Raw genomic sequence first — 112,162 nt, 5'->3', positions numbered from 1 at the left:
CTCCCCCGGCCCGGTAGAGGTCGTCCATCAGGAAGACGCCGCTGGGCTGGAGGTTCGCCATCACCGGGACGCCCGCGCCTGCGGCGTCGAAGTCATCGAGGGTGAGGTCGATCCCGAGCCGGCCCGCGATGGCGAGCAGGTGCACGACCGAATTGGTCGACCCGCCGACGGCGGCGACTGCGATGATCGCGTTCAGGAAGGACTCTTTCGTCATGATGTCGCTGGGCTTCCGGTCAATCCCGACCATGTCGACGATCAGCCGGCCCGTCTCGTGCGAGAGCGACAGCAGCCGCGCGTCGGCGGCGGGCGTGCCGGCGAAGCCCGGGATCGTCATGCCCAGTGCTTCGGCGACGACGGCCATCGTCGAGGCGGTGCCCATCGTGTTGCAGTGCCCCTTGCCGCGGATCATCGACTGCTCCGACGCGAGGAACTGCGCCCCGGTGATCTTGCCCGCACGAGCCTCTTCGCTCAACCGCCAGACGTCGGTGCCGCAGCCGAGCGCCTCGCCCCTGAAGTGGCCGGTGAGCATCGGTCCCCCGGGCACGACGACGGCCGGGATGTCCACGGATGCCGCGGCCATCAGCAGCGCGGGGATCGTCTTGTCGCAGCCGCCCAGCAGCACGAGCCCGTCGATCGGGTTGGCGCGGAACATCTCCTCCATCGCCATCGCGGCCATGTTCCGCCACAGCATCGCGGTGGGCTTGACCTGGGTCTCGCCGAGCGAGACGACGGGGAGGTTGTAGGGCACGCCGCCGGCGGCCCACACGCCGTTCTTGACGCTGTCGGCGACCTCGTTCAGGTGCATGTTGCACGGCGTGAGATCAGACGCGGTGTTCGCGATCGCGATCTGCGGCTTGCTCCCGTCGAGCGAATCCTCGGGGTTCCCGCGGCGCATCCACGCGCGGTGGATGTAGGCGTTGCGGTCGCTGCCCTCGTACCAACCAGCGCTGCGGAGATGATTCAACATCGAACCCCTTTTCCATCAGATTGAATGGTCCGCTAATATTCTGAATTATGCCACGGCAGTGCACACGACCTGAACGCCGGCGATGACCACGATTGGTGCAGACGTTTCGCAGGCCTCGTGGGCTGCATCCGTCGGATCCGACCTGAGCATCCTCGCCATCACCACGACGCAGGAGGGCCTGACGCAGTGGACGGATGCCTCGGGCGCGATCTTCCTGGCCGACCCGCACGCGTCCGGGCTTCCGGTCCCCCGTTGGCGCGGCAACACGACCACCCCCTTCTGGTTGCACGAGAAAGAAGCACATTCATGAGACTTGTCCGCATCGGTCCCGCGGGTGCCGAGACCCCAGGAGTCCTGATCGACGACGACACGTTCGTCGACCTGTCGGATGTCACCCGAGATTTCGACGAAGCGTTCTTCGGCTCCGGCGCGCTGCGCACGCTTGCCGACGTCGTCGCCGAGCGGGCCGCCTCCGGTCGGACCGAGCCGGTCGGCGATCGCCGCTTCGGGGCTCCCATCGCTCGACCCCATCAGATCCTCTGCATCGGTCTCAATTACAGCGACCACGCGGCTGAGACCGGCCAGGCGGTGCCGAGCGAACCCATCCTGTTCACGAAAGCGCCGAACACGCTCATCGGTCCGAACGACGACGTGCTCATCCCGCGCGGATCCGTCAAGACCGACTGGGAGGTGGAGCTCGGCATCGTGATCGGCAGCCACTCGTCGTACCTGCGCGACGAGGAGGAGGCCGCGGCGGCCATCGCCGGCTATGTCCTCGTGAACGACGTCAGCGAACGCGAATGGCAGACCGAGCGCGGAGGTCAATGGACCAAGGGCAAGTCGGCGCCGACCTTCAACCCGGCCGGCCCCTACCTCGTCACGCCCGACGAGATCGGCGACGTGCTCGACCTCGACATGTGGCTCGACATCGACGGCGCGCGCCGCCAGGACGGCTCCACGTCCACGATGATCTTCAATCCCACGTTCATCGTCCACTACCTCAGCCAGTTCCTGGCCCTCGAGCCCGGCGACCTGATCAACACCGGCACTCCGCCGGGTGTCGGTATGGGCATGTCGCCGCAGGTCTTCCTGCACGGCGGCGAGACCATGACGCTCGGCATCACGCGCCTGGGCACGCAGACCCAGCACGTGATCGCCCACCCCGCAGCGGCGAGTTGATGAGAGCGCTGGTCGTCACCGCTCCCCGTCGAGCCGAGGTTCAGGATGTACCGGACCCGGTCCCGGCCGCGGGGGAACTGCTGGTCGACGTCGAGCGTGTGGGGGTCTGCGGAACCGACGTCGAGCTGTACACCGGCGAGATGGCGTACATCGAGCAGGGCCACACGCATTTCCCCTTGCGGCTCGGTCACGAGTGGACCGGCCGCGTCTTCGCCGTTGGCGACTCCACCGACGACTGGTGGCTCGGGCGCAGGATCACCGGCGACACGATGCTGGGCTGCGGGCACTGCTCGTACTGCGCCGCCGGTCATCATCACGTCTGCCCCGACCGGTACGAGGTCGGCATTCGCGGCGACTGGCCGGGGGCGCTCGCCGAGAAGCTGATCATCCCCACCCGGTTCGCATACGAGATCTCCGAGCACGTCAGCCTCACGGCCGCCGCGCTCGTCGAGCCGGGCGGAAATGCGCTGCGCGCCGTGCGAGCAGCGAACATCGAACCCGGCCAGAAGGTGCTCGTGCTCGGATCGGGGACCATCGGACTCCTGGCCGCGCAGTTCGCGCTCGCCGAAGGCGCCGAGGTCCACGTGGGCGGCGTCCGCGGGGGATCCCTCGCGCTCGCCCGCTCCCTCGGTGTGCCGCACACCTGGCAGCTCGACGACCTCACCGCCTCGGCATCCGACAGGTTCGACGCCGTGATCGAGGCGACCAGCAACGACACCATGCCCGCAGAGTCGGTGCGCCTCGCCAAGCCGGCGGGGCGCGTCGTCTTCATCGGCCTGTCCTCAACGCCGAGCCTTGTGGACACCCGCGACATTGCCCTGAAGGACATCACGGCAGTCGGGATCCTGTCCGCCTCGCCGGGTTTGGCCGGCGCGATCGAGAGCTTCGCCAACGGATCCGTGGTGCCCGACCCCATCGTCAGCGAGGTCGTCTCTCTCGAGGACGTGCCCGCCCGATTCGAAGGGCGCCGAGGCGCGGATGCGGGACCAGGACCGAAGGTCCACGTCGATCCGCGACTCACGACCTGAGATGAACACGGGGGAAGGATGAGCGAGGTGAACCCGCCGAGCCCGGCGGAGAACTCCGAAGAGAGACTCGTCGGCGCCGACCGCGTCATCGCGGTCTTGACCGAGCTCGCCGACCACCCGCTCGGCGTCACGCTCGACGAGCTCGCGAGCACGCTGCACAGCTCCAAACCCACGGTCCACCGGGCCCTCGCGACGCTGCGCCGCGCGGGCCTGGCGGACATGACCGGGCGCGGGGTCTACGTCCTCGGGGATGAGTATCTTCGCCTCGCGTTCCGCAACCTGGACGGGCGACCGGAAACCGCCCGCATCCAGCCCCTTCTCGAAGAGCTCGCCGCAACGTGCGGCGAAACGGCCCACTACGCGGTGCTGTCCGGCACCGACATCGTGTACCGCGCGAAGATGGATCCACCGCAGGGTGCCGTGCGGCTCACCTCGGTGATCGGCGGCCGCAACCCCGCGTACCGGACCGCCGTCGGCAAGGCGCTGCTGAGCGGCCGTCTGACGAGCGTGCAGGAGGTCAGCGACTGGTTCGGCCCGTTCCCTCTGGAGCAGCGCACCGCCAACACGCTGACCACTCCCGAGCAGCTGCTGCGTGAACTCGAGATGACCCGCCGTCGCGGTTTCGCCGTCGACGACGAGGAGAACGAGGTCGGTGTGAACTGCCTGGCCCTTCCGGTGCATCTCGACGGCTCGGAAATCCCGTCCGGGGCGGTCAGCATCAGTGCGGTCCGCTTCCGCTGCTCCCTCGATCAGCTCGTCGATGCGGTGCCCGCCATTCGAGAGACGATCGCGCGACGGCTCGGGGGCGGCGCTGTCCGTTAGCCATCGACGTTATTGAACTCTTCGGTTCATCGTGCAATAGTGAACCAAATAGTTCATCTTCGGAGGCCTCCATGTCCCGCTCATCCTGCGTCCTGCTCATCGGCGCCGTCCTCGCCACTCCGCTCTTCGTCGCCCTGTGGGCTGCACAGGCCTTCAGCCGCGAGGGCTTCAGACCCACCTTTCACCCGATGAGCCTCCTGAGTCTCGGCGATCTCGGCTGGGTTCAGATCGTCAACTTCCTGGTGACCGGAGCACTCGTGATGGGGGGCGGAGCGGCGCTGGGGCGAACACTCGATGCCGGACACCTGACCCGGTGGGCGAGCATCTCGATCGTCCTCATGGGCACTGGTCTGCTGGTCGCCGGCATGTTCGTCACGGATGCCGGCGCGGGCTTTCCTGCCGGCGCTCCCGAGGGCGTGCCGGCGATGAGCTGGCATGGCGCCGTGCACGAGGTGGGGTTCCTCCTGACGCAGCTCGCCTTCCTCGCGGTGACTGTCCTCCTCGCGGTGCGCTTCGGACGCAGCCGTCAACGCGGGTGGATGACGGCGAGCATCGCCGCCCTCGTGCTCGCGGTGCTCATCGCCGCGGTCGGCGATCCTGAGACCCTCGCCATCCGGCTCGTCCTCAGCGCGGCCGTCGAGCTCGGATTCGTCTCAGTACTCGCTTACGGCGCGCTCCGCCGTCGCGTGCGGTGACCCGAGCGATCAATCGGGAGCGATCGGAAACCGGAAACCCTTGTCGTGGGGTCGCAGTCGCCTGCCCTCCTGGATGCGCCGGAGAAGGCGGACGAGGGCGCCGGTGGATGCTGCGGTCAGGCCGACCTCGTAGCACTTGATCTGAAATGCATGGACATCGACCGGCATCCATCGGCGCGGCACGTTCATCATGTCGGCCTTGATTCGATCTTCTTCGCGCCAGTCGAGGTTCCCGGTCGGTGCAGCCTTCTGCCCGACGTGTTCCACGATTTGGGAGACCCCACGCGGGAGATCCTTCGCCGGCATTTCCGAAACGTACACCTCGCGGGCACCGGAAGGCGACCCTCCAGCCGATTGAAGGTAGCGGGGTGCAGGTGCGCGGGCATAGCCGATCGACGATATTGCGCTCCCGAGCCAGGCACATTCACAGCCCCGCGATGACAACTCGGCGGATCTTGGAGTTTCCTATGCGGCACTGCGGGTGCGCCCTACGTTGAGGATTGGCTCATTTCGGGCTGTGCTCCCCCGCATCTCTGGGGATGAGAAGACGGTTCCCATGGAGCCCCACACGTCCACTCGCACCAGGCAGGCTCCTGCCCGGCGTCCCTATCGAGCAGGCGCTGCCGCCTTGCTCACCATCGGTCTGACGGTGGCGGGTCTGACCGTCGCCATCCCCGGTGCCTACGCGGTCACCTCCGTCGGACTCGGCACCGCCGATTCGTACGTCGTGCTGGGCGCGGAATCCGTCACCAACACCGGGCCGAGCACGCTCGGCGGAGACCTGGGGGTCTATCCGGGCACGTCGATCACAGGTTTCCCGCCGGGGAAGGTCGTCGGTGGAACGACCCACACGACCGACGCGCATGCGCAGCAGGCGCAGATCGACCTGACCACGGCGTACAACAGCGCGGCCGCACAGGCCCCGGACATGACCGTCAGCGTGCTGGACGGCCTCACCCTCGTCGAGGGCGTCTACTTCTCGGCATCGACCGTCGCTCTGACCGGAACGCTGACGCTGGACGGCCAAGGCGACTCCTCGTCGGTGTGGGTCTTCCAGGTCGGCTCGGAGCTGACGACCGCCTCCAGCAGCGTCGTCGCACTGATCAACGGTGCGCAAGCGTGCAACGTGTTCTGGAAGGTCGGCAGTTCGGCCACCCTCGGCACGGACTCGGAATTCGTCGGAACAATCATGGCGCTCACCTCGGTCACGGTCACCACCGGTACCACGGTCGAGGGCCGGGCGCTTGCGCGCACCGGTTCAGTGACACTCGACAACAACGTGTTCACCGACCCGCGGTGCGACGACGGCGAGCCCGGCCCGGCCGGCCCCCCGGGAACGCCTGGAGAGCCTGGAACACCGGGTGAGCCCGGCGCACCCGGAACCCCCGGCGCACCCGGAACCCCCGGCGCACCCGGAGAACCCGGCGCACCCGGAGAACCCGGAACCCCCGGAGAGCCGGGAACGCCTGGGACACCGGGAGCTCCCGGCACCCCTGGTGACGACGGCGCACCCGGAACCCCCGGAGCACCCGGCACCCCCGGAGCACCCGGCACCCCCGGTGACGACGGCGCACCCGGAACACCCGGCACCCCCGGTGACGACGGCGCACCCGGAACCCCCGGAGCACCCGGCACCCCCGGAGCACCCGGCACCCCCGGTGACGACGGCGCACCCGGAACACCCGGCACCCCCGGTGACGACGGCGCACCCGGAACCCCCGGAGCACCCGGCACCCCCGGAGCACCCGGCACCCCCGGTGACGACGGCGCACCCGGAACACCCGGCACCCCCGGTGACGACGGCGCACCCGGAACCCCCGGAGCACCCGGCACCCCCGGAGCGCCCGGCACCCCCGGTGACGACGGCGCACCCGGAACACCCGGCACCCCCGGTGACGACGGCGCACCCGGAACACCCGGCGCACCCGGTGACGACGGCGCACCCGGAACCCCCGGCGCACCCGGAACCCCCGGTGACGACGGCGCCCCCGGTGCACCGGGAACCGCCGGCCCTGCCGGACCCGCCGGCGCACCCGGCACTGCCGGCCCTGCCGGACCCGCCGGCCCCTCCTCGGGCGCAGGCCCCGCGGTACAGGACACGTCGACGAGCACGGCAACACGCAGCTCGACCCGCGACACCCTCGCAGCGACCGGCAGTGATGGATCCAGCATGTGGATCCTGATCTCGGCACTGGGGCTCTGCGCAGTCGGCGGAATCCTGGTGTGCACAATGGCGGCACGGCGCCGCCTCGCGCACCGCAGCTGATCCAGCACCTCGAACGCGTCGCCCGCGCACCTGCGGGCGGCGCGTTCTGGGCGTGGCCGTCGCGAGGACGTGCAAGGATACGCCGGGTGTGAAGCAGAGTCCATCCCGAATGACTTCGCGCACACACCCGCGAGGGTTGGCAGTACACCAATCCCCCGGAGGCAAGACATGTACTTCCATCTGCAGAATCTGATCAATCCCATCGAGCAGGACGAGCCGGATCCCGCGGCCGCGAACGCCCTTCAGGAGGGCCTGGGCGGGCAGTTCGGCGAGATGCGAACGATGATGCAATACCTCTTCCAGTCGATCAACTTCCGCGGCCCTTCGGCGAAGCCGTATAAGGACCTGATCCAGGGCATCGGCACCGAGGAGATCAGCCACGTCGAGCTCATCGGCACGACGATCGCACGGCTGCTGGACGGCGCCCCGGGCTATCACGGCCGCAAGGGCGACCCGATCGACAAGCCCGGCCTGGACGGCGCGACACCGCTGAGCATCGCCCTGGACCACGGCAACATCCACCACTACCTCGTGGGCGCACAGGGCGCCCTTCCGGTGGACGCGGCGGGCAACCCGTGGCTGGGCAGCTACGTGTACAACTCGGGCAATCTGGTGCTGGATCTGCTGTACAACCTGATGCTGGAATCCACCGGCCGCCTGCAGAAGTGCCGGCTGTACGAGATGACCGACAACAAGACGGCGCGTTCCACGATCGCCTACCTGATCGTGCGCGACCAGGCACACGAGAACGCCTATGCGAAGGCACTCGAGACCCTCGGGGTCAACTGGAAGGGCACACTGCCGATCCCCAAGACCAACGCCGAACGCTTCCCCGAAGTCAAGCGGCTCGTCGACCTCGGCCTGCAGGGCAAGCAGTTCTCCTTCGACCTGGGCGATCAGTCCGAGGCGGGAAAGATCTTCCAGGGGATGTCGCCGTCGGGCGACGGCACGCAACTGGATGCCAGTGAGCAGGCGCCCGCCGGAGTGCCCATCGAGATCGCGGTGGAGCGACCTGAGGAGTTCTCACCCGGTGCGGACAAGGACCTCATCGCCCTGATCGAGGCCACCGCCGCCATGGAGATGGCCGACATCGATGCGACGTTCGGAAAGCTCTCGACGGACTAGTCGGCGCGCGTGAGCAGGTGGGCCGGCATCGCCAGGGCCAGACTGACCGCCAGGATGCCGCCGACGAACACCGGCCCCTGCCACGCCGTCAATGAGAACGCGAACCCGAAGAGGAACATCCCGCCGATGAACAGGACGAACGAGACGACGAAGGCCAGGACGGTGCTCATAGTGGAAGTTTCCTCGACGGGGCGGCGAATGGCAAGTTGACGGCGAGCCGTCAGCCCGCAGGGTTGAGGACGACCTTGATGCAGCCGTCCTCCTTCTTCTGGAACGTCTCGTACAGTCCGGGCGCATCCTCCAGCGGGGCGTGATGGGTCACCAGATCCATCACACCCAGCGGGTCTGCCGGGTCCTCGACGAGCGGCAGCAGCGTGTCGATCCACCGCTTGACGTTGCACTGCCCCATCCGCAGCGAGATCTGCTTGTCGAACATGGTCTTGAGCGGAAGGATGTCGGCGTCGCCGGCGTAGACGCCGCTCAGGGAAACCGTCCCGCCACGGCGGACCAGGTCGATCGACGCGTAGACGGCGGCGAGCCGGTCCATGCCGGCGGTGTCCAGGACCTTCTGGGCGAGCGGGTCGGGCAGCAGCCCGACCGCGCTCTGCGCGAACTTGACGCCCGGGTTGCCGTGCGCCTCGAGGCCCACGGCATCCACCACGCCGTCCGCCCCGCGCCCGTCGGTGAGGTCGCGCAGTTCCTCGATGACCGTGTCAGTCAGGTCGTACGTCAGCACGCCGTGCCGCTCGGCCATCTCCCGCCGCGCGGGTTCGGGGTCGACGGCGAGCACGCGGTAGCCCAGGTGCACGCCGACGCGCGCGGCGAACTGCCCGACCGGGCCGAGTCCCATCACGGCGAGCGTTCCCTCATCGGGCATGCGGGCATAATTGACCCCCTGCCAGGCCGTCGGCAGGATGTCGCTGAGGAACAGGTAGCGGTCATCGGGCAGGTCATCGCCGACGCGGACGTGGTTGTAATCCGCGAGCGGCACGCGGAGGTACTCGGCCTGGCCGCCCGGCACCTGTCCGTACAGCTTGGTATAGCCGAACAGCGCGGCACCGCTGCCGTACTCGCGCACCTGGGTCGTCTCGCATTGGGACTGGAGCCCGCGCCGGCACATGAAGCAATGCCCGCACGAGATGTTGAACGGCACGACCACGCGGTCTCCGACCGCCAGCTGCGTGACATCGGCGCCGACTTCGACGACGACACCCATCGGTTCATGGCCGAGGATGTCGCCCCTGTCGATGAACGGCCCGAACAGCTCATACAGGTGGAGATCGGAGCCGCAGATCGCGGACGATGTGATCTTCACGATCGCATCGGTCGGCTCGACGATGACCGGATCGGAAACCTCTTCGACCGTGACCTTGCGCTTGCCCTGCCAGGTGAGTGCCTTCATCGACTGATCCCGATACCGTCGATCGTTCTCAGGCCTCGACGTCGCCGCGCCAGGCGCCGGTCTCGCTGCCCTGCTTCTCGATGAACTCCTTGAAGTTCTTGAGGTCCTTCTTCACCGCGTGTGATCCGGCACCCACGAGCGAGCCGACCTTCTCGAGGAATCCCTCGGGCTCCCAGTCCAGCTGCACGGTCACCCGGCTGGTGGTGTCGCTCAGCTTGTGGAACGTCACGACGCCCGCGTGCTCGGTGTCTCCGCCGATACTGTTCCAGGCAACGCGCTCGTCCGGGTGCTGCTCGGTGATCTCCGCATCGAATTCGCGCTCGACAGGACCGACCTTCACCTTCCAGTGCGTGTGGGTCTCATCGGTCTGGGTGATCGACTCGACCTCATCGAGGAAGTGCGGGAAGCTCTCGAACTGGGTCCACTGGTTGTAGGCGGTGCTGACGGGGACGTCCACGTCGATGGTCTCGATGATCTGTGCCATGGGAAGCTCCTGCTCATAGGGGGATGTGTTCCCTCCCATTCAGCCGGACGCGGCGGATCGGACGAAGGGGTTGACATCCCGTCACGCGCGACCCTGCAGGATCATGTGCCAGTACACCCAAGGCAGAATGTGCCGGTCGAAGACCCACGTGAGGCGGCGCTCGCGAGCCAAGCCCTTCCAGAACGGGACGCTCGGGACCGGCCGATACTGATCGTCGAACTCCGCGAACACCACGGTCGACCGCGAGACCGTGAACGGACAGACCGAGTAGCCGTTGTACCGCTCGGGCATCGGCTCGCCCCGCAGCACCGCCACGAGGTTCTTCGCGAGCGTGAGGGTCTGCTTGCGCAGCGCTCCGCCGGACTTCGAATTGAGGGTAGCCGCTGCGTCACCGAGTGCCCACACGTTTCCGTGCCGCGGGTGGCGTAGGGTGTACGGGTCCACGTCCACGAATCCTGACGCGTCCGTCAGGCCGCTGCCGACGAGCCAGTCCGGCGCGGACTGCGGCGGTTCGACGCTGAGCAGGTCGTACGAGAGCGTCTCACTGCCGCGCACGGGATGCTCCGTGACGATCGTGCGGCTCGCGGCATCCACCGATCCCAGCGTCGTCTGCGTCCGCAGCGTGATGCCGTACTCCGCGATCTTCCGGTTGAGCTCCCGGTCGATGTCTGGCATGCCGAACACGGTCTCGTCGGGGACGAGCATGACGACCTCGATGTCGGACAGGATGCCGCGGGCACGCCAGTAGTCGCAGGCGAGGTACATCGGCTTCTGGCCTGCCCCGGCGCACGAGGCGGGACCCGCGGGCTGGCTGAAGACCACCGTGCCGCGGGTGATGTCGCGCAGGCGGGCGGAGGCCTTCTGCGCGAGGTCGAACTCGTAGTTGGAGATGCCCTCCGGAGTGCGCATCGCCTCGGCAAGGCCGGGGATGCCGTCCCAATCCTTCTGGATGCCGGGACAGATGATCAGGTGGTCGTAGCCGACGACCGAGCCGGATGCCAGCGTGACGGTGTCGGCGTCGGGATCGATCGAGGTGACAGCATCCTGGATCCATTCCACCCCCTTCGGGGTGACCGACCTCTGGCTGCGCACCGCCTTGCTCGCCGGCGCGGTCCCGCCCGCGATGTGGGAGAAGATCGGCTTGTACAGATGCTCGGTGCGCGGCTCGATGACCGCGATGTCCTTGACCCCGAGTCGGCGGAGCCTGCCGGCCACCGAGAGACCGGCGTTGCCGCCTCCGATCACGAGCACGCTGTGGGAAGTCGGACGTCGGGCGGCGTCGGTTACCGGCATGGCACGGTCCTTACTGACTCAGGATGGTGAGTCGATCGTGACCCGGTCTTTGCCGGATCCCTTGGAGCGGTACATCGCTCCGTCTGCTCGCGTGAGCAGGTGTTCGCTGGTCGGACGCGGGTCCTGCCCAGGCTGGTAGGTGCTGACGCCGGCGCTCATCGACACGTGGATCGGCGTCCCGTCGATCACGAGCGCTCGGCGCGTCAGGTTGAGAATGCGATCGGCGATCGCCGCGGCAGCGGTGAGATCAGCGGCGGTGCACAGCACCACGAATTCATCGCCGCCGATGCGGGCGACGACGTCGTCGCTGCGGACCCCCGCGCTGAGGCGGACGGCGAGCTCGTGCAGCACCGCGTCGCCGGTCGCGTGCCCCCAGCGATCGTTCACCGACTTGAATTCGTCGACGTCGAGGAACACGATCGACAGCGGCTCGCCGCTTTCCTGCGCATCATCGAGTGCGGCGTCGATCCCGCGCTGCAGCAGTTCCCGATTCGCGAGGCCGGTGAGCGCATCGTGCAGGGCGAGATGCTCGAGCTTCCGCTGCAACCGAACGCGCACCAGGGTCTGCGAAGCCTGCCGGCCCAATGCGCGCTGCAGCTCGAAGAAGTGCTCGTCGAAGTCGCGGCGCCGGCCGAAGAAGCAGACCAGCACGCCGAGGTGGTCGGCGTCGTTGGTCAACGGGGTGATGCTGAGCGACTCGAGGCGGGCGTTGCGCATGCCGGCGGCCAGCAGCGGATGCTCCACCTCGACGTCATCCGCGTGGACGACGATCTCGGCGAGCGTGTTGCGCAGCGAGTCGATCGGGGGCACGGTGCCGGCCAGGGGATTGACGCCCGCCACCGCCTGGAGAAAGCCTTCGTCGTCGCGCAGCAGCACCGTCGTCTCAGTCGCGTCGAAGGCGACGCGAGCGACGTCGGCGAAGGCTCGTGCGACATCTTCGTCGCTGACGCTGACGCCGAACAGGCTCGACACGTCCTGCAGGACGCGGACGCGCGCCTCGGATGATTCGGCCGACCGTCGCGCCCGCAGCAGCTCGCTCTCGTATTCGAGTCGATCGGTGGCGTCGAAGATCGCGGTGCGGATCACGGCTGGTTCCTCATCGGCCAGGAGCACTGAATTGATCAGCACCGGCAATGCCGAGGCATCCGCTCGGCGCAACGTGAGCGCGACCTCCTTGACCGCGCCGCGCAGGTGCAGGATCTGCGTGTGCCGCGTCTCGAAGAAGATCTGACTGCCGGCGTCGAGCAGGGACGTGAAGGGCCGGCCGACGATGTCCTCCGCGGGGTAGCCGGTCCACGCGGTCAGCGTGTCGTTGACGTTCACGACGATGCCCGCCGGTGTGGTGCTCACAAGTCCGCAGGGGGCCTGGCGGTACAGCTTCTCGTAGTCCGCGGCGTTCATTCGAGGTGGGCGCGGATTGCTTCCGCGAGCTCGTCCGGACCGGACAGGTTCGGGATGTGCCCCGTCGTGCGCAGCACCTGGAGGCTGCTGTCCGGGATCATGCGGTGCACGTACTGGCCGACCTCGAGCGGCGCGATCGCATCGTCGGTGGACTGCAGCACGAGCGTGGGCACGACGACCCGCGACAGGTCTGCGCGGTTGTCGGAGAGGAAGGTGACGTGCGCGAAATGACGCGCGATGTCGGGGTCGGTGCTGCAGAAGCTCCGCGTGAGCCGATCGCCCAGCTCCGGCCGGTCGGCGTTGCCCATCATCATCGGCGCCGTGCTCGCCGACCAGCCGAGGTAGTTCGCATCGAGCGCGTCGAGCAGCCCCGTGATCGCGGCCGGCTCGAAACCGCCGTGATACGCGTCGTCGTTGACGTAGCGCGGCGAGGGCCCGACCAGGATCAGCGAACCGAAGCGCGACGGATCTCGGTTGGCCGCCAGGACGCCCATCATCGCGCTCACCGAATGTCCGATGAAGACGACGTCACTGACCTGCAGTGCGGCGAGGATCTCGAGGATGTCGTCGGCGTAGCCGTGCAGCGAGTCGTACTTGCCGCGGTCGTAGGCGGAGAGGTCCGAGTCGCCGGCGCCGACGTGGTCGAAGAGCACCACGCGGTAGTCCTGCTCGAACTGCGGGGCGACCAGATTCCAGGCGGCTTGACTGCACCCGTATCCGTGTGCGAAGACCAGCACGCGACCGGCGGGATTGCCGCTGACCGTCACATTGTTGCGGCGGAGAACGCGCTCCGTCGTCGTAGCAATCACTGATTCTCCCGAAGAACGACGCATCGCCGTGTGCGAGACGGACCCAGGGGAAATCGTAATCGATCCACGACGAGGTGGTCGCGACGCGACTGCTGAGCGGACTATACGCTCATCTCACGGGCGGTGTGGGGACTTGTCCGGGTTCGATCGAAGGTTCCAGATAGAAGCATGCCTGATCTGACGACTCTGTCCGCTGAGCTCGACGCGGCGCTGTTCAGGCACGAGATCTACGCCGTGTACCAGCCGCAGGTCGACCCGCTGACGGGGGTCGTCCTCGGCGTCGAGGGGCTCTGTCGGTGGAGTCGGTCCACCGGAGAGGCCGTCGGGCCGGACGTCTTCATTCCACTGGCCGAGGAGAGCGGCGTCATCCACGGGGTGGGCAGGTTCATGCTCGACGAGTGCCTGACCCAGATCGAGCGGTGGCACGGGCAGCAGCATCCCGTCGACGTCGCTGTGAACGTCTCGCCGCTGCAGCTGGCCACCGACGGATTCCCGGACTACCTCATCGAGCAGCTCGCGGCGCACGACGTGCCCGCAGCACCACTGACGCTCGAGATCACGGAGTCCGTTCCCGCGCTGGAGATCGCCCAGATCGTTCCGAGGTTGCGGATGCTGCGCGCGGCCGGTGTCGGGGTGTCGCTCGATGACTACGGGGCCGGCCACGCCTCGCTGTCGCAACTGAACATGCTGCCGCTGTCGGAGGTCAAACTCGACCGCTCGCTGATCCAAGCCGCCGACGAAGCCTCGGGGCGGATTCTCTGGGAAGCGGTGGAGCGGGCTCGCGACCTGGGGTTGCGTGTGGTCGCAGAAGGTGTCGAGACCGATGCCCAGTTGGATCTGGCGCGGAACCTCGGCTGCGATCGAGTACAGGGTTACCTGTTCGCAGCCCCGATGGGCGTCGACGACGTTGACACCCTGCTGGCCGCCTGAGGTCAGATCTCGGGATATTCCGCCACGGGGGCGGGTACGTCTTCAGGGTTCTCGCCGCCCACGTCGATGCGTGTCCACACCACGGGCATGCCCGGCGAGAAGAGGATGTCGATACCCGGGCCCGAGCGCAGCGGCGGGATGTTGACGTAGCCGCCTCCGGCGCGGATCGCATCGAGGATCTTCTCGCGCAACTCGGTGACCGGGTCCGGCAGGAAGTAGTCACGGCCATCGACGGTGAGCCTGTTGATGCTTGTCATAGCGACCTCTCGTAATGCCATCCCGCCCGCTACGGGCGCGGGCTGGTCTTCCCCGTGTCTGCGACGCCCGGCTCCGGAACCAGTTCCAGGCCTCCAGGGCTGTTGGCCGTGAGCATGAGCTCTTCGATCCACGCGCGGTTCAGCGCCGGCTCGCGGCCGCCGTAGAACTCGAACTGCAGCGGAATCGCCGGGTGCAGCCACAGCGAGCTGCGCCCGCTGCCGTAGGCGGCATCGAACTTCCACGAGAACGAGAAGCTCTCCGCACGCCGCAGCTTGGCGATCATGACGATGCGCAGATGCGCGAGCGCCCGGTCCTCGAACTCCACCGACCACGTCGGTGCGCCGTAGATCAACTTTCCCACTGAACCTCCCATAGCCCTCGGACAGTCTGTCATGGCCGAGCGGCCGCTCCGTCAGGCTTGCGCACGGCGGCGCAGACAGATAGGAGCGCGGCCGCGTCAACCCCTTGCGCGGGTTCCCCCGCATCACAGACCCTCCGTATCACCCGGTGACCGGGAGCCGGTGTGTCGTAACTCCTCCTCCACATCCGGCGCACTCCCACAGAGCACCGCGGAATTCCGGAGTCGGCATGCACGGTCACCCGCCTTCAGGCGGAGTTGTGACACACCTCGGGCCGCAGCGCGTCTTAGGCGTACTGGCCCGGCGACACCGGCAGGCGCTTCGTGCCGAGGCATCCCATCACCCAGCGGTCCAGCCGCTCATAGGCGATGTCGCGCGCGTCGGGACGGGACAGGAAGATGTCATGGAGCGCACCGGGGATCCGCTCGACGGTCACCGAACTCCCGAGCCGGAGAGAGGCCCGCGCGATGTCGTCGACGACCAGCACCGTGTCGGCGCGCGTCAGCTCGTCCGACCATCGGCTCGGCACCGCCGACTTCTCGGAGAGCAGCACACACACCGGCTCCTGGATGTGCAGCCCGGCCGCCACCCGCGTGTGCCCGGCGAGGATCGCGCTCAACCAGCCGGCGTGGACGGCCATCGTCTGTTCAGGACGCCACTCGAGGTTGACGTCGAGATCCTCCCCGCCGCGCGCCTCGCGCTGCGCGCGCGTGTAGAAGCCGAAGTCGACCTGCGGCAACGTGTCCAGTGGCCGCAGCCGCGCCTGCAGCCCCACCATCGGCGCGACGGCGGTGCGTGCCACAGCGTTCAGCTGGAACTCCAGCCACGGGCTGTTCAGGATCAGGGCGTCCGAGGCACCCGGGTGCCCGGCAGCCCACAAGCTGAGCACCAGCCCACCGGTCGAGTGCCCCAGCAGCACCAATCGCCGACCGTTCGATGAATCGTCGATGGTCCTGCCCATCGCGGCGAGCGCTGCGGCGATGTCCTCGTCGTAGGTGGCCAGATTCGTGATGTACCCGGGCGTCTGGCCGGGCCTCAGGCTCCGCCCGTACTTGCGCAGGTCCAGTGCATAGAAGTCCGCGCCGCGATCGGTCCAGTAGGCGGCGAGACTGCGCTGGAAGAAGTAGTCCGACCATCCGTGCACGTACAGCACGTCGATGTCGTGCAACGAGCGGTGATCTCCGAAGATCCCGCCCAGCGGAGCGGCGTGCGCGCGGCTGCGGACGAGCGTCGCGACGACCGGGCCCTGGTCGTCCTCACCGAGCGGCAGAGTCAGCTGCTCGAATGGCTCCCCGAGGACATCCGGCTGCCACTGATCGACCATGGCGATCAGCCTAGCCAGATCACCTTCACGTCGATGCGGGGCGTGAGGTCGCTACTCGCCGCGCGAGACGTCGATCATCACGTCGCGCGGCACGACCTTGATGCGGGCGCGACCGTGCGGCTCGCCGAGCCCGATCTCGTGCTCGTCGAGGCGGTGCCAGCCGTCCAAGTCGGTCCAGCGCACGCCGCGCTCGGCGAGCAGCGCCGGAATGGCCTCCTCCGACGGATCGGCCGGCTGCCACCATGAGCCCTGGTCGTTGATGAGGTGACGCACTGTCTCCATGGCGTCGGACTTCGTGTGGCCGATGAGGCCGACGGGTCCGCGCTTGATCCAGCCCGTCGCGTAGACGCCGGGGACCCGGTCGTTCGAATCCTTCCGCAGCGCCTGACCCTCGTGGTTGGGGATCACACCGTGCCGCTTGTCGAACGGCACACCCGGCAGGGGCGAGCCGAAGTAGCCGACCGCGCGGTAGATCGCCTGGATCGGGATCTCGCGGAACTCGCCGGTCCCGGTGACCCCGCCCGCGCCGTCGGGCCGCGTGCGCTCCCACCGGAACGCGCAGGCCCGACCCTCGTCATCGACGACGACCTCGTGCGGCTTAGCGTAGAAGTGCAGGTGCAGACGGCGCGACGCGGTGCCGCCGGCGTTGTTGACCGAATCCCGCTTGCGCCACGACTGCAGCACCCGATCGATGACGAGCACCTGCTTGTTGCTGGCGATCGCGGCCTTCGAGGCCTCGTCGTAGTCGAAGTCCTCGTCGTAGACGACCATGTCGACATCGCGAAGCTCGCCGAGCTCGCGCAGTTCGAGCGGAGTGAACTTCACCTGCGCAGGGCCACGCCGCCCGAACACGTGCACGTCGGTGACGGCGCTCTCGGCCAGGCCCGCGTGCACGTTGTCGGAGATCTCGGTGGGCAGCAGGTCCTCGGCGTGCTTGGCGAGCATCCGCGAGACGTCCAGCGCGACGTTCCCGTTGCCGATGACGGCGACGGATGCCGCATCCAGCGGCCACTCGCGCGGCACATCCGGGTGGCCGTCGAACCAGCTCACGAAGTCCGCGGCCCCGTAGGAGCCGACCGCGTCGATGCCGGGGATGTCCAGGTCGGTGTCGCGGATCGCCCCGGTGGCGAAGATCACCGCGTGATAGTGCTGCTTGAGGTCATCCAGCGTGATGTCTTCGCCGAACCGCACATTGCCGAACAGCCGGATGTCACCCCGATCCAGCACTTCGCGCAGGGCGGTGATGATGCCCTTGATGCGCGGATGGTCGGGCGCGACGCCGTAGCGAACGAGCCCGTACGGCGCAGGGAGCTGCTCGAACAGGTCGATGGACACGTCGAACTTGCGCTCGGCCTTCAGGAGGATGTCGGCGGCGTAGATGCCCGCGGGGCCCGCGCCGACGATGGCCAGCCGGAGCTTGGTCATGTGAATCTCTTTCTCGATTGTGCTCAGCTCGAGCGGTCGGCGACAGCCTGGGCGAAACGCGTCAGCGCCTCGCGCACGGCACCACGAGGCAATGCCTGAAGCGCCGCGACGGCCTCGTCCGACCACGCCCTGGCGAGGTCCAGCGTGTCCTGCGTGGCCCGGTGCCGCCGCAATTCGTCCAGCTCGGCATCCAGGATCGACGCGTCCTCACCCTGCGCGATGCGCTCGACACCCGCGTCGATGCGAGCACGGAGGTCGACGGATGCGGCATCCGTCAGCTGTCCCAGCACCAGATAGGGCATCGTCGGCACGCCTGCACGCAGGTCGGTGCCGGGCACCTTGCCGGTCTCGTCCGGATCGTCGGAGAGGTCGATGACATCGTCCAGGAGTTGGAACGCGACCCCCGCCTTCTCACCGAACAGCACGAGCGGCTGCTCGAGCTCGCGCGGTCCGTTGGCGAAGATGAGTCCGACCTGCGCGGCCGCGGCGATCAGCGAGCCGGTCTTGTCGGAGAGGACTTTCAGATAGTGCGCGACCGGATCCTCCCCCTCCTGGGGGCCGATCGTCTCGTGCATCTGCCCGAGCACGAGGCGCTCGAAGGTGTCGGCCTGGACGCGCGTCGCCCGCTCGCCGTGACGCGACATGATCTGGCTGGCCCGTGACAGGAGGAGGTCGCCGGTGAGGATGGCGATGTTGTTGCCCCACACCGTCTGGGCGCTGGGCACACCACGGCGCTTGTCGGCGGCGTCCATGACGTCGTCGTGGTACAGGGTGCCGAGGTGGGTGATCTCCAGCGCGCTCGCCCCGTCGATGACGTCGTCGGTGATGCCGTCGCCCAGCTGCGCGGTGATGAGGGCCAGCATGGGCCGCACGCGCTTGCCACCGGCCTCGTAGAGGTAGCGGCTGGCCGAATCGGCGACCGCGTCGGTGACGCTCAGTTCGAGCGCGAGGTTGCGGTCGACGCGCTCGAGCCCGGATTCGACCGCCGAGGCCAGCTTGCGGGATCTCGTACCGGCGAAAGTGCGGTCCGCGAGTCCCAGCTTGCCCGCGACGCGCGAGCCTGGCGCTGAGGGAGTCACCCGTTCAGCCTACCGGGGTCGGCACTATCCAACGTCCGGCTTCCGAGCCCGATGCAGCGCCACGATCCCCAGCGAGAGGTTGCGGTAGGCGACGTCAGTCCAGCCCGCCGTGCGGATCCACGCCGACAGCGTGCGCTGGTCGGGCCAATCCCTGATCGACTCGTTGAGGTAGTCGTAGGCGTCGGCGTTCGAGCTCACGGTCTTGGCGACGACCGGAAGGATGCGATCGTTGTAGAAGCGGTACAGCCCGTGGAAGGCACGCGACGGCGGCTGAGAGAACTCGCAGACCACCAGGCGGCCGCCGGGCTTCGTGACCCGCTGCAGCTCGCGCAGCGCCCTCTTCGGGTCGTTCACGTTGCGGAGCCCGAAGGACATCGTGACGGTGTCGAACTCTTCGTCTGCGAACGGCAGGTCGGTCGCGTCGGCCTCGACGAAGGACAGGTTCCGGATGCCGCCACCCGGCGCGCTCGCCCCGTAGCGGCGCTGCCCCTCGGCGATCATCCCGGGCGAGAAGTCGGCCGCGACGACCTGCGCGCCGCTGCGGGCGAGCGCGACGGCGCTCGCACCGGTGCCGGCGGCGAGGTCGAGGATGCGCTGACCTGGGCGCGGGGCGACGGCACGCGTCGTCGCGGCGCGCCACATGCGGTCGTTGCCGAGGCTCAGGACGGTGTTGGTGCGGTCGTAGTTCTTCGCGACCTGATCGAACATGCCGCTGACGCGCGCGGGATCCTTGTGCAGGTCGGCGCGGTTGGCCTCATCGGGGCTCGGAGTCACCCGTCGAGTCTACGTTCGCACGCCGCGGAGTATGCCGCTTGGAGATGCCGCTCGGAGCTGCTGCTCAGGAGATGCTGCTCAGGACCGTGCTCAGGATGCCGCGAGGCCCAGTGCGGACAGGCGCGCGAGCCAGGCATCCGCCGTCGCGTCGTCGAACGGCGCTTCGGCGGCCGTGACCCGACGCTCCAGATCGACCGCGAGCGCTTCGAGTCGCTCGACGAGATCCAGCGGGTACCCGTATCGCACCCGATGCTCGTCCCACTCGTCGCGGTCGTCGATGAAGATGCCGCGCCCGTCCACCGCGTTCACGACGTCGAGATCCATGTCGATGCCGGTCGGCTCGCCGTCCTGCCAGCGCGCGTCCCACGCGATGTCGATGTACGTGCGGTACGAGGCGCCCGGGATCTCGTTGACGGTCAGCGCGTAGTCGCCGCTCGGCGGCAGCAGCGTCACGTTGTTCGCACCGGCCAGGAAATCCCGGCCGGGACGGAAGCTGCGCCACCCCGCGGGCTGACCGAACCAGTCACCCCACCGGTCGCTGCCGAGATATACGCATTCGTGCACCCAGTGCGCGCCGCCATCCCACTTGCGCCAGCGGAACACCAGCCGCGTACCCGGAGCCGGACGGGGGTCGGCGGCAGGCAGCCCGGTCGAGTCTTCGCTCACGGATGCGAGTCTAGGCTGGAGTTCGTGACCGACCTGCAGGAGCTGCCGACGCCTCGCCTGCGGGTGGTCACCCGCGAAGTCGATGCGATCGACGACGTCCTGGAGTACGCCGAAGCCGCGCGCCCCATGTTCTGGAGCCGCCGCGGCGATGCCATGGCGGCGTTCGGCGAGTCCCACGCGTTCGTCTCCCCGGGGGATCCCACCCGCTTCGACATCGGCGCGCGATGGCGAGCGCTCGCGGCGACCGCCGAGATCGACGACCCCGTGGGCCTCCGCGGAACCGGACTGCTGGCGTTCGGCGCGTTCACCTTCGATCCGCGATCGCCGGCACGGAGCATCCTCAGCGTGCCGTCGATCATCGTCGGGCGCCGCGACGGGCGTTCCTGGGTCACGCGCATCACCCACGCCGACGCGGCCGTCGGCGTGAGCGATGCCGACGCATCGGTTCCGCCCGAACCGACGCCCTACGGACCGTACTGGTCGGCGAAGCTCGGCCCCGGGGCCTTGGATCCCGCGGGCTACCAGGCTGCGGTGCGCAACGCGCTCGAGACGATCGCGGGCGGCGATGTGAGCAAGGTCGTTCTCGCGCGCGACCTGGTCGGCTCCGTGCCGGCGGGGTCTGACCTCCGGCGCCTGGTGCGTGCCCTCGCCTCCGGCTACCCGGACTGCTGGACCTATGCCGTCGACGGCTGTCTCGGTGCGAGCCCGGAGACCCTCGTCACCGTGACCGGCGGCACGGTCACCGCTCGGGTCCTCGCCGGCACGGCGCCGCGCGGCGCCGATGCGGATGCCGACACCGCGGCATCCCTCACGCTGGCCACCAGCGCCAAGGATCAGGACGAGCACGCGTACGCGGTGCAGAGCGTGCTCGCATCCCTCCGCCCCCACACGAGCGCACTCGCGGCGAGCGAACAGCCCTTCACGCTGAAGCTCCCGAACGTCTTCCATCTGGCGACCGACGTCGAAGGCGAGCTCAGCGACGGTGCCTCCGCGCTCGACATGGTCGCCGCACTGCACCCCACCGCGGCCGTGGCGGGCACCCCGACCGATGCCGCGCTCGAGGTCATCCGGAGGCTCGAACCGCAGGACCGCGGCCGCTATGCGGGCCCCGTCGGCTGGATCGACGCGAACGGCGACGGCGAGTGGGCCATCGCGCTGCGCGGTGCGCAGTTCGACCTGGACACCGTGCCGGCGGACGGTCGCGACGACATCCCACTGCGCGCGCACGCCGGCGCCGGGATCGTGGCCGGCAGCGATCCCGAGGCAGAGCTGCTGGAGACCCGCGTCAAGTTCCGGCCGATCGTGGACGCGCTGGCATGAGGTTCCGGCGATGAGCGGCGCCGTCCCCTCCCTGCCCACCGTCGGCGACGCGGTGCTGACGAATCTCGTGCTCGTGGACGGACTGCGTCCGCAACCGCGCGACGGTCTCGCGCTGATCATCCGTGACGGCGTCCTCGCCGAGATCGTCGATGCCGCCGACGCGCCGCGCGATGGAGCCGTCGACCTGGGCGGCCGGTTCGTGATGCCCGGCCTGATCAACATGCACACGCACTTCTCGCTGTCGCTGCCGGGCGACGGCGGCGACGCGGTGAGCTCGCTCGATCCCGCCGAGCTCGCCCTGTACATGGCCGACGGCGCCCGACGCACACTCCTGTCGGGAGTCACGACGGCGCGCTGCGTGGCCGAGAAAGGCGGCGCGGACTTCGCGCTGCGGCGCGCGATCGAGGCCGGCCGCGTTCCCGGCCCGCGCATCTTCACCGCCGGACGGGCGCTGTGCTGCACCGGCGGCCACGGGTTCGACTCGGACGACACGATCGAATGCGACGGCGCGGATGCCTTCACCCGTGGCGCCCGGAGCCAGATCGCCCTCGGTGCGGACCTGATCAAGATCATGATCTCGGGCGGCATCGCCGGTCAGCACGAGCAGATCGACACCCCGCAGCTGACCCGCGACGAGATGGCTGCCGTGATCTCGACCGCACACGCCTGGGGGCGAAAGGTCACCGCGCACGCCGGTCCCGCCGCGATCATCGCGGAGGCGGTCGAGCTGGGTCTGGACTGCGTCGAGCACGGATACGAGCTGACACCCGCAGTGGCGGCGCTGATGGCGGCTCGGGGCACCGCCCTGGTGCCGACGCTCGTGGTGACCCGCGCGCAGGCCTTCTTCGACGACCTCGGCGTGCCGCGGTGGATGCAGGAGCGTTCGCTGGCGGCCGGTCCGCGCCACCTCGAGTCCTTCCGGATGGCGCTGGATGCCGGCGTCGAGGTGCTGCTGGGCAGCGACATGCCCCCGTTCTGGGACTTCGAGGGCACAAGCGCCGTCGTCCGAGAACTCGAGCACATGCAGGCCGGCGGCCTCGATGCGGCTGCCACGGTGCGCGCCGCGACCGCGGCCCCGGCCGAATGGCTCGCCGTCTCCGATCGGATCGGCACCATCGAGCGCGGCCGGTTCGCCGACCTGATCGCGATGCCGGAGGACCCGGCATCCGACATCCGCGCACTGCGCGACCTGGATTTCGTCATGAAGGGCGGGGTGGTGGTGCGTCGTGACTGATCCCGGGCAGACGCCGGAGGCCGACGTGACCGAGCTCTACGATCTGCGCGTCGTCGTCGATCGCATCGAGGGTCGCTCGGTGTGCGGCATGGAGGTCGGCGATTCGATCGACCTGGTCGAGAGCAGCAGGCTGCGCCTGCCCGACGGCGGGCACTTCTGCATCTACGCGCTGCAGGCGGCCCTTCCCCTCCTGCCCGCGAAACAGCGGGATCTGCCCGCCGGAGACTGGCTCGAGCGCGACAGCATGGTGGCCTGCCCCGACCCGGACGAGCGCCTGATCATGCGGATCGAGCGGACCGGCCGTCGTCGCATGGTCACGGACGACCTCACGTGAACCGCATCCCGCTCTCGCTCGGGCTGCAGACCGACAAGGCGCCGGGCGACTACGCCGCGCTGGCGGTGCTCGCCGAGGACCTCGGATTCGACGGCGTCAGCGTCTTCAGCGACCTGCTGTATCAGCCTCCGATCGGGGCGCTGCTGGAGATGGCGCATGCGACGAGCCGGATCAGGCTGGGGTGCGCATGCTGGAATCCGTTCACCCTGCACCCCTACGAGATCGCGGGACAGTTCGCTGCGGTGGATGCTGCCTCCGCGGGCCGAGCGTACCTCGGTCTCGCGAAAGGATCCTGGCTGGAGGCGATCGGCGTCGACGCACCACGGCCCATCGCCCACCTCCGCGATGCGGTCGGCTTCGTCCGCGCGCTGCTCTGCGGCGACGGCGCGGGGTACGCGGGGACCACCTTCCGGCTCGAGCCGGGAGTCACGCTGCGCTATCCGCTCGCGCGCGCCGACGCGCCGATCCTCCTGGGCTCATGGGGACCGCTCGGGATGACCCTGGCCGGCGAGGTCGCCGACGAGATCAAGGTCGGCGGCAGCGCCAATCCGGCGATGGTCGAGGTCGTGCGCGCTCGGGTTGCTCGCGGCGAGGCCCGCGCGGGTCGCCCGGCCGGATCGGTCGGCGTCGTGCTGGGGGCGGTGACCGTCGTCGATCGCGATGGCGAGCTCGCCCGCACGCACGCCCGGCGACAGGTGGCGATGTACCTCGATGTGGTGGCGGCGCTGGATCCCACCGTCACCCTGCCCGATGATCTTCTTCCCGCGATCCGCGCCCGGTTGGCGGAGGGCGACGGGGAGGGTGCCGGCCGGCTCGTCCCCCGCGACGTCCTGGACGTCTTCGCCTTCGCCGGCACGCCCGATGACATCGCCGCACACGCGCAGCGACTGATCGAGGCGGGGGTGGACCGCATCGAGTTCGGCACGCCGCACGGCATCGATTCCGCGGAGGGGATCCGGATGCTTGGTCGCGAGGTGCTCCCCCGGCTCAGCGCCGGCTGAGCAGCAGCTCGCGCAGCGGGTCGAGCCCCATCGGGCCCAGTCCGAGCGCCGCGCGGTGGAACTCCCGTAGCGAGAACGACTCACCCTCAGCGGCCTGCCGAGTCGTCCGCGCCTCGTGCCACAGCCGGGCGCCGACCTTGAAGGCGAGCGCCTGCCCTGGCCACCCGAGGTAGCGGTCCACCTCGAAGCCCGCGAGCGACGGATCGACCAGCGCCAGCTCGACCAGCATCCGCTTCGCCAGTTCGGGCGTCCACTCGGTCGCGGCGACGAGCGGGTTCGCGGGGATCGCCCAGCCCGTGTGCAGCCCGATGTCGGCGACGATGCGCACCGAGCGCCAGATCTGTCCGAGCAGGAGGCCGAGCCGCTCGGCCGGATTGCGGATGAGTCCGAGCTCGTCGGCGAGCTGTTCGGCGTAGTGCGCCCACCCCTCCGCGTAGCCGTGGATGTGGCAGAGGTGACGCTGCCAGGGATGCAGGTGCTCGAGCGATGCCGTCACCGCGAACTGCAGGTGGTGACCGGGCAAGCCCTCGTGGTGCACGCTCGTCACCTCCTGCCAGCTCGCCGCGACGGGGACGCCGCTGGGGATCGTCCAGACGATGCGGCTCGGCACCGAGCCGTCCGGGGACGCCGGCGTGTAGTAGACGACCCCGGTGGAGGCTTCCGCGACGACGCACTCCACCTGTCGGATGCCGGGCGGCAGGTCGAATGCGGAGGTCAGAGCCTCGGTCGTCTCGCCGACGCGGCGTTCGAGCCAGTCGCGGATGGCGGACACTCCCTCCAGCCGGTAGCGCGGATCGGCATCCAGTCGATCGGCGGCGTCGCGGACCGGGTCCGCGTCCTGGTCGCCGAGCTCGGCGGCCAGCACCCGCGCCTCGGCGACCAGGCGCTCGAGCTCGGACCACCCGTAGGCGTACGTGTCGGCGAGATCGATGCGCGCACCGAGCATCCCGGCGGCCATGGCCGCGTACACATCGGCGCCGACACCGTCCGCGCACGGCGCGACCGGTCGCAGTTCCTCCCGCAGGACGGCGACGAGCTCGCGCAGGGCGACGTTGGCCGCGTCGGCTGCAGTGCGCAGGCGGGCGCGCTCCTGCGCCCCCAGGTCGTCGGCGACCGGGACCGAGCCGAACCAATCGGCTTCCAGCCAGAGGTCGAGCTGCCCGGCGAGCGTGTCCAGCTGGCGCCGCGGTGCCACGCCGGTCCCGAGGAACCGGTCTGCATGGTCTCGCGACCAGCGAAGGGCGGCGATGTACTGCGCGACGCCATGCGGCACGGCCTCGACCCGGGCGAGGAGCTCTCCGCCCGCCGCATCCGGAGTCACGCGCAATCCCTCGATCGCGTATCGGATCAGGTGGATCGGACTGGCGAGCCCGGCGACCAGCCGAGACGTGAATCCGGTGTCGAAGAGCAGTCGCTCGCGTTCGAGGCGCTCGCGCAGCGCCGCGCGCAGCGTGGCATCGCCGTCTCCGGCCGCAACAGCGTTCAGCGCCTCGATCGTCTCGCCCTGCAGCACGTACTTGCGCTGCAGCCACTCCGGTCCGATATCGGCGAGCGGCCCGGGCGAGGGCAGCCCGGCCGCCTGCGCGGCATCGGGCTCGTGGCGGGCCAGTTCGGCGACGTAGCTGTCGGCGATCCGGCGTACGGGGTCAGCGGCGCGTTTCACCGACCCAGCCTACGAGCGACGGAGGTGGGGACAGCTCAGGTTGCTGCGAGCCGCGCCTTCTCCGCCGAGACGTCGAAGGTGGCTGCCGGCCACTGCGGGTCGATCTCGGTCAGCGCTCCGAGCAGCAGCTGCTGGACGGCCAGCCGCGCATACCATTTCCGGTTCGCGGGCACGACGTGCCACGGCGCATCGCCGGTCGACGTGCGCTCGAAGACGGTCTGGTATGCGGCCATGTAGGCCGGCCACAGCTCGCGCTCGTCGACGTCTCCCGGGTTGTATTTCCAGTGCTTGTCGGGGCGGTCCAGTCGCTCCATCAGCCGCACCTTCTGCTCGTCGGCTGAGATGTGCAGCATCACCTTGACGATGCGGGTGCCGGCATCCGTCACGCGGCGCTCGAACTCGTTGATCGCTCCGAAACGGCGCTCGATCTCGTCGGCGGGTGCGAGCGAGCGCACGCTCCCGATCAGCACGTCCTCGTAGTGCGACCGGTCGAAGACGCCGATGAAGCCCGGGTTCGGCAGCCGCTTCTCCACGCGCCAGAGGAAGTCGTGCGCGAGCTCCTCCGCGGTCGGTTTCTTGAAGGCCGTCAAGGCGATGCCCTGCGGGTCGACGGACCCGACGACGTGCCGGATGATCCCGCCCTTTCCGGCGGAGTCCATCGCCTGCAGTACGAGGAGGACGGATGCCGCGGTGTCGCCCGTCTCGGCGACCCGGCTCTGCGCGTAGAGCCGCTCCTGCAGTTCGTCGAGGGCCCCGGCACCTCTGGCGAGGTCGTCTACGGCGCCCGTCTTCCCACCGTCATAGCCGGGCGTGCCTTCGGGGTCGACATCGTCGAGTGAGAAATCGGCTCCGACGCTGAGGAGCTCCGCGGCATCCGCTGTCCAGTGCTTCTGGCTTTTTCCCGTCATGAAGACATGATGGCGTGTCTCAGCGGGGCAGCGGAACCTCGATGAGCTGACGTCCGCCGACCGGGGCGGTCAGCACCTGGTCGAGGGCGGTCCGCGTCGTCACGCGACGGTACTCCCAGCCGTACGCGAGCGCCAGCTGCTCGAGTCGGGTGGTGTGCGGGGTGAAGAGCACGCGGTCCATCGCGTCGTGCGGGGCGATGCCGGCGACCTCGAGAGAATCGAAGATCGTTCCGCCCCCGTCGTTGCCGACGACGACCTGGATGCGCGGCTCGCTCTCGTGCGGGGGGAGCAGCAGGGCGCCGACGTCGTGCAGGAAGGCGAGATCGCCCAGCAGCACCCTGGTCACACCCGCCCCACCGCCGCCCTGGGATGCGACGGCGACCCCGATCGCGGTCCCCACCGTGCCGTCGATGCCCGCGAGCCCGCGGTTGGCGTGCACGGGAACCTTCTTGCCGCCCAGCACCGCGTCCGCGACGCGGACCAGACGCGACGAGCCGAAGACGAGCCGATCGTGCGGCCACGTCGCACGCCAGACGGCATCGACCAGGGCCGCGCGATCCAGCGGGGCGCGGATCGCACTCAGTTCGTTCTGGATCGCATCGCGACGCTCGCTGGGCACGGGAGAGGCCAGCCCGTCGACGTCCGGCGCCGCAGGAGTGAGGTCGACGAACGCCGCGCGGGAGGCGAGCAGCCAGTCGCCGAGCCACGCCCGGTCCACCTCTCCTGCATTGACGGCGACGGCATCGAGCGCGACGGTCGCGCCGTTCAGGTTGAGCGGCTCGCCGGGCCCGCGCACCGCGAAGACGTCGATCTGTGGATCGGACAGGACGGCGACGGACTCCCGACTGAGCGTGGGGTGTCCGAGCACGACGATGCGCTCGATGCGGCCACCGAGGAGCGGATCCCGGAGCAGGTCACGGTACCCGTGCACGAGGTTCCGCCCGAAGCGCGCACCGCTCACGATCTCGGCGATCAGCGGCCAGCCGCCGACGTGTGCGAGTTCTTCGGCGCCTGCGCCGGCATCCGCTCCCGCGATCACCACCGTGCGCGGACCGCGCTCCAGCAGGAACGGTAGATCGACGGGCTCGAGGGGGACATCCGCCTCGCCGATGCCGCCGCCGCCCTGATAGAGCGCGCCGGACGGCTCGTCCTCGGGATCGACCTCGACCGGGGCCGCATCGAGGTCGACGTCCCCGTCGCCCACCGTCAGCTCTGCGCTGGGCGCGCCGAGCCAGGGCGGCAGATGCCCGCCGAGCGGTTCACGGTATGGGAGGTTCAGGTGCACCGGACCGGGTGCCCGCGTTCCCGCGCCCATCGCCGCGGCGAACGCCTCCTCGGCGACCTGTCGCAGCAGCAGGCTCTGCGCACCGTCACCGTCGGGGTCGGTCTCCTCGGGAACGGGCAGGTCCGCCTCGAAGCGCGTGTTCGGCGTGAACATGCCGGGCTGACGAGTCGTCTGGTTCGCGCCGACACCGCGCAGCTCGGGCGGCCGGTCGGCGGTCAGCAGCAGCAGCGGCACTCCGGCGTGATGGGCCTCGAGGGCGGCGGGCAGCAGGTTGGCGGCGGCGGTGCCGGAGGTGCACACGACCACGGCAGGGCTGCGGAGTTCGCGACCGATGCCCAGGGCCGTGAATCCGGCCACCCGCTCGTCGATGCGCACGTGGACGCGGACCTCGCCGCGCCGCTCCAGCTCGGCGGCCACGAGCGCGAGCGCCTGGGATCGCGATCCCGGGCTCAGGACGAGGTGACGGATGCCGAGTTCGACCAGCCGGCACAGCAGGGCGGCCGCGGCATCGGTCGACGGGGAGGCGAGTCCCCGAAGATCATCGGCCACGACTAGCCGACGGCTCCGCGCTGACCGCGGGTGTCGTCATCGCCCTCGGCGGGACGGTCGGTGCCGCGCGTCGGAGCCTCGGGGGTCACGGTGCCCGGCGTGGCCGCCTCGGGCGCCGCGGGCTTCGCATCGCCACCTGCGGTCCATCGTGGATCATCAGCCTCGGCATCGAGCTGCGCCAGCTCTTCCTCGAGGCGGCGGATGCGCTCGTCCTGATCGCTGAGGGTGCCGATCTTGCCGAGGAACTCGGGATCGTCGTCGGGAGCGCGGCGCGCCGCCAGCGTCGAGCGGCGCACGCGGCCGACGGTGAGCCACAGCAGGCCGCCGAGGACTGGCAGGAGGATCACGATGAGGATCCAGATCGGCTTGGTCACGCCACGATGACGGGCGGCTGGTTGCACGCTGACATCGACGATGGTGAACACCCAGAACGCGGTAGCCACCAGCGCCAGAATCAACAGGACTCTCGCCACGGTTCCATCCTAGGCGCGCGGAACGGAAGCGGCCCCGGCCGTGGCCGTACTGAGAGGACAGTCCCAGGCCCAGCCGCGTCGCGGAATTAGACTGAGCGGATGAAAGCCCGCTCCGCCCTCCTGTATTCGGTGCTGCGGCTCCTGGCATTCCTGGTGCCGTTCGGCATCCTGATGCTGTTCCCGGTGTTCCGCGAGCTGTACTGGCTGGCGGCGATCTTCGCCGCACTGATCGGTCTCAGCCTGTCGCTGCTGTTCCTGCGCCGGCCACTGGCCGAGGCGACGTCGGGGCTCGCCGAGCGGCGTGAGCGTCCACGCAGTGCGGTCAGCGACGAGGAGGCGGAGGATGCCGCCGCCGAGTCGACTCCGCTCTCCGGCGCTGCGGCGGACGTACTGCCGGCCGGGTCAGCCGACGAACGCCCAGAGCAGCAGCGCCCCGTACGCGACTGAGGTCAGCGAGGTCACGCTCAGCGCGACGACCAGTTCCCGCGGCAGCCGGTACGTCCACACGATGAGGATCGCAGGCAGCGCACCGAGCAGTGCGAGCAGCGTGAGCCACGCGATCGGGTAATACAGCGCCAGCCACGCCGAGATCGCGAACGGCACGAGCACGAACACCGTGAACAGCGCCTGGGTCGCCCGCTTGCCGATGAGCACGGTGAGGGTGCGCTTTCCGGCGATCCGGTCCTGGTCGATGTCGCGCAGGTTGTTCGCGAGCAGCACCGCACATGCGAGGAACCCGGCGGCCGCAGCGCCGAACCAGGCCTCCTGCGGCACCGCGAGCACCTGGACGTACGTCGTTCCGACGGTCGCGACCAGACCGAAGAACACGAACACGAACAGCTCGCCCAGGCCGTAGTAGCCATAGGGCCGCTTGCCGCCGGTGTAGAACCAGGCTGCGAGGATGCAGACCGCGCCGACCAGGAGCAGCCACCACTGCTGGGTGCGGATCACGATCGCGATCCCCGCGAGCGCACCGACCGCGAAGAAGAGCAGCGCCGCGAACATCACGCTGCGCGCGGACGCCTTGCCCGACGCGGTCAGGCGTGCGGGGCCGACCCGGTGATCATCGGTGCCGCGGATGCCGTCGCTGTAGTCGTTCGCGAAGTTGACGCCGATCTGCAGGCTGACCGAGACGATCAGGCAGAACAGGGCGATCACCCAGTGGAACTCGCGGTCCACGACCAGGGCCGCGCCCGTGCCGATCAGGATCGGCGTGATCGCCAGCGGAAGCGTGCGGAGGCGGGCAGCGGCGATCCAGTCGCGCGGCGTCGCCTTCTCGACCCGGCGCGGGTCTCGAGACTCGTGCGCCTTCTGCGGATTGCCCCGGTGCACCTGTTTGGACGGACCGGGACGCTTGCGCTTCTTACTGGGGGTGCCTGCCACGAGGGATCATCCTACGGCCCGTGCCGATGCGAACCTCGCGAGCGGGCACTCTGCTCCCGAGCGGGCACGCCGCCACGTTGCACACGCTGCCCGCTCGGGCGCAACTTGCCCGCTCGGGTTCGGCGTCAGACCCTGGACCGTGTCGCGGGGTACGCGGATGATGGGGTCATGTTGCGCATCGGAACGATCGTGCTGACCGTCGAGGACATCGAACGCGCCGGCGACTTCTGGCGGGCGGCGCTGGGGTATGTGAACCGCGGCGAACCGTCCGATGACTGGGTGATCCTCGACCCGCCGGACAAGACGAGCTGGGATGCCCCGAGCGCAGCGAGCATCGCGCTGTCGGTGACCGGGTATCCGCAGCACTATCCGCCGCGCATCCATCTCGATCTGTACGCGGACGATCAGGCAGCCGAGGTCGAGCGGCTCAAGGGACTCGGCGCGCGGGACGTGGACTGGGACCGCTATCCGCCGGACGCGGACTGGATCGTGCTGGAGGACACCGAAGGCAATCGGTTCTGCGTCGTCGACACCGGGGATCGCTCCGCTGCCTGAGGTCCGCGACGAGCATGAACGCTCGCCGGCACGTCGCCGTCAGCGCGGAACGGCCATCGTGATCACCCGGAACAGGGTCGTGAAGAAGCAGATCGCGAGACTGGCGTAGGCGAGGACGAGTGCGGTGATCGCTCGGCCGCGCCCCGAGGCTCCCTGCCGAGACACGCTCAGTGCTTCCAACCGCGTCCGGTTCCAGGCCCGCACGCCCTCCGACTCAGTGCAGCGCGTTGACCGCGGCCCTGATCGCCTCGCGGTCGGGCTTGCCGCTGGGCAGGGTGGCCAGATCGTCCACGAGGATCAGCCGTTTGGGCCGGGCGTGCGGGCCGATCTCCGCCGCGACGGCGGCCCGTGCTTCCTCGAGCTGCACGGATTCGCTGCGGCGCAGTGCCTCTCCGCGGGCGACCACGACGACGGATGCCTCGCCCCAGCGCGCGTCGGTAACGCCGACGACGACCGCAGACTCCAGCCCGGCGATACCCCGCACGATCCGCTCCACGCGGTCCAGCGAGACATTGAGGCCGCCGGAGACGATCACATTGTCGATACGGCCGCGGACTCGGAGCACATCGTCTTCGATCAAGCCGGCGTCGCCGGTGCGATACCAGCGCGTGCCGGCGTCATCGCGGACGAAGACGATGTCCGTCGTGTCGCGATCGCCGAGGTATCCGTCGGCGAGGGTCGGACCCGCGATGCGCACCTCTCCCTCCGCGATCCGCACCGAGACGCCGCGCAGTGGTCGTCCGTCGTACACGCATCCTCCGCTGGTCTCGGTCGAACCGTAGGTGCGGGTGACGCGGACACCGGCATCCACCGCTCGCTCGAGCGTTACGGCCGGCAGCGCCTGACCGCCGATCAGGATCGTCTCGAACGAGCGCAGCGCCGCCAGGACGGTGCCATCGTGCACGGCCGCGTCCAGCAGCTTCGTCAGCTGCGCGGGCACCAGGGAGGTGTAGGTCGGAATCCGGATGCCGCGGTCCGTCGACACCATCATCAGGGCGGCCGCGGTGAAGGCCTGCGCGGTGAATGCCCCGCTCATCACCGCGGGCTCACGATCGGCGACGATGGAACGCACGAGCACCTGCATGCCGGCGACGTAGCTCGCCGGCAGCGCGAGCAGCCACGCGCCTTCGCCGATGCGGTCGGCGGTGGCCAGCGCACTCGCGGTGAGGGCGTCACGGCTGAGCAGGACGCTCTTGGGCACGCCGGTCGAACCCGAGGTCGTCACCACGACCGCGGTGCCAGGTCGCACGTCGGCGGGCAGATCGCTGACCATGCCGAGCCCGAGCGCCGGGCCCGCGCCGTGCAGCGCGCCCTTGAGCGCACGGAGCACGTCGCGCGGGTCGTCGCCGACCAGTGCTTCGAGTCTCACGACCGCCTCGGCGTGCGCGAGCCGGCCGGATGCACGAGACCTCGCACGCGCATCAGTACTGCCACGGATACGGCGACCAGTCGGGCTCCCGCTTCTGAAGGAACGCGTCCCGACCCTCGACCGCTTCGTCGGTGCCGTATGCCAGGCGCGTCGCCTCACCTGCGAAGACCTGCTGCCCCATGAGACCGTCGTCGACGGCGTTGAACGCGAATTTCAGCATCCGGATCGCCGTCGGCGATTTCGTGAGGATCGTCCGCGCCGTCGCGATCGCCTCGCGCTCGAGTTCGGCGTGCGGCACGACGCGGTTGACCGCCCCCATCTCGTACGCGCGCTGGGCCGAGTACTCCTCGGCGAGGAAGAACACTTCGCGGGCGAACTTCTGCCCGATCTGGCGGGCGAAGTAGGCCGAGCCGTAACCGGCGTCGAACGACCCGACATCGGCGTCCGTCTGCTTGAACCGCCCGTGTTCGGCCGAGGCGATGCTCAAGTCGCAGACCACATGAAGCGAATGCCCGCCGCCCGCCGCCCAGCCTGGGATCACGGCGATCACGACCTTCGGCATCGTGCGGATCAGACGCTGGACTTCGAGGATGTGCAGGCGGCCCGACCGCCCCGGATCGGCGATCGCGGCGTCGTCGCCGGCGTACCTGTAGCCATCGCGACCCCTGATCCGCTGATCGCCGCCCGAGCAGAACGCCCATCCGCCGTCCTTGGCGCTCGGACCGTTGCCGGTCAGCAGCACCACGCCGATCCGCGGGTCCTGCCGGGCGATGTCCAAGGCTCGATACAGCTCATCGACCGTGTGCGGCCGGAAAGCGTTGCGCACCTCCGGCCGATGGAACGCGATCCGCGCGATGCGCCCGTCCGTCGACACGTGCGCGGTGATGTCGGTGTATTCGTCCGCGGGAGCGCCGGGCGCCGGCATCCACTCGTCCTCGTCGAAAAGTTCGGAAACGCTCACCGGGCCAGCCTACGCGGCGCGCGCCCGCGCCAGCGGAGAGCCCGCACTCCCGAGGAGGCGGTCAGCCGTTCTTCTCGTCGCGCCACCGCAGCCAGGACCGGACGAGGTCGTAGTCCCAGTCCGGGCCACCGAAGCCGAGGGTGAACAGTCGGGTCCCGGCGGCGTGGAGGGCGTCCGCGTCCGGCTGATCGCGGCGCTCGAGTTCGTTCGAGACGATCAGGTCCGAGGTGTCGCGGCCCTCTTTCTGCGCCCAGTCGTCGATCACCGACAGCTTGTGCGGCAGCTCGTCGGCGCCGACGAAGCTGTGCCAGATGTTCGCGTGACGGGCGACGATGCGCAGCGTCTTCTGCTCGCCCTTGCCCCCGATGAGGATCGGGATGCGGCGGGTCGGCGGGGGGTTCAGCACGTCCCAGCGAGCGGTGACGCGATCCAGGCCTCCGGCAAGGTCATTCAGGCGCGATCCCGCGGTGCCGAAGTCGTACCCGTACTCGTCGTAGTCGCGTTCGAACCAGCCGGATCCGGTGCCGAAGATGAACCGGCCCTCGCCGCCCTTGGCCGAGATGTGATCGATCGTGCGGGCCATGTCGGCCTGCAGGTCGGGGTTGCGGTAGCTGTTGCAGTTCACGAGAGCGCCGAACTCGACGCGCTCGGTCTGCTCGGCCCACGCCGCGAGCATCGTCCACGACTCGAGGTGCAGGCCGTCGGGGTCACCCGACAGCGGGAAGAAGTGATCCCAGTTGAAGAGGATGTCCACGCCCATCTCTTCCAGGCGCAGCACCGCGTCGCGGATGTCGGTGTAGGCGACGTGCTGCGGCTTGAGCTGGACGCCGAGCCGTACGGGGGTGTCGGTGAGCATTGCTCCAGCCTAGATTCGCTCGGCTACGACTCGGGTCGCGCCGGGGTCGCCTGCGGGTCGCGAGTGCTCTCACCCGCGGCGAGCGCGCACCGCCTTGATGATGCCGTCGACGATGTCCCACACCGCGATCGCGGCGGCGGTGCAGGCGACCACGATCCCCACGATCGAGCCGACCTCAGCGGCGTCCTCACCGGCGACAGCGGCGAAGAACGCCGGGTTCAGCAGCGCGTCCTGCGCGACGAGCCAGACGATCGGCACCGCGAACACGAGGGCAAGGACGGCGTTGGCGATCGCCAGGCCGGCGGTCCAACGACCGCTGCGGAACAGCAATACCGCGAACACCGCCTCGCCGAGGAGCGCGACGAGCAGCACGGGCAGCCAGAACGACCACAGCGCGGGATCGAGGATCGGCACCCCGTCGCCGTCGATGAAGACGAATCCGACGAACTGATCCCACAGCAGTGCGCCGATCATGAGGGCGACGTACACGAGCGAGGCGACCAGGTCGGCGGTGCCGATGCCCTTCGGACGGATCTCCGGCAGGCGATCGAGCGACCACTGCGTCCAAGGGGCGCTCGCCCGAGATGCCGGCGACGCGGAGCGATCGCTGCGCTCGAGGATCGCGAAGATCAGGGTGGGCCAGAACGCCAGGTGCAGGGCGATCGTCATCGCCGCCACCACCGTCGATCCGATGACCCCGCCGACCACGATGCCGCCGCTCGTCGAGCCGGCGATCAGCTGTCCGAGTGCGACGCCTGCGACCGCGAGGGGCAGGACGATCACGAACAGCAGCTTCACGAGCCGAAGCCACTCGAAGTAGTAGCGCGGACCGATCAGGAAGGCCGGCCGATCCGAGTAGTCGGCGGCCAGCCGGTCGGGATCGCCCATCTCGGTGAGGACGGCCCGCTCGGCATCCGCCCTGCCGTCGCCGGATGCCATGCGTGCGTCGATGGCATCGTCGATGGATGCCTCGAGCTCGGCGCGCAGGTCGGCGCGGCTCTTCTCCGGCACGCTGCGGGTAGCGGCGTGGATGTAACGCTCGGTGAGGGTTGCGGTGGTCATGGTCAGTCTTTCGGGAGTGCGTCGATCGCGTTCGCGAGCGCTCGGAATTCGGTGGTGAGGGCACCGGCCAGGCGCAGTCCGGCGGCGCTGGTGCGGTAGAACTTGCGGGGTCTGGCCTCGTCGGTGTTCCACTCGCTCGTGAGGTGTCCCTGCTTCTCGAGACGCCGGAGCAGGGGGTACAGCGTGTTGGCGTCGGTGTCGAACCCGCGCGCCTGGAGCTCTTCGAGGAGTCCGTAGCCGTATCCCGGCTCGGCGAGCATCCGCAGACAGGCGAGCACGACGGTGCCGCGCCGCAACTCCTGCAGGTGGGTCTCGAGTGCTTCGGTCTCGCTCATGCTTCACACTGTACTGTGTATCGCACACTATAGTCAACGACGCATTGATGGCCAACCAAAGGGCCGCACAGCGACGTCGTGGCGGGCATGATGGGAGCGTGAGCACCGACGCCGCAGCATCCCTTCCTCCGCTCGCCGACCTGCTCGATCGACTCGTCGTGGTGAGGCTGCCGCTCGCGGCCCGCTTCCGCGGGATCGACGTTCGCGAAGCGGCGCTCCTGTCCGGCCCGGAGGGCTGGACGGAGTTCTCGCCGTTCCTCGAGTACGACGACGCCGAGGCAGCGCCGTGGCTGGCAGCCGCGATCGATTTCGGATGGATGCCGCAGCCCGAGGCGCTGCGGGACTCGATCCCCGTCAACGCGACGGTGCCGGCGGTCCGGCCCTCTGCCGTCGCCGGCATCCTCGCCCGATTCGACGGGTGCCGCACCGCGAAGGTCAAGGTGGCCGAGCTCGGGCAGGTCCTGGCCGAGGATGTCGCCCGCGTCCGGGCCGTACGAGAAGCCATGGGCGTCGAAGGGCGGATCCGCATCGACGCCAACGGCGGCTGGAACGTCGACGAGGCCGAGCATGCGATCCACGCGCTGGCGGAGTTCGATCTCGAATACGTCGAGCAGCCGTGCGCGAGCGTCGAGGAACTCGCCGAGCTGCGTGCGCGCGTGAAGTACATGGGGATCCCGATCGCCGCCGATGAGAGCGTGCGCAAAGCGTCCGACCCGCTCGCCGTCGCTCGTGCGGGCGCGGCCGACCTGCTCGTGATCAAAGCCCAGCCGCTCGGCGGCACGCATCGCGCACTCGAGATCGTCGCCGCGGCGGGGCTTCCCGCGGTCGTCTCCAGCGCTCTGGACAGCTCGGTCGGACTGTCGATGGGCCTTTCGCTGGCCGCGGCCCTCCCCGAACTGGACTACGACTGCGGTCTCGGGACGGCCGCACTGCTCACTGCGGACGTGATCTCACCCGCGCTGGCACCGATCGATGGCAGGTTGCCGGTCGGACGCGTCACCCCGGTCACGGCGCTCCTCGCTGAGCACGCGGCATCCGATGAACGCCTGGAATGGTGGCGAGCCCGCATCGGACGCTGCCACGCCCTCCTCGCCGATCCGCGCGAGCGCTCAGAGATCGAAGTCGGCCGACGAGCCGGACGCGTCGGGTGATGCGGCGATCTCCAGCGGTGTCGACGGCTTCCCGTGGGCACGGAGTCCCTCGGCCTCGGTGCGCAGTCTGCTGACCAGACCGACGTCCGTGAGCTCCTCGTGCTCGGATTCCTCCGCGTCGGAGATGAGCTGACTGGACGGACCGACCAGCACCTCCGACCGGCCACGCGATCCGTCCTCGTTGAGGATCGGAAGCTGGACGGTGGAGGATCCGCCCGCCTCCGCGAGCGCCTGCGCGTAATCCAGCAGCGCCTCGGCGATCGCCGTGCCGGTCAGCACGGAGTGGCCCGCGTAGTGAATCCTGTCCATCAGATCGCTCCCTCTCGAGGCGAACGGAGCGCATATCGCTTCCGTCGCCGACCGTCCGCTCAGCCAACTCCTCTGCACCTTCCGGCGAGGGGGGCTGGCGCAATCCGCGACAGTGTGCAGGCGGCGCCCAGAGCGACCCGATCAGGCCAGCGGCGGCTCGATGATCAGCTGCGCGACCCGCGCCAGACCTTCGCTGGTGCGCCGAGACAGTTCCGCATCCTCGGCGCCGGACATCACGCCTCGCGTGGCTTCGCTCTCCCACACCGTCAGCATGAGACGCGCGGCTTCTGCGGGTGGGATGCGGAACTTCAGGCCCGCGGCCTGCGCGACATCCGTCACGATCTGCGTGACACCCTCGCTCAACTCCGCGTCCTGCGCGAGGTAGGCCGCGCCGAGTTGCGGATTGCGCAGCGCATTGATGCGGATCTCGCTCATCAGGAGGATCCCGAGACGGTCATCCGCCGTGACTTCGAGGATCTGCCGCACGATCGCGAGCGGATCGGCCGTCAGCGGCGGGAACTGCGCGTCACCCTCGAGCGCGGCGACCCGCCCACGCACCGCGGCGACGCGTGCGCGCGCGACCCGCCCGCACAGCTCGAGGAACAGCTCGTCCTTGGTCTCGAAGTTCGAGTAGAACGCGCCGCGCGTGAAGCCGGCGCGTTCGCAGATCGCTTCGACGGATGCCGCGTCCAGACCCTCTTCGGCGAACAGCTGCGCCGCGGCATCGAGAAGCTTCTGACGGGTGGCTTCGCGGCGTCGCGTGGTCGCACCCAGCACATCGGTCATGCATCCTCCTCCGCCTGCCATCTTCACACGGCTTCTTCAGTTTCGGGACGCGGCCCCGCCTTACGATGCAGTGATGTATTCGATACAGCGCTGTATCCATTCACTCTGATCCGATCCCGGAGGCGCTGTGTCCACCCTTCTCTACGCGCTCGGTCGCTGGTCGTATCGGCACCCCTGGCGCGTCCTTATGGCCTGGCTTCTGCTCCTGGGCATCGCCGGCGGCGGCGCGCTGACCCTCGGGCAGGGTACGGACAACACGTTCTCGATCCCCGGCACCGAGTCGCAGGCCGGCATCGAGCAGCTGAACCGCACGTTCCCGCAGGCCAGCGGGACCAGCGCGCAGATGATCATCGTCTCCGCCGACGGCGCCGCGATCGACCAGGACCCGTACCTGTCGGACATCCAGGACACGATCGCGCAGTTCGAAGACCTCGACGGGATCCTGGCGGTCACGGATCCGTTCGATGAGATGGTCCGCGGGCAGGTCTCCGACGACGGCGATGCCGCGATCGTGCGGATGCAGTTCGACGGACAGGCCACGGACGTCCCGCCGGGCACCAAGACCGCCCTGCAGGAAGTCGCCACCGACCTCCGTGACGAACTGCCCGCCGGCTCGCAGGTGTCGCTGGGCGGTGACCTGTTCGCCCTGTCCGTTCCGGGCGTCACCCTCACCGAAGCCGTCGGGCTCATCATCGCCCTCCTCGTGCTCATCGTGACCTTCCGGTCGTTCGTCGTTGCGGGGCTCCCGCTCTTGACCGCCATCCTCGGGGTGGGGCTGTCGATCTCGCTGATCTTCCTGTCCACAGCATTCGCGAGCATCTCCTCCACGACCCCCCTGCTCGCCCTGATGCTCGGATTGGCGGTCGGCATCGACTACGCGCTGTTCATCGCCGCGCGACATCAGGATCAGGTACGCGGCGGAATGGACGTCGAGGAATCCGCGGCGCGCGCCACCGGCACCGCCGGCTCCGCGGTCGTGTTCGCAGGCGTCACCGTCCTCATCGCCCTGGTCGGCCTGTCCTTCGCGGGCATCCCGTTCCTGACCACGATGGGTATCGCCGCCGCCGTGGCGGTCGCCATCGCTGTGCTCGTTGCCGTGACGCTGACCCCGGCCATGCTCGGATTCGTGAAAGGCCGCGTCGCCGGTCGGCCCAAGCGCGTCCGGCCCGCGAAGAAGGATCGATCCCCTCGCCCCGGATTTGCTTCGCGGTGGGTGGGCCTGGTCGCGCGGCATCCGGTCATCACCACCGTGACGGTGGTGCTCACGCTCGGGATCATGGCCATCCCTGCCGCCAGCCTCGCCCTGGCACTCCCGAATGCCGGGATGCTGCCCGAGGAGAACGAGGCGCGCCAGAGCTACGACCTGGTCGCCGAGGAGTTCGGCCCCGGCTACAACGGCCCGATCATCCTGACCGGCACCATCGTCACCTCGACCGACCCGGTCGGCCTGATGAACGACCTGGCCGACGATGTGGAGACGCTCCCCGGCGTCGAGATGGTCGCGCTGGCATCGCCGAACCAGACCGCCGACACCGGCATCGTGCAGCTCATCCCCACCACGGCGCCCGATGACCCCGCCACGGCGGATCTCGTCCGCGAGCTGCGCGACCAGCACGACCGGTGGCTCGACGAGTTCGGCATCGACATCCAGGTGACCGGCTTCACGGCGGTCGCGATCGACATCTCCGATCAGCTCGGGGCGGCGCTGCTGCCCTTCGGGATCTTCGTGGTCGGGCTCTCGCTGATCCTGCTGACCATCGTCTTCCGATCGATCGCCGTGCCGATCAAGGCGGCGCTGGGCTACCTGCTCTCCGTCGCCGCCGCGTTCGGCGTCGTTGCCGCCGTCTTCGAATGGGGATGGCTGGCCGACGCGCTCCATGTCACACGCACCGGACCCATCATCAGCTTCATGCCGATCGTGCTGATGGGCGTGCTGTTCGGCCTGGCGATGGACTACGAGGTCTTCCTGGTCTCCCGCATGCGGGAAGACTACGTCCACGCGAGGAAGGCCGGCGCATCCAAGGCGGAGGCGCGGGCAACCGCCATCGGCGCCGTACGGTCGGGATTCACCTCGTCGGCACGCGTCGTCACGGCCGCCGCGCTGATCATGTTCGCGGTGTTCGCGGCGTTCGTTCCCGAAGGGGATGCCTCGCTCAAGCCGATCGCACTGGGACTTGCCGCCGGCATCGTCATCGATGCCTTCCTCGTGCGGATGACGCTCACGCCTGCCGTGATGGCGCTGCTCGGCGACAGGGCGTGGTGGCTGCCGAAATGGCTGCAGCGCGTGCTCCCCCACTTCGACATCGAGGGTGAGGCGGTCGAGCGCGAGATCGCCCTGACCGACTGGCCGGAGCCGGAGACGACCGCAGCCGTCGTCACCGAGGGCGTGCGCGTGAGCGCCGGCGATCTTCGACTGGTCGACGAGGTGGCTCTGCGCGTCGAGCCCGGTAGCGCACTCGTCCTCACGGCGCGGGATGCCCGCGGACCCCGCGCGCTCCTGCTCGCCCTCGCCGGCAGGGCGCCGCTCGAGGGGCGCGCGCGGGTCGCGGGGCACCTGCTCCCCGGTCGGCAGGCATGGGTGCGCTCGCACGTCGGGGTGGCCCTGCTGGACGGCTCGGCGGATCCGGTCCGCGACCTGCGCCGCGCTGCGGCCGGCAGACCGCGCATCCTCGTCGTCGACGGTCTCGACGCCGTCGTCGGCGCCACGCGCGATCAGGCCGCGGCGGTGCTGCGGGACGCGGCATCCGCCACTCCTGCCCTCGCCGTGCTCACCGCCGCGACGCAGACCGAGGCCGCTCGCGACCTGCTGTCCGACGCCGGGTTCCCCGGCACCGCGGTACTCGATGTCAGCGTGCGCGGCGCGCTTGCACCCGCCGGATCCGATCCTTCCTCCCACACACCCCGCACCACCGAGGTATCCGCATGACTCTTCCCCTGGAACGCGCCCGCTCGCGCCGCCCCGTCACCTGGTTCACGATCGTCGGCGTGGTGCTGCTGCCGGTGCTGATCGGCGGCATCCTCGTCGCCGCGCTGTACAACCCCGCCGAGCGCCTCGACAGCATGAGCGCCGCGATCGTGAACGACGACGAGCCGGTGACCCTCGACGGTCAGGTCGTCCCCCTCGGGCGACAGCTCACGGCGGGGCTCGTGGAGGGATCCGACGAAGTGGAGAGCAATCTCGACTGGACGATCTCGAACACGCAGGACGCCGCCGCAGGTCTCGCAGACGGCACCTACCAGGCCGTCGTCACGATCCCGTCGAACTTCTCGGCGGCGGCGACCTCGACCGCCCCGGGCGGAACGCCCGAGCAGGCCACCATCGAGGTCAACACTCCCCCCGACTCGAAGGTGGTCGACGACGCGATCACCGCGCAGGTGACCTCGGCCGCCGCATCGATCCTCGGGCAGCAGCTCTCGCAGGTGTATCTGGAGAACGTCTTCCTCGGATTCACCACGCTCGGCGACCAGCTCGGCGAAGCCGCCTCCGGCGCACACCAGCTCGCCGATGGAGCCACCCAGGCGGCAGCGGGTGCCACCGCGCTCGCCGACGGCTCCACGCAGCTCGGCTCCGGCGCGACGTCGCTGGCGGACGGGGCGGGACAGCTGGGCACCGGACTGGACACGATCGCGGGCGGAATCCGCAGCGCCTCGTCGGGCGCGTCGCAGCTGGCCGCCGGGGTGAACGCCGGAGCTGACACGCTCGCGGCGAACGGCGTGGTGCCGGCGGCCGTGAGCGGATATTCGACGGATGCCGCAGCCCAGACGATCACATCCGCCACCCAGGCCGGCGCGCTCGCCGCCTCGCTGGGCGCCCTGTCGGCGCAGTGCGCCGCCGGGCCGGACCAGACGCTGTGCCCCGCGATCGACCAGGCGGCCGACGATGCCGCAGCGGCCGCGCAGAGCGCAGGGGCCGCAGCGACCTCGGCGGGATACGCATCCGGCGCGCTCTCGCAGTTCGACACGGCCGCGACGGCAGAATTCGCATCGCAGTTCCGCACGATCGGCGGCAGCGCGACGTCGCTCGCGGCCGGATTGGATCAGCTCGCCGGCGGCACCGACCAGTCGGCTTCCGGCGCGCGGCAGCTCGGTTCCGGCGCGGCGCAGCTGAGCGACGGCATCTCGCAGGCCGGGCTCGGAGCGACCTCGCTCGCCGAGGGCGTGACGCAGCTCGCCTCCGGCACGTCGACCCTCGCGGACGGCCTGGATCAGGCATCCGCTGCCGTTCCGTCGTATTCGGACGCCGACGCGACGAGCCTCGCGAGCGTCGTGTCGGACCCGGTCACCACCGATGGTGTCGGCTCTTCGCTGTTCGGTGCCTCGGCAGTGCCGCTGCTGTCGACGCTGGCGCTGTGGTTCGGCGGTCTCGGAACGTTCGTCGCCCTGCAGGCCGCGTCGCGGCGGGCGCTGACCTCGCGTGCCCCCTCGGTGGCGCTCGCCTTGCGGGCACTCGTGCCGGCGGCGCTGCTGGGTGCGGTGCAGGGACTCCTCGTGGCCGGCATCGTGCAGATCGCCGCGTCGTACGACTGGGGTCAGTGGTCGGTCTTCGCGGCGCTGTGCGTCGTGGCGGGCGTCGCGTTCGCCGCCGTCAACCAGGCGCTGGTCGCCGTGTTCGGCGGCGCCGGGCGCTGGCTCGCCGCCCTCGTCGGCGTCCTGGCCGTCGCGACCGGTGTGGTCTCGACGGTCCCGGGAGTGCTCTCCAGCATCGCCGGGCTGATGCCGACTTCGCCCGCCTACACCGGCATGCTCGCCGCACTCACCGATTCGTCGGGACTGGGTGCCGCGATCGCGGGACTGGCGATCTGGTCGGTGCTGGCGTTCCTCGCGACGACTCTGGCGGTGGCTCGTCGCCGCGTGGCATCCGCGCGCGACCTGCTGGCGGCGTCGCCGGTTCCGGCGTAGCCCGCCCGCGGCTCGACGCATGAGTGATACGCAGCTCGGCCTCGAGTTGTTCGGGGGTGTCGATCTGTGCTCGGGGCTTGCGATCCACGCCCCGAACGCACAAATGCGCCCCGAACCCCGGGCGCGATCTAGCTCAGGCCGCTATAGGCGTGCAGACCCTTGAAGAACATGTTGACGATCGTGAAGTTGAACAGCACCGCGCTGAAGCCGATGATCGACAGCCACGCCGACCGGCTCCCCCGCCACCCGCGCGTCGCACGGGCGTGGATGTATCCGGCGTAGAGCACCCAGATGACGAACGTCCAGACTTCCTTGGTGTCGAAGCCCCAGTAGCGTCCCCACGCGTCGTTGGCCCAGATGGAACCGGCGATCAGCGTGAAGGTCCAGAAGATGAATCCGAGGATCGCGAAGCGGTAGGCGAGCGACTCGAGCGCTTCGCTCCCGGGGAGGGTGCGCAGGAAGCCGGGGCCCGTCTGCAGAGCGGTGCCGGATGCTGCGGCCTCGGCGGCCGCGATCGTCCGGCGCTCCCGTCGCACCTGCATCAGCTGCAGCACCGAGAGGCCGAACGCGAGCGCGAACAATGCCGTGGCCAATGACGCGACGAACACATGGATCACGAGCCACACGCTCTTGAGCGGATCCATCAGCGGCGTGATCTCCACGTAGAACGCCAGCGCCGACGCACCGAGCAGGACGACGACGAGGCCGGTGATGAACGTGCCGAGGAAGCGCAGGTCGTAGCGGAAGAGCACCACGAGGTACACGGCGACGATGAGCATCGTCCCGGTGAGGGCGAACTCGTACATGTTCGACCACGGCACGCGGCCCGCGGCGATACCCCGGGTGACGTCTCCGGCGACGTGGAACAGGAACGCCAGCACCGTCAGCGACGTGCCGATCCGAGCCCACAGGTATCGGGGCCGCGAACCCGGCGACGCGTTCATCGACGCCTCGGCGGCACGCTCCGAGGCGCGCACCTGGGCGATCGTCTCTCCGCCGGCGCCCGACGCTCCCGCACCCGAGGCAGTCGACCCAGCGGCGCCCGCGGTGCGGGTCAGCGTGCCGGAGGCGCCGACCGGAACGAGCTCGGAACGGCGCTCCGCGGCATCCTTCGCATCCACCGCGACAGCCGAGCGGCGCGACAGGTCGACGGCGTAGGCGATGAACGCCAGCGCGTAGATCGTGATGGCGGTCCACACCAGGAGCACCGAGACCGAATCGAGCGAGAACGGGGCGTCTGCGGGCATGCGCTCAGTCTACCCGCGGCCGGATTCCTCGGCCGGGGATCCGGATGCCGGCAGCTGCTCACGCAGCAGCGGCTCCAGCGCCGCGCCGTGGCGCTGCGCGATCTGCTCCACCGCGCCGCCGAGGGTCGGATCCTCGCCGCGGGCGAGTCCCGCGTACTCGAGCCGCAGCATCCGGCCGTCGGAGGTGTCCTGCACCGACGCCTGCACCCAGATCCGTCGGCGCGGGATGAACAGGGCAGCCAGCAGACCCAGCAGCGCCAGGACGGCGAAGACGAGCACCCAGGTCGCGGCGGCGTCGCGGTGGATGGAGAGCGAGACGAACCGCTTCACCGACTGCTCGTAGCCCTCGGCGCCGGCCGGCGACACGTTCTCGAACGTGATCGTGCCGAGCCCGTCGGGCAGGTCGACCGTCTCACCGGGTGCGATCTCGAGCGCGTCGATGTCGGTGCCGCGTCCTGCGAGGGCGGTCATGTCACCGGTATCGAGGGTGTACACCGAGCGAGGCGTTCCGTCATCGATGCCCAGGTCGCCCTCGTACACGCTGAGCGAGAGGACGGGGTTCACGAGCGCGGGGTAGGCCGACGTGAACGCACCGGTGCGAAGCGGCGCCTGGGTGGGATAGAAGAAGCCGACGAGGCCGAGCTGTTCCGGCATCCCGTCTGGCACCTTGATGACCCCGAGCGATGTCATGTTCGTGTCCTGCGGAAGGAACGGCACCGACTCCGAGAACACCACGACATCGTCGGCGTTCCGGATCGTGATCGTCGGCGCGTACCCGTTGCCCATCAGGTAGACGCGATCGCCGGCCATCTCCAGCGGGTGGTTGACCCGCACCTCGCCTTCCTGCGGGTTCTCCCCTGCCATCTGGGTCGTGAGGTTCGCGACGAAGTCGCCCGCCTGGCCGGCGCCCTGCGTGCCGGACGGCTGGTACGTCACCTCGAACTCGTCGAGGGTCATCGAGTACGGAGCGAGGTTCTCCTCGTCGACGAACCGGCCGGGATTGAAGGAGGTGTAGTCCAGCATCGTGTTGACGAACGTGCCGCCCTCGACGATCACGCCCTGGCCGGTGTACGTGAATCCGCCGCCGACGCCGACGGCGATCAGGACGCCGATCAGCGCGGTGTGGAACACGAGGTTGCCGGTCTCGCGGGCGTATCCGCGTTCGGCCGATACCGACAGCGCACCGCGGGAGTCGTAGCGCTCGACGCGGTAGCCGCTGCGTTTCAGCTGGTCGGCCGCCAGGTCGACGGCGGTACGAGCGGATGCCGCGCCGTCGGCGTCCGCGGCGAGTTCGAGAGTCGTCTCGCGGTGGTCCTCGAGACGCTGCAGCCGTGCCGGGGTACGCGGCGGTCGCGCGCGCAGCGCCTTCCAGTGGTGCTTGGTGCGCGGGATCACGCAGCCGATCAGGGAGATGAACAGCAGGATGTAGATCGCCGAGAACCAGGCCGACGAATAGACGTCGAACAGCTGCAGCGTGTCCAGCACCGGTGCGATGTCCGGGTTGTCAGTGAAGTACTGGGTGACGCCGTTCGGATCTGCGCTGCGCTGCGGCACGATCGAGCCCGGCACCGCGGCGATCGCGAGCAGGAGCAGCAGGACCAGGGCGGTCCGCATGCTCGTGAGCTGGCGCCAGCCCCAACGCAGCCAGCCGACGACACCGAGCGCCGGCTGGGTGATGTCACCGGAGGTGTCGGTGGCCACTGCGGAGTCGGCATGGTCCGCGGGCCGCAGGGTCCCCTCGACCGGAGCGCTCGCCGAGGGCGAGCCCTTCGGATCCTCAGAGCGGGAGCGGGACACCGGCGACCACCCCCTGCAGCTGCGCCATGATCGACGTCCAGACGCCCGAGACCATCAGCACACCGAGAACCACCAGCAGCGCGCCGCCGACGATGTTCACGGTGCGGATGTGCCGGCGCAGGAACGTCACCGAACGGGTGGCCCATCCGAAGCCGAGGGTGAGCAGGACGAACGGGATGCCGAGGCCCAGCGAATACGCGAGTCCGAGCAGGCCCGCCCGCAGCGGGTCGCCGAAGTTCCACGACATCGCCAGGATCGCACCGAGCGTCGGGCCGATGCACGGCGCCCAGCCGACGCCGAGGGCGAGCCCAAGCAGCGGCGCACCGATCAGGCCGAGGTTGCTGCGCACCTGCGGCTTGTAGATCCGCTGCGCGAAGCCGAACAGCCCGATGAACACCAGGCCGAGCAGGATGATGACCACGCCCATGACGCGCGTGATGGCATCGGCGTACTCGAGGAAGAAGCGCCCCACGGTGCCGCCGAGGATGTTCACCGACATGAAGACGACCGTGAATCCGGCGATGAACAGCAGCACGCCCAGCAGCAGGCGCCCGCGGGTGGGGGCCGGCTGCTCTGGTGCGCTCACGATCGTCGGAGAATCGGCGCTTCGTCGGAGGATTTCCGCCGAATCCTCCGACGTTCGTGCGATCGTCCGACGCTCCGACGCCCCGCGGGGCGCCGCGGCACCCGCGATGAACCCCAGGTAGCCCGGCACGAGCGGCAGCACGCACGGCGACAGGAAGGAGACGAGCCCCGCCAGCAGCGCGATCGGCAGCGCGAGCCAGAGCGCACCGTCCACGACGATGGCGCCGGGGTTCACGATCCCGACTCCGGCGCGGACTCGGCGAGGGTGTCGCGGATGAGGGTCTTCAGGATCGAGGTGTCCGGCAGTTGGCCGATGATCCGGGCGGCGACGCGCCCCTGCGCGTCCAGCACGAGGGTCGTCGGCGTCGCCTGGATCGGCGTCTTCTCGGCGAACGCGAGCTTGACCGCCGGCGTCTCCGACGCGATGACGCTCGGGTAGGTCACGCCGTACGTCTCGGCGAAGGCGGTCGCCGCGGCAGCGGAGTCGATGGTGTTGATGCCGAGGAACGCCACGTCCTCGCCGTCGAACGACGTGTACGCCTCTTCCAGGTCGCCCGCTTCGGCGCGGCACGGTCCGCATCCGGCGTACCAGAAGTTCACGACCAGGACGCCGCCGACGTAGTCCTCGCTGCTGACGGGCGCGCCGGTCTCGGTGGTCGCTGCGAATTCCACCGGCTCGCCGCGCCGGTCGGCCGCGATCTCCACGACGCTGCGGTCACCGGCGATGTACCCCTTGTTGTCACCGGCGCGGTACTGGTCGGCCAGCGGATCGTCGGAGCACGCCGCGAGCCCCAATGCGAGGACGACGGTCAGCGCGGCTGCGCCGACGGCCGGGAGACGAGAGCGGATGCTTCGCATCACACGGCCCCGACATCGACGGCGCCGCTCGTGGGCACCGGCTCGGCGTACTCGACCTCGACCCAGCCGTCCTGGCCGCGTTCGAACGAGGTCACGCTGGAGAGGGCACAGCGCCGCGACCGCGGGTCGTGGCGAAGCGGCTCGCCGGCCACGGCGAGGTGCGTGAGCCAGATCGGCGCCTGGTGCGACACGATCACGACATCACCGCGGGGTGCGGCATCCCACGCCTCATCCATCGCGTCGCGCATCCTCGCCACGATGGCGGCGTACGGCTCGCCCCAGCTGGGAACGCTCGGCCGCGCCAGGTACTGCCAGTTCCAGGGGTTCGCGAGCGCGCGACGCATGCGACGGCCCTCGAAGATATTGGTGGGCTCGATGACCCGCTCGTCGATGACGGGCTCCAACCCGAAGATCTCGGCGAAGGGCTGCGCGGACTGACGCGTGCGCTCCAGCGGAGAGCAGATCAGGGATGAGACGGGGCGCCCGAGGGTCTTGACGTGCAGTGCCGCGGCTCCCGCCATGCGGTGACCCTCGTCGCTCAGCACGTACCCCGGCAACCGGCCGTAGAGCACGCGGCGAGGGTTGTCGACCTCACCGTGGCGCACGAGATGAAGGCGGTCGGCGGGCACCGTCCCAGTCTACGGCGGCGCGATCTGTGGGGTGGCTGAACGGGGCGCCTCCGGTGCGACGGGCACTGACGGCCTGCCGCCGGGAGGATCAGTCCGCTTCCGGCGCTGTCCGGTCACGTCCCTCTCGCGCGGCGAGGCGGGCGCGGATGCGGGTGAACAGGAACCACGCGACGGCGAGCACGACGACGCCGATGACCACGTACTGCAGGATGTCGGCGTACCGCTCCACGAGCGGCCAGTTCTCGCCCAGCAGGAATCCGGCCAGCACGAAGATCGTGTTCCAGATGAGACTTCCGGCCAGCGTCAGCAGCCCGAACTTCCACAGCGGCATGCGGGTGATCCCGGCCGGGATCGAGATGAGGCTGCGGAAGATCGGCAGCATGCGCCCGAAGAACACTGCCGCGCCGCCGTGCGTGTGGAACCACGCGATGGTGCGATCGATGTCCGCCGCGTCCACCAGCGGCAGTCTCGTCGCGATGGCACGAAGCCGATCCACGCCGAGCCAGGCGCCGAGACCGTAGAGGACGAACGCGCCCACGACCGACCCCGCGGTTGTCCAGAACAGCGCTTCGAACAGCGTGAAGCCGCCGCGACTGGCGGCGAGCCCCGCCATCGGCAGGATCACCTCGCTCGGAAGCGGCGGGAACAGGTTCTCGAGGGCGATCGCGATGCCCGCACCCACAGGGCCGATCACGTCCATCAGCGAGACGGTCCACTCCGCGAGCGAGGTCAGCCAGGATCCATCTGCTGCGGTATCGGTCACCCTTCGACGCTACGAGGCGCGGGTTACCAGAACCTGGACGCCGGTGACGGCACCTGAGCGTCCGTTCGGGATCGGGCGCGGACCTCTTGCCGTCTCAGCCGCCGGGCACGCCTGCTGCGGCGATCGCCGCGCCGATGAACCACGTGGCGACGATGACCGGTGCGCCGGCCAGCGGCACCCAGAACGCGATCCAGCGCTTGACGAGGAACAGGATCGCCACGACGATCGTGCCCACCAGGACCAGCCACGGCAGCCCCATCGCGGCGAGCACCCCGAGCCCGATCAGATCGGTGTTGCAGTCCCGGGCACCGCAGGGGTCCGATGCCATCGCGAGGAATGCGCCGAAGACGGAGACGCCGAAGGTGAGCACGCCCAGCAACCCCAGCAGGATCGATGTGACCACCGCATCCCAGACGATGAGCGGTCGCTTGGCCGCTCGGCGCATCGGTGCTGTCGTCACGCGCTCATCCTAGAGGTCCCCGCGGGCGGCCTAGACTGACTCCTCGTGAGTACACGCGTTCTGGTCCAGCAGCTGCAGTCCCTCCCCGACGGTCCCGTTTCGGTCTCCGGATGGGTCGAAACCGTCCGCGATCAGAAGAAGGTGCAGTTCGTCATCCTCCGCGATGAGACCGGCGCCGTGCAGCTCGTGAACCCGGCGACGCGTCCGATCGATCCTGCGACGGCCTCGGGTGCCGGAGAAGAGCAGGATGCCGCAGCGCTCGCGCTCACCGAGACGATCTCCGGTCTCTCGACGGGGACGTTCCTGACCGTGACCGGCGAGCTCAAGCACGACGAGCGCGTCAAGCTCGGCGGCGTCGAGGTCAAGGTCGGCGGGCTCGAGATCGCCGCGGCCGCCCTCGCCGAGACTCCGATCGCGGCGGACAGCGGTCTGGACAAGCGCATGGACTGGCGCTTCCTCGACCTGCGTCAGCGCCGGAACAACCTGATCTTCCGCGTCTCGACGACGCTCGAGCACGCGATGCGCACCTGGTGGATCGAGCGCGACTTCATCGAGATCCACTCCCCCAAGCTGATGGCCTCGGCATCCGAGTCCAGCGCCGAGCTTTTCGAGGTGCCCTACTTCGAGGACAAGACCGCCTACCTCGCCCAGAGCCCGCAGTTCTTCAAGCAGATGGCGCAGTCCGCCGGCTTCGGCAAGATCTTCGAGATCGGCGACGTCTACCGGGCCGACCCCAGCTTCACGAGCCGGCACGCGACCGAGTTCACCAGCGTCGACGCGGAGATCAGCTGGATCGACTCCTACGACGACGTCGCGCGGATGCAGGAGGAGCTGCTCGCCTTCGCGATCGGCGCCGTCGCCGACAAGCACGGTGCGGAGATCGAGGAGCTGTTCGGCGTGACCGTCGTCGCGCCGACCGTGCCGTTCCCGCGGATTCCCCTCGCCGAGGCACACGAGATCGTCACCGCGCGCGGCTACGACATCCCGCGCACGGACGGCGACCTCGACCCCGAGGGCGAACGTCAGATCTCTGCGCACGTCAAAGAGGCGTTCGGACACGACTTCGTCTTCATCACCGACTACCCGCACGAGATCCGCGCGTTCTATCACATGCGCGATGCCGAGACCGGGCTCACCAAGAGTTACGACCTCCTCTACAACGGCGTCGAGATCACCACCGGCGCGCAGCGCGAGCACCGCGTCGACATCCTGATCGAGCAGGCTGCGCAGAAGGGGCTCGACCCCGAGCACCTCGAGTTCTACTTCGACTTCTTCCGCTACGGCGTCCCGCCCCACGGCGGCTTCGGGATGGGCCTGGCGCGCGTCCTCATGCTGATGCTCGGCGAGTCCTCCATCCGCGAGGTCACGTTCCTCTTCCGGGGCCCGACGCGCCTCGCCCCCTAGCCCTCATCGTCGAACTGTGAGGGAACGCGCCCGCTACGACAGTGCGGCGCGCAACCGGTCGGGCGAGACCCGCCAGTGGGCGTGGAGCTGTCCGTCCAGGAGCACCACGGGGATCTTCTCCCACCACAGTTCGTACAGAGCCTGATCGTCGAGGATCGACAGCTCCTGCACCTCCACCCGGCCCTCGGGCAGATCCGCGATCACCACCTCGACGACGTCGCGCGCGACGTCGCACAGGTGGCAGTCCGGCTTGCTGATCAGTGTGAGGGTGGTCATGGGTTCTCCCGACGACGGGTTCCTCCCGGTCACTTCTCGATCGGGAAGCCTGCGGCGATCCAGCCGCCTGTCCCGCCGTCGACGTTCGTGGCGTCGTAGCCCCGCGGCTCCAGTGCCTCCACCACGCGGCCCGAGCGTCCGCCGACCTGGCAGATCACGTCGAACGCCCCGTCCGGGAGCTCGTCCAGACGCGTGCCGATCGAGGACATCGGGATGTTGACCGCGCCGGGGACGTGGCCCGCAGCGTACTCATCCGGTTCGCGGACATCGATGAGGGGCACGCCCTCGCGGCTGCGCAGTTCCTGGACGCTGATCGACTTCATACGACCATTGTGTCAGCGGCATCCCGACGCGGCGTCGATCATCGACTGCGACGGATACCCGTATGCCTGGACGCCGTTGCCCTCGGCGGTCTGTCCCATGCTGATCGCCCACGCCGTGGCCCACTCCTCGTTGGCGGGGCCGCTGGTCGAATCGAACAGCGCGCTGCACTTCGACGTGATCGAGTGACCCACCTCGTGCGTGACGATGGCGCGCGAGTCGGGCGAGGGCCACGTCTCGGCGATCGAGTCCGACAGGGTGATGGTGGAGAAGCCACCGCGCGCGGTGTTCCAGGTCGCCATGCCGGACAGGCCCCGATCGCCGCCGAGGCCGTTCACGAGCGGAGCCCAGTCGAAGTCGAGCACCACCCCGCCGGCGATGGACCGGGCGTACTCCTCGATCTCGAGCCGCGTCGTCAACAGCGGTCCGGCCTTCTCGGCGAGCTCGGACTGCTGCGACTGCTTCAGGTTGCCGCCCGCCGCCGCATACGCGGTGAAGGCGGTCAGCGCGCCGGAGCCCAGCCCTTGCTGCCCGGCGACGGCCTCGCTCGCGTCGCGGAAGTCGAGCACCACCAGCGACACCGCCGAGACGTTCATCGCCTCCAGCGCTGCAGCGGCAGGACCTGCCGAGGCGAACATCGCCTCGGCGGCCGTCGTCATCGTCTGCTCCGACTCTGCGACGGATCGACGGGTTGCGTCGGCGTCGGCCTTCCGCTCCTCGAGCGCTGAGGCGTCCTCCCGCATGGCATCCGCCTCCGCGAGCAGGTCCCACGGCAGCAGCTGTTTGCCGAGGGGCTCCGTTTCGAGAGGTTCGCCCAGGAGTGCGTCAGCCTCGGCGGTCGCGGCGAGGGCGGCGGTCGTCGCTTCGGCGAAGCTCGTTCGGGTACCCGCGTCCACCAGGTCGTCCGTCGCCAGGGCGAGGATCTGGCCCGCACGCTCCGCGGCGTCCGTGGTCTCGTCCGCCGCGGCACGGAGCGATGCGTCGGCATCCGCCGCCGACTCATCAGCGGCGCTGAGGTCGGCAGCGGCCCCGTCGAACGCGCGGTTCGCCGAAACGAGCGTGAAGGCGACGATCGCGGCGACGACGAGCACCGCGATGGTCAGGCAGGACGCCAGCACCCATCTGCGGCGGCGCGGCGGGCCCGGCAGGGACTCGGGCGACGCGGCCGGCGACGGCGCACCGCCCATGTCGACGGATTCACCCGAGGATTCGACAACCACGCGGAAGCTCTCCAGCGGCGGCGACCAGAAAGCGCCGACCCCCAACGGGACCGGCGCTTGTGGATGCCGCTACTTCTTGTTGCGGCGCTGGTGGCGGGTCTTGCGAAGCAGCTTGCGGTGCTTCTTCTTCGCCATGCGCTTGCGGCGCTTCTTGATGACTGAACCCACGGAAAACCTCACTAAGTCGGGGTCTGGGCAGACTGCACAGGTGTGCACTCAGGCCCGGGAACGGCAGAAACGGAAAAATGCCTTCTCGCAGTCTACCAGGCGTGCAACGCCGCTTCAGGCGGGATCAGCCGACGTCGGCGATCGGTCGCCGCAGGGCCTCGGTGACGGCCGATTCGGGCACACGATAGCTGCGGCCGAAGCGGACCGCGGGCAGCTCGCCGGCGTGGACGAGCCGGTATACCGTCATCTTGGAAACGCGCATGATGTCGGCGACTTCGGCGACGGTGAGAAACCGCACATCGGGCAGCTCGGCCATTTCTCTCCTCCCCTGGATCGTGCTGTGGCTACTCTATGGGGTTGCTGCGACGCGTGTAAACCTGTGTGACTACTGGGGAGGTGGCGGGTCAGCGAGACGGATGCCGCGCGGCACGGACCCGTGCATCCCGCAGCGCGATCCGCTCGAGCTTGTGCGCATCCCGGGGCGCGTGGCGCTTCCGGCGCAAGGCGGGGCGGCGCTGACCGCTCCCGCCGCGCGATCGGCTAGCCGCCCGGGCGCAGCACGACCTCCCGCCGGCGGGCGGCCGACTCGTACGCGGCGTCGACGACTGCCGCGCGGGTGACGTACTCGGCTCCGCGGTACGACGCCCACGCGCGGCTCTGCACCTTCGCGAGGAAGTCGTCGACCGCCTCGCCGTGGCCGCCGCCGGGCAGCAGCAGCGGGGTGATCTCGGCCGGCTGGCCCTTGACGTCGGTGAAGACGGTCAGCGCCTGCTCGTATGGTCCATCGGGGCTGTTGCCCAGGACCGCGCCGCCCTCGGAGCCGTAGAGGGTGACGGAGATCTGATCGGTCTGGATGTACGACGCCCAGCTCGTCTCGAGCAGCAGCGTGGCGCCGCCGTTCAGCCGCACGAACGCGGTGGCCAGGTCCTCGACCTCGAACACCGACTCGTCGGGCGCGGGAAGGATGCCGGCGCCGTACACGCTGCCGCCGCGGCCGAGCGGGCCGAACTCGGCGTAGGTGGAGGCCGAGACGGTCTCCACCTCGGGTTCGCCGAGCAGGTGCAGCGCCATGTCCAGCATGTGGATGCCGATGTCCATCATGGGTCCGCCACCGGCCATGGCGCTCTTGGTGAACCAGGTGCCCAGACCCGGGATGCCCGAGCGGCGCAGCCAGCCCGCCTTGGCGTAGTAGATCTCGCCGAGGACACCATCGTCGATGATCTGCTTCAGCGCCTTCACGTCGCCACGGCGACGGTGGTTGAACGAGACATCCAGCACCCTGTCGTTCGCCTCGGCGGCCGCCACCATCTCGCGCGCCTTCTGCGCGTTCTCGGCCATCGGCTTCTCCGAGAGGGTGTGCACGCCGTGGTTCAGCGCGTCGATCGCGATCGGCGCGTGCAACGCAGTGGGAGTGGCGATGCTGACGACGTCGAGATCGGTGCCCTCGAACAGATCCCGGTAGTCCGCATAGCGGTCGCTCTGCTCGATGCCGTACTCGTCGCCCGACTGCAGCATCAGGTCGGCCTCACGGCCGGCCAGAGCGACCAGTTCGACGTCGGGATGGGCGGCATAGGCCTGCATGTGCTGTTGACCCGCCCAGCCGAGGCCGACCACGCCCGCCCGCAGCGCCCTGTTCGTGGTGCTCATGCGTCCACCTGGCCCTCGGTCCAGCCCCCGGTGAGCCTCGCCCCGTCGAAGTAGGGTCTCGGCATCGAGACGACTCCCTGGGCGGCTCCGGCGGCGCCCGGTCTGGGGGCGGCCCATCGCACGCCGTTGGCCAGCACCCGCTTGATGTCGGGGTGGTGGTAGACGGGGAAGTCCTGGTCGCCGGGGCTGAAGTAGAAGATCCGGCCTTTGCCGCGCTGCCACGTGCAGCCGGAGCGGAACACCTCGCCTCCAGTGAAGCTCGAGATGAAGATCAGCTCGTCTGGCGCAGGGACGTCGAAGAACTCGCCGTACATCTCCTGCGCACCGATCACGATGGGATGCGGGATCCCTTCGGCGATCGGATGCCCGGGCGAGACCGTCCACACCAGCTCGGCGTCATCGGTACTGCGCCAGGCCAGGGCGCAGGAGGTGCCCATCAGCTTCTTGAAGATCTTGGAGAAGTGGGCGGAGTGCAGCACGAGGAGCCCCATGCCATCCAGCACACGCTGGGAGACCTTCTCGACGATCTCGTCGTGGATGTCGTCGTGACGCAGGTGGCCCCACCAGGTCAGGACGTCGGTGCTGTCGAGCACCTCGTCGGTGAGTCCGTGGTCCGGCTGGTCGCGCGTGGCGGTGCGCACCGCCACCTCGTCCCCCAGCAGCTCGCGCAGCCCCGCGGCGATCGCGCCGTGCATGCCCTCGGGGTACCGCTCGGCCATCGCCGACCGGTCGCCCTCGCTGGTCTCATGATGGTTCTCGCCCCAGACGGTGACGCGGAGCGGGGATGTCGTCGATGTAGTCACGAGGCCCTACTCTGCCAGGTCGCCTCGCCGAGTCGCGGAATTCGGCTCCTAGCGGGCGCCGGACTTCTTCTTGAAGGCGTTGGTGACGGCGTGCTTGGCCGTCGCGGCAGCACGCCCCACCACATCGGCGGCGTGGGCGGCGGACTCGGTCAGCGTCGAACCGCCGTCATCGGCGTTGTCGTCGGCGTCGTCGAGGAAGGGGATCAGCCAATCGTCGATCTCGTCCAACGGCGCCGAGGAAAGGCTGTAGTAGCGGTGCTGACCTTCTTCGCGGACCGATACGAGCTGTGCCTCGCGCAGCACCTTGAGGTGCTTGGAGACCGTCGGCTGGCTCACTCCGAGCTGCTGCACGATGTGCGAAACGCTCGTACCTCGCTCGCCCGAGGCGGACCGATCGAGCAACAGCTGCAGGATGTCGCGGCGAGTGCCGTCCGCGATCACGTCGAAGATGTCCGCCATGTGCTTAGGTTAGCCCGCGGATGCGCCGGAGTACCATGAGGGGCGTTCCGCCGAACGACCGCAGCAGGGAGGACGTGCATGACGGATGCCGTCCGCGCAACTCCAGCGGCACGCCTGCGCGGCATCGGCCACGAGTTCATGGAGTTCTTCCGTGATCTGACCCAGCGCTCGCCCGCGCGATTCGCGATCCTGATCTACCTCTCACTCATCCTGGTCTTCACGGGACTCTTCTCACTCCCCTTCGCCGCCGAGGACGGACGCGTGACGCCCTTCGCCGACGCGTTCTTCACCGCCGTCTCCACGATCTGCGTGACCGGTCTCGCGACCGTCGACATGGCCACGCACTGGTCGCCGTTCGGGCACGTCCTGGTGTTCATCGGCGTGCAGATCGGAGCCTTGGGCGTGCTGACCCTCGCCTCGATCCTCGGGCTCGTGATCTCCCGCCGGCTGGGACTGCGGGCCAAGCTCATCGCGGCGGGCGACACCAACCCGCTGCGCACCCACGGGGGCCCGGTCAACGAGGGCCAGACGGTGCAACTCGGGCAGATCGGCGGGCTGCTCGCAACGGTCGCGCTCTCGACGCTCGTCATCGAGGCGATCATCGCCGTCCTGCTGTATCCGGGCCTGCTCATCGCCGGCGTCGAGTGGCACGTCGCCCTCTGGGAGGCCCCCTACTACGCGGCGATGTCGTTCACGAACACCGGGTTCACGCCGAACCCGGAGGGACTGGTCCCCTTCGAGCACAACTACTACTTCCTGACGATCCTGATGGCCGGGGTCTTCCTCGGCTCCATCGGCTTCCCGGTCATCTACGCGCTGCGCCAGCACTTGTTCTCGGTGCGCAAATGGTCGCTGCACGTGAAGCTCACCCTGATCACCACGATCGCGCTCTTCTTCGCGGGCGGCGTGGTGTTCCTGATCCTCGAGTACGACAACCTGCTCACCCTGGGCACCCAGGACGCGTGGGACACGACGTTCCAGGCGTTCTTCCTGTCGGCCATGACACGCTCCGGCGGCTTCGCCATCCTCGACGTCGGCGAGCTGAACGGCTCCAGCCTGCTCGTGGGCTGCATGCTGATGTTCGTCGGCGGCGGCTCGGCCTCCACCGCCGGCGGCATCAAAGTGACGACCCTGGCGGTGATCGCCCTGGCAGTCTGGTCCGAGGCGAAGGGTCGTCAGTCGAACCAGGTGTTCGGCCGCCGCATCCCGAGCGACGTGCTCCGAGTCGCGCTGTCGGTCGTCGCCTGGGGCGCGACGATCGTCGCGCTGTCGACGATCGTGATCACCCAGCTCACCAAGGCCGACCTCGGTCGGGTCCTCTTCGACGTCATCTCGGGCTTCGCCACCGTCGGCCTGTCGACGGGGCTCACCGCGGAGCTTCCCGACCCCGGCATCTACGTGATGGCGATCACGATCATCATGGGTCGCGTTGGTACAGTGACTCTCGCCGCGGCCGTGGCCGCGTCAAGCCGTTCGCAGCTGTACTCGCTGCCCGTGGAAAGGCCCATCGTTGGTTGAGCGGATCCGCAACGACGCACCCGTCCTCGTGATCGGGCTGGGTCGCTTCGGCGCAGCCTGCGCCGGAGAACTCGATCGCCTCGACCGCGAGGTGCTCGCGATCGACGAGAGCCTCGAGCTCGTCCAGAAGTGGTCTGAGCGCGTCACGCACACCGTGCAGGCCGACGCCCGCAACATCGACGCGCTCAAGCAGATCGGCGCGCAGGACTTCTCGGTGGGCGTCGTGGCGGTCGGATCCTCGATCGAGGCATCCGTTCTCATCACCGCCAACCTCGTCGACCTCAAAGTGCCGCAGATCTGGGCGAAGGCCGTCTCGCAGTCGCACGGCAAGATCCTCTCCCGGGTGGGCGCCAACCACGTCATCTACCCAGAACGGGAGGCCGGCGAGCGCGTCGCGCACCTGGTCAGCGGGCGGATGCTGGACTTCATCCGTTTCGACGACGATTTCGCGATCGCGAAGATGTACCCCCCGAAGTTCATCCGCGGTGTGGGTCTGAACGAATCCGGCGTGCGCACGAAGTACAACGTGACCGTCGTGGGCGTGAAGTCCCCCGGCAAGCCTTTCCGGTACGCGGAGGCGAACACGGTCGTCACCAATCACGATCTGATCATCGTGTCCGGCACCAACAGCGACATCGAGCGGTTCGCTGCGCTGGACAGGTAGCGAAGATGGATCGATCTGCAGCGGATGCCGCGGCCCGGCGCTGGATCGAGGGCTATCTGCGCGCGTGGGGGTCGAATGACCCCGACGACATCCGAGTCCTCTTCACCGACGACGCGTCCTACCGCTTCGAGCCGTGGACCGCGCCGGCCATCGGGCCCGACGAGATCGTGCGCCACTGGCTGGAGCGTCGCGACGATGCGGGCAGCTACCGGTTCGAGTGGGATGTCGCTGCGATCGACGGCGACCTCGTCTTCGTCGAAGGCGTGACGACCTACGACCGAGGTGTCACCTACAGCAACCTGTGGATGATCCGCCTGGACGACGCCGGACACCGCGCCCGATCGTTGACCGAGTGGTTCATGGACCAGTCGAACCCCAGCTGAGTCAGCCGCCCTGGGCGAGCTCTCTCGCCCGGGCGAGCGCGGCATCGGTGGCCTCGGCGAACACCTCGTCCAGGTGCGCCGCCTGGAGCACCGCGATCGCCCGCTCGGTGGTGCCCTTCGGACTCGTGACCCGGCGGCGTAGCTCTGCCGGCCGCTCCCCCGACGAATCCAGCAGCGCCGCCGCTCCGATGAAGGTCTGCTCGGCCATCAGCCGGGCGTCGGCCTCGTCGAACCCTTTGCCGATCGCGGCTTTGGTGAGTTCTTCGATGAGGAGGAAGACGTAGGCGGGGCCCGACCCCGAGATCGTCGACAGCGGATCGATCTGGTCCTCGCCGACCTCGATCACAGCGCCGCAGGTCTCGAACAGGCGACGCACGACCGCCACGTCGGCCGCCGTCGCGGACGAACCGGCTGCAAGTCCGGTGACCGCTTTGCCCACGACCGCCGGCGTGTTCGGCATCGACCGCACCACCGCGACGTCCGGGCCGAGGAGCTGTTCGAACGTCGCGATCGTCACGCCGGCCGCCAGGCTGACCACGATCGTCCCCGCGCGCAGTGCGGGCGCGATCTCGCGCAACAGGTCGGGCACCATCGCGGGCTTCACGCCGACCAGCACGATCGAGGCGGATGCCGCGGCTCGGACGTTGCCGGACGGCTCGACCTCCAGCGCGACGCTGGTCACCCCCGCAAGATCCGCCAGCTCGTCGGCCTTTCCCCGCGTGCGGTTGGTCGCCGTCACTCCGTGCGTGGCGAGCCCGGAGGCGACGATGCCCTGCAGGACCGCACCGCCCATCGAGCCGGCACCGAGGATCGCGATCGAAGGCAGGGGGTGCGTGGAGATCATCGCAACATCCTTGCATCGACGCTCTCGGTCTTCCGGAGATACAACATCAGCATTGACTTATATAAGCAAGCACGCAATCATGGTGTCATGCACGCGTTGGACGTCCTCGGAGACCCGGTTCGTCGACGCATCCTCGAACTGCTCGCCGACGGCGAGCGCAGCGCGGGCGAGATCGGAGGGGTCGTCTCCGCCGAGTTCGCCATCTCCCAGCCGGCCGTCTCGCAGCATCTGCGCGTGCTGCGCGACTCCGCTTTCACCACGGTCCGCTCGCAGGGCACGCGTCGCCTCTACGCGGTGGACCCTTCGACGCTCGAGGCGGCCGACGCGTGGTTCGAGCCCTTCCGCCGCTTTTGGCAGCCCAAACTCGACGCGCTCGGCACCGAGCTCGCGCGCGGTCGTCGCGCCGAGCGCTTGAGGACGCAATCAGACAAGGAGCAATGACATGGTCGACATCCGCACCCAGCTCGACGCGGTGACGCGCTCGCTGACCGCCACCGAGCGCGACGGCGAACGCGAGAACGTACAGACGCTGGCCCAGACCTACCCGTCGACGCTCGCGGATGTGTGGGAGGCGGTCACGACTGCAGATCGCATCGCTCGCTGGTTCAGTCCGGTGACGGGTGATCTCGAACTCGGCGGTCGGTACCAGATAGAGGGCAACGCCGGCGGGACGATCCTGGCCTGCGATCCGCCGGTCGGCGGTTCCGCCGGTTACCGCATCACCTGGGAGTTCGGCGGCGGCACCTCATGGGTCGCGATCGTCCTGCAATCGGTCGACGACGCCCACACGCGGCTCGAACTGATCCACACCGCCCGTGTCGGTGACCTGCCGCCCGAGTTCTGGGAGACCTACGGACCCGGCGCGACCGGAGTCGGATGGGATCTCAGCCTGCTCGGTCTCGCGCTCTACCTCGGCACCGGTGTCGGCATGGCTCCGGACGAGGCCGAAGCGTGGGCGATCGGAGACGAGGGCAGTGCGTTCGCGCGCGAGTCCGCTGACGGGTGGGCGCAGGCCCACATCTCCGCGGGCGGCGATCCGGTCGCAGCGCGACGATCGGCCGATGCGACCTGGGCGTTCTTCACCGGTCGCTCCGCGCCATAGGAGAGGCATCGGCGGGCGGGGATATAGTCGGAGAACCGGCGCGCTGCCGCGCCCGAGTGGACAGCGGAGGAAGCCCATGACCCTCTTCGACGGCATCACCGCGCGCCTCGTGGACACCCCGCGGCTGAGCGTGCAGATCCTCGAGCGCGCCGGGGACGACCCCGCGACGCCGACCGATCGCACGGTGGTGCTCCTGCACGGGAACGTGTCGTCGGCGCTGTTCTGGCAGGAGCTGATGCAGGACCTCCCCGCCGACCTCCGCGTGATCGCGATCGACCTGCGCGGCTTCGGCGGAACCGAGCACTCGCCGATCGATGCCACACGAGGCGTCCGCGACTTCAGCGACGACGTGTTCGCGACCCTCGACGAGCTCGGCATCCCCACAGCCCACCTTGTGGGCTGGTCGATGGGTGGCGGCGTCGCCATGCAGTACGCGTTGGATCACCCGGTGGAAAGCCTCACGCTCCAGGCACCGGTCTCCCCCTACGGCTTCGGCGGGACACGACGCGACGGCACGCGACTGACCGATGATGATGCGGGCTCCGGTGGCGGAGGGGCCAACCCCGACTTCGTTCAGCGACTGATCGACCACGACGCCACAGCCGACGCGCAGACCTCGCCGCGCAGCGTGTTCCGCTCGGGGTACGTCGCCGAGGGATACACGACAGACCACGAGGACGTCTGGGTCGATTCGATGTTGACGACCTCGACGGCGACTGGGAACTACCCCGGCGACAGCACGGCCAGCCCCAACTGGCCGGGCTTCGCGGCCGGGACGATCGGCGTCCTCAACACGATGGTCCCCCGTTACTTCGACACATCGGGAATCGTCGACCTCGCCGCGAAACCCCCGATCCTCTGGATCCACGGCACCGTCGACGCGATCGTCTCCGACGGATCCTTCTACGACCTGAACTTCCTCGGTCAACTCGGCATCGTTCCCGGCTGGCCGGGCGCGGACGTCGCTCCGCCCCAGGAGATGGTGTCGCAGACCCGCGATGTCCTCGATGCGTATGCGGCCGCCGGCGGCGAGGTCACCGAGATCGTCCTGGAGGGCGTCGGGCACTCCCCGCACCTGGAGCGTCCGGCCGAATTCCGCCATGCCCTCCTGCGGGTGATCGGGTATGTCGGCGCACCTGCCGATCCCGCTCCGCCGACGGAGGCGATCATCATCCCGTCGGCCGACTGACGGGCCACCCCACGGGGTTCGCCCCACTCCTGGCGTGCGTCGCGCGCCCTACACTCGATCTCATGAGTGCATCAGGCGGCGGCAAAGCGATCATCGCGGCGTTCCTCGCGAACATGGGCATCGCCCTGGCGAAGTTCCTCGCGTGGTTCCTGTCCGGGTCGGCCTCGATGCTCGCGGAGGCGATCCACTCCGTCGCCGATTCCGGCAACCAGCTGCTGCTCCTGCTCGGCGGACGCAAAGCCAAGAAGGCGGCCGACAAGGAGCATCCGTTCGGGCACGGCCGGGAGCGCTACGTCTACGCCTTCGTGGTCTCGATCATCCTCTTCAGCGTCGGCGGCCTCTTCTCGATCTACGAGGGCGTCGACAAGCTGACCCACCCGCACGAGCTCGAGAACGCGTGGATCCCGCTCACGGTGCTGGTGATCGCGATCGGGCTGGAGAGCTTCTCCCTGCGGACCGCGGTCAAGGAGAGCAACCACATCCGCGGCAAGGGCCAGTCGTGGGTCTCGTTCGTCCGCCACGCGAAGGCGCCGGAACTGCCGGTCGTGCTGCTGGAGGACATCGCCGCGCTCACCGGTCTCACCTTCGCGCTGCTGGGCGTCGGACTCACCGTGATCACGGGCGATTCGGTCTGGGACGCCGTCGGAACCCTGGCGATCGGCACGCTGCTGATCCTGGTGGCGGTCACCCTGGGCATCGAGACGAAGAGCCTGCTGGTCGGCGAAGGCGCGACCGACGCCGACTACGACCTGATCGTGACGGCGATCCAGACGGGTCCCGAGGTCGAGAAGCTGATCCACATCAAGACGCTCTATCTCGGCCCCGATGAGCTGATGGTCGCCGCGAAGCTCGGCTTCGCGCCGGAGAAGTCGCTCGCCGAGGTCGCCGCCGAGATCGACATCATCGAAGCACGGGTGCGCGCCGCGGTGAGCACCGTGGGCCCGATCTATCTCGAGCCCGACGTCTACCACGACGACGGCGGACCCACGCCGAGCACCGACGCCATCGTCGTGCAGTCCGAGAACTGAGGCGGCGCGCAGCGATGCCGATCGAGTACTGCACCTTCACCGAGCCTCAGCAGGGCTCCACCTACGACGAGCAGCTGGCCTTCGCCCGCGCAACGGAGGCCGCCGGGTTCGACGGGTTCTTCCGCTCCGACCACTACATGCGGATGGGCGCCGGCGATCCGCTCCCCGGCCCCACCGACGCCTGGACGACGCTGGCGGGCCTCGCCCGCGAGACCTCGCGGATCCGCCTGGGCACCCTGGTCTCCTCAGCGACGCACCGGCTTCCCGCGGTCCTGGCGATCCAGGTCGCGCAGGTCGACGCGATGTCGGGCGGCCGCGTCGAGCTCGGGCTGGGCACCGGCTGGTTCGAAGCCGAGCACCGCGCCTATGGCATCCCCTTCCCGGAGAAGCGGTTCGACCTGTTCGAAGAGCAGCTGCAGATCATCTCCGGCCTCTGGCGGACGCCGGTCGGCGAGACGTTCGACTTCGACGGCGCCGCCTACACGCTGTCAGAATCGCCGGCCCTTCCCAAGCCGGTGCAGCACCGCGTGCCGATCATCATCGGCGGCGCGGGCCCGCGCCGCACGCCGGATCTCGCAGCGCGCTACGCCACCGAGTACAACATCGGCTTCCGCCCCGAAGCCGACATCGTCGCCGCGTTCGCCCGCGTGGCCGCGGCGTGCGAGCGGGTGGATCGGGACCCCGGCACCCTCAAGCGCTCGGTCGCGCTGCCGACCATCGCCGCCCCGGACGAGGCGCAGCTCGCTCGCCGGGCCGGGGCGACCGGACGCTCGTTGGACGAATTCCGCGACGGGACCAATCTCGCCGGGAACGCAGGAGAGATCCTCGAACGGGTCCACCGGCTCATCGAGATCGGCGCGCAGCGCATCTACTTCCAGACCGTGGACATGCGTGACCTCGATCAGATCGCCTACCTCGGCGCGGAGGTCCTTCCGCACCTGCCCCGCTGACCCGGCGCTCGCGGATCGCGTCAGCGGCGCGTCGAGAAGAACGCACGAAGCAGAGCGGATGCCTCATCCCCGCGCACTCCCGCGACCACCTCGGCCCGGTAGGGCAGCCGTCGATCCCGGACGACGTCGTACATCGAACCCGCGGCTCCGGCCTTCTCGTCCCACGCGCCGAAGACCAGCCGCGAGATGCGGGACTGCAGCACCGCGCCAGCGCACATCACGCACGGCTCGAGCGTGACGGTCAGGGTGCAGCCCTCGAGGTTCCAGCCGCCCCGTGCGAGCGCCGCCTGGCGCAGCGCGACGACCTCGGCGTGGGCGGTCGGATCGTGCTCGAGCTCGCGGCGGTTGCGGCCTTCGCCGATCACCGTGCCCGCGGCATCCGTCACCACCGCGCCGACGGGGATCTCGCCCACGGCGGCGGCGCGCGCAGCCAGCGACAGCGCGCGCTCCATCACCGCGTCGTCGGAATCGGATGCCGGGAGTGCCACCGCCCCAGCGTAGGACGCACCTCGACGCGTGCCATAACCTGTGCGTATGCGCCTGCACGTCGCCGACCACCCGCTCATCACCCATAAGCTCACCGTTCTGCGCGATCGGAACACCCCTTCGCCGGTGTTCCGTCAGCTGACCGAGGAACTGGTCACCCTACTGGCCTACGAGGCCACACGGAGCGTGCGGGTGAGCCCTCACGAGATCCAGACTCCGATCACGACGACCGTGGGAGTGAAGATCAGCGAGCCGCGGCCCCTCGTGGTGCCGATCCTGCGGGCAGGTCTCGGCATGCTCGACGGCATGGTGAAGCTGCTGCCCAGCGCTGAGGTCGGCTTCCTCGGCATGGCGCGCAACGAGGAGACGCTCGAGCCGACGACGTACGCCGAGCGCCTCCCCGAAGACCTCAGCGATCGGCAGTGCTTCGTCCTGGATCCGATGCTGGCCACCGGGGGCTCGCTCGGAGCGGCGATGGAGTTCCTGTTCCAGCGGGGCGCGCGCGATGTCACGGCGATCTGCCTCCTCGGCGCCCCGGAAGGCGTCGCCGCGATCGAGAAGCAGGTGGAGGGGCGCGACGTCACCCTCGTGCTTGGCGCGCTGGATGAGCGGCTGAACGAGAAGGGCTACATCGTGCCCGGCCTCGGCGACGCGGGCGACCGGCTCTACGGCACGGTCTGAAGCGAGGAAGCCGTCCTCACCTCGCCGGTGCGAACGCCGGTGCCGACGATCGCGATGGGCGTCGCCTCGCGCCCGTTGAAGCGGGTGGCGGTCACCGACGTGTAGGCACCCATCGCGGGGCTGGCGAGCAGGTCGCCCACTCGGAGATCGGGCAGCAGCACTTCGCGGGCGATGACGTCGGCGGAGTCGCACGTCGGGCCGGCCAGGGTCGCCCAGCGATGGGCTGCGTCCGCCGGGGGGCACGCGTCGAGGTCGCGCAGCGCGAAGACGAGCGGATGCACGTCCTCGGCGATCACGTTCGAGTACGAGCCGTAGACGCCGTCGTCGAGGTAGTACCAGCGCCCATCCGGCCGCTCGGCGACGCCGACCACACTCGTGACGAGCGTCATCGCCTCCGCCGCGAGGATGCGCCCCGGCTCGGCGAGGATCCGCAGCCGGTCGGCGCGTGGTTCCAGGACGGACCGGATGCGATCAGCCAGCGTCTCGAGGTCCGTGACGGCGGCGTCATAGGCGACCGGGAATCCCCCGCCGATGTCCAGCGTGTCCAAGCGCACCGGCAGTATCGCCTCCAGCCGGTCCAGAAGGCGCAGCGTTCGTTCGATCGCCGTGACGAAGCGACCGGGATCATCGAGTTGACTGCCAACGTGGAAGCTGAAACCACAGACGCGGATGCCGCGTTCGAGCGCGCGGATCACGAGGCGCTCCGCCTCGAACGGGCCCAGTCCGAACTTGCTGGACAGGTCGCTCTTGGCATTCGGGCTGCGGTACGCGAGCCGCACCAGCAGACGGACGTCTTCGGGTGCGCCGGCGAACTTCTCGAGCTCGGTCTCATTGTCGACCACGAACGTTCGGATGCCGTCGGCGATCGCGGCGCGGATCTCAGACGGCTTCTTGATCGGATGCGTGTGAATGATGCGGTCACGCGGCACGCCTGACACGAGCGTCAATTCCTCGCCGGTGGCGACATCGAAACCGCAGCCCTCCTCGGCGAGCGCGTCGATCACCGCGGGATGCGAGAGCGCCTTGACCGCGTAGTGGAAGGCCACGAACGGCAGTGCGGCCTCGAGGCGCCGGTACTGGCGGCGCACCCGCTCGGGGTCCAGCAGCAGCACCGGCGTGCCGTGCAGTGCGATCGCGGCATGCGCGATGTCGGAGCGGACGAGGGCGGCGGTCTCGGCACGACGGACCTGGTCGAGGGTGCGTTCGCGGCGTGCCTGTGCGCGCGTCCGGGTTCGCTCGGTCACGGCTTCTCCTCGGCGGATCGCCGATCCCGCAGACCGGTCTTCGCGGTGATCGTGAAGGCGCCTGCGGCGATCGCATAGAAGATGATGTCGGCGAACACCTTGCCCGCCAGCAGCCCCCACAACGGGTCGGGAAGCAGCCAGACGCCGACCATCAGAGCGGCGGGACGGATGAGCAGCGTGTCCAGCAGTTCGGCCGCACCGAACTCGGCCACCAGCAGCAGGAACGTGCGACCTGCCGCACGACGCCAGTTCGACGAGATCGGCGCCTGCTCGGCGTAGATCGTGATCGCCAGCACGACGTAGAACCCGACGGTCTCTCCGAGCAGCGCCGCGATCGCGATCAGCGCCGACGAGTCCGTCCAGATGGTGACCGTGAGCCCGGCGAGGATCATCGCCGCCGTCCCGACGATCTCGGCGGGCAGGTAGCGGACGATCCAGAAGACGATCCCCCGACGACGCCGTGCCGGCAGGGTCGGCGCGCCCGCCGGCTCGCGGGAATCCGCGGCGGGGTCGGCGCCTTCTTCGAGGCCTGATCCGGTTCCGGCGGCGATGCTGCTCATGTCACACTCCTGTCCGCAGAAAGGAGTGCGCGGCAGGCGCAGTGATACGTGCAGTCGCGACCGGCGCGGCCGGGAGCCCGGCGACACCCCGGGAATGGAGCGGCCGCGGCATCCACCCCTCGCCGAACGGATGCCACGGCCCGCGTCTATGGTGGGACGCTCTGCCTAGGCTACGGCGCAGGTCGACTCGGGCCGACGGGGTTGACAGGCGCTATCGCGGCGTCTAGGTGTACCCGGCTGTGACGTTGGTGACGGTTCGGGACTTGCGGTGAGGAGAACCTCCGGGGCTTAGTGGAAGTGCTTACGTTCCCTAGTCTCCCCGGAGGTTCCCATGGCCCACGGTAATGCTCGGTTGAATATCCACGGACGGACCCTGTTGATAACTCGGGTCATTCATGATGGGCGCCCTCTCGCTCATGTCTCCCGAGAGCTCGGGCTCTCGCGTCAGTGCGCGCATCGGTGGGTGTCCAGGTTCCGGCTGGAGGGCGCGGCCGGGTTGGTGGATCGGTCGTCCCGGCCACGGTCGATGCCGCGGCGCACGCCAGTCGAGATCGAGCAGCGGGTGCTCGCGTTACGCGCTCAGCTGCGGCAAGGTCAGGACCGGATCGGGCCGGTCGCTGGGGTTCCAGCCCGCACGGTCGGAGCGATCCTGCGCCGCCACGGCGTCCCACGGTTATCGGAATGCGACCCGTTGACCGGGCAGATCATCCGCGCCTCGAAACAGACCGCCGTCCGATATGAACGCTCCCGCCCCGGTGAGCTGGTGCATATGGACGTGAAGAAGCTGGGCCGTATCCCCGACGGCGGCGGGTGGCGCGCCCACGGCAGAGCGGCCGGCGATACCGCCGCTCACAAGAAGGCTCGGATCGGCTTCGACTACGTCCACTCGATCATCGATGACCACTCCAGGCTTGCGTACTCCGAGATCCACCCGGACGAGAAGGGGCCAACCTGCGCTGGGTTCCTTGCCCGCGCTGCCGCGTACTTCGCCGTGCACGGCATCCCCCGCATCGAACAGGTCATGACCGACAACCATTTCAGCTACCGGCTCTCACACGACGTCCAGGCCGTGCTCCGCACGCTCGGCGCGAAACACGTCCTCATCCGCCCGCACTGCCCCTGGCAGAACGGGAAGGTAGAACGCCTGAACCGCACTCTGCAAACCGAGTGGGCCTACCGGCAGGTCTTCCCCTCAAACACCGCCCGCACCAACGCCCTCGCACCCTTCATTGAGCACTACAACACCGAACGCCACCACACCGCCATCAACGGCACACCCCTCAGCAGAGTGTTACCCACGTGACTGCTGAGTACATCTAGGAACCGTCACCGAGGACGGGGGCCTGCGGGGGCTTGCGCCCGGTCTCCTGCTCCCAGAACTCCAGCTGCTGGGTGAGGGCCTTGGCCAGTTCGAAGACCTGCTCGGGAGGAATGCGGATGCGGCTGACCACGCGCGCAGGCACGACCGTGCGCCGCTCACCCGTCTCGGGATCGACCACCTCGGCGGGCGGCTTGGCCAGCGTGAGGAAGTCCATCACGAAGACCGTCGGCGTATGCCACACGTTGGCGAAGTCGGCGTAGGCGCCGCCGATCAGTTCAGGCGGCAGATCGATCTCGAATTGACGCTCGTCGGCCATGGTGCTCCTTCGTTTCGGCGAGTCTACGACGCGCCGTTTCCGCTCAGGCCCGGCCGACCAGACGCGCGAATCCGCTCAGTCGTGCCACCCCTTCGGGAGTGCGCGGGAGGTCATCGAGCAGCCCCGGTGAGTAGATCAGATATGCCGTGTGCATGGCCCGCGAGATGGCGACATTGAGGCGGTTGCGCAGCAGCAGGAACTCGAGGCCGCGGGGTGCGTCGCGGCCGGACGACGCCGCCAGCGACACGATCGCCACTGCCGCTTCCTGTCCCTGGAAGCGATCGACCGTCCCCACCGGGATCTCGGGCAACCCCGCCGCGGCGAGGGCCTCTTCGACGGCGACCTGCTGCGCGTTGTACGGCGTCACCACGATGATGTCGGCCTGTGCGAGCGGGCGGGGCCGGAGAGGTTCGGATTCGCCGGCGTCGCCGATGCGGATGCCGGTCCACTCGCGCCCCAGAAGGTCGCGCACGATGTCGACCACCGCCGCGGCCTCCTCGGCCGACTGCGTGGCGTTGCCCGTGTGACGCACCGGCCGGGCGAGCAGTCCGGGCTGCACGCCGACCAGCGCCCGGCGTGCAGTCGCGGGGTGTGATGCCAGCTCCCCCCGGTACGACAGCGTCGAGACGGGCGCCGCGACCTCCGGATGCATGCGCCAGGTGCGGGCGAGGAAGTAGCCGAACTCGGGCGGAACGACGTCGGAGCCGTCCATCACCCAGCCCAGCGCCGACGTGTCGACCGGTTCGGGGTGGGTCCCCTGGCTCACCTGCGGCAGCTGCTGCGGATCTCCGAGCAGCAGCAGCCGGGGCGCCGCCAGCGAGACGGCGATCGTGGAGGCGAGCGAGAACTGCCCGGCCTCGTCGATCACCAGCAGGTCGAGACTCTGTCGCGGGATCCGCGCCTCGTGCGCGAAGTCCCACGCGGTCCCGCCGACGACGAAGCCGCTCGCCGCGTGCTCGGCGGTGAAGCCGGCCATGCCGTTCTTGGCGATCGCGGTGTACGGGATGCCAGGCGCCGTCGGATCCTTCGGCGCCTTTCCCACCTGTGCAGGCGCGACGCCTGCGGCCACGATACGGCCGAGCATGTGCTCGACGACGGCGTGGGACTGCGCGACGACGCCGACCCGGTAGCCGTGCTCGGCGACGAGCCGAGCGATGACGTGCGACCCGACGTACGTCTTGCCGGTACCCGGAGGGCCCTGCACGGCGAGATAGCTGTGGTCCAGGCGCAGCACTGCACGGACGATCGCGTCGACGTCGTCGCCACCCGACGGCGGCAGAGCGCCGGCCGGGTTGGACGTACCGACCGAGGGGAGGGTGCGCGGTGGGCGTCGCAGCAGGATGTCGGTCGCGGCCCCGGGTGGCAGTTCCGGCGCCGCGGCGAGAATCCCGTCCGCCCACTCGTCGATGGCGGCCTGCTGGCGGCCGGCACTGGGCGGAGCCTGCGGACTCAGCGCGATCGGCAGCTCGTCCCACGTGTTGCCGTCGACGGCGAGCTCTTCGACGATCGCGCCGTCGTCGAGGACGTCGACCACGGTCACAGTTCGAGTCCCGTGGATCCAGCGCGGCTTCGCCTCGAACGGGAACGGGGCGGGCAGCTCGTAGAGCGCGAAGGGGTTGGATCCTTCGCTCAGCCGCGTGCCCGGCGCGAGCTCGCCGCGCAGCTGCACCAGCCGGCGCTCGCTCCTGCCCTCCGGGTGGTGCCAGTCCTCGAGGACACGCGAACGCGCCTGGTCGACGGCCACGACGTCGCGGGTCTCCTCCCAGAGCGACATGGGCTCGCGCAGGCGGAGGAAGTGCGTCGCCCAGAAGGATTTCGCCTCGCGCGGGTAGTAGTCGATCGCGGCCGCGCCGAGGCGCAGACAGGCCGACTCGGCAGCCTCGGCCGGCCATGCCTGGGCCAGGTCGGCGAGCGCGACGGCGCGCGGCGACGGCTCATACGAGCGCTCATCCGGATCCTGATTCGGCGTCGGGCGCATGCCCGTCTCCCGCGCGCGCTCGACGAGCCAGTCACGCAGGCGTCGCGTGGACACGCAGTCGTACCGGTTGTAGTCGGCCAGGTCGTCGAGGATCGCGGCGGCCGCGGCATCCGCCCCCTCATCCTGCAGCGCACGCGCCTCCACATAGCGCACGATCGAGTCGTCGCCCTTCTGCACATCACTCGTGCGCACGTCCTCGCCCATGTAGAGCGGCTCGAGCTTCTTGATGGAGTACGAGCGGGATCCGACCCGAAGGGCGCGCCGCACGACCGGGTACAGGTCGACGAACACGCCGTCGCGCAGCAGGCGATCCACTTCAGCCTCGCGGGTGCCGTAACGCGCCGCCATCGTGAGCAGATGGGTCGGCTCGTACGGCGCGTAGTGGTAGATGTGCATGTCGGGGTGGGCGCTTCGGTGCACGGCGACGAAGTCGAGGAAGGTCTCGAGCGCCACCCGCTCCTCGGCGAAGGAATGCGCCCACAGTGCGCTGTACTGCTCGCGCTCGTCCACCCAGCCGAACAGATAGTCGATCCCCCACACGGTCGTCTCGCCCGCGCCGGGCAGCTCGGTATAAAGCGGGTCGCCCTCGAAGTCGAAGAAGAGGTCGCCGTGGTCGGGGCGAGGCAGCGCACCAAGGGCCTGCGGCGCGACGACCACGTACGGTGGCACGGCCGGAGCCTCGTCGGGATGCGCACCGATGATGCTTCCGGTGCCGGCCGGCGCGCTGAGCTGCAGCCGGGCCTGTGTGCTGAGCATCTCGACCACATCGGGGTTCATGCCTCTGGGTGGCGCTTCGAGATCGGCGAGCTCGTCGATGGTCGTCGTTCCTGCCGCACGAAGCCGCTCGCGCTGGATCGGACGCATGCCGGCCACCAGCAGCAGATCACGCGATGCAACGACCTCGGCGTCGCAGGTCGCACACCTGCCGCAGGCGACGACGCTCAGCTCACCCCGGTCATCGCCCCAGGCGATCGCGGGCCACTGCGTCCCGAGATCGAGCCGGCGGTCGGCGATGAGCGCCTGCAGACGCTCGCGACGCAGGGTGAACACCGGCATCAAGTCGTCGACGGCATGTACGCTCACGCTGCCGTCGCCCAGCAGGAGCTCCACCCGGTCGGCGCGGGGCACGCCGAGCCGGTCCAGCTGATCGGCGTATGCCGCGAGCTGCATGAGCGCGGTCACGCGCGCGGAACGGGCGAGCTTGGAGTCCTGGACGATCCACCTCCCGGCCTCGTCGCGCACCAGGAAGTCGGCGAAGCCGACGAACTCGGCGGTGGAGAAGGCCGCCTGGAAGATCACATCGGCGTCGGAGGCCAGTGCTGCGTCCGTCTGGGCCACCGCGGCGGCAAGCCCCGCGACATCGGATGAACGGGTCTCCGAGATCTCGACCACTCCGCCGCCGAAACGCTCGCGATAGGCGACCAGGACCCGCAGCTCGTGCTCGCCGCCGAGCCTGCCGGCTCGCTCGAGGGTCTCGTCGACCGGCTCCTCCACGGCGGCCACCCGGCCCAGACGCGCGTCGATCGCACGCAGCCATGCGAACTCGCATTCGGCGGCGGCCTTCAGATCGCTGGCACTCCAGACGATCCGACCTTCACCTTCGATGTATCGCATGCCCGCCTTCCCCTCACGACCATAGCCGCGCTCACCGACACCGGTCGGCCCAGCGCGATGCGCGCCGCGAGTGCACGACCTGTCGGCGATTGCACGGGTTCACCGACGGCGCCACCTCGTGCACTCGGGGCGAAGCCGTGCACTCGACGAGCGGGTGCTGACAGACTGGGCCCATGAGTCTCCCGTTCGAAAGTGCGTACCGGCACGGCTTCGCGCGGATCGCGGCCTGCACCGTCCCGGTCGCCATCGCCGATCCGGCCACGAACACCGAGACCGTCCTGAAGGCGGCGCGGCAGTGCGACATCGACGCGGTCGCGGTGGCCGTCTTCCCGGAGCTGTGCCTGACCGGCTACGCGATCGACGACCTCGTCCTGCAGGACGCCGTGCTGGATGCGGTCGTGACCGGCATCGAACGCCTCGTCGAGGCATCCGCGGACCTGCTTCCGGTCCTCGTGGTGGGCGCGCCGCTTCGCCATCGCAGCCGCCTCTACAACTGCGCCGTCGTGATCCACCGCGGCGAGCTGCTCGGGGTCGCCCCCAAGTCGTACCTTCCCACCTACCGCGAGTTCTACGAACGCCGCTGGTACGCCCCAGGCGACGACCAGGTCGGGCAGGACATCCGCATCGGTGCGCTCGAAGCCCCGTTCGGTCCGGATCTGATCTTCGAGGCGCTGGACGTCCCTGGCCTGGTCGTGCATGCCGAGGTCTGCGAAGACGTCTGGGTGCCGATCCCGCCGTCCTCGTCCGCGGCGCTGGCCGGGGCGACGGTGCTGGTGAACCTCTCCGGCAGCCCGATCACGATCGCCCGGGCGGAGGATCGCAAGATCCTGTGCCAGTCGCAGTCGCTGCGCTGCCTCGCCGCATACGCGTATGCCGCCGCCGGAATCGGAGAGTCGACGAACGACCTGTCGTGGGACGGTCAGACGATGATCTACGAGGGCGGCACGCTCCTGGCCGAGACCGAGCGGTTCCCGGACGGCCCGCGGTCCTCGATCGCCGACGTCGACCTCGACCGGCTGCGCCAGGACCGGCTCCGCCAGGGGACGTTCGATGACAATCGTCGCGCCGAGCACTCCGACGCGATGTTCCGCACCGTCCACTTCGAGCTGGCTCCCCCGACGCGCGACATCGGCCTGCGCAGGGCACTGGACCGGTTCCCGTTCGTGCCCGACGACCCGGCCCGCCTTGCTCAGGACTGCTACGAGGCGTTCAACATCCAGGTCTCCGGGCTCGTCCAGCGCCTCGAGGCGATCGGTCGACCCAAGCCGGTGATCGGTGTGAGCGGCGGTCTCGACTCCACCCACGCACTGCTGGTGATCGCCCGCGCGATGGATCGGATGGGCCGCCCGCGCAGCGACATCCTCGCGTACACGATGCCCGGATTCGCGACCTCGGATCACACGAAATCCAACGCCATCGCCCTGTCGGAGGCGATCGGGGCCTCCATCGAGACGATCGACATCCGGGACGCCGCGACCGAGCTGCTCTCCAAGATCGGTCACCCGTTCGCCGACGGCGAGCCGGTGCACGACGTCACGTTCGAGAACGTGCAGGCGGGCCTGCGGACCGATTTCCTCTTCCGCCTGGCAGGTCACAACGGTGGACTGGTGATCGGCACGTCCGATCTGTCCGAGCTCGCACTGGGCTGGGCGACGTACGGCGTCGGCGACCAGATGAGCCACTACGCCGTCAACACGGGCGTGCCCAAGACACTCATCCAGCACGTCATCCGGTGGGTGATCGCGGACGGGCAGGTGGCCGAGGGCACGGCATCCGTCCTCCAATCGGTCCTGGACACCGAGATCAGCCCGGAGCTGGTGCCGGCGGGTCAGGACGGGCAGATGCAGTCCACGGAGACGCGCATCGGACCGTACGCCCTCCACGACTTCACGCTGTTCCACATCCTGCGGTTCGGAATCCGGCCGTCAAAGATCGCCTTCCTCGCATCGCGGGCGTGGGCGGACGCGGATGCCGGAGCCTGGCCGCCCGGATTCCCCGAGGACGAGCGGTTCGCATACGACCTGCCGACCGTCGCGAAGTGGCTGCGGGTGTTCCTGCAGCGGTACTTCGCGTTCGCGCAGTTCAAGCGTTCTGCGATCCCGAACGGGCCGAAGGTGTCGCCGGCCGGGTCGCTCTCGCCGCGCGGAGACTGGCGGGCACCATCGGACGGCAACGCGAGCGCGTGGCTGGCCGAGCTGGATGCGGCGCTTCCCGACCTCGCATCCTGAGGATCCCAGCCGAGTCGGGCGGCGATGCCGTCAGGAGTGTCGAGCAGCACGGATTGCATGGTCTCACCTCGTCGCGCGGGCGCGTCCCGCCTGGTCTCATCCTGCTCCTGCCGGGCTTCGAGCGTCGGAGGATTGCACGAACGTCGGAGGATTCCCCGCGGATGCTCCGACATTCGCGACATGCTCAGACGATCGGATGCCTCGTCCCGGCGCGCGGCTGACGTCGCGGGGCAGCAGTGCAAGGATGAGCCCATGGCCAGACGCGCGACCGTCGTCGGCAGCGGCCCCAACGGGCTCGCGGCCGCGGTCGCACTCGCGCGCGCAGGCTACCAGGTGCGGGTGCTCGAGGCGTCCGGCACCGCGGGCGGCGGCGTGCGCACTGCGGAGTCCACCCTCCCCGGCTTCCGCCACGACGTCGGATCGGCGGTGCACCCGGCTGCGCTCACCTCTCCCTTCCTCCGCGCCTTCGGCCTCCGCGAGCGCGTCGAGTGGATCGAGCCGGAGATCTCCTACGCCCACCCGCTCGACGGCGGTCGCGCCGCCATCGCCTGGCGGGACATCGAGCGGACCGCGCACGACCTCGGCCGCGACCGGAACGCGTGGCTCGCGCTCGTGCGCCCGCTCAGCGCGCACCTGGACGCGGTGGTCGAGTTCACCGGATCACAGCTGCTGCGGGTGCCCCGGCATCCGATCACGACCCTCCGCTTCGGCCTTCGCGCCCTCCAGGTGGGCACCCGACTCGGACGGCGCACGCTCGCCACCGAGGAGGGCGCTGCACTGCTGTCGGGGGTGCTCGCGCACGCGAACACTCCGCAGCCCTCGATCGGCGGGGCCGCCTCAGGGCTGTTCCTGGCCGCGCACGGACACGCCGGCGCGGGTTGGGCCTACCCCCGCGGCGGCGCCCAGTCGATCGCGGACGCGCTGATCGCCGACCTCGTCGCGCACGGCGGCGAGGTCGTGACCGACGCAGCGGTCACCACCCTCGTCGACCTGGACTGGGGGGATCCCGCCGAGGGAGACCTCCTGCTCCTGGACACCTCGCCGCGGCTCGTCCTGACCCACCCCGACGTGCCGGCGGGTTATGCCGGCGCGATCCGCCGCTACCGCTACGGGCCGGCCGCGGCGAAGGTCGACTTCGCCCTGGACGGCCCGATCCCGTGGAGCAACGCGGAGGTCGCCCGCTCCCCAACGGTGCACCTCGGCGGTACGCGGGAGGAGGTCGAGGCGAGCGAGAACGCGGTCGCCCGCGGCCGGATGACCGATCGACCGTACGTCCTGGCCGTGCAGCCGTCGGTCCTCGATGCCACCCGCGCGCCGGCGGGCAAGGCGGTGCTCTGGGCGTACATCCACGTGCCCGCAAATTCGACGCTGGATCCGACCGAGCTCGTGACCCGCCAGGTCGAGCGGTTCGCGCCCGGCTTCCGCGATCGCATCCTCGCCTCGCAGGCGATGACGGCCATGCAGCGGGCGTTGTTCAATCCAAGCGACATCGGCGGCGACATCCTGGCCGGTGCGTTCACCTTCGCACAGGCGATCCGCCGCCCGGTCGTCTCGACGACGCCGTGGCGGACGCCGTTGCGCGGCATCTACCTCGCCTCGGCCGCGACACCGCCCGGCCCGGGCGTGACGGGGATGCCCGGCTGGTACGCCGCCCGTCAGGCCCTCGAGGACGGCATCGGGATGCGACTCGAGCCGACGGACCTGTTCGGGTCCTAGCGGCGGAGCGCAGATGGACGGCTTCAGCGCTGGAGACTTCGAGTTCGCGCGGCAGGTGCTGCAGCGAGGCATCGCGATCCTCTACCTCGTCGCCTTCGTCTCGACGTTGAACCAGTTCCGGCCGCTCCTGGGCGAACGCGGGCTGCTTCCCGCTCCGGAGCTGCTGGCGTGGGCCCGACGCGTCGAGGTGCGCAGCGACGGCAAGGCTCGCGCCGGACGGCTGCTCCGCCCGACGCTGTTCCGCTGGGTGCGCTACACCGATCGGCGCCTCACGGCGCTCTGCATCGGCGGGATCACCGTCGCTGCCGCACTGCTGGCGGGGCTGCCGCAACTCGGTCCGCCGGTGGTGCCGATGATCGCGTTCCTGCTCCTGTGGCTGGCGTACATGTCGATCACGAACATCGGTCAGACCTTCTACGCCTTCGGCTGGGAGATGCTGCTGCTGGAAGCCGGCTTCCTCGCGGCGTTCCTCGGCTCGGACTCGCAGCCTCCGCCGACCGTGGTGATCGTGCTGTTCTGGTGGCTGGTCTTCCGGTTGGAATTCGGCGCGGGGATGATCAAGATCCGCGGCGGTCGTGAATGGCGCGACCTCACGGCGCTGATGTACCACCACGAGACCCAGCCGATGCCAGGGCCGCTCAGTCGCCAGGCGCACCTGCTGCCCCGCTGGTTCCACCGCGCGGAGGTCGTCGGCAACCATGTCGCCCAGCTGATCGTGCCGTGGTTCCTCTTCGCTCCGATCCTCGGGCTGTGGATCCCCGGACCCGTACCCGCCGTCATCGGCGCCACCGCGGCGGCCGTCGTGATCGCGACGCAGCTGTGGCTGATCGCCACGGGCAACTTTGCCTGGCTGAACTGGGCGACGGTGGTCATCGCCGTCTCCGCGATCGGGATTCCGGGCATCGGCACCCCCTCCGGTCCCGCGGCCGCGTTGCCGCTGTACTGGCTGATCGTCACGAGCGCCGTCGGTGTGCTGTACGTCGTGCTCAGCTGGCCGGCGCTTCGGAACCTGTTCGCGCACCGCCAGCTCATGAACGCGAGCTTCAATCGGTGGCAGCTGGCGAACGCCTACGGCGCGTTCGGCACGGTGACGAGGGAGCGGATCGAGATCGTCGTGGAAGGCACGATGGACGAGGAGCCGGATGCCGCGTCCTGGCGTGAATACGGGTTAAAAGGCAAGCCCGGCGACCTGCGACGCATCCCCCGGCAGTTCGCGCCGTACCATCTGCGCCTGGACTGGCTGATGTGGTTCCTTCCGCTTGGCCATTCGCTCGACGACTGGTTCACGACCTTCCTCGTGGCGCTCCTGGAGGCCGACCGGCCGACGCTGCGCCTGCTGGCCGATGACCCGTTCGACGGTGAGCGGCCGCGCTGGGTGCGCGCCGTCTCGTACCACTACAGGTTCAGTACCCGCGCCGAGTACCGCCGAAACCGCCGGCGGTGGGTGCGCGACCGGCGGCGGGACGTGCTGGGGCCCATCGGACTGCGGCGGTGAGCTCGCCACGCCGCGGCGCACCGCAGGCACCTGGGACAATGGAGGCATGAAGCTCCTCGTCGCGGCCCTCGAGGCCGAACTCGTCGCGTTCCCGGCCGACCTCGAAGGCTTCGACCGCCTCATCACCGGTCCCGGGAAGATGCAGGCCACCTACGCCCTGACCCGCGCGCTGGATGCCGCACCGTACGACGAGATCGTCGTGGTCGGCACTGCCGGGGCGATCGATCCGCTTCTGGACGGCACCGTCTACGAGATCGAAGCGGCCATCCAGCACGATGTCACCGACATCGACGGCATCGTCGGACAGCATGTCTCGCTGCCGTCGCGGGTGGCGTCGGGCCGCGAGGGCGTCACGATCGCGACCGGCGACCACTTTGTCGATGACGCCACCGCAGTCGGTGTCATCCGTCCGCTCGGTGCGGGGCTGGTCGACATGGAGACCTATTCGTACCTGTGGGTCGCGGAGCAGTTCGGCGTCCCCATCCGAGTGCTCAAGTCGATCTCCGACCGTGCGCAGAACGATGCGATCACCGACTGGCGTGCCACCGTCGCCGCGTGCAGCGAGCAGCTGCGCGAATGGGTCCTCGAGGAGTACGGCGTCTGAGACGCCGCTACGAGGCGTCGTCGCCGCGCGTGAAGAGCATGCGCAGGACGAAGAAGACGATCACCGCCACGACCGCGACCACCAGCAGCTTGCCGATGAACCAGAGCAGCGAGAACAGGATGTTCACCAGGAACCACGCGATGACGATCGCGACGATGACTCCGACGACGGTCCAGATCGAGCTCTTGTTCACCGTTCCAGCCTAAGCGGGCGATCCAACCGCTTCGACCGAGGCCAGCATCCCCTGCCGGATCACGCTCGGGCCGGATGCCGTGGCCTCGACCCGCAGTTGCGCGGGCAGCTGCTCCTTCATCGCCTCGACGTGGCTGATCACGCCGACGGTGCGCCCGCCCTGGCGCAGCTCGTCGAGCGTGCGCATGGCCAGATCCAGCGTCTCGGCATCCAGCGAGCCGAACCCCTCATCGACGAAGAGGGTGTCGAGGCGGATGCCGCCGGCGCGCGCGGTCACGACTTCGGCAAGCCCCAGGGCCAGGGCGAGTGAGGCCAGGAACGTCTCCCCACCGGATAGGGACTGCGGCGGCCGAGTGCGGCCGGTGTACGCGTCGAGCACCTCGAGGCCGAGTCCGGACGCGCCGTTGCGGACCGCCACGGCGTCGCTGTGCTGCAGGCGGTACCGGCCCGACGACATCTCGTCGAGCCGGAGGTTGGCCGCTGAGACGATCTCCTCGAGCTCAGCGGCGAGCACGAAGGTCTCCAGATCCATCCGGCTCGCGGTGCGACCGGCGATCGCGTTCGCGAGGCCCGAGACCAGGTCGTACGCGGCGCTGAGGGTCGCGGTCTCGGCGTGCGCCCTCGCGATCCGCCGCGCGAGCTGATCGAGCCGCGTCGCGGCCTCGGCAGCGCGTGCGGCAGCGGCTGCGGCGTCCCGCCACACGGCTCGCGCCGCAGCCACGGAGGCTCCCACGATCTCGACGTCGATGAGCTCTTCGGGCGCCCCGGCGAGCTCGAGTTCGAGGTCGCGCAACCGGTCGCGCTCGGTCGCCAGGCTCACGTCGTGCCGGCGGATGCTGCTGGTGAGCGCCTCGCGCGTCGCGGCGTCACGCAGGGCGGCGGTCGCCTCGTCTGGGTGTGAGAAGTCGGATGCCGCGACCCTGGCGTTCAGATCGTCCTGAGCGGCCTGCGCGGCGGCGTCGCGGACGAGCCGCACCTCGAGCGCGTCCGCCAGTTCGCGGGCGAGGCGGCGGCGACGGGTGACCGCCTCGATCCGTGCGGCGACCGACGCGTGCTCGCCGCGGGCGCCGTCGATCAGCGCCTGGAGGGTGGCGACCCGCTCGTCGGCCACCGCGACGCCCTCCCGAGCGGTGGCGAGGTGCGCACTGAGTGCCTCGAACTCCTCCTGCACGGCGGACTGCAGTTCCGCGAGCGCGTCGCGCAACTCGATGAACTCTGCGCGTCTGGCGACCGCGGCCCGCGCACGGAGGGTCGCGGCCGTCGCGTCGATCAGGGCGGCCTCGAGGTCGTCGATCGACGCACCCCCGGCCTTCACATCGGCGTCAGCGTGCAGCGTGCGGGCCGCGCGGGCTGCCGCCGAGGCCGTCGATTCGCGCGCAGCGGACTCCTCCTTGCGCTTCTCGGCGTCGGCGATCATCTCGGCCGTCACAGGCTCGTCGTCGTGCCGGGCGGGCTGCGGGTGCTCGAGTGCACCGCACACGGCACACGGCTCCCCGTCCACCAGAGATTCGGCCAGCTCACCGGCGAAGCCGGACAACCGTCGCCGGAGGAGGCTCGTCACCTCGGCGATCGCCTTCTCGAGCGCGGCGAGGGCGGCCGCATGCGCCTTCTCGGCGTCCCGCAGTTCGGCGGCGCGGCCGGCAGCGTCGTGTGCGGCCACGAGCCGCTGCCCAAGGGTCAGCTCCGCGGCTCGCGCCGACTCGAGGGTGATTTCGGCACCGTCGAGACGGCCCGTCTCGGCCTCGATCGCCGCGCGCTGTTCGGGCATCGCCGCCCGCTGCGCGGCGAGCTGGGCCAGAGCGGACTCGGCCTCCGCCACGTCGATGCGGGAGCGTGCCGCAGCCTCGCGCGCATCGCGCAGCGCCGGCTCCTGATCGGCCGCGGCCTGCCACAGCGTCAGATCGCCCGTGAGGTCGTCGATCAGCGTCCGGAGTGCGGCGGTGTCGGATCCGGACGCATCAGGACCGGACGCACCGGCCGGTCCGGCCGCGGATTCGCCCATGCTCCAGACCGCTCGCGCGGCCTCTTCGGCGTGGATCGCGCGCTCCGCGTCGTCTCGCGCGCGATCCGCCGTCTCGATCGTGGCGCGGAGAGCCTCGGCGGCGGTGGCCTGCGCGAGCTCGATCCGGTCGGCGGCGACAAGGGCCTCGGCGCGCTCGAGTTCACGCAGCGCGGCTCGCGATCGTGCGCGCTCGCCCTGACGCGCCCGGAGTGCGGTCAGGGCGGCCAGTTCGGTCGCTGCGATCGCATGTGCATCTTCGGCGGCGTCCGCCTCGCGGCCGAGTGTGTCGGCTCGATACGCGGCCCGTTCGACCGCCCGCTCCACGGCCGCCTGCGCTGCGGTGGTGCCTTCGATCTCGACCGGGCCGGGATCACCGATCGGCTCCTGCGCACCGGCACTCCCGGGATCACTCTCGCCACCGACGCCGTGCTCGTCGATCAGCAGTCGGGCTTCGGCCAGCAGCATCCGCACACCGTCGTCACCGCGGTCCAAGGCTCGGGCAGCGACCTTGCGGCGCTCCTCGAAGGCGACCTGGTGGTCCTGGTAGACGCGCGTGCCGAACAGCGTGCGCAGCACACTCTGCCGCTCGTCGTTCTTCGCAAGAAGGAACTGCGCGAAGCGCCCCTGCGCCAGCAGGATCACCTGCAGGAACTGCTGCTGGTTGAGTCCGACGATCTCATCGAGCAGGTGCGCGACCTCGCGGGGCTTCGCCGCGCGCGTCCGCCACTCTCCGTCGACGAGCTCATCGAGCTGCGCCGCGTGCGGCACCGTCGTGAGTCCGGCGCCGCGTGCCTTCGGACGCTCGTAGTCGGGTGAGCGGGTCACCCGCCACCGGCTCCCGCCCGTGGTGAACTCGAGGGCGACTCGCGTCGCGTCCTCGGGGGTGCTGTGATCGCTGCGGACGCGCTTCTCGGACGCCTCGTACCGCGGCACACTGCCGAACAGCGCGAAGCACACCCCATCGAGGATGCTGGACTTGCCCGACCCGGTGCGGCCCGCGATCAGGAAGATGCCGTCGTCGTCGAACGCGTCGAAGTCGACGCGCTGCGCGTCGCGGAATGGACCGAAGCCCTCCAGGTCGAGGCGGTGCAGCTTCACGGCTGAATCCCGCGGCCCGCGGCGCTCACGCCGTCACCTCGGCGACGACCTTCTCGTCGAGCACGTCGCCGATCAGTTCCCGCTCGGCGTCGTTCGCTCCCACGCCGTTGCGCACGTGCACGAGGAACGCGTCGACGAGTTCGGCGTCATTGCGGGTCTCGCGGACACGGCCCGCGTAGGTCTGCTCCGCAGGCACGTGGCGCACATCCGGAGCGTGCGCGACCTGCGCGCACCAGCCGAAGCGGGCCTGCAGTCGGCGCATCGGATCGCTCTGCGGCGCGGCATCCGTATACCTGGCACGCACCCACGACTGCTCGGCGTCGGCGAACCGCGCATCCTCCAGCAGCTCGGCAAGGGTGGCGGTGAGCGTCACGAGCGGCCGGGGCACCGGCAACTCGAGCCATTCGACCGACCCGAGCCCCGCGGCATCCAGCTCGACCAGCCACGACCCGCGGGGCTTGCGCTCCTCGCCGAAGCTGTAGTGCAGCGGGGCACCCGCATAGCGGACGCCCTCGGCAAGCCGCTGACGCCCGTGGATGTGCCCCAGCGCGACATAGTCCATCCCGTCGAACGCCGACAGCGGCACGACGTCGAGGCCGCCCTGCTGGATGTCGCGCTCGAGGTGCGGCGTGGCCTCCACACCCGCTGCGAAGCAGTGCGCGATCGCGATCGATCGCCCGCTGCGCGCCCCGAGGTCGGCGCGGACGAGCTCCATGGCATGGGTGAGGGCCTGTGCCTGCGTGCGCAGTTCGACCCCGCGCCAGGTGTGCCGCACGATCGCCGGCTCGAGGTACGGGATGCCGTAGATGTGCACCGGCCCATGCTCGTCTTCGAGGGTGAGCGGGATGCCGACGGCGCGAGGATCGGTCAGGACCCAGATGCCCTCGCGCAGCAGGGCGGACTGGAAGCCCAGTCGGGCCGCCGAATCGTGGTTCCCGCTGGTGACCACCACACGCGCGCCGGTCTCGCGCAGGGCCACGAGGGTGTCGGTCAGCAGGGTGTAGCAGGCTGCGGCCGGCGTCGCGGAGTCGAAGATGTCACCGGCGACGATCACCAGATCGACCTCGTTCTCGCGCACCTGGGCGGTGAGGGCTTCGAGCACGCCGCGGAGCGCATCGAGCGTGGCGTGGCCGTGGAACGACCGCCCGATGTGCCAGTCCGAGGTGTGCAGGATGCGCATGCTCACACGCTAAGCGCGACGTGCGACATCCTTCCCGAGGCGGGCGGGCGGTTCGCTGATCGCGAATCAGGCAGCCGAGATCAGCGGATGCCGCGCCGCGCCGTCACCGCTTCTTCTTGCGACGCCGCGAGCTCAGATCCACGATCGAGATCAGGAAGGCCAGCGCGATGAACAGCGCGACGGCGATCATGCCGTAGGCGTAGGCGTCGTGATAGACGACGATGTCGGGGTTGCCGCCGCCCTCGCGGTAGATCGTCGCGTAGAACAGCGACAGCGCGACGGCCGTGCCGACCGCGGTACCGATCCGCTGTCCGAGCTGACCGATCGATCCCGCGACGCCGCCGTGCTTGACGGGGATGTCCTGGAGGGTCAGCGTCTGGTTGGGCGAGATCACGAGGCCGCCCCCGATGCCGCCGATCACCATCACGCCCGCCATCACCCAGGCGACCCATTGCTCTGGGACGAACAGCGCCGCCGCGGCGAGACCGACCACGCACAGGAGAACAGCAGCCAGCCCCCACACCACGACCGGCCGGCCGTAGGTGCCGACGATGTTGCCGCCGATCCACGAGAAGATCGCGCTCGCCAACGCGAACCCGATGGTCACCATACCGGCGAAGACGGGCGGAAGCCCGACGCCCGTCTGCAGGAACAGGGTCGTCAGGAGGAACAGCGCAGGCAGCGCGGTGAAGTACGCCGCCATGAGCAGCGTCCCGTTGCGGTAGGAGGTCGTCTTGAACAGCGCGAACCGGATGAGTGGCTGCTTGTCCTGCGACTCGTAGTGGCGCTCCCACGCGACGAACGCGCCGGCGAAGAGCACGAAACCGACCAGCAGCCACCACCGCCGCGGGTCATCGTCGGGCGAGCCGGTCGTGAACAGGAACGGCCACATCAGCGAGAGCACCGCGAGACCGAACAGGACGACGCCGAACGAGTCGAACGACAGCGGCCTGCGCGAGCGGGTGCGCGTGCTCGGCAGCACCCAGACCGCGAGCGCGATGGCCAGAAGCCCGAGTGGCACGTTCATCCAGAAGATCCAGCGCCAGCCGTCGGTGGGTCCGCCCAGAGCGATGAGCAGGCCGCCGAGCGTCGGGCCGAACGCCGTCGCGACGCCGATGGTCGCGCCGAAGAGACCGAACGCGCGACCGCGCTCCTTGCCCTGGAACAGCTGCTGGATCAGTCCCAGCACCTGCGGCATCTGAATGCCCGCCGCGACGCCCTGCAGCAGTCGCGCGACAAGCAGCATGATCGGGTTGATCGCGATCGCGCAGACGAGGCTCATCACGGTGAACAGCGACAGGCCGACGATGAACAGCGTCCGTCGCGAGCGCTGGTCGCCGAGCCGTCCCATGGGAACCAGCACCAGGCCGAAGGTGAGCACGTAGCCCGACACGATGAGCTGCAGTTCGGTCGAGCCCGCACCCAGCGCCGATTCGATCGACGGAAGCGCGACGTTCACCTTCGACAGGTCGAGGATCGTGATCGCCGCGACCGTGACGCACACCCAGAATGCGCGCCAGCGCTGCGGGGTGCTCAGGACGATGTCGGTGGTGGGCGGATGCGGATCGCCGGCCGGCCCCTTCGGAGGGAGGGTGGCGTTCGGGCTGGTTGCGGGGGCGGATTCCGACATCGCTGTCAGGCTATCCGGCGATCGGATACCGCGGGCGGGCCTTGCGCTGCGTCGCGAGTTCTGCAGCGGGGCCCGGCTCGGCTAGCCTCGCCGGGTGAGTGACGGAACGCGGTTCAGCTACGCCGGGGCGACCCTGGTTGCCGAGACCGTCGGCACGGGTCCACTCGTGTACCTCTTGATCCACGGGATCGGGATGGGGCGCACCATCTTCGGCGACCTCACCACCCACCTGACCGCCGGTGACGTCGACGGCTCCGACAGCACCGTGATCGCTGTCGACCTCCCGGGGTACGGCGAGGCACCCGAGCCGGTCCGCACGCTCACGATCGAGCGGACCGCCGACCTGATCGCCGCCTACCTCCGGCACCTGCACGCCGCGCCGGCGGTGATCGTCGGGCATTCGATGGGCACGCAGGTCGCGGTCGAGGTGGCGGCGCGGCATCCGCTCCTGGTCCGCGGGATCGTCCTGGTCGCGCCCACCGTGGACCCCCGCGAGCGGACCGCGGTGCAGCAGGTCCTGCGTCTCGCGCAGGACCTGCTCGTCGAGAGTCCGCGCGTGATCGCCGTCGGGGCGCGCGAGTACGTGCGGGCAGGCCCCAACTTCCGGGGGAAGTTCCGCGCCATGCTCGTGCACCGCCCCGAGGACACATACCCCAGGGTCGCGGCTCGCGCGCTCGTCCTGCGCGGCGAGAAGGATTACGTCGCCCGGAGTGACTGGTGCCGGTCCGTCACCGCGCGACTGCCCGAGGCGCGCCTGGTGGAGGTGCCCGGCCACGGTCACGAGACGATGATCCGCGATTCCGCTCCTGCGGCGCGCGCCATTCTGGAATTCGTCGCCGCAGGCTGACTTACGCTCCTTCGCCGCTCCCCCGCTTCGCGAGATCGGCGATCTGCTCGTCCGTGATCGCCATGCCGGAATCGGTGAACCGCTGGCGGAGCACCTCGGCGTAGCGCGCGGCCGATTCGTCACCGAGATCGGCACGGGTCTGCGCGAGGATCCCGTCGATCTGCTCGGTCGTGGTCGTCTCGTGCTGGGCCAGCAACGGACCGTCCTGCGTTCCCGTCGACGACTCCGGCGGAGGCTCGGCCGCGTTGGACGGCGTCGCGTCGGCCGGAACGTCCGATTCCGCATCGGCAGCGACGGCGTCCGGGTGCACGGCACCGCCGACGACATCATTCTCGCGAAACGCGGCCTGATCGGTCTGCGGATCCTGAGCGCCGCCCGGATCCGCGCTCTCGCTGCCCGACATCAGGCCGGGTCCTCCGCGTCGAGGTCGTCATCGGCGATCAGATCGGGGTCCGCGTCGGCTTTCGCGCCCTCGACGCCCTCCGAATTCGTGTCGGCCGTGGCATCGGCCCCATCCGGAGTCAGCGGCGGCAGCCCGGACTCGGTGAGGCCGGACGAGCCGGCGGCATCCGCGTTGCGCTCCGCGGTCTCGCCGTCGGCGACCTCTCCGCTCTCCCAGCCGCCTGCCGGGTCCGCGTTGATCGCAGCCTCGGGAAGGTATTCGTTCGTGATCATGACGTCTCCTCTCGGTACGTCAACGCTCTCCCGCGCCCGCCCGCCCGCCAAGGGGTTGACGCGATGGCGCATCGCCCCTACGGGACGGATGCCGCTACAGCGCGTCGGACGAATCGCCACGGCGGACGGCCGTGGCCGCGGTCGATGCCGCCCGATCCTTCGCCACTGCCCGACCGATCAGCTGCGCGCCGCTGGTGGTGAGCGCACGGCGCCACGGCAGCGTTCCTTCGATCTCGATCTGGATCGACATCGACAGGACGGTCCGGATGAGCACGATCACGCCGAGGATCAGCGCGTCCTCCATCGACGGCTTGGAGGTGATGGTGCGGATCAGGTCGGCGGCCACCAGGACTTCCAGGCCCAGCAGGATCGCCGAGCCGAGCGTGGTGCGAAGCACCGAGAACGCCGCCGTGCCGCCGTCACCGCGCTGCAGGGCGCGGGCGCCGAGGACCACCGCGATGATGAAGCCGATGACCATCGCGGTCGCGCCGATCGCCTCGAAGGCGACGGCGATGGAGACGAAGACGGTCTCGAAGTGCACGCGCTCAGTGTAGGGCGCGCAGTGCGACCGCTACGCCGACTGGCGGTTCTTCAGGATGCCGGCCCGCTCGGGGTGCGCGGCGAACCAGTCGGCGACGTACCAGCAGACGGGCAGCACCTGACGGTCGCCGGCGCGCTCGAGTTCGGCCACCGCCCGGTCGGTGAGCTCACCCGCGTACCCGTGACCTCGGAAGGTCGGGATCGTGTAGGCGCGGGTCATCGCGACGGTGTGTCCGTCGTCTCGGTAGTCCAGCACACTCACGAGGTCGTCGCCCTTGCGGAGGGTGTAGCGGGAGGCATCCGGTTCGTTGGTGAAGTGCAGCGTGCTCACCCGGATAGGGTACGCCTGCATACATCCTCCGGGCCCACCCGGCGGCGAGTCCCAGCGAACGCACACCACGTCCCTGTCAGCCGGTGACCGCGCTCCGATCCACCTCGAAGCGCTGCGAACGCCCGTCGGGGGCCGTGATCGTCACATCGGCGATCCCGGATCCGCCGGGGAAGACCCGAAGTTCGAGCCCGTCCAGGTAGTCGTAGTCCGGGCGGTCGCTGCGGGCGCCCCAGGGGATCACCGCGCCGGGCCGCACGTAGATCGGCAGAGTGTCGAAGCCGTGCCGCTCACGGCGCCAGGCGCCGCCCTCGACCACCTCGCCGCTGAGCAGGTGCGTCCACGGACCCGGCGGCAGGTAGAACTCGACCTCGCCGTCCGCGCTGAAGACCGGCGCGACGAGGATGTCGGATCCGAGCATGTACTGGCGGTCGAGGTAGCCCATCGCCGGGTCGCCCGGGAACTCGAGCACCATCGGGCGCATCAGCGGCACGCCCGTGCGCGTCGCCTCGATCCCGGCGGCGTAGAGGTACGGCATGAGGCGCATCTTGAGGTGCGTGAAGATGCGGGTGACCTCCACCGCTTCTTCGTCGAACATCCACGGCACACGGTACGACTGCGATCCGTGGAACCGGCTGTGGCTGCCCAGGAGCCCGAACGCCGTCCAGCGCTTGAACACCGCGGCATCCGGTGTTCCCTCGAATCCCCCGATGTCGTGGCTCCAATACGCGAACCCGCTCATCGCCAGCGACAGGCCGCCGCGCAGCGTCTCGGCCATCGAGGGGAAGGTCGAGGTGGAATCCCCGCCCCAGTGCACGGGCATGGTCTGGCCGCCGGCCGTCGCCGATCGCGCGAACAGCACCGCGTCCCCTTCGCCGCGCGCCTCGACGAGCACCTCGTGCACAGCCGCGTTGTAGAGCTGCGCATAGAGATTGTGCATCCGCGAGGGGTCGGCGCCGTCGGCCCAGACCACGTCGGTCGGGATCCGCTCGCCGAAGTCGGTCTTGAAGCAGTCCACGCCCTGATCGATCAGGGCGCGCAGCTTGCCCTGGTACCAGGCGGTCGCGTCGGGGTTGGTGAAGTCGACCAGGCCCATGCCCGCCTGCCAGAGATCCCATTGCCAGATCGAGCCGTCGGGGCGCGTCACCAGGAATCCGGATGCCGCGGCCTCGGCGAACAGCGCCGAGCGCTGCGCGATGTACGGGTTGATCCACACACAGACGCGCAGGTCGCGCTCGTGGAGCCGCGCGAGCATGCCGTCGGGGTCCGGGAACACGCGCGGATCCCACTCGAAGTCGCACCACTGGAACTCGCGCATCCAGAAGCAGTCGAAGTGGAACACCGAGACGGGCAGTTCGCGCCGCGCCATCTCGTCGATGAAACCGGTGACGGTCGCCTCGTCGTAGTCGGTCGTGAACGACGTCGACAGCCACAGGCCGTACGACCACGCCGGCACGACCGGCGGGCGACCGGTCAGCGCGGTGTAGCGCTCGAGGACGTCCTTCGGGGTGGGGCCGGCCAGCACGAAGTACTCGAGCACCTCGCCTGGAACGGAGAACTGCACCCGCTCGACCGCCTCCGAACCGATCTCGTACGAGACATGGCCGGGATCGTTCACGAGCACCCCGTAGCCGCGGCTGGAGACGTGCAACGGCACGCTCTTATAGGCCTGCTCGCTCGAGGTGCCGCCGTCGGCGTTCCAGATCTCGACGCTCTGACCGTTCTTGACCAGAGGCCCGAACCGCTCGCCGAGGCCGTAGATCAGCTCACCGACGCCGAGGTCGAGCTGCTCGTGGACGAAGGCGCGCTCGTCGGGGACACCGCTGTCGGCACGGGCGTTGCCGACGATGCCGTGGTCGGTCGCGGCGTCCGCCGCCAGGCGGACATAGCCCTGTGCGCGGGAGCCGCTGCCGGTCACGCGCTGACCGTCGACCTCGAACGACAGGGACCACGGTGCCCCAGGCGCGATGCGCGCCGTCAGCCTGCCGGTGGTCAGCTCGCCGCCCGTTTCGGTGACGGATGCCGCTGCCGCCCCACCCTCGACCGCGCCGGGGAGCGCGAACCCGCCATGCCACGGGCGACCCTCGTGGTGCGCGATCCGCACGCGGATCACACCGTTCAGGGGCGAGGAGAGCGTCACCGTGAGCACGGGGCGGTTCAGCGTGTCACCACGCCGTGTGATCACCGAGGTCGGCGCGGTGACGATCAGGCCGGGGCCGTCCGCGGTGGCATCCGTCCGCTGGATGTCGTAGGCCTCCTGGCCGTAGAGGGCGGTGACGCCGGGGCGCAGCTGCCAGAACCCGTCGGTGAACTTCATTACTTGACTGCTCCTGCCGTGATGCCCCGGGTGAGGGTGCGCTGGAAGATGAGGAAGAAGATGAGCGTGGGGATCAGGCCGAGCAGAGCCGACGCGCTGGTCGTGGTGACGTCCATCAGCCGGTCACCCTGCAGCACGCTGATCGCCACTGGCACCGTCTGGTTCGCGTTGGAGACGAGGAAGGTCAGCGGGATCAGGAACTCGTTCCACGTCCAGATGAAGAAGAAGATCAGCAGGACTGACAGCGTCGGGCGACTGATCGGGAAGATCACCCGCCAGAGGATCTGCCAGCGCGATGCCCCATCGATCGCCGCAGCCTCCAGCACTTCCTTCGGGAACGTGCCGTACACCGCTGAAAGGAGGTAGGTGCCGAACGCCGCCTGGATCACGGTGAAGATGATGATGACCGACCAGACGTTGTTGTACAGTCCGACGGCCTTGAACATGTAATAGAGCGGGTACAGCAGCGCTTCCTGCGGGAGCAGATTCGCGAGCAGGAACAGCAGCACGATCCACGATCGACCCTTGATGCGGCCGATGCCGATGGCGAATGCGTTCAGCACCGAGATGAGTACCGCCAACACGGCGACCATCCCCGAGATGAAGATCGAGTTCCAGACCTTCTCGGGGAAATTCACGCGTTCCCAGAACGTGGCGATGCCATCGAGGTAGATGCTCGTGGGCAGCGACAGCGGGCCACCGTTGGAGTAGTCGGTGGGCGACTTGAACGAGTTGACCAGAATCAGATAGAACGGCGCGATGATCAGCAGGGCGGCGACGATGACGAAGGCGAGCATGAGCCAGTCGATGCCTCGCGGGCGTGACATCCCGCCGCGAGGGCGGCTGCGCACCCTTTTCGGGGGCACGGTCGTCGGTTCGTCGAGGACGACCATTGTTGAGGCGACCATCACAGACCCGCCCTTTCTTTGCGCTCCGACGCGTTCTGGGCGCGGATGAAGAGGATCGACACGATCGCGATCACGATGGTGAGGGCGGTCGCGATGGTGGCGCCGTAGCCGACCTGCTGGGCCTGGAAGAACTCGCTGTACGCGTAGTAGGCCGGGACGATCGTCGACGTGCCCGGGCCGCCGCGCGTCAACACGTACACCGGGCCGAAGACCTTGAGCGCGGCGATCGTGCAGGTCAGGGTGACGACGTAGATCTCGGGGCGGATGATGCTCACCGTGATCGCGCGGAACCGTTGGAACCAGTTCGCACCGTCGAGTTCCGCGGCCTCGTAGAGTTCGGGGTCGACACGCTGCAGGGCGGCCATGAACACCACGACCGGATATCCGATCTGGATCCAGATCAGGACCACCATGATGCTCGCCAGCGCCGTGTCCGGGCTGCCCAGCCAATTGTGTGCGAGCGCGCCGAGTCCGATGTTCTCGAGAATCTCATTGAGCGCGCCGTCGCCCGGTCGCAGAATCCACCCGATCACGATGCCCGCGATAACGGCCGGGAGGATCTGGGGCAGGTAGTAGGTCGCACGCAAGAAGCTCGCCAGGCGGCCGCCGTACTTGCGCCCGATCACATCGAACAGGAGCGCCGCGAGGACGAGTCCGACCACGGTGGGCACGATCACCATCGCGACGATCATCCAGACACTGTTGCCGAACGACGTCCAGAACTTCGCGTCGCCCATCAGCTCGATCCAGTTGTCGAGGCCGATGAACTCCGGCGGCTTGATGCCGCGCCACTCGGTGAAGGTCAGATAGAAGTTCCAGACCAGAGGGATGACGACCACGATCGTCAGCAGCACGAGCCCCGGGATCAGGTAGAGCCAGTAGGCGGCCGAACTGCCGCGGCCGCGCTGCGGGATCAGCGGCTCTTCGGGGGGAAGTTTCGCGCGCGGCGCCTTGGCGGGTCGCACGAAGGGGACGGCGGTCATGGCCTGCTCCTGATCGATGGGGAACGAAGGCGGATGCCGGCATCCGCCGTTGCCGGGCGGCCGCAGGCGCGGCCGCCCGGCGAGGAATCAGCGGAAGTCCGCGACGTAGGACTCGTACTCGTCCCCGAGGGACTGCTGGACCTCGGCAGCCGTCTTCGTGCCGTTGACCAGCTCCTGCAGTTCTGCGACGAGGGTGTCGTAGAACGTCGGGGTCGGCCAGTCCGGGTAGAACGACAGCCCGTCCTTCTCATTCACCGCGTTGAAGGCCTCGATGAGTTCGAGGCTCTTGGCGTCGGTGATGTCTGCGGTCTCGGCGGCGACCGGAAGGCCGCCGTTGTTGCCGATGAGAGCCTGGATCTCGGGCCGCATCGTGATGTCGATGAATTCGTAGGCGAGCTCCTTGTTGGCGGCGCGCTCGGGGACGACCCAGAGGTTTCCGGAGGACCCGAGGCTCAGGTCGCTGTCCGGGAACGGGAAGATGCCGAAATCGAAGTCGGTGATCTCGTTGACGAAGCGTCCGTACCACCAACTGCCCGACACGAAGATCGGAGCGGAGCCGTTGATGAACGACACTCCTGCGTCTTCGGCCTTCACGCCCGAGACGTCCGGCGAGATGTAGCCCTTGTCGACGTAGTCCAGCAGCGTCTCGGTCGCGTAGGTGATCTCGTCGCCCTGCCAGTCGACCGGGTTCTCGTACAGCTGGTAGTCGTTCACGAACTGCCGGTCGGCCTGGCTCAGTGCGAGCTGATACCAGAGCTGACCCAGCGGGTATTCCAGCCCTGCCTCGGCGAGGGGCGTGACCCCCTGCGCGGCGAACGCGTCGAGGGCGGCGGTGAACTCCTCGTAGGTGGTCGGGATCTCGATGCCCGCCGCAGCGAACGCATCCTTGTTGTAGTACACCGTCACGAACTCGCCGTAGTTCGGGATGCCGTACCAGGCGCCCGAGCCCATCACCCCGTCTTCGCTGTACTTCGCGGTGGTCTGCAGCGCAGGGGCGAGCTTGTCGTCCCACCCGTACTCGTCGACGGCGTCGCTGATGTCCGCCAGGAGTCCCTGGCTGGCCAGCAGCCCCGCGGTGGCGTTGCCCTTGTTGAACTCCATCAGATCGGGTGCCTCGTCGGAGTTGAGCACCTGGCTGGCTGTCGAACGGATCTGTTCGAAGCTCTTCTCCTCGAACTCGACGGTCGCGCCGGTCTCCTCTTCGAAGACCTTGATCGCCTCGGCCCAGGCGATGCCCATCGCGCTGTCGGCGCCCTCGTAGTGCCAGAGCTTGAGGGTGTCGGATGAGCTCGCGTCGTCGCCGCTCCCGCCTGCGCAGCCGGCGAGGGCGAGCCCGGCGACCGTGATCCCGGCAACCGCCGCGCTGAGGCGCATGAACTTCCTGCTGTGGTGCTGTGCCATCATCGGCACTCCTTTCTGAGGTGTCCCGGCGGACGGGACAGGGGTGGTGGTGGTGCGGATGCCCGCCTGTCGATGTTGTCGAAGCGCTTCGACAGCGGACGTGGGAAGATAGGGATGAAGGCGTGCATCAGTCGGTTCGCTCGCCTGATGTCGGCCTGACGGGACCGACGGAGCCCCGCGAGTGGTACTGCGGCTCGATGAGGTGCACCCGGGGCTTCGGAGGGTCGTCCTCGAGCGCACGCAGGGCGAGATCCACGGCGAGATCGCACGAGCGCTGCGGCACGAGAGGGATGTCATCGACTGCGATCGCCAGCGCGGACGCATCGAAACTCGAAGCGACCGAGATGAGGGACACATCTGCCGGAATCGACAGACCACGAGCTGTCACCTCCGCGAGCACTGCAGCAGTCGCCTCTTCCGAGGCATGGACGAGGAATCCGGTCACCCCGGCATCGATCATCTCTGCGATCCCTCGGCGAGTGGTCGCGGCATCGGGCCGGTTCGATCCGGTCGAACGGAAGTGCGCGTCGAGACCGAGTTCGCGAGCGGCTGCGTCGAAGCCTCGGCGTACTCGCGGCGGGAAGTTCGAGTTCTCGTAGGCGATCGCAGGCTGGCCGACCAGCCCCACGACGCGATGCTGCGCATCGGCGAGACGGCGGACCGCAAGCGTGGCCGCCCGCTCGAAGTCGAGGTCGACGCAGGTGAGACCCGCATGGTCATCGGGCACCCCGATGAAGACGGTCGGGATGGCGATTCGCCGGGCGAGCGCGACGCGCTCATCGTCCGGCGCCACGTCCAGGACGAGCACTCCGTCGACGAGCCCGCTCGAGGCGACACGGCGCATCCCGCTGGATGCCTCCTCTTCGGTGAGGAGCAGGATGTCGTAGTCGTTGCGGCGCGCAGCGATGGAGGCTGCGAGCACGAATGACATGTGCGTCGGTGCGTGCGTATCTGGACGGAACGGCTCCGTCAGCGCGAAGATGCTCGTCCGGCTGCCCGCCAGCATGCGTGCGCCGGCGTTCGGTCGGTAGTCGAGCTCCCGAACCGCCGCGTCGATGCGCGCGCGAGTGTCTGCCGAGATCGGGCGCTTGCCGCTGAGCGCGTACGACACGGTGCTGATGGACACCCCGGCGGCCTTGGCCACCTCGTCGATCTTCGCCATGCGGACTCCGTCGTCAGACTGAATGTACTGTCGAAGCGCTTCGCGGAACCGCTTCGACGACGACACTAAACACATTCGGTCCCGAACGCAAGCAATTTGTGGTGAGGTCCAACTTATGAAGCGCCTCGCTGACATCGACGGACCTTCGCCGGATTGAGCAATCTGCAACATTTCGTCATCGCCGGGGCGCAGCATGCGTGCGATTTGACGCATTGCGACACGATCGGCAATAATCAGCCTCATGACTGACAACGCACGCTCTCTGTCCGCCCTGGAGGCGAACGGGACTGCCGGCATGATGATGGCCGGTCGCGTCGTCATGCCCTGTCGAATGTGTCGCTGACACGGTGACCCCCGCCGGATTCGTGCGCAGCTTCTGAAACGCCGCGAGAATCCCCGAACGCCAGGTTCGTGCGTCGATCACGCACTCCCGCAACGTTCGCACCCAGGTCCGCAGTCGGACCGCCACGCAGCACACACCGAACCCGCTTCCGGCCATGAGCCCGGGTTCCTCCCGCAAGGATCCATCATGTCGAACACCGCGCTTCTGAATCGTCCCGCCCAGGCCACCGCCGCTGCGCGTCACCTGAGCGCCGTGCCTGCCATCCCGGCGGTCGCCGAACCCGCCCCTGCCGAACAGCCGGGCGCCCGGCACCTGCCGGCCGGCACCGCCCCGCGCGGGTTCGCCCTCTACGTCGGCATCGACGAGGCGAAGGTCGCCGCCTCCGGTGTGACCCTCGGCGTGCTGGTGGACGCCCTGCGTCGCACGCTCGCCGATCTCGCTCCCGAAGCCGAGACCTACGCGACCGTGGCGCTGGCTCCGGTCGGCTCGGGCGGTCGCGACGTCGACGTCGTGCGCCTCGCGCTGCACGAGCCCTCGGCCGTCGCCCGCACCAAGCAGGACGAGCCCGAGAACGAGGACCGCGCGCCCGGCGGCGTCGTGGTCGACATCTCTCGCAAGCGCGTCCTGATCGACGGCGAGTCGGCGGCGTTCACCTTCAAGGAGTTCGAGCTGCTGCAGTACCTGGTGCTGCGCGAGGGCCGCACGATCGAGCGCGCCGAACTGGTCTCGTCGCTGTGGAACGGCGCCACCGAAGAGGAATCGCCGGGCGAGCGCACGATCGATGTGCACGTGCGGCGCCTGCGCGCCAAGCTCGGCCGCTACGAGGACATCGTCCGCACGGTGCGCGGCGTCGGCTACCGGTTCGACCGGCACGCCGACGTGTCGATCCGCTACGGCCACGGCACGCCTTCCCCCGACCGCTTCTGAGCGGGACCCCGTTCACAACTCAGGAGTTCCTGCAGTCGTCGTGGGATACCGCCGTCGGATCGACCGCTTTTCCTGAGTTGCGCACCCGGGCATCGCCGACCCCGCAGGGCCGATGTCGGACCCCGCCGCGTAGGGTTGTCGCATGACGATCGCGGAGGTCCAGCCGGCGCTGCACCGCGATTCCGCGAGGCCGCTGGAGACCGAGTACCGGCCGCGACACCCCCTCGATTTCCGCCGCACCGTCCTGTACCAGCGGCACGGCGGCGGTGACCCCACGATGGTTACCGCCGGATCCGTGATCTGGCGCGCGAGCCGCACTCCGGCAGGCGTTGCGACGCTCGCGCTGCGCGAGGTCTCGCGCGGTGTGATCCGCGGCGCCGCATGGGGACCCGGCGCCGGCTGGGCGCTCGCGCAGCTGCCCGCCCTCTGCGGGGCGCTGGATGATCCGGAAGGGTTCGACGCCAGCCGGCATCCGCTCATCGCCGCCTCGCACCACCGCAATCCCGGCGTGCGGATCGGCCGCACCGACCTGTTCTTCGAGTCGCTGGCCAGCGCGATCATCGAGCAGAAGGTGACCGGCATGCAGGCGTTCGCCGCCTGGCGGCGGATCGTCACCTGGCACGGCGAACGGGCGCCCGGCCCGACGCCGCGACCGATGTACGCGCCCCCGAGCATCGATGGCTGGCGGCGCGTGCCGTCCTGGTCGTGGCATCGCGCCGGCCTCGAGCCCCCGCAAGCCCGGACCATCGTCGAGACCGCGCGGCGAGGCGAGGCGATCGGCCGCGTGTTCATGTCCGCGCCGGACGGCGAGGCGCGCGACCGCGTGCTGATCAGCCAGCGGGGCATCGGCGCATGGACCTCGGCCGAGACGCGCATCCGTGCGCTGGGCGATCCCGACGCGGTGAGCGTCGGCGACTTCCATCTGGCGCACGAGGTCGGTTATGCGCTCACCGGCACGCGCGTGGACGACGACGGGATGCTGGAGCTCCTCGCCCCCTGGGCGGGTCAGCGGCAACGGGTCATCCGGCTCATGGAGGCCAGCGGCGTGCGCGAGCCTCGCCGCGCGCCGCGGCTGCACCCCGAAGACCACCGCGACCGCTGAGAAACCCGGGCGCCGCGCGCTGCGGCTCTATGCTGAGACCATGACTGACGAGCGCCGCACCGGCTTCCCCAGGGGCCGTCTGGGCTGGATCTTCGGCACGATCCTTCTCTTCGCCGGCGGGGCGCTGTTCGGCGCGATCTGGGGCAGCCTGTGGCTCGGCCTGGTGATCGCGGCCGCGCTGTCGATCGGGTGGTTGATCGCGTACGAATCGTGGCGCGGCCGCACCGGCGACCTCGAAGACCCCGACGACAACGGCGCCCAGCTGTAACCGCGCCCTCACGCCCAGAGCGTCAGCTTCTGCGGGTTGCGCATGATCCACACGTCCGCGATCCGTCCACCGCGGACGTCGAGGGTGATCACACTGTGGGCGGCTCCGTCGAGCGTGACGACGAAGCCCAGCCCGTCCGGGGTGATGGTCGGCGCGACCTGGGCGGCGGGCGCCAGCCGAGGAACGCCGAGCAGGAACCGCGCGACCCGGTCCGCGCCGGACACCGGACGGCGGGCGGCGGAGACGAACCCGCCCCCATCGCTGTGGAGCACGACGTCGGGATCGAGCACCGCGATCAGCGCCTGCAGATCGCCGTGGGCGCAGGCGTTCGCGAACGCCTGCGCGAGAGCATCGTGGGTCTCGCGGGATGCTGCGCCCGCCCGCCGCTCGCGGATGTGCCTGCGCGCCTGTGAGGCGAGCTGGCGGCACGCGTCCGGCGTGCGGCCGACGGTCTCAGCGATCTCGGCGAACGGCATCCCGAAGACGTCGTGCAGCACGAAGGCGACGCGCTCAGCGGGGGTCAGCGACTCGAGGACGACGAGGAGCGCCGTGCTGATCGTGTCGTCGAGCGTCACCCGCGCGAGCGGGTCGGTCGTCGCGGATGCCGCGAGCTCCGACGATCCCGGGAGCGGTTCGGGCAGCCACTCCCCGACGTAGCGCTCGCGCCGAGCCCGCGCCGAGCCGAGCATGTCCAGGCAGATGCGACCTGCCACCCGCATGAGCCAGGCGCCCGGGTTGTCGATCGCCTCCCGCTCGGCGTCGGTGAGGCGATACCAGCGGACGTAGGTCTCCTGCACGGCATCCTCGGCGTCGGCGACGGTGCCCAGCATCCGGTAGGCGAGCCCCATCAGCTGGCGCCGCTCGCCCTCGAGCACCTCGATGCCGTCCGTCACGTCAGCCCTCCCCGATTCGCCTCGCTCTGCACTGTACGACGACGCGGCATCCCGGATCGTGAGCGTGCCGCCTCACATTCCGGGCGGCCGCATCGTCGGATCGGTGTGAGCATGACGATACGACGAGTGATCCTCTGGCTGACTGCCGCGATCGGCGCCTTCGTGGGCGTCTGGGCGGCCGGCTTCCCGCAGTCCTTCTATGACTCCTTCCCGGGCTTCGGGTTCGTCTGGATATCGGTGGACGGCCCGTTCAACGAACATCTGATCCGCGACGTCGGCTCGCTCTACCTCGCCCTGGCAGCGGCGAGCGCGGCCGCGACGTTCTCCCGGACGCCCGATGCCGGACGCGTCGTCGGCGTCGCCTGGGCGGTTCTCGGCATCCCCCATTTCGCTTACCATGCCGCCCACTTCGCGCACATGGCCCCCGCCGATGTCATCGGCAACGTCGTCAGCCTCGGAGCGAGTCTGCTCCTGGGGATCGTGCTGATCCTGCCGGGACCCAGCTCGATGTCCTCGCAACCGGAATCGCAGGAGAAGGAGCGTGTCCGATGAAGATCGCAGTGGCCGGAGGAACCGGGCAGGTCGGTGCGCACGTCGTGGACGTCGCCCGCGAACGCGGGCACCAGGTCGTCGTGCTCACCCGTGGCCGGGGCGTCGACCTCGTCGCCGGACAAGGCGTGGCGAACGCCCTGACCGGTGTGGACGCGGTGATCGATGTCACCAGTGTCAGCACGCTGGACGGCGAGGAGTCGACGGCGTTCTTCGAGGCCGTGACCCGCACACTGCTCGACGCGGAGCTCGCCGCGGGCACCGGGCACCATCTCGCGCTGTCCATCGTCGGGATCGACCGTGCACCCGAGGGCTACTACGCCGGGAAGGTCGCGCAGGAGCGGCTCGTCGAGGCGGGCGACGTGCCCTGGACGATCCTGCGCGCGACCCAGTTCCACGAGTTCGCGGCGCAGATCTACGACCGCGCGACCGTCGGTCCGTTCCACATCGCCCCGCGCATGCGCACGCAGCCGATCGCCGCCCGTGAGGTCGCCGAGCACCTCGTCGGCCTGGCCGAGGACGGGCCGGGCGGCCGCGTCCCGGAGCTGGCCGGGCCTCGCGAGGAGAGCCTGGTCGCGATGGTGCGCGGCTACGCGCGCGCTCGGGGATCCCGCGCCTGGATCCCCGGCATCCCGCTTCCCGGTGCCGGCGGTCGCGCACAGCGCGACGGATCGCTCCTGCCCGGACCCGGGGCGATGCTCGGGAGCCAGACGTTCGCCGAGTGGCTCGCCGCCGGGATCGCTCCCCCGTCGCGAGGCGGCGCTGCGGGCGGCGGCGAGGCCGGTTAGCGACGGCGGAGCAGTCCTGCGGCTACATCTCCTCGTGCGTGTTCGGGTCGCCGTCGAAGAGACGCCCGCGCTCGAGCGCCGAGATGGCATCGACCTGCTCGGGCGTGAGCGAGAAGCCGAAGACGCCGGCGTTCTCGCGCTGACGATCGGCGTCAGCGGACTTCGGGATCGGCGTGCTGCCGAGTTCGATGTGCCAGCGCAGCACCACCTGCGACGGCGTGACGTCGTGGATGACGGCCAGCTCCCGCAGCACCTGCTCGGTGAGCAGTTCGCTGCGCTTGGCCAGCGGGCTCCAGCTCTCGGTGCGGATGCCGTGCTCGGCGTGGAAGGCGCGCATCGCGGCCTGCGGGAAGTACGGGTGCAGCTCGATCTGGTTGACCGCCGGGACGACGCCGGTCTCGGCGATCAGACGGGTGAGCATCGCCTCGGTGAAGTTCGAGACGCCGATCGAGCGGATCTTCCCCTGCTCCCGCAGGTCGATCATGGCCCGCCAGCTGTCGACGTACCTGTCGACGCTGGGGTTGGGCCAGTGGATCAGCGACAGGTCGATGCGATCCAGACCGAGCACCGACAGCGAGCCGTTCGTGCTCTCGATCGCCTCGTCGTACCCATGGTTGCGGCCCGGGATCTTCGTCGTGACGAGCAGGTCGTCGCGATCGGCCGACGTGCGCCGGACGGCCTCGCCGATCTCGCGCTCGTTCTCGTAGTTGACCGCGGTGTCAACAAGCCGGTAGCCGGACTCGATCGCAGCGTCGACGGACGCGATGCCGTCTTCGCCGCGGAGGCCGTACGTGCCGAGTCCGAGTTCGGGGAACCAGGTCCCGTCGTTGAGGGTGACGGTGGGGATGGGGGGATGGATGCTGGCCATGCATCCATCCTCGCCCACCGCCGCTATCGCGGGCTGCGGATCGTGACCGAGCCCGCCGAGACCGAGACGTCGACCGAGTTGCGGGCACCCATCTCGGTGCTCAGTCCGTTGTCGAATTCGCCTGCCGACACGTCGGAGCGCACGTCGTACACGCCCGAGGGCAGGGTCAGGTCCAACCCGCCCGCGCTCACCTCCACCACGACGGTCCGCGGCGCATCGCCGGTGAGCCGCGAGTCGACCGATCCTGCGCTCACCTGGAACTGCGCCTCCTCGACGTCGGCGAGGTCGATGTCGGCATCGCCGGCGCTCAGGTCCGCCGAGAGCGTTCGAGCGGATCCGCTCACGGTCAGCGACCCCGCGCCGATCTCGATCTCCAGCTCGCCGAAGTCGCCGTCGACGGACAGATCGCCGGCAGACAGGCCGAGCGAGGCATCCAGCCCCGGTCCGCGCAGCGACTCCGGCAGCGTGAGGGTGGCGCGGCTGTCATCGCCCCACGACCAGCGCCAGTCGAACCAGGAGTCCTCCGGCGAAGAGACGTTCAGCTCATCGCCGTCGCGCTCGAGCGTCCAGTCGCTCGCGCCGCGACCGCTCGTGACCTCAAGTGTCGCCTCGGTGACATCGGCGAACTCGATTCGCACGGAGGATCCGCCCACCTCGACGTCCAGGTCGCGGACACCCGACGCGTCGACGGATCTGCTCTCGGTGCGCACTGCCGCCGTGGCGACGGTCGAGAACACCGCCGTCAGGATCGTGCCCAGCACGATCGCCGCGCCGAGGGCGATCGTGAGGATCGCGATCACCCTCGAGGCCGAACGCGTCTGCCGCGGAGGTTCGCCTGCAGGACCGCCCGCGGGCTGCGCCATCGGCGGAACGGGCGGGGGCGGCGGGGTCTGCGCGCCCGGGGGCATCATCGTCGTGCTCATGTCAGGCTCCTGTCTGCGGCCGGTCGCCGCCGTATTCGAGGTGGACCAGGGTGGCGAGCACCCGGCGGTTGCCGGACTCGTCCTGCTCGAGATCGAGCTTCTGGAAGATCGTGGTGATGTACTTCTCGACGCTTCCCTCGGAGACGAAGAGGGCTGCGGCGATGGCCTGGTTCGACTTGCCTTCCGCGATGAGCGAGAGGACGGATGCCTCCCGGTCGCTGAGCCGCTGCATCCGGTCATCTCTGGGCCGGCGGCTGAGGAGCTGGGCGACCACCTCGGGGTCGAGCACGGTGGCACCCTGGCCGATCCGCTCGATCGCCGCGAGGAAGTCCGTCACGTCGGCGACCCGATCCTTGAGCAGGTAGCCGATCGCGCCGCCTTCGCCGGTGATGAGCTCGGTCGCGTAGCGCTCCTCGACGTACTGCGAGAGCACGAGCACGGGCAGCACGGGGTGTGCGCGGCGCAGGCGCAGCGCCGCACGGATCCCTTCGTCGGTGAAGGTGGGCGGCAGGCGCACGTCCAGGATGCACAGGTCGGGTGCTGTCGCCTCGACGGTGTCGTCGAGGGCCGTGGCATCCGGCAGTGCGGCGGTGATCTCGTGTCCGGCGTCTTCCAGCAGACGCACCAGGCCGGCGCGCAGCAGGACGGAGTCCTCGCAGATCAGGATGCGCACGGGACGCTCACCTCCAGCGAGGTGGGTCCGCCCTGCGGGCTGTCCAGGCGGACTGTCCCGCCTGCGGCCAGCACGCGGTTGGTGATGCCGTCCAGGCCTCCGCCCGCGATCACCCGGGCCCCGCCGATGCCGTCGTCTTCGACGCGGGCCCAGAGTGCGCCGTCCTCGCGTCGGCGGACGAGCACGCGGCATCCGGTCGCTCTGGAGTGCTTCGCCGCGTTGGTCAGCGACTCCGCGATCGCGAAGTACACGGCCGCTTCGGCGTTGCGATCGCACCGCGTGTCCAGGCGCACGTCCAGGTGCACGGGGATGTGCGAGCGGCCGGCGAGCGCCGAGAGAGCGGCGTCCAGTCCGCGGTCATCGAGCACCGACGCGTGAATGCCCCGGGCCAGCTGGCGCAGCTCGGTGATCGCCGCCTTCGTGGAGGTGTGCGCTTCGGCGAGAAGCTCCTTGGCGGCGGCCGGGTCGTCGTCGATCTTCTGCTGTGCCAGGCCCAGCGTCATGCCGACCGAGACGAGCCGCGGCTGGACGCCGTCATGGAGGTCGCGTTCGATGCGCGTGCGCTCGACCTCGGAGGCGCGGATGGCGCCGGCGCGGCGCACGTCGGACGTGCGCGCCTGCTCGGCGTACTGCGCCTCGCGGGTCGGAACGAGGAGTGCGCGGGTGATCACACCGTGCAGGATCGCGAGACCGACGATCGCCGCCAGTGCGACGATGGCGGCCAGGAGTCCGACGACAACGGCCCAGCCGACCGGGACGGCGATGCCGGTCACCCCGAGCGGGAGAGGCCCGGCGCCGGCGAACAGGGGGGCGAAGACCAGCACGATGCCGGAGGCGAACACCGAGATCAGCGGAAGCACGACCATGCCGAGGATCGTCGCGATGGCGATGCTGGCGACCGCTCGCCACATCGAGGGGTCGATGAACTGGTGCCAGATGACCCGGAGGAATCCGCCGAAACCGGGCGTCGTGCGGGTGCGCGGCCGCAGGCCTGGAAGCCCGAGGGCGTAGAGGCCGTCCACGCGGGCGGTCTCGAGCCAGGCCAGCCCGTAGAGGGCGTACACGAAGCCGAGGAGGAGGATGAGCCCGATGCCCAGGACCGGCAGCAGTCCGACCCCGACGCCGAGCAGCGTGATCAGGATCGTGAACGCGATCGGCCCGACCACGCCGAGCGCGGCCAGCTGCGCGGCCGCACCGGCGACGATCAGGGGACGGGGAAGGGCCGAGGAGGATGGCACGGCCGCCACGGCGGTCGTCGGCGTCGCAGTCTGGGAGGTCATGCTCCCACGCTACGGTCGCGTCTCGCGCGCCGCCCCCCGGTCGTCCCGAAGGATCGATTCGGGTTAACCCCCGCTCAGTCCTCGATGCGGCGCAGGCGCACCGCCATGAACTGACGAGCAGGGAGGTCGACCCGCACCGTGTCGGCGTACGTGCCGGGAAGCGTATCGACGGTCATGTTCCAGGTGTCGATCACGTCGACCTCGAACGTGCCGCCCGCCGGCAGCACCACGTTGCGGAACCGCGGCCGGTTGAACCCGAAGTACGCGATCAGATGCTCGCCGGCTACACCGCCCCACGGCACGTCCCAGTCCGAAGGAAGCGGGTCCAGGACGCCGTCGGGCGCCTCGGCGAGGATCTGCTCGAGGAACCCGATCCGGTCGGGAGATGTCCCCTCGAGCACGCCGCCCTTGGACCACCAGAGCTCCTCTCGCTCGTTGAGATAGGTCTCTCCGTGGCCGACGTAGCCGCCGCGCACGGCCCCCTCCCAGAACCGCCGGGTGAGCTCCTCGCCCGTGACGTTGCCCCAGCCCTGATCGATGTCGCCCTCATACGCGCACTCGTCGATCACGATCGGCTTGCCCCACCGCTCACGCCACTCGTCGGTGTTCTCCGCGGTGCGGTAGACGTCCACGCGCTGCACGCTGCAATGGGTGATCCAGGGACGCGTGTAGTCGTAGAACGGACGGCAGTTGTGGATCGAGTTGAGGTGTCCGTGCGGATCCTCCGCACCGACGACCGCGGCCAGGCGCTCCCAGTCCGCCTCGTCCTTCGCCCACAGCAGGTCGTACTCGTTGGCCATCGACCACCAGACGTTCGCGTAGGCGGACAGTCGCCGCACGACATACCGCAGGTAGCGCTCGTCGACGGCCGGACCGAGGTCGGCGAACCCCCACCGGTCGTAGGCGTGGAAAAGGATCAGGTCGGCCTCGATGCCGAGGTCGCCGAGCTGTGCGATCCGCGTCTCGAGGTTGCGGAAGTGCGCGGCATCGAACCGCTCCAGATCGAAGCCGTCCGCCAGCGAGCCTGGGAACGGGAAGTCGGCCGGCTCGTTCGCGTTGTAGAGGTACGACTTCGGGAAGACGCACATCCGCATCTTCGTGAACGGGCTCTCGGCGAGCGTCCGCAGCGTGCGCTCCTGCAGGTCGGCCGGCTGGTGCGTCCACGCGTACGCGGTCGTCCCGAGAGGGCGATGCCGCGTGCCGTCCGCATGCCGGAAATGGAATCCGTCCACGCGCACCGGTCCGTGGTCGCCCTCCCGCGCAGCGACGACCTCCACCGTCCCCGAGATCCCGTGCAGCGATCGCGCGGTGGAGCGCGTGGTGAACGACCACTCCCCCTCTTCTTCGGCAAGCAGCCGCAGCAGGTACACGCCCCCGTCGTCGTAGAAGCCGCCGACGCGCACCTCGCGATCGCCGAGCGTGAACACCGCGTCCAACTCGACGTCCACGAAAGGGTTGCCGTGGCTCGGGCCGTCCAACCGCACCTCGACGACACCCCATCGGGGCGTCGGCTCGGGGAGGGTGAGTCGAGCGGACGCCTCGGCCACGTCGTCGGTCTCGTAGGCGGGGTCGGGGTCGATCGCCGGCGCGTAGGGCGGACGCTCGAGGTCGTCGCCGACCTCCGCGAGCTCCGCCCACAACTGCTCGCGGGCTGACGCGTCCTCGAGCGCGGGCACCAGGGCGATCAGTGATCCCAAGCGGCCCTCGCGGAACTGCGTGGCCATCGGGGAGGCGGCGATGCCGGGCATCAGGCGTTCCAGGATTGCCCGCGCTCCGGGATTGTCGAGAGCCTCGCCGAAGGTGGAGCGACGGTCGAACATGGATTCTCCTCAGGCGGTCGATGCGTCCGAGGACACAGCGGCCAGCGCTTCGTCGACGGCTGCGATCAGATCGGGTGGTGTGAACATCAGGGCGCTGCGCACGGTTCGGCCAGCGGCCCATTTCGTCTCCGCGCGCACGGCCTCGGCCTTCCCGGGGTCGACGGCCGCGATCGTGTCCAGCAGCGCGCGGTAGGCGCGCGGCTCGTCGATCACATCGGCCAGGGACGAGGAGAGATCGAAGCGGATGCCGCGGTCCGCCGCCGCTTCGTCGCGGAAGCGCCATTCGTGCGCGCCCGAGCCGACCTCGTCGATCTCGCGATCCGGAAGGTCGACGATCGCGGTCGTGTTGGCCGGGACGCGGGCGGTGACGACGACGTCGTCGCCGTCACGTCGCCAGGCGACCGACGCGTGACCGTACGGCGAGCGCAGTGTCGCCGACGCGGAATCGAACGACGACAGCGGACGCGGGGCGATCCGCAGCACGCGATAGCCCGGCTCCTCGGGCGCGAGCCCCGCAACCGTGCGGTGCAGCCAGTCGGCGACGGCACCGAGCGCGTAGTGATTGAACGAGGTCATCTCGCCCGGGTTGACCGAGCCGTCCGGCAGCAGGCTGTCCCACCGTTCCCAGATCGTCGTCGCGCCCATCGTGACGGGGTACAGCCACGAGGGGTTCTCGGTCTGCAGCAGGAGCCGCTCCGCGGCATCCTTGTGCCCGCCCTTGGTGAGCGCATCGGTGACGAGGGGCGTGCCGACGAAGCCGGTCGCGATCCGGTAGCCGCCTTCGCGGACGACGTCGGCCAGTCGCTGCGCGAGTGCGTCGCGCAGTTTCGGGCGCGTGACGAGGCCGAACTCCAGCGCCAGTGCGTATGCGGTCGGCGCATCGCTCATCATGCGACCGGCCGGCGTGACGTACTCGGCCACGAACGCGTCGCGGGCACGATCGGCCAGCCCGGTGTAGCGTGCGGCGTCCTCGGTCTCGCCGAGGAGCGCTGCGCTCTCGGCGACGATCCGCAGCGAACGGGCGAAGTAGGCCGTGGCGACGATGTCGCCGTCGACCTTCGCATCGCCGGGCTTGTCGGGTGGGGCGGACGGGTCCAGCCAGTCGCCGAGCTGCATCTGCCCGGCCCACAGGCCGGTGTCGCCGGCCTGTGCCGACACGCACTCGACCCAGGCCCGCATGCTCGGATACTGCACTCGCAGCACGCCCAGATCCCCGTAGGACTGGTGCAGCACCGCTGGGACGACGGTTGCGGCATCCCCCCACGCAGCCAGGGAACCCGGCCCGCCGAAGCCGGTGAGCGCCTGCGGCACCACGACCGGCACGTCGCCGTCGTTGCGCGTCTGCTCGAGAGCGAGGTCTCGCAGCCATGAGGTCAGGAACGCGTCGCTGTCGTACAGGTATGCCGCGGTGGGGCTGAAGACCTGGATGTCACCGGTCCAGCCCAGTCGCTCATCGCGCTGCGGGCAGTCGGTCGGAATCGACAGGAAGTTGCCGCGCATGCCCCACACGACGTTCTCGTGCAGGCGGTTGACCATCGGATCCGAGCTCTCGAACCAGCCGGTGCGGGTCATGTCGGTGTGCAGCACGACCGCCTCGACGGATGCGGGATCGAATTCGCCCGGCCAGCCGTCGATCTGGGCGTAGCGGAAGCCGTGGAACGTGAACCGCGACTCCAGGGTCTCCTCGCCACCGGCGAGGTCGAACGTCGCGGTGGATGCCGAGTTGCGCAGCGGTCGCAGAGCCAGTTCGCCCTCGTCGAGCACCTCGGCGTGGCGGACCGTGATCCGATCGCCCTCGGCGCCGGTGACGCGCAGCCGGAGTCGTCCGACGAGGTTCTGACCGAAGTCGAGGATCCGTGCGCCGGACGGCGACGTGAAGACCTCCACGACCGGACTGGTCTCGATGCGGCGCACGGGTGGTGCGATGCGCGCCTCCGGCCGTGGCACGTTCTCGTAGCCCGGGCGCGCGACGGCGCCGACGCGCGCCGGGGGCCAGGCCGAGTCGTCGAACTCGGGGGTCGACCAGCCTGCGATGGCCCGGCGGAGGTCCTGATGCTCGCCGGCGTAGATTCCACTGTCGACGATCGGTCCGTCACCGAGGGCACGCCACCCGTCGCCGGTGGACGCGAGGGTGTCGAAGGACCCGTCGGCGTACTCGACGCGCAGCTGGGCCAGCAGGCTCGGCTGGTCGCCGTACACCTGGTCGGTGAAGACGAAGAAGCCGTACTTCTCGGTGTACCACGCCCCGGCCAGCGCCGCCGCGAGGACGTTCTCACCCTCGTGCACGAGGTCGGTGACATCGACGGTTTCGTGGATCAGACGGTCGCGGTAGCTCGTCCAGCCGGGCGCGAGGACATCGTCCGAGACCGGGCGGCCGTTGATCTCCGGCTCAGCCGATCCCAGCGCGGTCCACAGCAGCGTGACGCGACGCACGGGGCGATCGAGGGTGAACCGCGTGCGCAGCAGCACCGGCTGGGCGGGTCGTTCGGCGTGCGCGAGCCCGATCGGCTGCGCGATCCATTCGTCGTCCGCGAGGAACGCCGCAGTCACGCGTGCCGGAGCGCTCCAATCGGTCTGGGTGCCCCCGGCCGAACGTGCGCGAACCGTCACCTCGCGCGACTCGCCGACGCCGAGGTCGCTGAACGGCCAGTCGACGAGGACGCTGTCTCGAATGTCGAGCGTGACCTCCTCGGCGTTCGCGCCGGAGACGGCGCGCAGATCCACGGATGCCTGCACCCAGCCTGCTTCGTCGGAGTCGACGGTCCAGGTCAGGCGCGGTCGCGCAGTGGCGACCAGGGCCGTGTCGTCTCGGAGTTCCGCGCGCAGCGTCGCGATCGTTGCCGTCATTCGTCGTCTCCTTCGGCGATCCAGGACTGAAACGATACATCGCCGCTCACCGCGTACAGACCGAGCACCCGCCCCGTGAAGGACTCGGTGGTCTCCGAGGAGAGGAACCGACCGTCGACCTGCGCGAGCTCGACCCGCCGACCGTCGATCGTCGCCGCAAGATGGATGATGTCGCTCGTCTGCACGAACCCGCCGTCGGAATCGGGCTTGAGAGAGTCGAGGTGCAGGTCCACAGGACCGGTGGGTGCGGGATGCGTCCACTCCTGGCGCAGTCCGCCGATCACGGCACGCGCGGTGAGCAGGTCCGCGGCGACCTCGATCTCGACGTGGAATCGCTCGTCGTAGCGGACCGCGAGCCCGCCGGTGCCCCGAGCCGCATCCACCGTCACGGATACGCGGTTGGTCAGGTGCTCCTGACGACGACCCAGAAAGACCGGGTGCACGTCGTCCAGCGTCGATCCGTCGCCGTGCAGCGTCAGCCAGCCGGGGCGAGCGGACAGGTCGGCGATCGCGGCTGTCGGGCGCCTGATCGCGAGCCACTCCCCGTCGAGTTCGCGCTCGGGAGAGAACGCGACTTCGACGCGGGTACCCGGCCGGGCCTTGAGCAGCACCGGATTGATGGTCGGCCAGCCGTTGCCGTGCCACTGGACGCGCGAGACGAAGGTTTCCCGGCCGAGGGACGAGAACGCGCGGGTGCCGCTGCGGGGTCGCACGCCGAGCATGATGCAGAACCACTCGTCGTCCGGCCCGATGACGAGGTCGCCGTGACCGGTGTTCTGCACCGGGCGGATCGTGGAGCGGGCCGAGACCAGCGGATTCTGCGGCGCCGTCTCGAACGGTCCCTCCGGGGAGGCGCTGCGGGCGATGCTGATGCCGTGCCCGCGCTCCGTGCCGCCCTCGGCGATCATGAGGTACCAGGTGCCGCCGACCTCGTACAGGTGCGGCGCCTCGGGGAACTGCCCCCCGGTGCCCGACCACAGTGACCGCGGCTCCTCGAGCGCGACGTGGTTCTCGAGGTCCACCTTCACCTGGAGGATGCCCAGGTGCGTGCCCAGCTCGGGGCCGCTGAGGATCAGGCCGGAGTAGGTGATGTAGACGTTTCCGTCCGAATCCCATGCGATGTCGGGGTCGATGCCGTTGATGCTCTCCGATCCGTTGGCGCTGAGGATCAGGTCTCCGGCGCTCCAGGGACCGGCGGCGTCGGTGGCTGTGAAGTGCAGCATCCCCCGCCCCATCGCCACGGTGATCACCAGGTGGAACACGCCGTCGTGGTGGCGGATCGTCGGAGCCCAGACGCCGCCCGCGGTCGGCACGTCCGCGATGCCGAAGACCTCGGGCGTCGCGCCGACGTGGCCGATCAGCTCCCAGTTCTCGAAGTCGCGCGAGCGATGGATGGGGATCCCGGGCAGGTACTCGAACGACGAGGTCGCGAGGAACCATTCATCACCGACCCGGACGACGCTGGGATCGGGGTGGAAGCCGTTCAGGACGGGGTTGTACAGCGTGGTCATGTGAGTGCCTCTTCGTTGCTCGAGATCATGAGGACAGAAGTCGGCCGAGGTCGGCTGCGAGGGCGATCGCGCGGGGGTCCCCTCCGCCGGGCCACGGGCCGCGGGCGATCGTGTACGCGAAAGACAGTCCGGTATCAGGATCGACACTCGCGAACGCGCCGGCGGCGCCGTCGTGGCCGAACGCCCGTGGCCCGCCGAACGGCATCGCGGCGGTGGGCTTCTGGAAGACGATCGAGTGCGCTCGGCCCTGCTGACCGAGGACCTCGTCGTAGCCGCGGACCTGCTGCTGCCCGATGACCTCGACCGTGTCGGCACTGAGCACGGGTGCGGCGCCGTTCACGCCGGTCACTGTCGCCGCAAGCAGCTTCGCGATGCCGCGGGCGGTACCCGTTCCCGATCCCGCCGGGTGACCGAATCGCCAGCTGACCGGGTCGTTGGCCAGATCCACAACGGGACCGGGCATTCCCATCACCACGGGAGCCAGGATGGAGCCGTGGATGATGGATGTGTCGGATACCGGCCGCACCATCGGCAGAATCCTGACGAGTCGGCTCTCGTGCTCGCGCGGCAGCCCGAGGAAGAAGTCCACGTCCAGCGGCCGCCGCAGCTCCTGCTCGTAGTACTCGCGCAGCGTGCGTCCGGTCAAGCGGAACACCAGCTCGGAAGCGAGGTTGCCGATCGTGACCGCGTGGTAGCCGAACGCGCTGCCGGGCAGCCAGAACGGCCGGCTCTGCGCGAGCCGCTCCGCTGCCGCATGGTCATCCAGCAGTTCCGCCCAGCTCAGTGCGGGCGTCGCCTGCGGAAGACCCGCCTGGTGCGAGAGCAGCTGACGCACGGTGACGCCCTGCTTGTCCTTCGCGGCGAACTCCGGCCAGGCCGAGGCGACCGGCGCGTCAAGGTCGAGCAGGCCGCGCTGAATCAGCAGCCCCACAGTCAGCCCGATCGTGTTCTTCGTGACCGAGTAGGGCACCAGCACCGAGTCGGCGGACAGGTGCGGGCCGCCGACGACGTCGAGCACGAGCTCGCCGTCGTGATAGGCAGCGACCTGGAACGACAGGTCCGGGTCGCCGCCGAGCATGTCGTCGAGGCGCTCGACGATGCCCGCCAGACGATCGTCGGCGACGCCCTGGGCGAGGCCCGACAGGGCGCTGGAGGTCATACGGTCGCCTCGACCACCGCGGCGGCGCGCTGGACCGACAGTGGCAGGCTCCGCACCGACGACCCGGCGCGCAGCGTGTACTCCCCCGCCTCGACCTCCCAGCCGTCGGCCCAATGGGCGAGCCGCCGGTCGGCGACGTTCACGCGTGCGGTCACGCGCTGCCCGGCATCCGCTCGCACCACGGCGAAGCCGACGAGCCAGCGAACCGGGCGCTCCACCGCCGAGTCGGGACGCTCCGCGTACACCTGCACGACCTGCTTGCCCGCGCGATCGCCGGTGTTGGTGATCGTGACGAGCACGTCGTCGCCGTCGAGCTCGATCTCATCCCACGACCAGCTCGTGTACCCGAGCCCGTGGCCGAAGGGGTATGCCGGCGAGGAGCCGGCACGCAGCCATGCTCGGTAGCCGATGTGGATGCCCTCCTCGTAGACGAGCGCACCCTCGGTCGGAGTCACCTCGGTCACCGGAACGTCCTCGAGCGTGGCGGGCCACGAGGTCGGCAGGCGGCCGCCCGGTTCGGCGACGCCGCTCAGCACGTCCGCCAGCGCGGCGCCGAACTCCTGGCCGCCGAACCAGCCGAGGACGAGCGCGGCGACCTCATCTCGCCACGGCATCACGACCGGCGACCCGGCGTTCACCACGACGATCGTCCGCGGGTTGGCAGCGACGACCGCACGGACCAGGTCGTCCTGGCGTCCGGGGAGGTTCAGATCGGTGCGGTCGTAGCCCTCGGATTCGACCTTCGAGTTCGTTCCGACGACGACGACCGCGACCTCGGCCGCGGCAGCCGCCTCGGCCGCGCGTGCGATCAGCTCGTCAGGGTCGGCGTCATCGGGCGCGATGCCCACCGTGGCGCTGAAGACGCCCTGCAGCGGAGAATCGGTCGGCCCCATCGTGAACTCGGCGCGGATGTCGACCGGCTCGCCCGCGGTGACCTGCACCGGCGCGGTGGCCGAGGGCGGGTTGAGGAACGCGGCGCCCAGATCGGTTCCGGTGATCACCGGGGTGTCGTCCACGACGAGCTCGTCGTCCACGAAGACGCGTGCGTGACCGCCGCCGGCGAATCCGAGCAGGATGCGTCCGGTCTGCTCCGGGATGTAGCGGGTCCGCAGCGTGAGCTTCGCCGAGTCGTTGATCGGAGCATCGCCGCCGAACCACACCAGGGCCGTCGCGCGGCGGTCCTCGGCGAAGAGCACCGAGCCGTCGGCATCCAGGAACTCGACGCGTGCGCCTGGTTCACCCGTCACCGGGTTCTGCATCTGCGCGAGCGGCAGCTCGGCCACACCCTCCTGCACGACGGCGCCCAGTGAATAGCCGACCTCCGCGCCGGCGAACGCGCCACGGATGCCGTCCAGCGGGGTCGTGATGCGCTCCGGCAGCACGGTCGCGCTGCCGCCGCCCTGGGTGCGCGCGTCGCGGGCGTTGTGGCCGATCACGGCGATCGAGCGGACGGCGGAGGAATCCAGGGGCAGGATGCCGTCGTTGCGCACGAGCACCGTGCCCTCGATCTCGGCCTCGCGGGTGAACGCGACGCCGTCGATCGGCGCCACCGGCAGCGCCGGCGTGCCTTCGAGGGCGCCGACGCGTGCGGCGAGCAGCAGCATCCGGAGCACCTTGCGATCGATGTCCGCCTCGTTCAGCCGTCCGTCGCGAACGGCCGCCACGGCATCGGCCCACGCAGGGGCGGGGCCGGGCATCGCGAGGTCCTGCGCAGCGGGTATCGAGTCGAGGCTGCGGACGGCGGTCCAGTCCGAGACGACGATGCCGTCGAAGCCCCACTCGGAGTTGAGCGGCGTCTCGAGCAGATCGTTCTCGGTCATCGTGACGCCGTCGACGGAGTTGTACGCGCTCATGATCGCCCATGCACCCGCGCCGACCGCGCGTTCGAACGGCGCGAGGTACAGCTCACGGAGCGCGCGCTCGTCCACGTGGACATCGACGGTGAATCGGTCGGTCTCCGAGTCGTTGGCCACGTAGTGCTTGGGCGTGGCCGCGACACCGTTGTCCTGCAGCCCGCGAACGTATGCCTGCGCGAGTTCCGCGGTCAGCTCGGGGTCTTCGCTGAAGCATTCGAAGTGGCGGCCGCCCAGCGGGGAGCGGTGCAGGTTGATGGTGGGCCCGAGGACGACGTCGACGTCCTTGCGACGCGCCTCGGCCGCCGCGGCGGCGCCGTAGCGATACGCGACGTCCGCATCCCACGATGCGGCCAGTGCAGAGGCTGACGGCAAATTCAGCGACGGGTCCCGCTCGTCCCACACCGGTCCGCGGACGCCCGCGGGCCCGTCCGAGAGCGTCATCGCGCGCAGGCCGATCTTGGGCAGCGGGACTGTCGTCCAGAAGTCGGCTCCCTGGATCAGCGAGATCTTCTCCTCGAGGCTGAGCTGCTCCAGCAGCGGGCGCAGGTGGTCGGTCGAGGTCGTCATGGCAGCTCCTAGAAGAGAAGAGGGCGAGTGGATGCCGCGCCCGCGCGCTCGTGCGTGTGCGGGCGTGCGGGGCGCGGCGGTATCAGGACGCGAGCTTCTCGGCGTCCAGCAGTGCGCGGCGATCGACGCGGCGCACTTCCTGCTTGTCCGGGTCGGGGACCGGTGAGGCCATGAACAGCCGTTGCGTGTACGGATGCTGCGGGCGTGCGGTGACCTGATCGCCGTCACCGTTCTCGACGATCTCGCCCCGGTACATCACCGCGACGCGGTGGCTGATGTGGCGCACCACCGCCAGGTCGTGCGTGATGAACAGATACGCGACGCCGGTGCGGTTCTGGATCTCGATGAACAGGTCGAGGACGCGCGCCTGGGTGGACAGGTCCAGCGCGGAGACCGGCTCGTCGCAGACGATCAGCTTCGGGTCCAGTGCGAGCGCCCGTGCGATCGCGATGCGCTGCCGCTGCCCGCCGGAGAACTCCCGGGGGAGCCGGCTCCGCGCGTCGGCGGGGAGGCCGACCTGGTCGAGCAGGTCTCGGACGCGACTCTTCGCCGTCGCATTCGCGACGCCGCGCGCCTGGAGTGGCTCAGCGAGGATCTGCTCGATCGTCAGGGACGGGTTCAGCGACGAGTAGGGGTCCTGGAAGACCACCTGGATCTCGGAGCTCAGCGCGCGACGCTCCCTGCGGTTCAGGTGACTGATGTCCTGCCCGTCGTAGGTGATCTTCCCGCCGGTGACGGGCGCGAGTCCGAGCACGGCGCGGCCGAGGGTGGTCTTTCCCGATCCGGACTCTCCCACCAGCCCCAAGGTCTCGCCCGGCTTGATGTCGATCGAGACGCCCTTGAGCGCCTGGAACGGCTTGGCGCGGAATCCCTTACCGGGATATTCGACGACCAGGTCGTCGACGGTCAACAGCGACTCGCTCATCGGCGTGCTCCTTGTTCGTTCGCGCCCGAGAGCGCGGGGCGTGCGGGCCCTTCGTCGAGGATCGACTCCAGCAACGACTTGGTGTACGGATGCTTCGGATCGTTGAAGATCGCACGGACCGGGCCGGTCTCCACGAACAGACCGGACTGCATCACGGTGACCCGGTCGCAGAGATCGGCGACGACGCCGAAGTTGTGCGTGACCAGCAGCATCGCCATGTGGCGCTCCGCCTGGAGATCGCGCAGCAGATCGAGGACCTCGGCCTGCACCGTGACATCCAGGGCGGTGGTCGGCTCGTCGGCGATGATCAGATCGGGGTCGGT

General features: G+C 69.5%; 112 protein-coding genes (2 of these 112 cut by a window edge). 38 read left to right on the top strand and 74 right to left on the bottom strand.

Annotated features, from left to right (window positions below; genetic code table 11):
• A protein-coding gene (locus BLT19_RS06320; protein WP_091487827.1) for an IlvD/Edd family dehydratase crosses the window boundary here: on the bottom strand, window positions 1-967 show its 5' portion. The gene continues 755 nt to the left of window position 1, outside the view; the window shows 967 of its 1,722 coding nt (coding positions 1-967); its start codon is at window positions 965-967; the stop codon falls past the left edge of the window.
• 82 nt (window positions 968-1,049) lie between these two features.
• On the opposite strand from BLT19_RS06320, the gene BLT19_RS06315 reads away from it, so the two are divergent.
• The 5 genes from BLT19_RS06315 to BLT19_RS06295 all read left to right on the top strand — a co-directional run bounded on the left by BLT19_RS06315 (window position 1,050) and on the right by BLT19_RS06295 (window position 4,691).
• A complete protein-coding gene (locus BLT19_RS06315) occupies window positions 1,050-1,277 on the top strand; it encodes a hypothetical protein (RefSeq protein ID WP_091487824.1) in 228 nt (75 codons plus the stop codon).
• On the top strand, window positions 1,274-2,146 hold the full coding sequence (locus tag BLT19_RS06310; RefSeq protein ID WP_091487822.1) for a fumarylacetoacetate hydrolase family protein: 873 nt from the start codon (window positions 1,274-1,276) through the stop codon (window positions 2,144-2,146). Before BLT19_RS06315 ends, BLT19_RS06310 begins: the two co-directional genes overlap by 4 nt.
• Window positions 2,146-3,174, top strand: a complete 1,029-nt coding sequence (locus BLT19_RS06305; protein ID WP_091487819.1) for a zinc-dependent alcohol dehydrogenase — start codon at window positions 2,146-2,148, stop codon at window positions 3,172-3,174. Before BLT19_RS06310 ends, BLT19_RS06305 begins: the two co-directional genes overlap by 1 nt.
• Window positions 3,175-3,201: 27 nt before the next feature.
• Window positions 3,202-3,996 carry an IclR family transcriptional regulator gene (locus BLT19_RS06300; protein WP_231917820.1) on the top strand — a complete coding sequence of 265 codons (795 nt, stop codon included), beginning with the start codon at window positions 3,202-3,204 and terminating at the stop codon, window positions 3,994-3,996.
• Between the two features lie 71 nt (window positions 3,997-4,067).
• Window positions 4,068-4,691 carry a DUF998 domain-containing protein gene (locus BLT19_RS06295; RefSeq protein ID WP_091487815.1) on the top strand — a complete coding sequence of 208 codons (624 nt, stop codon included), beginning with the start codon at window positions 4,068-4,070 and terminating at the stop codon, window positions 4,689-4,691.
• A 9-nt stretch (window positions 4,692-4,700) separates the two neighbouring features.
• Here BLT19_RS06295 and BLT19_RS06290 read toward each other — a convergent pair whose 3' ends face one another.
• Entirely contained in the window at window positions 4,701-4,997 is a 297-nt protein-coding gene (locus BLT19_RS06290) for a hypothetical protein (RefSeq protein ID WP_157681772.1), read from the bottom strand.
• A 250-nt stretch (window positions 4,998-5,247) separates the two neighbouring features.
• On the opposite strand from BLT19_RS06290, the gene BLT19_RS06285 reads away from it, so the two are divergent.
• A complete protein-coding gene (locus BLT19_RS06285) occupies window positions 5,248-6,957 on the top strand; it encodes an ice-binding family protein (RefSeq protein WP_091487809.1) in 1,710 nt (569 codons plus the stop codon).
• Between the two features lie 168 nt (window positions 6,958-7,125).
• Window positions 7,126-8,082 carry a manganese catalase family protein gene (locus BLT19_RS06280; RefSeq protein WP_091487807.1) on the top strand — a complete coding sequence of 319 codons (957 nt, stop codon included), beginning with the start codon at window positions 7,126-7,128 and terminating at the stop codon, window positions 8,080-8,082.
• On the opposite strand, the gene BLT19_RS17545 is transcribed toward BLT19_RS06280, so the two are convergent.
• The 6 genes from BLT19_RS17545 to BLT19_RS06255 all read right to left on the bottom strand — a co-directional run bounded on the left by BLT19_RS17545 (window position 8,079) and on the right by BLT19_RS06255 (window position 13,471).
• Window positions 8,079-8,252, bottom strand: a complete 174-nt coding sequence (locus BLT19_RS17545) for a hypothetical protein (RefSeq protein ID WP_157681771.1) — start codon at window positions 8,250-8,252, stop codon at window positions 8,079-8,081. The two genes, BLT19_RS06280 and BLT19_RS17545, sit on opposite strands and share 4 nt — an antisense overlap.
• Window positions 8,253-8,302: 50 nt before the next feature.
• Complete coding sequence (locus tag BLT19_RS06275; RefSeq protein WP_091487804.1) at window positions 8,303-9,484, bottom strand: alcohol dehydrogenase catalytic domain-containing protein; 1,182 nt, start codon at window positions 9,482-9,484, stop codon at window positions 8,303-8,305.
• 28 nt (window positions 9,485-9,512) lie between these two features.
• On the bottom strand, window positions 9,513-9,968 hold the full coding sequence (locus BLT19_RS06270; protein WP_091487802.1) for an SRPBCC family protein: 456 nt from the start codon (window positions 9,966-9,968) through the stop codon (window positions 9,513-9,515).
• An 81-nt stretch (window positions 9,969-10,049) separates the two neighbouring features.
• A complete protein-coding gene (locus BLT19_RS06265; RefSeq protein ID WP_091487799.1) occupies window positions 10,050-11,261 on the bottom strand; it encodes an NAD(P)/FAD-dependent oxidoreductase in 1,212 nt (403 codons plus the stop codon).
• Between the two features lie 18 nt (window positions 11,262-11,279).
• Window positions 11,280-12,662 (bottom strand): sensor domain-containing protein, encoded by a 1,383-nt coding sequence (locus BLT19_RS06260; protein ID WP_091487796.1) that lies wholly within the window; start codon window positions 12,660-12,662, stop codon window positions 11,280-11,282.
• Window positions 12,659-13,471: an alpha/beta fold hydrolase gene (locus BLT19_RS06255; RefSeq protein ID WP_231917819.1), complete on the bottom strand. Its 813-nt coding sequence runs from the start codon at window positions 13,469-13,471 to the stop codon at window positions 12,659-12,661. Before BLT19_RS06255 ends, BLT19_RS06260 begins: the two co-directional genes overlap by 4 nt.
• A 168-nt stretch (window positions 13,472-13,639) precedes the next feature.
• Here BLT19_RS06255 and BLT19_RS06250 point away from each other — a divergent pair, with 168 nt between their 5' ends.
• A complete protein-coding gene (locus BLT19_RS06250; protein WP_091487791.1) occupies window positions 13,640-14,401 on the top strand; it encodes an EAL domain-containing protein in 762 nt (253 codons plus the stop codon).
• Between the two features lie 2 nt (window positions 14,402-14,403).
• On the opposite strand, the gene BLT19_RS06245 is transcribed toward BLT19_RS06250, so the two are convergent.
• From BLT19_RS06245 to BLT19_RS06215, 7 genes are all read right to left on the bottom strand, one after another.
• Window positions 14,404-14,658 (bottom strand): hypothetical protein, encoded by a 255-nt coding sequence (locus BLT19_RS06245; protein WP_091487789.1) that lies wholly within the window; start codon window positions 14,656-14,658, stop codon window positions 14,404-14,406.
• A gap of 29 nt (window positions 14,659-14,687) precedes the next feature.
• Window positions 14,688-15,020 carry a DUF7882 family protein gene (locus BLT19_RS06240; protein ID WP_091487786.1) on the bottom strand — a complete coding sequence of 111 codons (333 nt, stop codon included), beginning with the start codon at window positions 15,018-15,020 and terminating at the stop codon, window positions 14,688-14,690.
• A gap of 284 nt (window positions 15,021-15,304) precedes the next feature.
• The gene (locus tag BLT19_RS06235) at window positions 15,305-16,342 is read right to left on the bottom strand and encodes an alpha/beta hydrolase (protein WP_091487784.1); all 1,038 of its coding nucleotides are present in this window, start codon (window positions 16,340-16,342) and stop codon (window positions 15,305-15,307) included.
• A 51-nt stretch (window positions 16,343-16,393) separates the two neighbouring features.
• Entirely contained in the window at window positions 16,394-17,767 is a 1,374-nt protein-coding gene (locus BLT19_RS06230; RefSeq protein ID WP_091487781.1) for an FAD-dependent oxidoreductase, read from the bottom strand.
• A 23-nt stretch (window positions 17,768-17,790) separates the two neighbouring features.
• Entirely contained in the window at window positions 17,791-18,846 is a 1,056-nt protein-coding gene (locus BLT19_RS06225) for a polyprenyl synthetase family protein (RefSeq protein WP_091487779.1), read from the bottom strand.
• A gap of 24 nt (window positions 18,847-18,870) precedes the next feature.
• Complete coding sequence (locus tag BLT19_RS06220; protein ID WP_091487776.1) at window positions 18,871-19,620, bottom strand: demethylmenaquinone methyltransferase; 750 nt, start codon at window positions 19,618-19,620, stop codon at window positions 18,871-18,873.
• A gap of 90 nt (window positions 19,621-19,710) precedes the next feature.
• Window positions 19,711-20,286 (bottom strand): DUF402 domain-containing protein, encoded by a 576-nt coding sequence (locus BLT19_RS06215; protein WP_231917818.1) that lies wholly within the window; start codon window positions 20,284-20,286, stop codon window positions 19,711-19,713.
• Between the two features lie 24 nt (window positions 20,287-20,310).
• Between BLT19_RS06215 and BLT19_RS06210 the strand changes: the two genes are divergently transcribed.
• From BLT19_RS06210 to BLT19_RS06195, 4 genes are read left to right on the top strand one after another with little or no spacing between them, the layout of a single operon-like run.
• Window positions 20,311-21,606 (top strand): isochorismate synthase, encoded by a 1,296-nt coding sequence (locus BLT19_RS06210; RefSeq protein ID WP_231917817.1) that lies wholly within the window; start codon window positions 20,311-20,313, stop codon window positions 21,604-21,606.
• A 10-nt stretch (window positions 21,607-21,616) separates the two neighbouring features.
• Complete coding sequence (locus BLT19_RS06205) at window positions 21,617-22,840, top strand: metal-dependent hydrolase family protein (protein ID WP_091487774.1); 1,224 nt, start codon at window positions 21,617-21,619, stop codon at window positions 22,838-22,840.
• Window positions 22,833-23,174: a TIGR04076 family protein gene (locus BLT19_RS06200; protein ID WP_091487771.1), complete on the top strand. Its 342-nt coding sequence runs from the start codon at window positions 22,833-22,835 to the stop codon at window positions 23,172-23,174. Before BLT19_RS06205 ends, BLT19_RS06200 begins: the two co-directional genes overlap by 8 nt.
• On the top strand, window positions 23,171-24,175 hold the full coding sequence (locus tag BLT19_RS06195; RefSeq protein WP_231917816.1) for an LLM class flavin-dependent oxidoreductase: 1,005 nt from the start codon (window positions 23,171-23,173) through the stop codon (window positions 24,173-24,175). The genes BLT19_RS06200 and BLT19_RS06195 overlap by 4 nt, the downstream gene beginning before the upstream one ends.
• On the opposite strand, the gene BLT19_RS06190 is transcribed toward BLT19_RS06195, so the two are convergent.
• Genes BLT19_RS06190 through BLT19_RS06175 form a run of 4 tightly spaced genes read right to left on the bottom strand, consistent with a single transcriptional unit; the run spans window position 24,162 to window position 29,053 of the window.
• Window positions 24,162-25,838: a DUF885 domain-containing protein gene (locus BLT19_RS06190; RefSeq protein ID WP_091487767.1), complete on the bottom strand. Its 1,677-nt coding sequence runs from the start codon at window positions 25,836-25,838 to the stop codon at window positions 24,162-24,164. The two genes, BLT19_RS06195 and BLT19_RS06190, sit on opposite strands and share 14 nt — an antisense overlap.
• Window positions 25,839-25,873: 35 nt before the next feature.
• Window positions 25,874-26,746 carry a PPK2 family polyphosphate kinase gene (locus BLT19_RS06185; RefSeq protein WP_091487764.1) on the bottom strand — a complete coding sequence of 291 codons (873 nt, stop codon included), beginning with the start codon at window positions 26,744-26,746 and terminating at the stop codon, window positions 25,874-25,876.
• 19 nt (window positions 26,747-26,765) lie between these two features.
• Complete coding sequence (gene menD / locus BLT19_RS06180) at window positions 26,766-28,580, bottom strand: 2-succinyl-5-enolpyruvyl-6-hydroxy-3-cyclohexene-1-carboxylic-acid synthase (protein WP_091487761.1); 1,815 nt, start codon at window positions 28,578-28,580, stop codon at window positions 26,766-26,768.
• Window positions 28,581-28,582: 2 nt separating this feature from the next.
• Window positions 28,583-29,053: a PLD nuclease N-terminal domain-containing protein gene (locus tag BLT19_RS06175; protein WP_091487758.1), complete on the bottom strand. Its 471-nt coding sequence runs from the start codon at window positions 29,051-29,053 to the stop codon at window positions 28,583-28,585.
• Window positions 29,054-29,152: 99 nt separating this feature from the next.
• Here BLT19_RS06175 and BLT19_RS06170 point away from each other — a divergent pair, with 99 nt between their 5' ends.
• Window positions 29,153-29,500: a DUF4229 domain-containing protein gene (locus tag BLT19_RS06170; protein WP_091487755.1), complete on the top strand. Its 348-nt coding sequence runs from the start codon at window positions 29,153-29,155 to the stop codon at window positions 29,498-29,500.
• Here BLT19_RS06170 and BLT19_RS06165 read toward each other — a convergent pair.
• Window positions 29,456-30,436: a 1,4-dihydroxy-2-naphthoate polyprenyltransferase gene (locus tag BLT19_RS06165; protein ID WP_091487752.1), complete on the bottom strand. Its 981-nt coding sequence runs from the start codon at window positions 30,434-30,436 to the stop codon at window positions 29,456-29,458. The two genes, BLT19_RS06170 and BLT19_RS06165, sit on opposite strands and share 45 nt — an antisense overlap.
• Window positions 30,437-30,604: 168 nt before the next feature.
• On the opposite strand from BLT19_RS06165, the gene BLT19_RS06160 reads away from it, so the two are divergent.
• The gene (locus BLT19_RS06160; protein ID WP_091487749.1) at window positions 30,605-30,991 is read left to right on the top strand and encodes a VOC family protein; all 387 of its coding nucleotides are present in this window, start codon (window positions 30,605-30,607) and stop codon (window positions 30,989-30,991) included.
• Between the two features lie 39 nt (window positions 30,992-31,030).
• On the opposite strand, the gene BLT19_RS18095 is transcribed toward BLT19_RS06160, so the two are convergent.
• The 6 genes from BLT19_RS18095 to BLT19_RS06135 all read right to left on the bottom strand — a co-directional run bounded on the left by BLT19_RS18095 (window position 31,031) and on the right by BLT19_RS06135 (window position 35,574).
• Window positions 31,031-31,156: a hypothetical protein gene (locus BLT19_RS18095; RefSeq protein WP_269457427.1), complete on the bottom strand. Its 126-nt coding sequence runs from the start codon at window positions 31,154-31,156 to the stop codon at window positions 31,031-31,033.
• A 49-nt stretch (window positions 31,157-31,205) separates the two neighbouring features.
• Entirely contained in the window at window positions 31,206-32,360 is a 1,155-nt protein-coding gene (locus BLT19_RS06155) for an AMP-binding protein (RefSeq protein WP_091487747.1), read from the bottom strand.
• Window positions 32,361-32,412: 52 nt separating this feature from the next.
• A complete protein-coding gene (locus BLT19_RS06150) occupies window positions 32,413-33,321 on the bottom strand; it encodes a 1,4-dihydroxy-2-naphthoyl-CoA synthase (RefSeq protein WP_091487744.1) in 909 nt (302 codons plus the stop codon).
• Between the two features lie 61 nt (window positions 33,322-33,382).
• Complete coding sequence (locus BLT19_RS06145; RefSeq protein ID WP_091487742.1) at window positions 33,383-34,177, bottom strand: LLM class F420-dependent oxidoreductase; 795 nt, start codon at window positions 34,175-34,177, stop codon at window positions 33,383-33,385.
• 69 nt (window positions 34,178-34,246) lie between these two features.
• Complete coding sequence (locus BLT19_RS06140; protein ID WP_091487740.1) at window positions 34,247-35,239, bottom strand: permease prefix domain 1-containing protein; 993 nt, start codon at window positions 35,237-35,239, stop codon at window positions 34,247-34,249.
• Window positions 35,240-35,241: 2 nt separating this feature from the next.
• Window positions 35,242-35,574 carry a PadR family transcriptional regulator gene (locus BLT19_RS06135; protein WP_091487737.1) on the bottom strand — a complete coding sequence of 111 codons (333 nt, stop codon included), beginning with the start codon at window positions 35,572-35,574 and terminating at the stop codon, window positions 35,242-35,244.
• Window positions 35,575-35,672: 98 nt separating this feature from the next.
• On the opposite strand from BLT19_RS06135, the gene BLT19_RS06130 reads away from it, so the two are divergent.
• Window positions 35,673-36,725 carry an o-succinylbenzoate synthase gene (locus BLT19_RS06130; RefSeq protein WP_231917815.1) on the top strand — a complete coding sequence of 351 codons (1,053 nt, stop codon included), beginning with the start codon at window positions 35,673-35,675 and terminating at the stop codon, window positions 36,723-36,725.
• Here BLT19_RS06130 and BLT19_RS06125 read toward each other — a convergent pair.
• Window positions 36,684-37,034 (bottom strand): hypothetical protein, encoded by a 351-nt coding sequence (locus tag BLT19_RS06125; protein ID WP_091487732.1) that lies wholly within the window; start codon window positions 37,032-37,034, stop codon window positions 36,684-36,686. The genes BLT19_RS06130 and BLT19_RS06125 overlap by 42 nt on opposite strands.
• A 141-nt stretch (window positions 37,035-37,175) precedes the next feature.
• Window positions 37,176-37,820 (bottom strand): TetR/AcrR family transcriptional regulator, encoded by a 645-nt coding sequence (locus BLT19_RS06120; protein WP_091487730.1) that lies wholly within the window; start codon window positions 37,818-37,820, stop codon window positions 37,176-37,178.
• A gap of 127 nt (window positions 37,821-37,947) precedes the next feature.
• On the opposite strand from BLT19_RS06120, the gene BLT19_RS06115 reads away from it, so the two are divergent.
• Together BLT19_RS06115 and BLT19_RS06110 are read left to right on the top strand one after the other, a co-directional pair.
• Window positions 37,948-40,746: an MMPL family transporter gene (locus BLT19_RS06115; RefSeq protein WP_091487728.1), complete on the top strand. Its 2,799-nt coding sequence runs from the start codon at window positions 37,948-37,950 to the stop codon at window positions 40,744-40,746.
• Entirely contained in the window at window positions 40,743-42,719 is a 1,977-nt protein-coding gene (locus tag BLT19_RS06110; RefSeq protein WP_091487726.1) for a YhgE/Pip domain-containing protein, read from the top strand. The genes BLT19_RS06115 and BLT19_RS06110 overlap by 4 nt, the downstream gene beginning before the upstream one ends.
• Window positions 42,720-42,847: 128 nt before the next feature.
• Here BLT19_RS06110 and ccsB read toward each other — a convergent pair whose 3' ends face one another.
• From ccsB to BLT19_RS06075, 7 genes are all read right to left on the bottom strand, one after another.
• Window positions 42,848-43,966 (bottom strand): c-type cytochrome biogenesis protein CcsB, encoded by a 1,119-nt coding sequence (gene ccsB, locus BLT19_RS06105; protein WP_091487724.1) that lies wholly within the window; start codon window positions 43,964-43,966, stop codon window positions 42,848-42,850.
• 9 nt (window positions 43,967-43,975) lie between these two features.
• Window positions 43,976-45,667 carry a cytochrome c biogenesis protein ResB gene (resB, locus tag BLT19_RS06100; protein ID WP_231917814.1) on the bottom strand — a complete coding sequence of 564 codons (1,692 nt, stop codon included), beginning with the start codon at window positions 45,665-45,667 and terminating at the stop codon, window positions 43,976-43,978.
• Window positions 45,668-45,743: 76 nt separating this feature from the next.
• Window positions 45,744-46,583, bottom strand: coding sequence for a cytochrome c biogenesis CcdA family protein (locus BLT19_RS06095; protein WP_091487718.1), 840 nt, complete (start codon window positions 46,581-46,583; stop codon window positions 45,744-45,746).
• Window positions 46,580-47,206, bottom strand: coding sequence for a TlpA family protein disulfide reductase (locus BLT19_RS06090; RefSeq protein WP_091487716.1), 627 nt, complete (start codon window positions 47,204-47,206; stop codon window positions 46,580-46,582). Before BLT19_RS06090 ends, BLT19_RS06095 begins: the two co-directional genes overlap by 4 nt.
• Entirely contained in the window at window positions 47,206-47,835 is a 630-nt protein-coding gene (locus BLT19_RS06085) for a histidine phosphatase family protein (RefSeq protein ID WP_091487713.1), read from the bottom strand. Before BLT19_RS06085 ends, BLT19_RS06090 begins: the two co-directional genes overlap by 1 nt.
• A gap of 88 nt (window positions 47,836-47,923) precedes the next feature.
• Window positions 47,924-48,535 (bottom strand): DedA family protein, encoded by a 612-nt coding sequence (locus BLT19_RS06080; RefSeq protein ID WP_091493414.1) that lies wholly within the window; start codon window positions 48,533-48,535, stop codon window positions 47,924-47,926.
• A gap of 157 nt (window positions 48,536-48,692) precedes the next feature.
• Window positions 48,693-49,058, bottom strand: coding sequence for a hypothetical protein (locus BLT19_RS06075; protein ID WP_091487710.1), 366 nt, complete (start codon window positions 49,056-49,058; stop codon window positions 48,693-48,695).
• Between the two features lie 45 nt (window positions 49,059-49,103).
• Here BLT19_RS06075 and aspS point away from each other — a divergent pair, with 45 nt between their 5' ends.
• A complete protein-coding gene (aspS, locus tag BLT19_RS06070; protein ID WP_091487708.1) occupies window positions 49,104-50,462 on the top strand; it encodes an aspartate--tRNA(Asn) ligase in 1,359 nt (452 codons plus the stop codon).
• Window positions 50,463-50,495: 33 nt separating this feature from the next.
• Here the strand turns inward: aspS and BLT19_RS06065 are convergent, their stop codons facing one another.
• The 8 genes from BLT19_RS06065 to BLT19_RS06030 form a co-directional block, all read right to left on the bottom strand.
• Complete coding sequence (locus tag BLT19_RS06065; RefSeq protein ID WP_091487705.1) at window positions 50,496-50,738, bottom strand: glutaredoxin family protein; 243 nt, start codon at window positions 50,736-50,738, stop codon at window positions 50,496-50,498.
• Between the two features lie 29 nt (window positions 50,739-50,767).
• Entirely contained in the window at window positions 50,768-51,061 is a 294-nt protein-coding gene (locus BLT19_RS06060; RefSeq protein ID WP_091487702.1) for a rhodanese-like domain-containing protein, read from the bottom strand.
• Between the two features lie 12 nt (window positions 51,062-51,073).
• On the bottom strand, window positions 51,074-52,279 hold the full coding sequence (locus BLT19_RS06055; protein ID WP_091487699.1) for a hypothetical protein: 1,206 nt from the start codon (window positions 52,277-52,279) through the stop codon (window positions 51,074-51,076).
• A 69-nt stretch (window positions 52,280-52,348) separates the two neighbouring features.
• The gene (locus BLT19_RS06050) at window positions 52,349-52,447 is read right to left on the bottom strand and encodes a 30S ribosomal protein bS22 (RefSeq protein WP_003792170.1); all 99 of its coding nucleotides are present in this window, start codon (window positions 52,445-52,447) and stop codon (window positions 52,349-52,351) included.
• A 124-nt stretch (window positions 52,448-52,571) separates the two neighbouring features.
• Window positions 52,572-52,763: a helix-turn-helix domain-containing protein gene (locus tag BLT19_RS06045; RefSeq protein ID WP_091487697.1), complete on the bottom strand. Its 192-nt coding sequence runs from the start codon at window positions 52,761-52,763 to the stop codon at window positions 52,572-52,574.
• 224 nt (window positions 52,764-52,987) lie between these two features.
• On the bottom strand, window positions 52,988-54,094 hold the full coding sequence (locus BLT19_RS06040) for a Gfo/Idh/MocA family protein (protein ID WP_091487693.1): 1,107 nt from the start codon (window positions 54,092-54,094) through the stop codon (window positions 52,988-52,990).
• Window positions 54,091-54,897 carry a ThuA domain-containing protein gene (locus BLT19_RS06035; RefSeq protein ID WP_091487691.1) on the bottom strand — a complete coding sequence of 269 codons (807 nt, stop codon included), beginning with the start codon at window positions 54,895-54,897 and terminating at the stop codon, window positions 54,091-54,093. The genes BLT19_RS06040 and BLT19_RS06035 overlap by 4 nt, the downstream gene beginning before the upstream one ends.
• 48 nt (window positions 54,898-54,945) lie before the next feature.
• The gene (locus tag BLT19_RS06030; RefSeq protein WP_091487689.1) at window positions 54,946-55,356 is read right to left on the bottom strand and encodes an ArsR/SmtB family transcription factor; all 411 of its coding nucleotides are present in this window, start codon (window positions 55,354-55,356) and stop codon (window positions 54,946-54,948) included.
• Between the two features lie 138 nt (window positions 55,357-55,494).
• On the opposite strand from BLT19_RS06030, the gene BLT19_RS06025 reads away from it, so the two are divergent.
• Genes BLT19_RS06025 through BLT19_RS06015 form a run of 3 tightly spaced genes read left to right on the top strand, consistent with a single transcriptional unit; the run spans window position 55,495 to window position 57,921 of the window.
• Window positions 55,495-56,874, top strand: coding sequence for a TrkH family potassium uptake protein (locus tag BLT19_RS06025; RefSeq protein ID WP_231917865.1), 1,380 nt, complete (start codon window positions 55,495-55,497; stop codon window positions 56,872-56,874).
• A complete protein-coding gene (locus tag BLT19_RS06020; RefSeq protein WP_091487684.1) occupies window positions 56,867-57,538 on the top strand; it encodes a potassium channel family protein in 672 nt (223 codons plus the stop codon). The genes BLT19_RS06025 and BLT19_RS06020 overlap by 8 nt, the downstream gene beginning before the upstream one ends.
• 5 nt (window positions 57,539-57,543) lie before the next feature.
• Entirely contained in the window at window positions 57,544-57,921 is a 378-nt protein-coding gene (locus BLT19_RS06015; RefSeq protein WP_091487681.1) for a nuclear transport factor 2 family protein, read from the top strand.
• A gap of 1 nt (window position 57,922) precedes the next feature.
• On the opposite strand, the gene proC is transcribed toward BLT19_RS06015, so the two are convergent.
• Entirely contained in the window at window positions 57,923-58,765 is an 843-nt protein-coding gene (proC, locus tag BLT19_RS06010) for a pyrroline-5-carboxylate reductase (protein WP_091487678.1), read from the bottom strand.
• Between the two features lie 87 nt (window positions 58,766-58,852).
• Between proC and BLT19_RS06005 the strand changes: the two genes are divergently transcribed.
• The 5 genes from BLT19_RS06005 to BLT19_RS05985 all read left to right on the top strand — a co-directional run bounded on the left by BLT19_RS06005 (window position 58,853) and on the right by BLT19_RS05985 (window position 63,034).
• On the top strand, window positions 58,853-59,206 hold the full coding sequence (locus BLT19_RS06005; protein WP_091487675.1) for an ArsR/SmtB family transcription factor: 354 nt from the start codon (window positions 58,853-58,855) through the stop codon (window positions 59,204-59,206).
• Between the two features lies 1 nt (window position 59,207).
• Complete coding sequence (locus BLT19_RS06000) at window positions 59,208-59,867, top strand: SRPBCC domain-containing protein (protein ID WP_091487673.1); 660 nt, start codon at window positions 59,208-59,210, stop codon at window positions 59,865-59,867.
• A 76-nt stretch (window positions 59,868-59,943) separates the two neighbouring features.
• Window positions 59,944-61,056, top strand: a complete 1,113-nt coding sequence (locus BLT19_RS05995) for an alpha/beta fold hydrolase (protein ID WP_091487670.1) — start codon at window positions 59,944-59,946, stop codon at window positions 61,054-61,056.
• 62 nt (window positions 61,057-61,118) lie between these two features.
• Window positions 61,119-62,084 (top strand): cation diffusion facilitator family transporter, encoded by a 966-nt coding sequence (locus tag BLT19_RS05990; RefSeq protein ID WP_091487667.1) that lies wholly within the window; start codon window positions 61,119-61,121, stop codon window positions 62,082-62,084.
• A 20-nt stretch (window positions 62,085-62,104) separates the two neighbouring features.
• The gene (locus BLT19_RS05985) at window positions 62,105-63,034 is read left to right on the top strand and encodes an LLM class F420-dependent oxidoreductase (protein ID WP_091493411.1); all 930 of its coding nucleotides are present in this window, start codon (window positions 62,105-62,107) and stop codon (window positions 63,032-63,034) included.
• A 20-nt stretch (window positions 63,035-63,054) separates the two neighbouring features.
• On the opposite strand, the gene tadA is transcribed toward BLT19_RS05985, so the two are convergent.
• A complete protein-coding gene (gene tadA, locus BLT19_RS05980) occupies window positions 63,055-63,522 on the bottom strand; it encodes a tRNA adenosine(34) deaminase TadA (protein ID WP_407939817.1) in 468 nt (155 codons plus the stop codon).
• Window positions 63,523-63,568: 46 nt separating this feature from the next.
• Here tadA and upp point away from each other — a divergent pair, with 46 nt between their 5' ends.
• On the top strand, window positions 63,569-64,201 hold the full coding sequence (upp, locus tag BLT19_RS05975) for a uracil phosphoribosyltransferase (protein WP_091487664.1): 633 nt from the start codon (window positions 63,569-63,571) through the stop codon (window positions 64,199-64,201).
• On the opposite strand, the gene BLT19_RS05970 is transcribed toward upp, so the two are convergent.
• Both BLT19_RS05970 and BLT19_RS05965 read right to left on the bottom strand, forming a co-directional pair.
• On the bottom strand, window positions 64,186-65,445 hold the full coding sequence (locus tag BLT19_RS05970) for a type III PLP-dependent enzyme (protein ID WP_091487661.1): 1,260 nt from the start codon (window positions 65,443-65,445) through the stop codon (window positions 64,186-64,188). The genes upp and BLT19_RS05970 overlap by 16 nt on opposite strands.
• Window positions 65,442-66,005 carry a hypothetical protein gene (locus tag BLT19_RS05965; protein ID WP_091487659.1) on the bottom strand — a complete coding sequence of 188 codons (564 nt, stop codon included), beginning with the start codon at window positions 66,003-66,005 and terminating at the stop codon, window positions 65,442-65,444. Before BLT19_RS05965 ends, BLT19_RS05970 begins: the two co-directional genes overlap by 4 nt.
• 331 nt (window positions 66,006-66,336) lie before the next feature.
• Between BLT19_RS05965 and BLT19_RS05960 the strand changes: the two genes are divergently transcribed.
• Window positions 66,337-67,308: an IS481 family transposase gene (locus BLT19_RS05960; RefSeq protein ID WP_091487656.1), complete on the top strand. Its 972-nt coding sequence runs from the start codon at window positions 66,337-66,339 to the stop codon at window positions 67,306-67,308.
• A 13-nt stretch (window positions 67,309-67,321) separates the two neighbouring features.
• Here BLT19_RS05960 and BLT19_RS05955 read toward each other — a convergent pair whose 3' ends face one another.
• Window positions 67,322-67,642 carry a DUF3467 domain-containing protein gene (locus BLT19_RS05955; protein ID WP_091487654.1) on the bottom strand — a complete coding sequence of 107 codons (321 nt, stop codon included), beginning with the start codon at window positions 67,640-67,642 and terminating at the stop codon, window positions 67,322-67,324.
• Window positions 67,643-67,685: 43 nt separating this feature from the next.
• Window positions 67,686-71,234, bottom strand: a complete 3,549-nt coding sequence (locus tag BLT19_RS05950; RefSeq protein WP_091487651.1) for a TM0106 family RecB-like putative nuclease — start codon at window positions 71,232-71,234, stop codon at window positions 67,686-67,688.
• A gap of 173 nt (window positions 71,235-71,407) precedes the next feature.
• On the opposite strand from BLT19_RS05950, the gene BLT19_RS05945 reads away from it, so the two are divergent.
• From BLT19_RS05945 to BLT19_RS05930, 4 genes are all read left to right on the top strand, one after another.
• The gene (locus tag BLT19_RS05945; protein WP_091487649.1) at window positions 71,408-73,462 is read left to right on the top strand and encodes an NAD(+) synthase; all 2,055 of its coding nucleotides are present in this window, start codon (window positions 71,408-71,410) and stop codon (window positions 73,460-73,462) included.
• Window positions 73,463-73,714: 252 nt separating this feature from the next.
• Complete coding sequence (locus tag BLT19_RS05940) at window positions 73,715-75,178, top strand: phytoene desaturase family protein (protein WP_091487647.1); 1,464 nt, start codon at window positions 73,715-73,717, stop codon at window positions 75,176-75,178.
• A gap of 13 nt (window positions 75,179-75,191) precedes the next feature.
• Entirely contained in the window at window positions 75,192-76,673 is a 1,482-nt protein-coding gene (locus tag BLT19_RS05935; protein WP_091487645.1) for a lipase maturation factor family protein, read from the top strand.
• Between the two features lie 46 nt (window positions 76,674-76,719).
• Window positions 76,720-77,277: a phosphorylase family protein gene (locus BLT19_RS05930; RefSeq protein ID WP_091487642.1), complete on the top strand. Its 558-nt coding sequence runs from the start codon at window positions 76,720-76,722 to the stop codon at window positions 77,275-77,277.
• 7 nt (window positions 77,278-77,284) lie between these two features.
• On the opposite strand, the gene BLT19_RS05925 is transcribed toward BLT19_RS05930, so the two are convergent.
• From BLT19_RS05925 to BLT19_RS05910, 4 genes are all read right to left on the bottom strand, one after another.
• A complete protein-coding gene (locus BLT19_RS05925) occupies window positions 77,285-77,470 on the bottom strand; it encodes a hypothetical protein (RefSeq protein WP_091487640.1) in 186 nt (61 codons plus the stop codon).
• Between the two features lie 9 nt (window positions 77,471-77,479).
• The gene (locus BLT19_RS05920) at window positions 77,480-80,569 is read right to left on the bottom strand and encodes an AAA family ATPase (RefSeq protein ID WP_091487637.1); all 3,090 of its coding nucleotides are present in this window, start codon (window positions 80,567-80,569) and stop codon (window positions 77,480-77,482) included.
• A gap of 25 nt (window positions 80,570-80,594) precedes the next feature.
• Window positions 80,595-81,749 (bottom strand): exonuclease SbcCD subunit D, encoded by a 1,155-nt coding sequence (locus tag BLT19_RS05915; RefSeq protein ID WP_091493403.1) that lies wholly within the window; start codon window positions 81,747-81,749, stop codon window positions 80,595-80,597.
• A 103-nt stretch (window positions 81,750-81,852) separates the two neighbouring features.
• A complete protein-coding gene (locus tag BLT19_RS05910) occupies window positions 81,853-83,379 on the bottom strand; it encodes an MFS transporter (protein WP_091487635.1) in 1,527 nt (508 codons plus the stop codon).
• Window positions 83,380-83,473: 94 nt separating this feature from the next.
• Here BLT19_RS05910 and BLT19_RS05905 point away from each other — a divergent pair, with 94 nt between their 5' ends.
• Window positions 83,474-84,226, top strand: a complete 753-nt coding sequence (locus tag BLT19_RS05905) for an alpha/beta fold hydrolase (protein WP_231917813.1) — start codon at window positions 83,474-83,476, stop codon at window positions 84,224-84,226.
• A 1-nt stretch (window position 84,227) separates the two neighbouring features.
• Here BLT19_RS05905 and BLT19_RS05900 read toward each other — a convergent pair whose 3' ends face one another.
• The 9 genes from BLT19_RS05900 to BLT19_RS05860 form a co-directional block, all read right to left on the bottom strand.
• Window positions 84,228-84,629 carry a hypothetical protein gene (locus BLT19_RS05900; RefSeq protein ID WP_091487632.1) on the bottom strand — a complete coding sequence of 134 codons (402 nt, stop codon included), beginning with the start codon at window positions 84,627-84,629 and terminating at the stop codon, window positions 84,228-84,230.
• Window positions 84,629-84,901, bottom strand: a complete 273-nt coding sequence (locus BLT19_RS05895) for a hypothetical protein (protein WP_091487629.1) — start codon at window positions 84,899-84,901, stop codon at window positions 84,629-84,631. The genes BLT19_RS05900 and BLT19_RS05895 overlap by 1 nt, the downstream gene beginning before the upstream one ends.
• Before the next feature lie 94 nt (window positions 84,902-84,995).
• Window positions 84,996-85,442, bottom strand: coding sequence for a DUF1622 domain-containing protein (locus tag BLT19_RS05890; RefSeq protein WP_091487627.1), 447 nt, complete (start codon window positions 85,440-85,442; stop codon window positions 84,996-84,998).
• A 30-nt stretch (window positions 85,443-85,472) separates the two neighbouring features.
• Entirely contained in the window at window positions 85,473-85,793 is a 321-nt protein-coding gene (locus tag BLT19_RS05885) for a GNAT family N-acetyltransferase (RefSeq protein ID WP_091487624.1), read from the bottom strand.
• 55 nt (window positions 85,794-85,848) lie between these two features.
• Window positions 85,849-88,086 (bottom strand): alpha-xylosidase, encoded by a 2,238-nt coding sequence (gene yicI, locus BLT19_RS05880; protein ID WP_091487622.1) that lies wholly within the window; start codon window positions 88,084-88,086, stop codon window positions 85,849-85,851.
• Window positions 88,086-88,979, bottom strand: a complete 894-nt coding sequence (locus BLT19_RS05875; protein WP_407939829.1) for a carbohydrate ABC transporter permease — start codon at window positions 88,977-88,979, stop codon at window positions 88,086-88,088. Before BLT19_RS05875 ends, yicI begins: the two co-directional genes overlap by 1 nt.
• A gap of 14 nt (window positions 88,980-88,993) precedes the next feature.
• Complete coding sequence (locus BLT19_RS05870; RefSeq protein ID WP_091487617.1) at window positions 88,994-89,977, bottom strand: carbohydrate ABC transporter permease; 984 nt, start codon at window positions 89,975-89,977, stop codon at window positions 88,994-88,996.
• A gap of 87 nt (window positions 89,978-90,064) precedes the next feature.
• Window positions 90,065-91,381, bottom strand: coding sequence for an ABC transporter substrate-binding protein (locus BLT19_RS05865; RefSeq protein ID WP_407939816.1), 1,317 nt, complete (start codon window positions 91,379-91,381; stop codon window positions 90,065-90,067).
• A gap of 124 nt (window positions 91,382-91,505) precedes the next feature.
• Entirely contained in the window at window positions 91,506-92,540 is a 1,035-nt protein-coding gene (locus BLT19_RS05860; RefSeq protein WP_091487615.1) for a LacI family DNA-binding transcriptional regulator, read from the bottom strand.
• A gap of 529 nt (window positions 92,541-93,069) precedes the next feature.
• Here BLT19_RS05860 and BLT19_RS05855 point away from each other — a divergent pair.
• The 3 genes from BLT19_RS05855 to BLT19_RS05845 all read left to right on the top strand — a co-directional run bounded on the left by BLT19_RS05855 (window position 93,070) and on the right by BLT19_RS05845 (window position 95,180).
• Window positions 93,070-93,810 carry a winged helix-turn-helix domain-containing protein gene (locus tag BLT19_RS05855; protein WP_091487613.1) on the top strand — a complete coding sequence of 247 codons (741 nt, stop codon included), beginning with the start codon at window positions 93,070-93,072 and terminating at the stop codon, window positions 93,808-93,810.
• Window positions 93,811-93,952: 142 nt separating this feature from the next.
• Window positions 93,953-94,912: a DNA-3-methyladenine glycosylase family protein gene (locus tag BLT19_RS05850; RefSeq protein ID WP_091487611.1), complete on the top strand. Its 960-nt coding sequence runs from the start codon at window positions 93,953-93,955 to the stop codon at window positions 94,910-94,912.
• Between the two features lie 40 nt (window positions 94,913-94,952).
• Window positions 94,953-95,180, top strand: a complete 228-nt coding sequence (locus BLT19_RS05845; protein WP_091487608.1) for a hypothetical protein — start codon at window positions 94,953-94,955, stop codon at window positions 95,178-95,180.
• Window positions 95,181-95,188: 8 nt separating this feature from the next.
• Here BLT19_RS05845 and sigJ read toward each other — a convergent pair whose 3' ends face one another.
• Window positions 95,189-96,073 carry an RNA polymerase sigma factor SigJ gene (gene sigJ, locus BLT19_RS05840; RefSeq protein ID WP_269457426.1) on the bottom strand — a complete coding sequence of 295 codons (885 nt, stop codon included), beginning with the start codon at window positions 96,071-96,073 and terminating at the stop codon, window positions 95,189-95,191.
• 111 nt (window positions 96,074-96,184) lie between these two features.
• Between sigJ and BLT19_RS05835 the strand changes: the two genes are divergently transcribed.
• Window positions 96,185-96,625, top strand: coding sequence for a hypothetical protein (locus BLT19_RS05835; protein WP_091487606.1), 441 nt, complete (start codon window positions 96,185-96,187; stop codon window positions 96,623-96,625).
• Entirely contained in the window at window positions 96,622-97,410 is a 789-nt protein-coding gene (locus BLT19_RS05830) for an SDR family oxidoreductase (RefSeq protein WP_091487604.1), read from the top strand. Before BLT19_RS05835 ends, BLT19_RS05830 begins: the two co-directional genes overlap by 4 nt.
• A gap of 22 nt (window positions 97,411-97,432) precedes the next feature.
• Here the strand turns inward: BLT19_RS05830 and BLT19_RS05825 are convergent, their stop codons facing one another.
• From BLT19_RS05825 to BLT19_RS05775, 11 genes are all read right to left on the bottom strand, one after another.
• Entirely contained in the window at window positions 97,433-98,278 is an 846-nt protein-coding gene (locus BLT19_RS05825) for an aldo/keto reductase (RefSeq protein WP_091487601.1), read from the bottom strand.
• 23 nt (window positions 98,279-98,301) lie between these two features.
• Window positions 98,302-99,201, bottom strand: a complete 900-nt coding sequence (locus BLT19_RS05820) for a DUF4097 family beta strand repeat-containing protein (protein WP_091487598.1) — start codon at window positions 99,199-99,201, stop codon at window positions 98,302-98,304.
• A 1-nt stretch (window position 99,202) separates the two neighbouring features.
• Window positions 99,203-99,874 (bottom strand): response regulator, encoded by a 672-nt coding sequence (locus tag BLT19_RS05815; RefSeq protein WP_091487595.1) that lies wholly within the window; start codon window positions 99,872-99,874, stop codon window positions 99,203-99,205.
• Window positions 99,862-101,154, bottom strand: a complete 1,293-nt coding sequence (locus tag BLT19_RS05810; protein ID WP_091487593.1) for a sensor histidine kinase — start codon at window positions 101,152-101,154, stop codon at window positions 99,862-99,864. Before BLT19_RS05810 ends, BLT19_RS05815 begins: the two co-directional genes overlap by 13 nt.
• A gap of 74 nt (window positions 101,155-101,228) precedes the next feature.
• Entirely contained in the window at window positions 101,229-102,974 is a 1,746-nt protein-coding gene (locus tag BLT19_RS05805; RefSeq protein WP_091487590.1) for a DUF5605 domain-containing protein, read from the bottom strand.
• Window positions 102,975-102,983: 9 nt separating this feature from the next.
• Entirely contained in the window at window positions 102,984-105,821 is a 2,838-nt protein-coding gene (locus tag BLT19_RS05800) for an alpha-L-rhamnosidase (RefSeq protein ID WP_091487587.1), read from the bottom strand.
• A complete protein-coding gene (locus BLT19_RS05795) occupies window positions 105,818-107,332 on the bottom strand; it encodes a glycoside hydrolase family 43 protein (RefSeq protein WP_091487584.1) in 1,515 nt (504 codons plus the stop codon). The genes BLT19_RS05800 and BLT19_RS05795 overlap by 4 nt, the downstream gene beginning before the upstream one ends.
• A gap of 25 nt (window positions 107,333-107,357) precedes the next feature.
• Window positions 107,358-108,491: a serine hydrolase domain-containing protein gene (locus BLT19_RS05790; RefSeq protein WP_091487582.1), complete on the bottom strand. Its 1,134-nt coding sequence runs from the start codon at window positions 108,489-108,491 to the stop codon at window positions 107,358-107,360.
• A complete protein-coding gene (locus BLT19_RS05785) occupies window positions 108,488-110,914 on the bottom strand; it encodes a glycoside hydrolase family 3 protein (protein ID WP_091487580.1) in 2,427 nt (808 codons plus the stop codon). The genes BLT19_RS05790 and BLT19_RS05785 overlap by 4 nt, the downstream gene beginning before the upstream one ends.
• Window positions 110,915-110,996: 82 nt before the next feature.
• Window positions 110,997-111,839, bottom strand: a complete 843-nt coding sequence (locus BLT19_RS05780) for an ATP-binding cassette domain-containing protein (protein ID WP_091487577.1) — start codon at window positions 111,837-111,839, stop codon at window positions 110,997-110,999.
• Window positions 111,836-112,162, bottom strand: partial view of a dipeptide/oligopeptide/nickel ABC transporter permease/ATP-binding protein gene (locus tag BLT19_RS05775; protein WP_091487575.1) — the end only. 1,545 nt of this gene lie beyond the right edge of the window; 327 of the gene's 1,872 nt are visible here — the last part of the coding sequence; its start codon lies beyond the right edge, outside the window; the stop codon is at window positions 111,836-111,838. Before BLT19_RS05775 ends, BLT19_RS05780 begins: the two co-directional genes overlap by 4 nt.

It is taken from the genome of Microbacterium pygmaeum (assembly GCF_900100885.1).
Taxonomy (GTDB): domain Bacteria; phylum Actinomycetota; class Actinomycetes; order Actinomycetales; family Microbacteriaceae; genus Microbacterium; species Microbacterium pygmaeum.
The sequence above is the reverse complement of the archived record's forward strand: the minus strand, read 5'-3'. Positions and strand labels throughout refer to the sequence as shown.

Excerpts from the sequence above, each read along its gene's own strand:
- BLT19_RS05875 (WP_407939829.1), bottom strand. The coding sequence starts at position 88,979 with ATGGTCGTCCTCGACGAACCGACGACCGTGCCCCCGAAAAGGGTGCGC.
- BLT19_RS06160 (WP_091487749.1), top strand. The coding sequence starts at position 30,605 with ATGTTGCGCATCGGAACGATCGTGCTGACCGTCGAGGACATCGAACGC.
- BLT19_RS06260 (WP_091487796.1), bottom strand. The coding sequence starts at position 12,662 with ATGAACGCCGCGGACTACGAGAAGCTGTACCGCCAGGCCCCCTGCGGA.
- BLT19_RS05960 (WP_091487656.1), top strand. The coding sequence starts at position 66,337 with ATGGCCCACGGTAATGCTCGGTTGAATATCCACGGACGGACCCTGTTG.
- BLT19_RS05855 (WP_091487613.1), top strand. The coding sequence starts at position 93,070 with ATGTCGAACACCGCGCTTCTGAATCGTCCCGCCCAGGCCACCGCCGCT.
- BLT19_RS05930 (WP_091487642.1), top strand. The coding sequence starts at position 76,720 with ATGAAGCTCCTCGTCGCGGCCCTCGAGGCCGAACTCGTCGCGTTCCCG.
- BLT19_RS06015 (WP_091487681.1), top strand. The coding sequence starts at position 57,544 with ATGGATCGATCTGCAGCGGATGCCGCGGCCCGGCGCTGGATCGAGGGC.
- BLT19_RS17545 (WP_157681771.1), bottom strand. The coding sequence starts at position 8,252 with ATGAGCACCGTCCTGGCCTTCGTCGTCTCGTTCGTCCTGTTCATCGGC.
- BLT19_RS06250 (WP_091487791.1), top strand. The coding sequence starts at position 13,640 with ATGCCTGATCTGACGACTCTGTCCGCTGAGCTCGACGCGGCGCTGTTC.
- BLT19_RS05845 (WP_091487608.1), top strand. The coding sequence starts at position 94,953 with ATGACTGACGAGCGCCGCACCGGCTTCCCCAGGGGCCGTCTGGGCTGG.
- BLT19_RS06030 (WP_091487689.1), bottom strand. The coding sequence starts at position 55,356 with ATGGCGGACATCTTCGACGTGATCGCGGACGGCACTCGCCGCGACATC.
- BLT19_RS06285 (WP_091487809.1), top strand. The coding sequence starts at position 5,248 with ATGGAGCCCCACACGTCCACTCGCACCAGGCAGGCTCCTGCCCGGCGT.
- BLT19_RS05860 (WP_091487615.1), bottom strand. The coding sequence starts at position 92,540 with ATGGCGAAGATCGACGAGGTGGCCAAGGCCGCCGGGGTGTCCATCAGC.
- BLT19_RS06235 (WP_091487784.1), bottom strand. The coding sequence starts at position 16,342 with ATGGTCGATCAGTGGCAGCCGGATGTCCTCGGGGAGCCATTCGAGCAG.
- BLT19_RS06230 (WP_091487781.1), bottom strand. The coding sequence starts at position 17,767 with ATGACCAAGCTCCGGCTGGCCATCGTCGGCGCGGGCCCCGCGGGCATC.
- BLT19_RS05995 (WP_091487670.1), top strand. The coding sequence starts at position 59,944 with ATGACCCTCTTCGACGGCATCACCGCGCGCCTCGTGGACACCCCGCGG.
- BLT19_RS05800 (WP_091487587.1), bottom strand. The coding sequence starts at position 105,821 with ATGACGGCAACGATCGCGACGCTGCGCGCGGAACTCCGAGACGACACG.
- BLT19_RS06005 (WP_091487675.1), top strand. The coding sequence starts at position 58,853 with ATGCACGCGTTGGACGTCCTCGGAGACCCGGTTCGTCGACGCATCCTC.
- BLT19_RS06140 (WP_091487740.1), bottom strand. The coding sequence starts at position 35,239 with ATGACCACCGCAACCCTCACCGAGCGTTACATCCACGCCGCTACCCGC.
- BLT19_RS05965 (WP_091487659.1), bottom strand. The coding sequence starts at position 66,005 with ATGAGCAGCATCGCCGCCGGAACCGGATCAGGCCTCGAAGAAGGCGCC.
- BLT19_RS05780 (WP_091487577.1), bottom strand. The coding sequence starts at position 111,839 with ATGAGCGAGTCGCTGTTGACCGTCGACGACCTGGTCGTCGAATATCCC.
- BLT19_RS05865 (WP_407939816.1), bottom strand. The coding sequence starts at position 91,381 with ATGATGGCACAGCACCACAGCAGGAAGTTCATGCGCCTCAGCGCGGCG.
- BLT19_RS06290 (WP_157681772.1), bottom strand. The coding sequence starts at position 4,997 with ATGCCGGCGAAGGATCTCCCGCGTGGGGTCTCCCAAATCGTGGAACAC.
- BLT19_RS06040 (WP_091487693.1), bottom strand. The coding sequence starts at position 54,094 with ATGAGCACCACGAACAGGGCGCTGCGGGCGGGCGTGGTCGGCCTCGGC.
- BLT19_RS05955 (WP_091487654.1), bottom strand. The coding sequence starts at position 67,642 with ATGGCCGACGAGCGTCAATTCGAGATCGATCTGCCGCCTGAACTGATC.
- BLT19_RS06275 (WP_091487804.1), bottom strand. The coding sequence starts at position 9,484 with ATGAAGGCACTCACCTGGCAGGGCAAGCGCAAGGTCACGGTCGAAGAG.
- BLT19_RS05785 (WP_091487580.1), bottom strand. The coding sequence starts at position 110,914 with ATGACGACCTCGACCGACCACCTGCGCCCGCTGCTGGAGCAGCTCAGC.
- BLT19_RS05825 (WP_091487601.1), bottom strand. The coding sequence starts at position 98,278 with ATGGCCAGCATCCATCCCCCCATCCCCACCGTCACCCTCAACGACGGG.
- BLT19_RS06315 (WP_091487824.1), top strand. The coding sequence starts at position 1,050 with ATGACCACGATTGGTGCAGACGTTTCGCAGGCCTCGTGGGCTGCATCC.
- BLT19_RS06170 (WP_091487755.1), top strand. The coding sequence starts at position 29,153 with ATGAAAGCCCGCTCCGCCCTCCTGTATTCGGTGCTGCGGCTCCTGGCA.
- BLT19_RS06265 (WP_091487799.1), bottom strand. The coding sequence starts at position 11,261 with ATGCCGGTAACCGACGCCGCCCGACGTCCGACTTCCCACAGCGTGCTC.
- BLT19_RS05895 (WP_091487629.1), bottom strand. The coding sequence starts at position 84,901 with ATGATCACGAACGAATACCTTCCCGAGGCTGCGATCAACGCGGACCCG.
- BLT19_RS05990 (WP_091487667.1), top strand. The coding sequence starts at position 61,119 with ATGAGTGCATCAGGCGGCGGCAAAGCGATCATCGCGGCGTTCCTCGCG.
- BLT19_RS05830 (WP_091487604.1), top strand. The coding sequence starts at position 96,622 with ATGAAGATCGCAGTGGCCGGAGGAACCGGGCAGGTCGGTGCGCACGTC.
- BLT19_RS06145 (WP_091487742.1), bottom strand. The coding sequence starts at position 34,177 with ATGCTCACCGACACCCCCGTACGGCTCGGCGTCCAGCTCAAGCCGCAG.
- BLT19_RS06120 (WP_091487730.1), bottom strand. The coding sequence starts at position 37,820 with ATGACCGATGTGCTGGGTGCGACCACGCGACGCCGCGAAGCCACCCGT.
- BLT19_RS06305 (WP_091487819.1), top strand. The coding sequence starts at position 2,146 with ATGAGAGCGCTGGTCGTCACCGCTCCCCGTCGAGCCGAGGTTCAGGAT.
- BLT19_RS05810 (WP_091487593.1), bottom strand. The coding sequence starts at position 101,154 with ATGACCTCCCAGACTGCGACGCCGACGACCGCCGTGGCGGCCGTGCCA.
- BLT19_RS05870 (WP_091487617.1), bottom strand. The coding sequence starts at position 89,977 with ATGACCGCCGTCCCCTTCGTGCGACCCGCCAAGGCGCCGCGCGCGAAA.
- BLT19_RS06045 (WP_091487697.1), bottom strand. The coding sequence starts at position 52,763 with ATGGCCGAGCTGCCCGATGTGCGGTTTCTCACCGTCGCCGAAGTCGCC.
- BLT19_RS06080 (WP_091493414.1), bottom strand. The coding sequence starts at position 48,535 with ATGGACGTGATCGGCCCTGTGGGTGCGGGCATCGCGATCGCCCTCGAG.
- BLT19_RS05835 (WP_091487606.1), top strand. The coding sequence starts at position 96,185 with ATGACGATACGACGAGTGATCCTCTGGCTGACTGCCGCGATCGGCGCC.
- BLT19_RS06110 (WP_091487726.1), top strand. The coding sequence starts at position 40,743 with ATGACTCTTCCCCTGGAACGCGCCCGCTCGCGCCGCCCCGTCACCTGG.
- BLT19_RS05850 (WP_091487611.1), top strand. The coding sequence starts at position 93,953 with ATGACGATCGCGGAGGTCCAGCCGGCGCTGCACCGCGATTCCGCGAGG.
- BLT19_RS06245 (WP_091487789.1), bottom strand. The coding sequence starts at position 14,658 with ATGACAAGCATCAACAGGCTCACCGTCGATGGCCGTGACTACTTCCTG.
- BLT19_RS06025 (WP_231917865.1), top strand. The coding sequence starts at position 55,495 with ATGGAGTTCTTCCGTGATCTGACCCAGCGCTCGCCCGCGCGATTCGCG.
- BLT19_RS05820 (WP_091487598.1), bottom strand. The coding sequence starts at position 99,201 with ATGAGCACGACGATGATGCCCCCGGGCGCGCAGACCCCGCCGCCCCCG.
- yicI (WP_091487622.1), bottom strand. The coding sequence starts at position 88,086 with ATGAAGTTCACCGACGGGTTCTGGCAGCTGCGCCCCGGCGTCACCGCC.
- BLT19_RS05950 (WP_091487651.1), bottom strand. The coding sequence starts at position 71,234 with ATGCGATACATCGAAGGTGAAGGTCGGATCGTCTGGAGTGCCAGCGAT.
- ccsB (WP_091487724.1), bottom strand. The coding sequence starts at position 43,966 with ATGCCCGCAGACGCCCCGTTCTCGCTCGATTCGGTCTCGGTGCTCCTG.
- BLT19_RS06125 (WP_091487732.1), bottom strand. The coding sequence starts at position 37,034 with ATGGACAGGATTCACTACGCGGGCCACTCCGTGCTGACCGGCACGGCG.
- BLT19_RS05790 (WP_091487582.1), bottom strand. The coding sequence starts at position 108,491 with ATGACCTCCAGCGCCCTGTCGGGCCTCGCCCAGGGCGTCGCCGACGAT.
- BLT19_RS06185 (WP_091487764.1), bottom strand. The coding sequence starts at position 26,746 with ATGACGGGAAAAAGCCAGAAGCACTGGACAGCGGATGCCGCGGAGCTC.
- BLT19_RS06065 (WP_091487705.1), bottom strand. The coding sequence starts at position 50,738 with ATGACCACCCTCACACTGATCAGCAAGCCGGACTGCCACCTGTGCGAC.
- upp (WP_091487664.1), top strand. The coding sequence starts at position 63,569 with ATGCGCCTGCACGTCGCCGACCACCCGCTCATCACCCATAAGCTCACC.
- BLT19_RS06310 (WP_091487822.1), top strand. The coding sequence starts at position 1,274 with ATGAGACTTGTCCGCATCGGTCCCGCGGGTGCCGAGACCCCAGGAGTC.
- BLT19_RS06000 (WP_091487673.1), top strand. The coding sequence starts at position 59,208 with ATGGTCGACATCCGCACCCAGCTCGACGCGGTGACGCGCTCGCTGACC.
- proC (WP_091487678.1), bottom strand. The coding sequence starts at position 58,765 with ATGATCTCCACGCACCCCCTGCCTTCGATCGCGATCCTCGGTGCCGGC.
- BLT19_RS05915 (WP_091493403.1), bottom strand. The coding sequence starts at position 81,749 with ATGCGCATCCTGCACACCTCGGACTGGCACATCGGGCGGTCGTTCCAC.
- BLT19_RS05885 (WP_091487624.1), bottom strand. The coding sequence starts at position 85,793 with ATGCAGGCGTACCCTATCCGGGTGAGCACGCTGCACTTCACCAACGAA.
- BLT19_RS05805 (WP_091487590.1), bottom strand. The coding sequence starts at position 102,974 with ATGTTCGACCGTCGCTCCACCTTCGGCGAGGCTCTCGACAATCCCGGA.
- BLT19_RS06295 (WP_091487815.1), top strand. The coding sequence starts at position 4,068 with ATGTCCCGCTCATCCTGCGTCCTGCTCATCGGCGCCGTCCTCGCCACT.
- BLT19_RS05900 (WP_091487632.1), bottom strand. The coding sequence starts at position 84,629 with ATGTCGGGCAGCGAGAGCGCGGATCCGGGCGGCGCTCAGGATCCGCAG.
- BLT19_RS05910 (WP_091487635.1), bottom strand. The coding sequence starts at position 83,379 with ATGTCGGAATCCGCCCCCGCAACCAGCCCGAACGCCACCCTCCCTCCG.
- BLT19_RS06205 (WP_091487774.1), top strand. The coding sequence starts at position 21,617 with ATGAGCGGCGCCGTCCCCTCCCTGCCCACCGTCGGCGACGCGGTGCTG.
- BLT19_RS06270 (WP_091487802.1), bottom strand. The coding sequence starts at position 9,968 with ATGGCACAGATCATCGAGACCATCGACGTGGACGTCCCCGTCAGCACC.
- BLT19_RS06060 (WP_091487702.1), bottom strand. The coding sequence starts at position 51,061 with ATGAAGTCGATCAGCGTCCAGGAACTGCGCAGCCGCGAGGGCGTGCCC.
- BLT19_RS06135 (WP_091487737.1), bottom strand. The coding sequence starts at position 35,574 with ATGAGCGAGACCGAAGCACTCGAGACCCACCTGCAGGAGTTGCGGCGC.
- BLT19_RS05795 (WP_091487584.1), bottom strand. The coding sequence starts at position 107,332 with ATGACCACGCTGTACAACCCCGTCCTGAACGGCTTCCACCCCGATCCC.
- BLT19_RS06090 (WP_091487716.1), bottom strand. The coding sequence starts at position 47,206 with ATGCGAAGCATCCGCTCTCGTCTCCCGGCCGTCGGCGCAGCCGCGCTG.
- BLT19_RS05940 (WP_091487647.1), top strand. The coding sequence starts at position 73,715 with ATGGCCAGACGCGCGACCGTCGTCGGCAGCGGCCCCAACGGGCTCGCG.
- BLT19_RS05935 (WP_091487645.1), top strand. The coding sequence starts at position 75,192 with ATGGACGGCTTCAGCGCTGGAGACTTCGAGTTCGCGCGGCAGGTGCTG.
- BLT19_RS05945 (WP_091487649.1), top strand. The coding sequence starts at position 71,408 with ATGAGTCTCCCGTTCGAAAGTGCGTACCGGCACGGCTTCGCGCGGATC.
- BLT19_RS06280 (WP_091487807.1), top strand. The coding sequence starts at position 7,126 with ATGTACTTCCATCTGCAGAATCTGATCAATCCCATCGAGCAGGACGAG.